Below are 113545 nucleotides of genomic sequence, written 5' to 3' on the forward strand. Positions count from 1 at the left end.
TCGCGCACCTGCACGGCGGTCACACACCTGCCGAATCCGATGGTTACCCAACCGATTACGTGCAGCCGCAGGCGGAACGCACCTACGTCTATCCGAATGAGCAGCCCGCGGCCACGCTCTGGTACCACGATCACCGCATGGACTTCACCGGCCCCGCGGTGTGGCGCGGCCTCGCCGGGTTCCATCTCATAGGCGACGATGGCGAGGACGGTCTGGGGCTGCCGTCGGGTGAGCGGGAGTTGCCATTGTTGTTGTGCGATCGGGCCTTCGATGCCGATGGCCGGTTCGTCTACCCGGCCGTCGATCCCAGCTCGCTGCACTCCCCCGGCGTCACCGGCGATTTCATGCAGGGCGTGCAGGGCGACGTGGTGTTGGTGAACGGCGTGCCTTGGCCGCGCTATGAAGTCGCCTCAGTGCGGTACCGGCTGCGGTGGCTCAATGCGTCCAATGCCCGGGTGTACCGCCTGCACCTCGACGGCCCGCACCGATCCGCACCCGGCTTCGTGCAGATCGGGTCGGACGGCGGGCTGCTCGACGCGCCACAGCATCTCGACGCGCTCGACCTCTCGCCCGGCGAACGCCTCGACACCGTCGCCGATCTGACCGGCTATCGGCCGGGTGACGAGCTCACCGTGGTCAACGATCTCGGTGCGGGGCGCACGGTGGAGGTACTCCGGCTGCGGGTCACCCGGTCGGAGCCCGATACCTCGAGAATTCCGGACCGGCTGGCCGAACTCGAGCGCCTCGACCCGAAGACTGCGGTCCGTCGCCGCGACCTCCACTTCCGTATGGGCGATATGCCCCAAATGGAAGGAATGTCCGGCGATTCCGGGGCGAAGGGGTGGCTCATCGACGAGCGCGCTTTCGAGCCGGATCGCACGGATCTCACCGCCCGGCTCGGCGAACTGGAGATCTGGCGGCTCACGGCGAACTTCAACCATCCGATCCACGTGCACCTGAATCACTTCCAGGTGCTCTCACGCAACGGTCGCGCCCCGCGACCGGCCGATCGTGGCTGGAAGGACACGGTTCACCTACCCGCGAGTCAGGAACTCGAGATCGCCATCCGTTTCACCGACTACCCCGGCCGCTTCCTCGTGCACTGTCATAATCTCGAGCACGAGGATATGGCGATGATGGCCGATCTGACGGTGACGCGGTGAGCATCGACGCCGTGGCAACCTACTATTCGGTCAATTGCGAGATTCCGAACCTACCGGTAGCCCCGCGATCGCGGACCGATGTGCCGCAGACCACTGGAAATACGGAATGCCCGGCGCGGACAGCCGGGTTGACGGTTACATGGCCTTCTCTGTTCCCATCACCGTTCGCGGCTACGAACTCGATATCAACGGGCATCTGAATCAGGCGGTGTATCTGCAGTATGCCGAGCACGCGCGCTGGGAGTTGTTGCGGGCGAGCGGTCTGCCGGGCGAGAAGATGGTCGCCGCGGGCATCGGCCCGGTGGTGCTGGAGCAGACCGTCAAGTATCAGCGGGAACTGCATCTGGGCGATGAAGTCGCCGTGACCTGCGAATTCGAATGGACCGGGCGCAAGGTCTTCACGATGCACCAGCAGATCGTGAAGTTGGACGGCACGGTTTCGGCGCAGCTCGAGGTGGTCTCGGGCATTCTCGATCTGCAGGCCCGCAAACTGGTTGCGGATCCCGGTGCGGCACTGCGGGCCATTGCCGACTCTCCGGACGTGCTGGGTCTCTGAACGAATGCTCTCGCACCGACCGCACCTCGTTTAATCAGCGAAAATCTTTCAGCGGGAGCGGTTTCCAAAACCTCGGCGGAGTTTGCCGGGGTGGCGGAAATCTTTCGTTGCGGACCGATTCCGGTGCGTTGCGGGATATGATTCAGATCACGCTCGGTCCCGCAGCAAATCCCGAGCAGATCGGAGTTCAGCATGACCGGCGCCCTGCACCGAACCGGATCAACCGCCGCCGTCAGCACCTCGCCCCCGCTACCTGGCTACCTTGTCGCAGCCACCGAGCGAAGTATCAGCGTGCGGGTCGGCGACGGCACCTGGACCTTCCACCGCACCGATGTCCTCGACATCACCCGGTGGGACACTGCGGCGGCGCAGACCGGCTGTGAGGGCCGGCCGGTGCTGGTGCACGTACGGTCCGGCGCCACTGCCGATTTCACGCAACGCCGCCGCGTCCAGGTCACCGATCGCCCACTCACCCTGGCACCGGATCTCAGCCCGGCGCGCGGTGACGACGAATTGCTCCGCGAGACCGAAATCTGGGCCCGCGGACTGGAACTGACCACGAGTCCCGGGGTCGGCGGGGCCACCATGACCTGCTGTCAGACTCGATCGCATCGCGGCAGCGACGACGGCATAGCCTGCGACAGCCTGGACTGACAGGGGCGCACATGCCCGCCCGCACAATGGGTTCGGTGCTCATCGTCACCGAGGCCGAAGACCTGCACGGCGATGCCCTGGCCGCGACCTTGCGCAAACACCACGGGCACAACCCGATTCGCCTCGACATGCGTGACTTCCCGCGCGAGAACGGCACTTTCCGGCTCGGCACGGACGGCTCCTATCGCAGCCTGTCCCATATCTTCGGGCTCGACGATGTCACCTCGGTCTGGTGGCGGCGACCGCACCCCTGCGAGGTGCCGACCGGTCTGAGCGATGAGGACGACACCTACCGCCGGGCCGAATGCGATGGCTTCCTGCAGGGTCTGCTCTGGTCTGTGCCCGCGTTGTGGGTCAACGATCCGGGGGCGGACCGCACCGCCTCGCGCAAGATCGTGCAGTTGGAGACGGCCTATCGCGCGGGGTTCGCGGTCCCGGAGACCCTGGTGACCAATGATCCCGACGAGGCCCGCGCGTTCATCGAATCCCGGCCCGGCGCAGTCGTTTACAAGCGCACGGGCACGGGTCGGGGCGCGTTCACCGAGACTCGACTGTTCACCCCGGCGGATTTCGATCGGCTGGCCACGATCCGCAACTCCCCCACCATCTTCCAGGACTACATCCGCGCCGAGAGCGATCTGCGCATCGTCTGGGTGGACGGCATCGAGTGGGTGGTGCGCATCGATTCGCAATCCGGTGTGGGACGGGTGGATTCGCGCCTGGACACCTCGGTGGCCTTCACCGCCGACCGGCTGCCCGCCTCGGTGAGCAAGTCACTCACCACGCTGATGGGCGCGCTGGGGCTGGCATTCGGCGTGCTGGATCTGCGCGTGGGGATCGACGGCGAGTTCTACTTCCTGGAGGTGAACCCTCAGGGGCAGTTCGCCTACCTGGAGATCAAGACCGGTCTGCCGATGTTCCAGAGCCTCGCAAACCTGCTGGTACTCGGCGATGGGACCGTGATCCCCTAGGCGGCACGATTCCGCGTGCAAACGCACACGCGTCATCGCGATCCGTCCGTGATCGCAAGTCCGCGACCGACTTTCGTCGGCCGGGACCTCGCGTTCCGTTTCCGGAGCGGGTGGACGCTACTTGCCGGCCTTGGCGGCCTTGCGGCGGTTCGCGCCACCCCGGCTGCGGAGTTGCACATGCGACTCCACCAGCACGTTGTGGATGAAGCCGTACGACCGCCCGGTTTCCCGGGCCAGGGACCGGATACTCGCTCCGGCCTCGTACTGCTTCTTGAGCTGGGATTGCAAGCGATCGCGGGATTTCCCGGTGACGCGCGTGCCTTTACCCAATACGGCTTTACCCTGTGCGGGCCTGTCACTCATGGCTATCCTCCGAGTCGCCGTGGGCGCCTCATTCCAGGTTAGAGACTTGTTCTTCCGTGATCAACGAAACGCTGTGATCCGAATCACCGCAATCCACGCAAACAAACCGTCCCGTCCCAAAAACCCAGGTGCGAGGTAACGATCTCACCGGCCGCGCCCGTTTCGGACACGGCTCGGCAACAGCATCGATTCTGTTGAGACACAGCCTTTTCCACGCCACAAGCCACGCACACGGGTCAGCGGCCCGCCCGGGCCGATCGCATCGCCGCGATCGCGACGACCAGCTCCACCCCGGAACCCAGTGCCGCCCACGCCAGCAGCGCGGGCGATGCGGTCGGGTGTCGACCGCTGCCGATCAGCGCCGCGTGCCCGGCCAGCATCGCGAAGTTCATCGCGGTCCCGGCCGACCAGGCCCGGGCGGTCGGGCGGGTCCACAGATGCCAGGCGCAGACCAGACACGCCAAGGTCAGGACATTCATCAGGGCGAACAACGGCCCGGGCGCACAGTCGTGACCGGAGGACAGCGCCGCGTGCGGCAGCGCGGTCGTGACCGCTACTACCGCACCGAGACGCCCTGCTCTCACTGCGGCTCGGGGTGGCAGCAGTGCGTGGCCCGGGTTTCCGGTACGCCCAGTGCGGGATTGCGGTCGAAGAATCCGACCGGTTTGAGGGTGAAACCGGTGTAGTCGACGGGCATGACCGGCCAGTCCTCCAGGCGCGGAAAGTGGGTGAGCCCGAAGGTGTGCCACAGCACGATGTCCTCGCCGTCGATGCCGCGATCGGCCGCCTGATAGACGGGCAGGCCCGCGCCACCGGGATGCTGGTTGACGAGATCGCCTGCGGGATACCGTTCCTCGGGCGCGTAGCGGGTCACCCACAGCTGATGGGTGGTGAAGGCCGCGCGGGCCGCGATCGAGGAGGCCGGATCGGCCAGCAGCAGCGGCTGCTGATTCGGGTACAGCGCGTAGCCGGTGGGCGCCCCCATACGGTTGGTGTGTTCGGTGCTCACCACGTGCCACACCCGGCCCGCACCGGCGTCGGCATCGCGGGCGGCCTCGGCCTCGCTGTGCAGGCGGGTTGTACTGGAGCCGAACGCGTTGCCGTACGGATTGTCCGGTCCGATCGGCACGCGCCGCACCTCGACCTCGTCCACCGCATTGGCGACGCCGTCCACCGTCATGTCCAGCCGCACGTTGAAATGATGCTGGTGATAAGGCAGTCCGAGTCCGGGCGCGACCTCGCTCTGATACGGCGAGCCCTCCGGCGGGTAGGCGGCGCTGAACGCGATGCCCGTCAGCTTGGCCTCGCATTCGATGGTGCCGTCCAGGTAGAGGTACCAGTAGAAGCCGTAGTCGTAGTTGCCGACCGTGGTGAAGAAGCTGATCACCAGTCGCCGCTGCCGTCGCACCTCGCTGACGCCGGTGAACAGGTCGGTGTGCTTCCAGAGCGTCCCGTAATCCTCTTCGTGCAGGCAGATGGCGTTCTCGATGGTGCGCGGCATCCCGAGTTCATCGCTGAGCACGGCGTCGAAGTAGTGGATCTCGCCGAGGCAGTCGCAGTCCAGACGCAGCGAGTTGGTGAAGCGGCCGAAGAGGTATTCGCCGGTGTCGAAGTAGTTCTGCCAGAACCGGCTGGGCTGCGGATCGGCGTAGGGCACCACCATTTCCGCGATCGACGCCCGATAGAGGACCGGCCGGTCACGTTCGCCGTCGCGGAAGCTCAACTGCCGCAGGATGAGTCCTTCGCGGGCATCGAAACCAATGCGCAGCTTCCAGTTCGCCCAGGAGATGCGATCGCCGTCGACGGTGAAGCTGGGCCCGTCGGGCTGGGTGATCTCGATGGGCCGCAGCGTCTCGTTGCCGGGCAGGGCCAGCGCCGGGTCCTGGAAGTTGCCGTGTTCGTCGGGCACGTCGTAGACGCGATGGTCGACGAGCTGCAACAGTTCACCGGTGATGATGTCGACGTAGGCGCACAGGCCGTCCACCGGGTGCGCCCACGGGTGATCCTGCGGATGGTCTTGCCGGAACGCGAACACCCGGATGATGCGCCGGCCCTCCTCACCGGGCATGTCGTAGTGCCCGGCCGAGAGCGGCACGCACACGGTCTGTGCCGGGTCCACGCCGCGCTTGCGCAGTGCGGCGCACCAGGTTTCGTTCTCGGCGAGCGCGGTGCCCACCGCCGCGAATTCCTCCTCCAGGATCGGCACCTGACCCATGGCCGGATCGATGGGCGTGTCCGCGCGGATCTCCCGCGCCGACACCGACACCAGCACGTCCCGGGAACCCCCGGAGGAGATATCCAGCAACAGCACCCGTGCCAGACGCTCCGGCGGCGGCGCACTGCGCTCGGCGTGTGCGAGCACCTGCGTCTTGTCCGGCTCGTCGAGCCCGACGTAGACGAATCGCGTGGTGGCCCCGATGATTCCGGCATCCACCAGCACCTCGCGCACGAGCGCGATCTCGGCGGCGGACAGGCTCTCGAGCACCCGGGTCCCGAGATCGGCGGCGGTGACGGACTTTTCGACAGTCGACATGAGAACAACTCCTGTGAGAAGGGAATTCAGGCGGCGATCGCGGTGGCGATGCCGTCGTAGACGACGCGGTTGGCGCGCCGCAGCAGCAGGGCCTGGGCGACCCCGGCGATCGGGAAGATCGCGACCACGGCCAGCAACACGCTCGCGGTGGTACCGGATCCGCCGATCAGGGTCGGGAAGTTGGCCACGATCAGCCCGGCGGCCGCGATCAGGCCGACCAGGCCCAGCGCGGGCGCGAGCCGGGTGTGCCAGACCCGGGTGTCGATACGGGTGCGCGCGAAGTAGACGATCACGGCCGCGCAGGTGCCCGCCATGAGCAGCGCCACCCCGAGGCTGGCCACACCCGAGAACCATGTGAACACCTGCAATTCCGGGTCCAGCCGCGCGGCGGCGAACCCGATCAGCAGCACCGCCGCCGTGGCGGTCTGCACCAGCGACGAGGAGGACGGCGAACCGTGCGTGCCGTGCACCCGCGCCAGCACGCCCGGCAGCACACCGGTCGCACCCATCGAATGCTGATAGCGCGCAATCACATTGTGGAACGACAGGACGCAGGCGAACAGGCTCGTCAACAGCAGCACATTGACCGCGACCGCGCCGACGGTGCCGAGATACCGTTGCGCAGTATTCACGATCAGGCCGGCCGGGTCGGCCGACGCGGCGTCCACGATGCCGCCGGGACCCCACGCCATCACCAGCGCCCACGACCCGAAGGTGTAGAACACGCCGATGGCCAGCACCGCGCCGTAGGTGGCGCGCGGAATGGTGCGCGCCGGATCGCGGGCCTCGTCGCGGAAGATGGCGGTGGCCTCGAATCCGATGAAGCCCGCGATGGCCATCATCAAGCCCAGCCCGGGTGAGCCGGACAGGACGGTGGAGGGCGAGAACGGTTGCAGCGACAGGCCGGTCGCGCCGCCGCGGGCCATCACCACCACCGCGAGGATCAGGACGATGCCGACCTCGGCGATGAGCAGCAATCCGAGCACCTTGGCGCTGAAATCGATGTGCCGGTAGCCGAGCACGCCCACGATCGCCACCGCCGCGAGGGCGTACAGCCACCAGGGCAGCTGCGGCCCACCGATTTTCGCCACGGATCGCCGCAGCGCCGCCCCCAGGAACCCGTACACCGCGACCTGCACCATGGTGTAGGTGAGCAGCGCCAGATAGGCCGCACCCAGACCGACCGGTCGGCCCAGGCCGTAGCCGATGTAGGTGAAGAACGCGCCCGCCTTGGGCACATGGCGGCTCATGGCGCTCAGTCCGACCGAGAACAACAGCAGCACAACGGCGGAAACGACGAACATGGCCGGAAACCCGGCCCCGTTGCCGATCACGATGGCAATCGGCGCGGCACCGCCGATCACGGTGAGCGGCGCGGCAGCCGCGACCACCATGAACACGATGGCCCCCGCACCCAATCGGCCCTGCAAGCCGATCCGCTGATCGGCGCTGCTCGCTGTCCCCGCCACGATTCCCTCGGGCGATGAGATGCCAGCACCGGCAACCGGAGCGACCACCATGGGCTTGGGCGAAGTGGCCGCGCCGCCAGGGGACGACGCGCCGAACGAATTGGAAACAGCAGCGCCGGATGACGAGATCGTCGTGCCTGTCAGTGGGGGCGCGATGCCACGAGCCGAGGCGGTCGCCGGGTTGCCCGGCGGGGACGAGGACGTGCCGCCGAGTGGGGATGTGGGGGCCATGAAGCACCTCCGGGAGCGGGTTGGATGAACCCTCAACACTGTTGGCGCGCTGCTTTGCCCGGTCGTGTCCCGGCGGTAAAGGTCGCAGCCGCGGTGAATGAGACGCGGCACGACCAAGGGTGTCCCATTCGGGCTCACACAGCGATGACCTCACCGAAACCCGTGCGACACACGGGATTCGTATTTTCCGAGCGTATGACCCGCAGAACCAGCGCCCTGGATCGGGCGATCGCCGATCCGCCCTCGGTCCTCGGGGTATCCGACACCTCCCCCATGTCGGGTCTGCGCCGCCGCAGCCTCGGGTTCGCCGATGTGCTGGCGCAATCGGTGTCGGCCATCGCGCCGGGCGCAGCGGCCGCGACCACGCCGGGCCTGCTGGTGGGCGTGGCCGGGGACGGTGCGCTCTGGGCGGCCATCGCCGGTGCGGCACTGACCCTTCCGGTGGCGGCGGCGGTGAACCAGTTCACCAAGCGGGTCAGTACGGCCGGATCGCTGTACACCTTCACCGCCAAGGGGCTCGGGCCGCGCGGTGCGCTGCTGTCAGGTGTCGGCCTGATCCTCGGGTACGCGTTCATCGCGATGTACGCGCTGGCCAATATCGGCCCGCATGTGGGGAATGTGCTGGCGGCGCTGGGTTTCGGTGCGGCCGCCGGTCCGCTGCTCCCGCCGCTGTGCGTGCTCGGGGCCGGGCTGCTGTGCGCGGTGGTGATGGTGCGCGGGGTGCGGGTGTCGGCACGATTGAGCCTGCTGGTGGAGTCCGTCGCGGTGGCGGTGCTGCTCGCGTTGATCTCGGTGCTGTGGTGGGGGCAGGGTCGAGTGGTCGCGCCGGAATTGCTCGCGCCCGCACACGTCCCGTTCACGGGTTTCGTGGTGGGCGTGGTTATCGCGATCACCGCGTTCGTGGGATTCGAGAGCGCCGCCTCGCTGTCGGTGGAGGCGCGGCGGCCGTTCGCGACCGTGCCGCGGGTGCTGGTCTGGTCGCCCATCGCGACCGGGGTGCTGGTGGTGGCCGCGACCTCCGTGCAGGCCACCGGTTTCCGGCTCGCCGGGCTGGGCTCGGGCACCGACCCGGTTCCCGTGGACGCACTGTCCGCGTACAACCGGGTCGGCTGGATCTCCCCGATCCTGGACTGCGGGGTCACCGCCTCGTTCTTCGCCTGTGCGCTGGCCTCCGCCACCGCGCTGGTGCGGGTACTGCTGAGCATGGGCATCGACGGGGTGCTGCCCGAAGCGCTGAGCCGCACCCATCCGGCCTGGCGCACACCGCATGTGGCGATCGGAGTGTCGATGCCGATCGTGGTGCTGGTACCGCTGCTGATCCTGGCGGCCGGGACCGGTGTCGAGCGGACGGCGGGTGTGCTGCTGGTGGTGTCGGCGGGCGGTTACGTGCTGGCCTACCTGCTGGTGTGCTTGGCGGTGCCGCTGTTCCTCTGGCGCATAGGCGAACTCACGCCCGGCCCGGTCACGCTGGCCCTCGCCGCCGCGGGCGGGCTGTCCGGCTGTCTGACGGTATTCCTGACCACCGAGTGGAGCGGTCCGCATGCCGCGGGGGTCTGGGCGTTCCTGGCCGCGCTCGCGACGGGCACGGTCGTGTTCGCCCGGTTACGCCGAAGTCGATTGCCCGACATCGGCACCCACGACATTCCGATCGGCTCCGAAGTACTGGGCGGTGCCGAGGCGGCGGCCGGGAGGGGCCGGTGAGCCATCCGGGCGGCATCGGCGGACGGCAACCGAAGGCGGTACTCAGCGCGCTGGTCGTGCTGGAGGAGGTGGCGGCCTGCGGTCCCGGGGTGACCGCGCGCGAGATCAGCCGCAATCTGGGGATGCCGCGCGCCACCGCCTACCGGCTGTTGAACCTGCTGGTGCAGCAGGAATACCTGGTTCGCACCCCCGATCTGACCGGATTCGCCTTGGGCAGCAAGGTGACCGAGCTGGCCGGGATGGCCGCTCCCCCGGCGCTGCCCGCCCCCGCGCTCGACGTGCTCGATCAGTTGCGCCGCGGCCTGCGGGCGGGCATTCATCTGGCCGGGTACCACCGCACCGAGACCGCGCGGCCGCGAGTCCGCATCCTCGACGCCGATCCGGATTTCCCGATCGAGAATCAGCGGCTCATCACCGGCGATCTCACGGTGTCGGCGATCGGCCGCCTGGCGCTCGCCGAATCCGATGCCGTCGCCCGGGATCGCGGATACGCGGTGCAGGTCGACGAATTGCGGCCCGACCACGGCTGTCTGGCGGTGCCGGTGCGGGATCGCCAGGGCATCCTGGTGGCGGGCCTGATCCTGTCCACCACGGCCGCACGCCTGCGCGACCTGGATACCGCGTTGGGTCTGCTCGCCCCCGGCCGCGACCTGCTGCAGGCCCGGTTCAGCGACCGGTGAGCCCGCCGCTGAGCCGTTGCACGCCACTGGTTTTGAGCACGTCCACCACCAGCGAGGTGGCCACCGAGTCGGCGCGGGTCACCCAGTCTGCGGTGGTCACCAGCTCGTAGAGGCTGCGTTTGTCCGGCACCGCGACATCCGCGACGATTTGGTGATCACCCATGATGGCCGCCGCGTACCGCACATACGGCGATTCCAGCAGCAGCGCGCCGACCGCGTCCACCGCGTCCGGGCGGGTCTTGATCCACAGCAGTGCCTCCACGGCCAACCCGAGCGCGGCCGGGGCAACGACCGCCCGCACGTGCACGGTCCCGTCCCGGCGCAGCGCTTCCACGCGGCGGCGGGCGGTCGGCTCGGAAATGCCGGCGATGCGGGCGATCTCGTCGTAGGTGCGGCGTCCATCCTCGGCCAGCGAACGCACGATGAGCGCCTCCTCGCGCGTCCACCGGCCCGCGCCCGCACCGGTCGGGGACGGGGTGAGGGACGGGAATTCGGCAAGCGCGGCGGCCTCGGCATCGTCCAGTAGGGCGGGCCGCCACTCGTGCACGGTCCGGAAGTAGCGCAGCACCGGCAGCGTATTGCTCTCCACCAGGCCCGGAATGCCGGGCAACTGTTGCAGCACCAGGTCGGCGACTCGATCCGGGAGACAGATGATTTCGGCGACACAGTCGACCGCGCCGGTCAGCACGTAACTGAACACGGCGTCGGGCCGCTGGGCCAGCATCCGCCCGCACACACCCGCAGTCCCCGGCGCGCAGCGCACCCGCACCAGGACCGCGTCCCCACGCGGGGCAAGCGCGGTGACGGTCACCGTCCCGCTGTCGAGCAGCCGACTGCCATGCCGGGCCACCGTGCGCTCGGGTTCGCCCAGGACGGCGGCGATCCGGCTCCAGGAGGCGCGGCCGTCGATCTGGAGCGCACCCACGATGCGGCGGTCCAATTCGTCCAACATCGGCCAAGTATCCGGCCGATTCCGTCAGTCTGCTCGGTGATCTTGTCCGAAATCTCGCTCAGCGGGCACGGTGTGTCCCATGACATCTCGGCTCACCCGGCTGACACTTCGGCTCACCCGGCTGACACCCCGCCTGTCGCGGCGAACCGCTCACCGGCACCGGTACCACGCGTCGCTGGCGCTCGCCGCCGCCCTCGTCCTCGGAAGCGGCTGCGCTGCACCCGCCTTCGCCGACGACGCGACGGGTCCGGCGGTGGTGCGCACCGACGCCGGGGCGGTCCGCGGCCTGCTCGGCGACACCGACCGATCCTTCCTCGGCATCCCGTTCGCGGCACCGCCCGTCGGCGTACTGCGCTGGCAGCCACCCGCACCGGCCCTGCCCTGGGCGGATGTGCGCGATGCAACCCGGCCCGGCAATGCCTGCCCCCAAACACCTCTGGGCTTCGGTGGCGAGGTCACCACCACCGAGGATTGCCTGAACCTGAATGTCTTCACCCCGAGCGCCGACGCCCACGGGCTGCCGGTCGTCGTCTTCATCCACGGCGGCTACATGGTGTCCGGTTCGGGCCGTGACTATTCGGCGCATCGCATGGTGGCGCGTGGCGATGTGGTGGTCGTGACCGTCAACTACCGCCTCGGCGCCTTGGGCGGGCTGTCGTTGCCGGGCGGGGATGTCGCCGGGGACTACGGCGTGCAGGACCAGCAGGCGGCCTTGCGGTGGGTGCAGCGCAATATCGCTGCCTTCGGCGGTGATCCGGGCACGGTCACCATCGACGGGCAGTCGGCCGGGGCGCTGTCGATATGCTCGCAGCTCGGCTCACCGCTGGCGGCGGGGCTGTTCCAGCGGGCGATCGTGCAGAGCGCGCCGTGCGCCGGAAACGGGTTCGGGCCGTTGCAAACTCGCGATCAGGCCGATCGGCAGGGGCAGTCGTTCGCGGCGGCGGTCGGGTGCCCGGATCCGGTCACCGCCGGACTGTGCCTGCGCACCAAGCCGGTCGCCGACCTGCTCGCCGCGCAAGCCGCCTATCAATGGTTTCCGGATGTCGACGGACGGGTGCTGACCGCCCAGTTCCGGGAAGCGTTCGAGTCCGGGCACTTCAACCAGGTCCCGACCATGATCACCGGCACCCGGGACGAAGAGCGTCTGATGGTGTTGCAGCAGTACGGCTACCAGACCGCGCTCACCGCCGACGCCTATCCGCAGGCGGTGCGCGACTTCTTCGGGGCCGACCGCGCCGACCAGGTGATCGCGCACTATCCGCTGTCCGGCTACGACCAGCCGGTGCTCGCGTACGCGGCGGCCCGCAGCGACTTCGACTATCTCTGCGGCGATCCCACCACCGCGGGCCTGCTGTCGCGGCGGGTGCCGACCTTCGCGGCCGAGTTCGCCGACGAGACCGCACCCGGATTGCCCGGGATCCCGCCGCCCAGTTACCCACTCGGCGCAGCGCACGCCTCGGACCTGCCGTATCTCTACGAAACCAGCGGTGTGACACCGGCTTTCACCGACGCCCAGCAGCAACTGTCGGAAGCCATGATCGACTACTGGACCGCGTTCGCGCGCACCGGCGACCCCACCGTGCCCGGCCGCGTCGCACCGCCGCGATTCGATCCCGCCGCCGGACAGATGCTGCGGTTCACCGAATCCGGCCCGCAGTCGTACGCCGGGTTCGCCGCCGAGCATCACTGCGACTTCTGGAACTCCTACATCACCTGGTGACCCCGACAACCTCACGGAGCACACATGTCTCGCACCCTCCTCACCCTCTCCCCCGCACTTCCCGCAGCGGCGCTGCTGTCGGCGATCTGGCTCCCGTTCGTGAACACCCCGCACCTGTGGTTCGGCCTGCCCGCGCTGTTCGTATGGCTGTCGGCGTGGGTACTGCTCATCACCCCCGCCCTGCTGCTGGCCGAGCGCGGTCGTGCATCGAAGGCGGACTCACGATGATCCTCACCGTCGCCCTGCTGGGCATGGCCGTGATCGCGGCGGTCGGGTTGCGGGCCCGGCGCGGGACCCGGGATCTGTCCGAATGGACCGTCGGCGGACGCAATTTCGGCAAGGGGGCCACCTGGTTCCTGCAGGCGGGCGAGGGGTTCACCACCTTCACCTTCCTGGGCGTCGCCAATCGGACCTTCGCGGGCGGCGCGGTCGCCACCTACGCGATCCCCTACATTCCGCTGTCCTACATCGGCGTCTACTTTCTCGGTCCGCGCCTGTGGCGGCTGGGCACCGAGCGTGGATACCTCACGCAGGCCGACTATTTCACCGACCGCTACCGCAGCCCGCTGTTCGGGAAGCTGGTCGCGCTGATCGGGGTGGTGTTCCTGCTGCCGTATCTGCAATTGCAGATCACCGGGTTGGGCACCATCGTCGAATTGGTCACCGGTAGCCACGATTCCGGCACCTCGAGCATGATCATCGCGACGGTGCTGATGGTCGGATTCGTGCTGTGGTCGGGGATCCGCGGCATCGCGGGCACCGCGTATCTCAAGGACGCGCTCATGATCCTGGCGATGGTGGTGCTGGTGATCGCGGTGCCCGCGCATTTCTCCGGCGGCGTCTCGGCCATGTTCCACGAGATCCAGCGCAGCGCACCGCAATTGCTGAGCGTCGGCCACAATAATGGGCCCGCCGGATCGACGTGGTGGCTGACCAGCGTGCTGATCTCCGCCATCGGCAGCGCCTTCTTCACCCTGCCGCATCTGTGGCCGCCGCTGCTGGCCTCCCGCGACGAGCGCGTCATCCGCAGCAACAACACCTGGCTGCCGCTGTATCAGGTGGTCATCATCCTGCCGATCGTCATCGGGTTCACCGGGATACTCGCGAAACTGCACGGGCGGCACGTCCCGCCCGGCGGGGTACTGCTGTGGCTCACCGGTCAGACCCTCCCGGAGTGGCTGGTCGGGGTGGTGGCGGTGGCGGCCGCGGCGGCGGCGATGGTCCCGGCGGCGGCCATCTGCCTTGGCATCTCCTCGCTGGTGGCGCACAACCTGATTCCGCTGCGGCGCGAGCGCGCGCGGCTCGCACTCAACCACGGCACCGTCATCGCGGCGGCGGCGCTGACGCTGCTGCTGGCCATTCACCGGCCCACCGCGCTGGCCGATCTGCTGTTGCTCACCTTCAGTGGGCTGGCCCAGACCGCGCCCGCTTTCCTTGCCGCCCTGACGGAACGGCGACGGCCCGAGCCGGCCGCGGCCATGGCGGGGATGCTCGCCGGGATCGCGGTGGTGGCGTGGGTGGAGCTGGGCAAGCACTACACGGCCGTGCACAACATCAACTCCGGGATCCTCGGACTGCTGGTGAATCTGACGGTCTTCGGCACAGCGCAAGCCCTGTCGTCCGCGCGGGGATCCCTGAATTCCCCTGCCCACCAGCCGGATTCCGCGCCGCCCCAAACCGTTGCCGAGCACTGAGGAGAGACGATGCCCTCCGATATCTGCTACACGCCCGCCGTCGAACTGGCCCGGCTGCTGCGAGCACGGGAACTCTCGGCGGTCGAGGTCACGCAGGCCCATCTCGACCGAATCGAGATGCTCAATCCCCATGTCAACGCCATCGTCACCGTGACAGCCGAACAAGCCTTGGATCGCGCCCGCGCCGCCGACGCACTACTGACCTCGGGTGGCCCGATCGGACCGCTGCACGGTATTCCGATGGCGCACAAGGACACTCATGAGACCGCGGGCATCCGGACAACGCACGGCAGTCCGCTGTATGCCCACCACATCCCCGATCGCGACGAGCTGATCATCGAAAGGATCAAGGCGGCAGGCGCGATCACCCTCGGCAAGACCAATGTGCCCGAGTTCGCCGCGGGCTCACACACTTTCAACACCGTGTTCGGCGCGACCCGCAATCCCTACGATCTCGGCAGATCGGCCGGTGGCAGCAGTGGCGGTGCGGCGGCCGCCCTCGCCTGCGGCCTGCACGCCCTCGCCGACGGCAGCGATATGGGTGGGTCACTGCGCAATCCGGCCTCGTTCTGCAATGTGGTCGGGTTACGTCCTTCCCCCGGCAGGGTGCCGACCTGGCCCAATCCCACGGCCTGGGCGACGATGGCGGTGCAAGGTCCGATGGCCCGCACGGTCAGCGATGTGGCACTGCTGCTGTCGGTCATGGCCGGTCCGGACCCGCGCAGTCCCATCGCCCGCTCCGAACCGGGCGCTGGCTTCGCGCCCCCGCTCGGTCGCGAGCTACGTGGGCTGCGGGTTGCCTGGTCGGTGGATCTCGACGGCACAATCCCGGTCGAACGTGCGGTCCGGGACGTCATCGAGCCCGCCGTGCACGTCTTCGACGAACTCGGGGCCTACGTGTCCCCGGACTGCCCCGACCTGTCCGACGCGGAGCAAGTGTTCCGAACCCTGCGGGCCTGGCAGTTCGCGGCGAACCTGGGTCCGCTACTGACACAACACGATTCGCTCAAGGCGTCACTGGTCCGCAACATCGAGATCGGTCTCGCGTTGCGCGGACCCGATATCGCCGCGGCCGAACTCGCGCACACCGCACTGTTCCACCGGATGCGCGAATTCTTCGACCGCTACGACATTTTCGTGCTCCCGGTCAGCCAGGTGCCGCCGTTCCCGATCGACCTCGAATATCCCGCCGAGGTCGACGGTGAAGCGGTGGCCGACTACCTCGCGTGGATGCGTTCGGCCTATCTCATCAGCGCGACGGGCTGCCCGGCCCTGTCCGTCCCGGCCGGATTCACCCCGGACGGACTACCGGTCGGCCTGCAGATTGTCGGCCCGCACGGCGCGGACCGCCTCGTGCTCGAGGTCGGCCACGCCTTCGAACAGGCCACCCGCCACGGCGAGGTGCGCCCGCCGCTGCGCGCGGGGGTCAGGCCAGCGAGATGAGTTCCAGGTAGTCCTGCGACCAGTGGTCCTCGGTGCCGTCGGGGAGCATGATGACGCGCTCCGGGTTCAGCGCCTCGGCCGCGCCCGGGTCGTGGGTGACCAGCACGACCGCGCCCGCGTAGCTGCGCAGCGCGTCGAGGACCTGTTCGCGGGAAACCGGATCGAGGTTGTTGGTGGGCTCGTCGAGCAGCAGCACGTTCGCGGCCGAGGAGACCAGACCGGCCAGGGCCAGACGGGTCTTCTCACCACCGGAGAGCGTGCCCGCAAGCTGGTCGAGTTGCGGGCCCGAGAACATGAACGCGCCGAGCAGGCTGCGCAGGTCCTGCTCGCCCGCGTCGGGGGCGGCGTGACGAATGTTCTCCCACACCGTGGCGCGGTCGTCGAGGGTGTCGTGTTCCTGCGCGAAGTAGCCGATCTTCAGACCACGGCCCGGATCGATCTGCCCGGCGGTCAGCGTCTCGACACCCGCCAGCAGTCGCAGCATCGTGGTCTTACCGGCGCCGTTGAGGCCGAGGATGACCACGCGACTGCCCTTGTCGATGGCCAGGTTCACGCCGGTGAAGATCTCCAGCGACCCGTAGAGTTTGGTCAGATTGGTGGCCATCAGCGGGGTGCGGCCGCAGGGCGCGGGCTCGGGGAACTTGATGCGCGCCACCTTGTCGGCCACGCGAATGTCGTCGACCTCGTTGAGCATGCGCTCGGCGCGCTTGACCATCTGATGTGCTGCGGCGGCCTTGGTCGCCTTCGCGCCGAGCTTGGCGGCCTGCTGCTTGAGCGCGGACGCCTTCTTCTCCGCATTGGCGCGCTCGCGCACGCGGCGCTGTTCGTCGGTGGCGCGGGCGTCGAGGTACTTCTTCCAGCCCATGTTGTAGATGTCGGCCTCGCCGCGCACGGCGTCGAGGAACCACACCTTGTTGACCACGTCACCGAGCAGTTCGACATCGTGGGAGATCACGATGACGCCGCCGTCGTGCTGCTGCAGGAAGCCGCGCAGCCAGTTGATGGAGTCGGCGTCGAGGTGGTTGGTGGGCTCGTCGAGCAGCAGCACGGTGTCGGACTTGCCGCCGCTGCCGTCGGAGGCGCTGAACAGGATGCGCGCCAACTCGATTCGACGACGCTGACCACCGGAGAGTGTCTTGAGCTGCTGGTTGAGCACGCGATCGGGCAGGGCCAGGCTGTGGCAGATGCGCGCGGCTTCGCTCTCGGCCACATAGCCGCCGAGCGCGGAGAACCGCTCCTCGAGGCGGCCGTACTTGCGGATCGCCTTGTCGCGTTCCTTCTCGTCGGCGACCTCGGCCATCAGCGCCTGCTGCTTTTCCATCTCGCGCAGCAGCGAATCCAGTCCGCGGGCGGACAGCACGCGGTCCTTCGCGAGGATGTCGAGGTTGCCTTCCTTCGGATCCTGCGGCAAATAGCCGATTTCGCCCGAACGAATGACCTTGCCCGCGTAAGGTTCACCCTCACCGGCCAGGATGCGCAGGGTGGTGGTCTTGCCGGCACCGTTGCGCCCCACCAGCCCGATCCGATCACCGGCCTGCACCCGCAGCGCCGACCCCGGCGCCGTCAGCAGGGTGCGGACTCCGGCCCGGACCTCCAGGTCGGTCGCGGTGATCACAAGCGTCTCCTCGGTGCAGCGGTGGCGGGTCGATAACTGAGCAGGTGCGACATCGAAACGCACAAGAATCACCGATTTTATCGCAACTCCCCGAGACCCCGAGGTCAGGGGCACGGTCGACTACGTCACCCTCGTCCGGACGGTTACTCGGTTGCATCACGCGGACCGGTGCGGTTGCCTGTAGTCCCGTGGCCCACGTGAACGTTTCCGATGTCGAGTATTTCCTCGCGGATGGACGACAGCTGCTCAATGGAGTGAGCTTTCGAATCGGTGAGGGTGTGAAGGCGGCGTTGATCGGCCCGAACGGAACGGGCAAGACGACGTTGATGAAGATCGTCGCCGGAGACCTCACCGCCGACGAGGGTGCGGTGGCCCGTTCCGGATCGCTCGGGATCATGCGGCAGTTCATCGGTCAGATCGATGACGAGTCGACGGTGCGCGACCTGTTGATATCGGTGGCGGCACCGGAGATCGGCGCGGCCGCGCGGGCGCTCGACGCCGCCGAGGACGCGATGATCGAAACCGACGACGAGACAACCCAGTTGGCGTACGCACACGCGCTCACCACGTGGGGAGACGTCGGCGGCTACGAGATCGAGACGTTCTGGGACAAGGTCACCACCGCGGCACTCGGCGTCGAATTCGACCGCGCCAAGTGGCGATCGGTACGCACGCTCAGCGGCGGCGAACAGAAACGATTGGTCCTCGAGGCCCTGTTCGCGGGCCCCGATGAGGTGCTGCTGCTCGACGAACCGGACAACTACCTCGATGTGCCGGGCAAGCAGTGGCTCGAACGCACCATCGCCGGATCGAGCAAGTCCGTGCTGTTCATCAGCCACGACCGGGAGCTGATCGCGAACGCTGCTACTCGGATCGTCACCCTCGAGCCCGGCATCAACGGCGCCACGTCCTGGATTCACGGCGGCGGCTTCGCGGGCTATCAGCAAGCCCGCGAGGACCGCAACGCACGATTGGACGAACTGCGTCGCCGCTGGGACGAAGATCTCGTCAAGCTGCGGGCGCTGGTCCTGCGATTGCGGGAGAAGGCGAAGTTCAACGACGGTGTCGCGGCGCGCTATCACGCCGCCCAGACCCGATTGGCCAAGTTCGAGGAGGCCGGGCCGCCCGAGGCGATTCCGTTGCGGCAGAACATCTCCGTGCGGCTGCGCGGCGGGCAGACCGGCAAGCGAGCGCTGGTATGTACCGGCGTGGAGCTGACCGGCTTGATGCGGCCGTTCGACACCGAGATCTGGTTCGGCGACCGGGTAGCGGTGCTGGGCGCCAATGGATCCGGCAAGTCGCACTTCCTGCGGTTGCTGGCCACCGGCGGCACCGATCCCGATATCGAGCACCGCCCGGTCGGCGACCGCGGCCTGGAACCGGTGACACACACCGGCGTCGCAGCGCTCGGCGCCCGGGTGCGCCCCGGCTATTTCGCGCAGACCCATTCCCGGCCGGACCTGAACGGCCGCACCCTGCTCGAGATCCTGCACACCGGCGACGAGCATCGTGACGGCATGGGTCGCGAGGCGGCCAGCCGGGTGCTGGACCGCTACGGTCTCGCCCGCTCCGCCGAGCAACGCTTCGACACCCTGTCCGGTGGTCAGCAGGCCCGCGTGCAGATCCTGCTGCTCGAAATGTCCGGCGCCACCATGCTGTTGCTCGACGAACCCACCGACAACCTGGACCTCGCCTCCGCCGAAGCCCTGGAACAGGCCATCGCCGAGTTCGCGGGCACCGTCATCACCGTCACCCACGACCGCTGGTTCGCCCGCGATTTCGACCGCTTCCTCGTCTTCGGTTCCGACGGAGTCGTTTACGAGAGCGACTCGCCGGTCTGGGACGAGTCGCGTGTGCAGCGCGCCCGCTGAGGTGACGCCGCACACATCCCGCTACCACCGGATACAACCACGTCGGTACGCCCGAATGGAAGTATCGAACAGCCGTTAAGCTCCTGCGATGCTCGAGAACACGATCTCCTCGCGGCTGGCAGCTCTCGCCGTGGAGACCGCGAGCCAGAGCGGCGTCGCACCGGCGCAACTTGCCAGCGCACTGGCGATGGACCGCAGCGCGCTCACCGACGACCTGGTCCGGGTGCCGACCGCGACCGCGTGGCGGGTGTGGGAGTTGGTCTATGCCTCGGCCGGGCCGGTGGCGGGGGTGCGGGCGGCGGCGATCGCGACGCACGGTCGGCTGAATGTGTGGGATTACCTGTTCTCGAGCGGGGCGACGCTGGGCGAGAGTCTGCGCACGGTGGTGGGCATGCGGGCGGTGCTGGCCGACCCGCACGGGCGGGGTGAGGTGCTGGAAAGCGGTGGGCTGCTGACTGTTCGCGATGTCGCGGCGGTCGATCCCGGTCCGATCATGGGGATCGTGGAGGAGTTCACGCTCTCGCTCATGCTGCAGCGCGCACGCCTGGCGACGGGGCAGCATCTGGTGCCGGTCCGGGTGCGGTTGCGGCATCGGGCGCCGACCAACCACCGGTATCTCGTCGACGTATTCGGTACCGGCCGTATCGATTTCGGTGCGCCCTACTCCGAGATCGTGTTCCTGGATGTGGCCGCCCTGCCCATCGCGGGCGACCCGCATCTGGGCCGTATCCACCGCCACTACGCCGAATTGCTGCTCGGCGCGGCCAAACCCGCACCCTCCCCGCATGACCGGGTGCGCGCCGCGATCCGTGACGCCCTGCGGGACGGAGATGCCGATCTGGGCACGGTGGCCCGGCGCCTGATCGTCAGTCCGCGGTCATTGCAACGCCAGCTGCACGAGCGGGGCACCACGTGGCGCGACGAGATCGCCGCCATCCGCCACGAGCAGGCCACGAACCTGTTGCGGGAGACGGACCTTCCGCTGCAGTCGATCGCCGCCCGGCTGGGCTATACGGACCCGCGCTCGTTCCGCCGCGCCTTCCACCGCCACACCGGCCAGTCCCCCACCGATTTCCGGCGCCGCCCGCAGGAAGCCTGACGGCTCCTGTGGGTGGCCGGTGACCATTACCGAGACGCCCGGTCTCTGACGAACAGGCTTGGGGCGTCGCAACTTTGCCCCAGAACAACGCCCACAGTCTCATATGGTTACACGCGATTTATTGTGCTGAAACAGTTGAGTCGTCTACTTCCTACCAGGCGATCACCGTCCTCGTGATGCCTGGTCCGAGTGAGATGGATAGACCAATGACAATCAGCGACACAGCGGATTCCGCTGCCGGGGAATCGAAATTGCATCAGGGCACCAACTGGTGGGGTGCCTTCGTCATCGGGTTGGCGGCACCGATTCTGGTGACCGGGATCGACCCGCCCGCCATTCAGGCGCTGGGGGCCGCCGCCATTCCACTACTGGCGCTCACCACGGTGGTCGGGGTGCTGCTGTGCCTGGTCGTGGCCGAACTCGCGGCATCCATGCCGCATCGGACCGGCGGCCTGCCGTCCTACGCATCGGAATCGCTGCAACCCTTGCACGCGGGCGCGGCCCGGCATCTGGGCGGTGTCTCGGCGTGGGCGTACTGGCTGGGCTGGTTTCCGGTCGCGCCGATCAACATGATCCTGGCCTCCGCCTACATCACCCAGCTGTTCCATATCCCGCAAGGCCGCTCGTTCCTGCCGTTCGGGTCCATCGGCAGCCCCATTTCCCTTGCGGTACTGGTGATCTCCGTCGCCGGGATCCTCGTCATGTTCGTGCCCTCGTACCTGGGTATCCGCCTGGGCGCGGGTTTCGCCACCGTGATGGGCATCGTGTCGATGGCCCCGCTCACCCTGCTGATCGTCTTGCCGCTGACCAGGCCGAGTTCGATGCATCTGAGCAATCTGTCCGGCTTCCATTTCGCTTCCGGTGTGACCGGCAGCCCGACGCTGATCCTGGCGTGGATGTTCGTCATGAGCTGGTCGGTGCTGGGCATGGAGGCGGTGGCCTGCTACGTGCCCGAATGCCGTGATCCGGCGCGGGATGCGAAGATCGCCACCACCGCCGAAAGCCTCTACGGTTTCGCCGTTTTCGTGCTGACCGCGGTGGTGCTGGTGGCGGTGCTCGGCGGCGCAGAGAATGTGGATCCGCTGACCATCTTCTCCACCCTGATCTCCAAGGTGACCGGACAGTCGGGCAGTTGGGTGCAGTATCTGATCGGCATCCCGCTGATCGTGGCGCTCATGCTGTCGGTGCTCAATGCCCTGATGGGTTGTGCGCGTTCGCTGTACCAGGCCGCCGAGGACGGCATGCTGCCGCGCTGGTTCGGCAAGCTCAATACCCACCGGGTGCCCGCGCGGGCGATGGCCTTCAATGTGGTGTGCTCGATCGCGGTGGTGCTGTTCGGCAGTCCGCTGCGGATCTACGTGTTCTCCAATATGGGTTACCTGTTCGCGGTGACGGTGGCGTTCTTCAGCTACGCGGTGCATCGCCAGACCCGCCCGGATGCGGTGCGTCCGGTTCGGTTGCCGGGCTTCATGCGCTGGGTGTCGTTGGCCCTGGGCGTCTTCTGCGCGATCCTGTGGGCCTTCGGCGGCTGGAACAGTCCCGCGATCGTGGTCGGCACCCCCAGCCACGACCTGTTCCTGCTCGGGGTGGCCATTGTGGCCGCCTATGTGCCGCTGCATCTTTGGCGGCGTTTCAGTGACCGGCGGCAGCCCGCGGCCGCGATGCTGAGCGCAACGCCCGCGGAGTCCGCCGCATGACGTCCGGTCTCCCGGGTGCGGCCCGGCGACGGGGTGGCCCGCCGCCGGGTTCGCCGCGCGACACCGTCGTGGTGTTGCGCCCGGATACCCCTGCTTCCCCCGCATTGCTGGGCGCGGCCCGCCGCGCCGGTGGCCCGGTGACGGTGGTGGCGATTCTGCGGGTGCACGGCTTCGCCCTCGGGCTGCCCAATCCCGGTCTGCTGCCGACCCGTTCGGAACGATCCCGGGCCGAGGCGGCGGTCGCCGCGACCGTGGCCGGGCTGCGCAAGGCCGGCCTGGACGCCGACGGTCAGATCGTGGTCACCCGCAAGGCCACCAAGGCGATCGCCGGGATTGTCCGGCGGCGCGGAGCACGACAGGTGCTGATGGAACAGCCGCTCGGGGGTCGCCTGCGCCGCCTGGTCGAGGGCGATCCGGTTCGGGCGCTGGCCCGGCGGGTCAGGGATGCGGCCACGGTCGAAACCGCTTGAACCACTGCACAAGACAAGGGTCCGGGACATTGTCCCGGACCCTTTCTCTTCGTCGGTGCCGTCAGGCGAAGACCACGGTCCGATCACCATTGCGCAGTACCCGGTCCTCGGCGTGCAGTCGCACGGCGCGGGCGAGCACCATGCGCTCCACATCCCGCCCCATGGCCACCAACTGCTCCGCGCTGTGATGGTGGTCGACCCGGACCACGTCCTGTTCGATGATCGGCCCTTCGTCCAGTTCAGCGGTCACGTAATGCGCGGTGGCCCCAATCAGTTTGACGCCCCGCAGGTGCGCCTGATGGTAGGGCCGCGCACCCTTGAACCCCGGCAAGAACGAGTGGTGGATATTGATGGCCCGCCCGTCGAGCCGTCGACACAGATCGTCGCTGAGCACCTGCATGTACCGGGCGAGCACCACCAGGTCGATGCGATGTTCGGCGATCAGCTCCAGCAGTCGCGTCTCAGCCGCCGGTTTCGAATCCCGGGTCACCGGAAGGTATTCGAAGCCGATCCCGTGCCGCTGCACCGCTTCGCGCCCGGTCTCGTGGTTGGACACCACCAGCGGCACCTCGATGGGCAGCTCCCCGATCCGCCGCCGGTAGAGCAGATCCTCGAGGCAGTGATCCTCCCGCGACACCATGACCAGCACGCGCGGCCGATCCGCGACGCACCGGACCTTGAGCACCGGATCGAATTCCCGCAGCCGGGCTTCGATTTCACCGCGGGCGGCAGTCACGTCCGTCTCGGGACTGTCGAATGTCATACGCAGGCAGAAGGTTCCGCCGCGATCGTCGTAGAACTGCTGGCTTTCGACGATATTGCCCTTGAGCTCGAAGACCGCGTCGGACAGGGCGCGCACGATGCCGGGCCGATCCCGGCAGCGCAGGGTCACCACATAGCGCTCCACGGCTACCCGCCCAGGAAGGTGGCGAGGCTGTCGTCGGGCTCGTCCCACCACGGGGTGTGATGCAGCGGCGCGACGGTGCCGGTGACCGGGGAGGCGAAGGCGCGGTCACGATAGCCGGTGATGGTCTCGACCTTGTGGTGTTCCCAGGTGTTGAAGTGTTCGCGCACCAGGTCCAGATCGAAAGGCGGGTAATCGGTGTGGGACATCAGCTCACGCACGTAGTCGGTCTGGAAGTCGATATCGTCGGCGGGACCGGCGCAGGCGGCGAGCCGTTCACGCCAGGCCGCGATATCGGCCGCCATGGCATCCGCATCGGGCAGCGTGATGCGGCCGAGCACGACGTCGCGCGCGAAGCATGCCTGGGCGTCGAACATGGTGAACGTGTAGTACTGGTCCTGCATCGACAGGTACAGGAGTTTCGGGTTGGCCGTCCACACCACGCCCTGGTAGAGACCCTCGGGATAGAGGTTGTTGCTGGTAGCCAACCGCAGTTCCGGCTCGATGAACGGGAAGTGGTGCCGGTAGCCGGTGCACAGCACGATGGCATCCACCTCGCGGCTGCTGCCGTCCGCGAAGTGCGCGGTCCGGCCTTCCAACCGCACCAGCGCGGGGACCTCCGAAATGCCGTCGGGCCATGCGAATCCCATGGGCGCGTGCCGATAGGCGATGGTAACCGAGCGTGCCCCGTACTTCAGCGTCTGCAGCGCGATGTCCTCGGCCGAGTAGCTGCTGCCCAGGACCAGCAGGTCCCGCCCGGCGAATTCGGCGGCGTCGCGGAAGTCGTGCGAGTGCAGGATGCGGCCTGGAAAGCCTTCGAAGCCAGGGTATTCCGGCATGTTCGGCGTGGAGAAGTGTCCGGTGGCGACGATGACGCGGTCGAAGACCTCGGTCTGTATGCCGCCCTCGGCGAGATCTTCAACGGTGATCCGGAACTGCTCGCCGTCCCAGCTCAGCTCCCGCACCGCGGTATCGAACCGAATGTACTGGCGCACATTGGATTTCTTGGCTCGCCCGGTGATGTAGTCGTACAGCACCGCGCGCGGCGGAAACGACGGGATGGGTCCGCCGAAGTGCTCGTCGAATGGATAGTCGGCGAATTCGAGGCATTCCTTGGGGCCGTTGGACCACAGGTAGCGGTACATGCTGCCGTGCACCGGGTCACCGTGCTCGTCGAGTCCGGTGCGCCAGGTGTAGTTCCACAGGCCGCCCCAGTCGCTCTGCTTCTCGAAGCAGACGATCTCGCCGACGTCGGCGCCGTCGCGGCGGGCGGCTTCGAACGCGTGTAGCTGGGCCAGCCCGCTCGGTCCGGCGCCGATAATGGCGATGCGGGTCATGATGGGTTCCTCCTCAGGAGCGGGGACGGGTCTTGTCGGGGTCGTAGAAGGGAATCGGGACGACGGTGGCCGTCAGGCGCTTGCGGTGACCGTCGAGCTTGCCGACCTCGACGGCGGTGCCGGGCTCGGCGTACTGAACAGCCATGCGGCACAACGCGATCGAGCCGAACGACGGGGTGCGCGCGGCGGAGGTGACGATGCCGACCTGGGACCGGCCGACGTGGACGCCGTCGCCGTGGGCGGCCGTCTCGGGGCCGTCGAGGCGCAGACCGACGAGGGTGCGCTGCGGATGGGCACGGCGTTCGAGCAGGGCGGTGCGGCCCACGAAGTCGGCGGTCTTGGATTTCAGCGGGACCGTGAATCCGATGCCGGCCTCGAAAGGGTCGGTCTGATCGCAGAATTCGTAGCCGCCGAAGACCAATCCGGATTCGATGCGGACCATGTCGAGTGCGGTCAACCCGAGTGGGGCGAGGCCGTGCGGAATTCCTGCCTCCCACACCGCATCCCACAGCTCGGGCGCGTCGTCGGGGTGGGCCCACAGTTCGTAGCCGAGTTCGCCGGAATATCCGGTGCGCGACACCACCAGCGGGAGGCCGTCGGGTCCGCCAAGGCGGCCGATCAAGAAGCGGAACCAGGCGAGGTCACGCAGCGCGGGCTGGGTGGTCGGCGTCCAGATCAGCTCGCTGAGCAACTCCCGGCTGGCCGGGCCCTGGACGGCGATATTGTGCAGCTGCTCAGTGGAATCCTTGATCCACACCTGCTGCAGGCCGAGCCGGTCGGCCTGCTCACGCAGCCACACCCCGTCGTAGGGGTCGCCGCCGACGAAGCGGAAGTTGTGCTCGCCCAACCGGAATACGGTGCAGTCGTCGATCATGCCACCGGTCTCGTGGCACATCGCCGAGTACACGACGTGGCCGACTGCGAGGCGGCCGATATCGCGGGTGAGCGTCGCCTGCAGCAGCGCCTCGGCATCCGGCCCGAGGATCTCGAATTTGCGCAGCGCCGACAGATCCATGATGGCGGCGCGCTCGCGACAGGCCAGGTACTCCTGCCGGGGCCCGTGATTGTCGAAGGCGGTGGGCGTCCAGAATCCGCGGTAGTCGGTGAACTGCTTCGTAATCGACCTGGTGCGGGTGGCGAATCCACTGTCGCGGGTCAGGACCGCGGGGGCGTCGGGGGTGACGCGGGAGGCCATGGCCACGGAGAACTTCCTCTCCCTGTCGTAGACGCGCACGTGCACGTCGGTGGGCTGCCAGCCGTTGGCGGGATCGATGTCGTCCGGGCAGGCCGAGGAGGCGCACACCAGGTCGGTGGCCGCCCGCAGCAGCACGTAATCGCCGGGCCGCGACCAGGGTTCGTCCACGACCAGCTGATGGTCGGCGTCGAAGGCGGTGTTGTAGAAGAGGTTCAGTGCCTCCCACCCGCGCCGCGCGCCGATGCCGTAGCGGGCGAGTTCGGCATTGAAGTTGTCGGTGCAGTTGATGTGCCCCGGATAGCCCATGTCCGCGTAGTACTTCGCAGTGCAGGCCAGTGCGAAGGTGTCGTGGCGGCCGACGGTGTCGCGCACCACCTCGAGCAGCGGCCGCGTGCGGCGGTCGAAGAAGCGGCCGAACAGGCCCGGCCGCGGATACGCACCGCCGACGATCGTGCGGGTGGTGGTGGGATCCAGTCCGTACTCGTGCCCGCCCTGGAGCGCGCGGGCGTCGAAGGCCAGGAAGTCCGAGCACTGCCGCCCGGCCACGTCCAGGATCTGAATGTATTGGCCCGCACGGACTTCGTAGCCGCGCGCGGTCGCCGCATCGACGCGCAGGTCCAGCACGGGTTCGACCAGCGGGGGCGGCAGCTCCGGCACGTTGGAGAACGGCGGGGTGGCGCGGCGGATCTCGAGGAGAAGTTCCGAGGCCGGATTCGGGTCCGCGGGATCGAGGCGGCCGTGGGCGATGGGGGAGGCGACCAGAACGGTCGCCGGGGCGTCGATGCGTAGGACGACGCGGGCACCCGCCGGTGACAGCGGGCCGAAAAGCCTTGCGGCCCTGACCTGTCCGGCCTCGATGCCGTGTGCGGCCAGCAGCGCGAGGATGCGCCCGGCCGCGTACCCGTTCTCGTCCGACCCGGCGGTCAGCCCGCGCAGCACGGTGGCCGGGGCGTCGGCGGTGGCGTCGGGCACGGCGTCAGGAACCGTGCCGAGCACGGTCACTTCGGCGAACTGCCGTCCGTGCGGGTCGACGATGTCGATCAGATCGCCCGGCGCGACCCGCACCGCCGTCACCGCGCCCGGATTGACCCGGTAGCGCTCGTGGGCGGGCCCCGCCCCGGCGCGCACAGCGGCGGACATCATCTACGCGTCCATTCCGATCGAGGCCAGCCACGCCACCGCGGGTTCCCGCGTGCGGGTGAGGCCCTTGTAATCGGCCATGTCCTGCGGCAATTCGGCCAGCACCCGATGCAGCCGCCGTCCCCACTCGGGCACGGTCGCAACATCGCGAAGGGACCGCAGGTAGGTGCGGATAAGGAACATGACGGCCCCGGAGTTGCCGAGCCGGATCAGATGCTGCACTTCCACCCGCAGGTACAGCCGGTCCCCCACCTCGCGCAGCGGCCCTTCGGCGAGCGTGCGCCGATCGCGTCCCCATTCCGGGTATCCCTCGGTGGAGGTGTCGAGCTTGCCGTCGACGGTGAGCGTCCAATTGGTGCGCCGATACGCCTGTTCCGGGCGTAGCCGCAGCAGGAAGTCGTGGGCGCGGGTGATCACGCGCTCGGTGTGGATGCGCGGGACGGGGCCGTGGATCTCCAGAAAGCTCATACCGCAGTCGAATCCCATGGACCAGTCGGCGGCGAAGGTGACCACCCCGGCGTCGCCCCACAGTCGACCCTCGCGCTGGTCGAGCAGCACGATGTCCTCCTGCACCTGATCGGCGATGAAGCGCAACGGCGGTGCGGGCAGGGTGTGCTCGTCGCCGTAGGCGAAGGTGATGTCGACCCCGAGCCGGTCGTTGCGCCAACGCCACCGGCCGCCGTCGCGGGTGAGCGCCATCTCCGCCGGATACTCGGCGGCCAGCTGCCCCATGAGGGTGAGCATCGCGTCCCAGGCCGCGGCGGCCATGTGCGGCAGGCACTGGTAGCGGCCGGGGTCGCGGTCGAGAATCGCGGTGCGCTCGGCCAGTTCGTGTTCGTAGTGCTCGTCGATGTCGAGTTGCCGGGCACCCCAGGAACCGGCGGCGGTGATCACCGCCTGACCCGCCGGTTCCACATTGGTGCTGTAGCGGTACTCGTCCTTCAGGAAGGGAAAGGGGAAGCGCCGCAGAGCTTCCGAGTATTCGATGGTGGTCATAGCTCCAGCTCCAGAAGGTCACCCGCGGCGCGGGAGACACAGGCCATGAGCGCGTCGCCGGCGGCGCGTTCGTCCTCGGTGAGGTAGTGGTCGCGGTGCTCGATGCCGCCGCCGCGCACCCCGAGTCGGCATTCCCCGCAGACGCCCTGGCGGCACAGGTTCGGCACCCGAATCCCCTTGGCCAGCAGGGCATCCAGCAGCGTCGACTCCGGCGCGACCGGCACCAGCAGTCCACTGCGCCCCAGCTTGGCGGCAAACGGCGCACCCGATTCGCCGGCCGCGGCGGCGAAACGTTCGGCATGCAGCCGCTGTGCGGGCCAGCCGACGGCGGTGGCCCGCGCCTGTACCTCGTCGATCATGGTCGCGGGACCGCAGGTGTAGAGATGCGTGCCCATCGGCTGATTGCGCAGCGCCGGAGCGAGTTCCGACCACAGGGCGTCGCGATCGGCATGAACGGTGAGCCGCTCACCACACAGCTCACGCAGTTCGTCCAGGTGAGCGAACTCGCCCGGACGGCTCACGTAGTGCACCGCGAACGAGCGCCCCCACGCGGCGGCCGCCCGGACATGCGACAGCACGGGCGTGACCCCGATACCGCCCGCCACGAACATGTGATGGCGCGCGGCGGCCACCGGCGGAAAGTCGCTGCGCGGCGCGGACACCGTCAGCGCAGCGCCCACCGGCACTTCGTGCAGGCGACGAGATCCGCCGTGCCCGCCCGCTTCTCGCCGCACCGAGATGGCGTAATGCCCGGGCAGCACGGACGGACCGGTGAGCGAATACGAATTCCGCCGACCCGGCGCGATCTCGACCGCGATATGACTGCCCGGCGCGAAGGACGGCAGCACTCCCCCGTCCGGGTCCACCAGCGTCAGCTCCCGTACGGTGGCGGTGAGCATGGTGGCGGCCGCGATCCTCAACGGCATCATGGCAATTCCTCCGCATCGACCCGATAGCCCATGTACGCGCCCAGCCGGCGCGAGAAGTGGTGATAGACGACCAACGGCGACCCGCAGCCGGAGCACGGCACGGTGCCGCCGATCTCGACCTGTGCCGCGGTCGCCGTCCTGCAGTGCGTGCAGAACACGCGCCGCCGGTCGGCATCCTCGACCAGGGTGGTGATCTCGGCGTCGATCGCGCCGGCCGCCAGCAGCCGCGCCCGCACCGCGGACACCGTGGCGTCCGTGCCGTGGATCACGAAATGCCATCCGACACAGGCTTTCTCCAGGACCGGCCCGAGTCCCTCCGGCGACACCGCCAGGATGTCGCCGTCGAACTCGCCCGCGAGCGGGGAGGTCTCGGCCGAGTCGGTGACGAGCACGACGCGGGTCGCCTGCGCGGGCACGGGAAGGGCCGGTGACCAGCGCGGAACGCTGGTGTGCGGCATACTGACCGGCATGGCGGCTAGGGCGCGAAGGTGCGGTAGCCGACGTAGAACGCCAGCGCCCGGTCCGGGGTGGAGAACAGGATGCGCGATCCCTTGGGAAAGAAGATCGCGTCGTGGGCCTTGGCGATCAGCACCTGGCCGGTGTCCGGATTCTCCAGCCGGAACTCACCTTCCAGAATGATCTTCATCTCGTCGTATTCGTAGAAGTAGTCCAGGGGGGCTTCGGTGTGGCGGAGTTCGAAGTAGCCCGAGCACATGGGTGAGCCCTCGGGGTTGGCGTAGACGTCGGCGATGTAGGCGTCGGTGCCCGGATACTGCTCGATGGGCATGGGCGGCAACGTCTTCCAGAATCCGGTGGTGACCCGGAACGGGGTGACGACGGTGCTGTCGGGGGTGGCTGACTCGGCCATGGGGGACTCCGGCTCTCTAGTGTGAAGAAACGTGGGTTAATGTGAGGAAACAGGCGATGGGGTTACGACGGATGGCAGGTGGTGTATGAGCGACCGACCCGAACACCGCGACACCGGTGACCCGGCCCCCGTGGAGCGGGAGGTGTCACCCGACGCCCCGACCGGGGTCGAGCTCGAGCGAGTGATCGGCAAGCAGGTGCGTGCCCTGCGCGCGGCCAGCGGACTGTCGGTCGGCGATATGGCCGCCCGGGTGGGCATTTCCAAGGCCATGCTGTCCAAGATCGAGAACGCCCAGACCTCGTGCAGCCTCTCGACGCTGGCCCGGCTGGCCGCGGGCCTGGATGTCCCGGTGACCTCGCTGTTCCGGGGCGCGGACAGCACCCGCGAGGCGGTGTTCACCACCGCCGGGCACGGTGCGGTGATCGTGGGCCGGGGCACCCGGGTCGGGCACCACTACGAACTGCTGGGCGCATTGCGCGGTCAGCACAAGCGGCTGGAGCCGGTGCTGGTCACGCTCACCGAGGCGAGCGAGACGTTCCCGCTGTTCCAGCACGCGGGCACCGAGCTGCTGTACATGCTCGAGGGGGTCATGGTCTACGGTCACGGTGACTCCGAATACACACTGCGCCCGGGGGATTCGCTGCTGCTGGACGGTGAGGGCGCGCACGGGCCCAGCGAGTTGGTGCGGTTGCCGATCCGGTTCCTGGCGATCACCGCCTACCCGGACAACCACGTCGAGGAGTGAAGCGGGTCAGGTTGTCGTGACCCAGGCGGTCATGACATCGGCGAGCGCGGCCGCGCCCGCGTGACAATCGGCGGCGTCGGCGTGCTCGGCGGGTGAGTGCGAGATCCCGGTGGGGTTGCGCACGAACAGCATTGCGGTCGGGACGAGATCCGACAGGATGCCCGCGTCGTGACCGGCCTGGGTCGGGAGCACCGGGAGGTCTCCCAGGTGGGCCAGCGCGGCGGCGAGCCGGGCGCGGGGTTCCGGGGCGAAATCGACGATGGGCGTGACGGATTCGGTGTGCACGGCAAGATCGACGCCTTCGGCTCCCGCGTGTGATCGGGCCGCCGCGGTGATCGCGTCGACCAGCGTCTCCAAGGTCGGTTGGTCGGCGGCCCGCGCGTCCAGCCAGGCGCGGACCCGCGACGGAATCGCATTGGTGCCGTTGGGCGAGACCAGCACCTTGCCGAAGGTGGCGACCGCTGCCAGCGCCGCGGCCTCGGCTCGCGCCGCGTGCACCGTGGACGCGAACGGCAGCATCGGGTCGTGGCGGTCTACCAGGCGGGTGGCCCCGGCATGATTGGCCTCACCGGTGAAATCGAATTCCCAGCGGCCGTGCGGCCAGATCGCCGAGGCCAGTGCCAGTGGGCGATCCACCACGTCCAGGGCGCGGCCTTGCTCGACATGCAGTTCCACGAAGACGCCGACCCGGTCGGTCAGGGTGAGATCGGGACCGAGCGCGCCGGGATCGCGTCCGGCGCGAATCAGCGCCTCGGCCAGCGTAATTCCGTCCTGGCCGCGTAGCCCCAGCGCCCGCTCCGGCGCGAGCGCGCCGGTGCTGAGCTGAGACCCGATACACGCGACGCCGAAGCGCGCGCCCTCCTCATCGGAGAAGGCCACCACCGCAACGGGAATAGCCGGGCGCACGCCGCGGGCGCGCACCAGATCGACCGCGACGAACGCCGAGACGATGCCCAGCGGCCCGTCGAAGGCCCCGCCGTCGGGCACCGAATCCAGATGCGATCCGGTGACGAACGCGCCCTGGGGATCTCCGACCCAGCCGTGCGGTAGCCACCAGGCCCACAGGTTGCCGTTGCGGTCCTCTTCTACCTCCATCGAGCGCGCGGCGGCGCAGCCCCGGAACCATTCGCGCAACGTGAGATCCGCGTCCGACCAGGCGTAGCGGCGGTAGCCGCCGGTACCGCCGTCCCGGCCGACCGCCTCGATTTCGGCCCACAGCGGATCGAATATCGTTGCGGCCGTCGCGGATTCGGCGCTCATGCGACCGCTCCGGGTATCCAACCGGTGCCCGCCAACGGGACACGCGCCATCGCGGCCGCCTCCACGGTGAGCGCCACCAGATCCTCGGGCTCGAGGTTGCGCAGATGCGACTTGCCGCAGGCGCGAGCCAGGGTCTGCGCTTCCATCGTGAGCACTCGCAGATAGTTGGCCAGGCGGCGGCCACCCTCGACGGGGTCCAGGCGCGCGGCCAGTTCCGGGTCCTGGGTGGTGATGCCCGCCGGATCGCGGCCGTCCTGGAAGTCGTCGTAGTACCCGGCCTCCGAACCCAGCGCCGCGTACTGCGCCGCGTAGCGAGGGTGGTTGTCGCCCAACGCGATCAGCGCGGCGGTGCCGATCGCCACCGCGTCCGCGCCGAGTGCCATGGCCTTGGCCACGTCGGCCCCGCTGCGAATCCCGCCGGACACGATCAACTGCACCTTGCGGTGCACGCCCAGCTCCTGCAGTGCCCGTGCGGCCTGCGGGATCGCGGCCAGGGTGGGGATGCCGACGTGTTCGATGAACACGTCCTGGGTGGCGGCGGTCCCGCCCTGCATACCGTCCACCACCACGACGTCCGCGCCGGCCTTGACGGCGAGTTTCACGTCGTAATAGGTGCGGGTGGCACCGACCTTGATGTAGATCGGCTTCTCCCAGTGGGTGATCTCGCGCAGTTCCAGGATTTTGATCGCCAGATCGTCGGGCCCGGTCCAGTCCGGGTGACGGCAGGCGCTGCGCTGGTCGATGCCCTGCGGCAGGGTGCGCATGCCCGCCACCCGCTCGTTGATCTTCTGCCCGAGCAGCATGCCGCCGCCACCGGGTTTCGCACCCTGGCCCAGCACGATCTCGATGGCGTCGGCCTGGCGCAGATCGTCGGGGTTCATCCCATACCGTGACGGAAGATACTGGTACACCAGGTGTTTGGACTGCCCGCGCTCCTCCGGCGTCATGCCGCCGTCACCGGTGGTGGTCGACGTGCCGACGGCGCTCGCGCCCCGGCCCAGCGCCTCTTTGGCCTGACCGGAAAGCGCCCCGAAGCTCATGCCCGCGATGGTGACCGGAATATCCAGGTGCAGTGGATGTTTCGCGTACCGGTCGCCGAGCACCACATCGGTGTCGCAGCGTTCGCGGTAGCCCTCGAGTGGATACCGCGACATGGACGCGCCCAGGAACAGCAGGTCGTCGAAGTGTGGCAGCGGGCGTTTCGCGCCCCAGCCACGAATGTCGTAGATGCCGGTCTCGGCGGCCCGCTGGATCTCGGCGATGACGCGCCGGTCGAAGGTCGCCGATTCCCGCAGCGGCGGTTGATGGATCGGTAGCTCGGTCATGGAAGGACTCCTGCGGTCAGTACGCGGCGGCATTGTCGACGTGGAAGTGGTAGAGCTGCCGGGCCGAGCCGTACCGGGTGAAATCCGCCGGGTCGGCGTCGAATCCGGCCAGCGACAACAGCTCTCGCAGTTCCGCCAGATGCTCCTCGCGCATCGGTTTGCGGACACAATCCGCACCCAGCGAGGCCACCGTGCCGCGCACGTAGATGCGGGCCTCGTAGAGCGAATCACCCAGCGCCTCACCGGCATCGCCGAGCACCACCAGCCGCCCGGCCTGCCCCATGAAGGCGCTCATGTGGCCGATATTGCCGCCCACGACGATGTCGACGCCCTTCATCGAGATGCCGCAGCGCGCACCGGCATTGCCCTCGATCACCAGCAGCCCGCCGTGCGCGGTCGCGCCCGCGGACTGCGACGCGTCACCGCACACCCGCACGGTGCCCGACATCATGTTCTCCGCCACGCCGACTCCGGCATTGCCGTGCACGGTGACGGTGGCGTGCTGGTTCATTCCCGCGCAGTAGTAGCCGACGTGCCCCTCGATGACCACGTCCAGGTCCCGGTCCAGTCCGCACGCCAGCGCGTGCGCGCCTCGCGGATCGGTGATGGTCACCGCCGCCGGGGCATCGGATGCGCCGAGCGCGGCATTGACCGCGCGAGTGCCGGATGCCGCCGCGTCGAGCTGGACGCGTTCGGTCACGATCGCCGCCATAGGTACACCTCTTCCGGTTCCGGTTCGAAGATTCGGGCCGTCGCGATGCCGGGCAGGCCCGCCAGGGCGCGGTATTCCGAAGCCATGGCGACCCAGCGGTCGGTCTCGGCAATGACGGCCGGTTTACAGGCGATCGGGTCGCGCACCACGGCGAAGGAGTCGGCGGTGGAGACCAGCAGGGTGTAGAAGCCGTCGAAGGTCTCGTTCACCAGCAGCAGCGCCTTCTCGAGGTCGGCGCCCCGGGCCAGCTGGTCGGCGACGAAGCGCGCGCCCACCTCGGTGTCGTTCTCGCTGTCGAATTCGACACCGTGCCGCTGCAATTCGTGCTTGATGCTCATGTGATTGCTGAACGAGCCGTTGTGCACCAGGCATTGGCCTTCGCCCACCGAGAAGGGATGCGACCCTTCCGCGGTGACGGCGGATTCGGTGGCCATCCGGGTGTGGGCGACGCCCTGCCAGCCCTGGGCGGCCGGCAGGCCGAAGCGGTGCGCGAGCTCGGTGGGGTTGCCGACGCCCTTGAGCACGGTCAGATCCGAGCCGAAGCCGATCACCCGTGCCGTGGCGGCGACGGTGCGTACCGCGGCCATCAGTTCCGCGGTCGCCACCGGCGCGTTCAGCACCACGGTCGGTGCGAGATCCATCGCCGTGACCGTGATTCCCAGTGCGGTGGTGAGCCTTTCGGCGAGTTCCGGCACGGGCAGCGGACAGTCCAGCACGGAGACGGTGGCGGTGCCGGGCGGCGACCACACCGGGTCGCCGTAGACCGCCATCCCGGCCGAATCCGGTCCGCGGTCGCACATCTGGTCCAGCATGCCGGTGAGCAGTTCACCCAGGCGCGGGTAGAGGGCGGGGTCGCGCAGGTGCAGGCCGACGATGCCGCACATGGTGTCCTCCAATCCTGAGGGTCGGACGGCCCGGAAGGCCGTGGGGGGGGGTGGCTCAGAAGGCCGTGAGGTAGTGCTGGATCTCCCAGTCGGAAACCTGGTTGTGCCAGGCGAAGAACTCCTCGCGCTTGCGTTCCACGAAGTAGTCGGCGACACCGGGACCGGCGATGTCGAGCGCCGCGCTGACGACCGGATCGGCGGCCAGCGCATCCATGGCGTGCACCAGGGTCATCGGCAGCATGTCGCCCTTCCGTTCCCCGGGCGCGCCCGGATCCAGGGTGCGGTCGATGCCGTCGATCCCGGCCGCCACCGCCCCGGCGACGGCCAGGTACGGATTGGCCGAGCCGTCCGCGCCGCGCAACTCCACCCGGTGCGAGTCCGGGACCCGCAGATAGTGGGTGCGGTCGTTGCCGCCGTAGGTGGCATAGCGCGGCGACCAGGTTGCCCCGCTGGCGGTGCTGGTCGCGCCGGTTCGCTTGTAGGAGTTGACGGTCGGCGCAATCACCCCCTGCAGACCGCAGGCGTGCTCGAGCATGCCCGCCAGGAAGCCGTAGGCGGTCGGCGAGAGTCCGAGCCCGCGCGGGTCGGCCGCGTCGGGGAACAGCGGCCGGTCCCCCGCCCACAGTGACAGGTGCAGATGCATGCCGGAGCCGGTGCGATCGGTGAACGGTTTGGGCATGAAAGTCGCCTTCATGCCGCGCTTCTCGGCGATCACCGACAGCAGGTAGCGGGCGGTGATGACCCGGTCGGCGGTGGTGAGCGCGTCGGAGTAGTCGAAGTTCTGCTCGAACTGGCCGTTGCCGTCTTCGTGATCGCTGGCGTAGTTACCCCAGCCCAGCGCGTTCATCGCCCGCGACACCTCGGCGAGATGGTCGTACATGCGGGTCACGTCGCGGGCGTCGTAGCAGGGCTGCAGGCTCACGTCGGCGGTGTCGGCCGGGGCCAGCCCTTGGGGTGTGCGGTCGACCAGGAAGTATTCGACCTCCGCACCGACATTCACGGTGTAGCCACGGTCCGCGGCGCGGGCCAGGGTGCGCTGCAGGATGACTCGCGGCGCGAACGGCCACGGCTTGCCCTCCACGTGGGGCGTGCAGTGCACCATGGCGAGGCCGGGCCGCACGAACGGGATCGGGGTGAAGGTCTCCGGATCCGGGATCGCGATCAGGTCCGGGTCGCGTGGCTGCTGGCCGATCATGCCGGCCGCGTATCCGGCGAACCCTACGCCGTCCTCGGCGAGCTGATCCACGGCCTGCACCGGAACCAGCTTGGCGCAGGGCTTTCCGGACAGGGTGGTGAAGACGGCCAGGATGAAACTTGTCTCGGTGGCCCGGGCCTGCTCGGCCAGGGTCCGGTGGGTGGTGATCGGGGTAACGGTCGCGGTGGGGGCGTCTATCGCCATCTCGGCTCCTGGAACTGCGAGGGGTGGATCGGATGTGGTTCGGGGTCAGCGCATTTCGCCCGCCCCGGCGTAGGGGTGCGGACTCAGCAGCGGGCGGCCCTCGGCGAACCGCTCGTAGCGGAAGTCGGCGGCGTCCACGTGCGGGAGGTCGGTGCCGCCGTCCAGCAGTAGGTCCGCGGCCAGGCGGCCGACCGCCGGGGAGATCTTGAAGCCGTGGCCGGAGAAGCCGGTGGCCAGGAACAGGCCCGGGATCGGAGCGGGTCCGATGATCGGGTTGTAGTCGGGGGTGACGTCGTAAGCGCCGACGTAACTCCCGGTGACGCGCGGGTCAGGCATCTCGGGCAGGCGGTGACCGAGCCGGGCGATCACCTTCTCGACCGCGGAATCGTCTGCGCGGTTGACGAAGTCGTCCGGGTCGACGTACTCGGGGAGCGCATGATCGCTGTTGCCCGCCAGCAATTCACCATTGGGTTCGCGGCACAGGTACTGCAAGCTTGCTAGGTCCGACAAGACCGGCACCGGGGCCAGCGGGGCACCTTGGTCGACCAGGATCAGTTGGGCGCGTTGGGCTTTCACCGGCACCTCGACCCCGATTGGGGCGGTGAGGGCGGGCGTCCACGGACCGGCCGCGACCACCACCGTGTCCGCATGCACCTCCGTGCCGTCCGCGAGCCGCGCGCCGACGACCCGGCCCGACCGCTCGAGCAGCGCGACGACCTCGGTCTGCTGCCGGATGCGCACCCCGAGCTCTCGCGCGGCCGCACCAAACGCCATACCGGTCAAGTAGGCTTCGCCGCGCCCGCCCCGCGGCTCGTAGGCGAAGGCCGCGAAGTCGTCAAGGCGCAGGCCCGGCCACAGTTCGGCCATCTCGGCCGCGCCGATGAACTCGACCGCGATCCCGAGTTCCTGCTGCATGGCCACATTGGCCTTCAGCGGGTCCACATTGTCCGCGCCGACGCCGACGACATAGCCGCACTGCCGGAATCCCAGGTCGTCGCCGAGGATGTCGCGGGCGTTCTCGAAGAACGGCACCGACCACCACGACATGGCCGCCAGCACGGGGACGCCGTAGTGGCAGCGCACCACGCCGCTGGACTTGCCGGTCATGCCGGAGCACAGGGTATTGCGTTCCAGCACAAGCACATCGGTGGCCCCGCGCTCGGCCAGCGACCAGGCGATGGCCAGCCCTTCCAGTCCCCCTCCGATGATCAGGAACTCCGTGGTGTGGGTCATCGTGCCGGTACCTCAACTTCGACTGTCTTCTTGCGTGAATCGCTGTTGCATCACATGAAACCACACGGTCGGGCGCAGATTCGGCCGTTAACCCAGTTTTCATCGCCCTGCATCACCCCGAAACAAGACGCCGGATCCACCGCTGCGACACCGCGTCCACCAGCATGGGACATTTGTCATGACCTACGGGACCGTAACCTTCGGTACCGTAACCTCCATGGCGATATCGGATGTCAAGGAATATGCGCATCTCAGCGATGCGGATGTAGTGGCGATCGGGGTCGAACTGGATGCGATTGCGCGGGAGATTCGCGAATCATTGGGTGAACGCGATGCGGCCTACATTCGCAAGGTGATCCGCCTGCAGCGGGCACTCGAAATCAGCGGGCGCACCGTGTTGTTCGCGAGCTTCCTGCCGCCCGCGTGGTTGGTTGGGGTGGCGTTGCTGGGGACGGCGAAGATCATCGAGAACATGGAGATCGGCCACAATGTCATGCACGGGCAATGGGATTGGATGAACGATCCCGAGATCCACTCGACCAAGTGGGAATGGGACATCGCAGATCCGGCCGAGCACTGGAAAATCACCCACAACTACCTGCACCACAAGTACACCAATGTGCTCGGCATGGACCGGGATATCGGCTACGACGTGCTGCGAGTAACCCGCGATCAGCGCTGGAAGCCGTTTCACCTGGGCCAGCCCGTCTACAACCTGCTGCTGCAGCTGCTCTTCGAATGGGGTGTCGCGACACAGCATCTGCAGCTCGGCCGGATCTTCACCGGGCGGCTGCCGAAGAACGGGCCCGAGCGCGAACAGTTCGATCGCGACAAGCGCAAGGTGCTGAAGAAGGCCGGTAAGCAGATCGCGAAGGACTATGTCCTCTTCCCACTGTTGACCGGACCGGCATTCCTCTCCACACTGACCGCGAACTTCGCGGCGAACGTCGTGCGCAATGTCTGGACCAATACCGTCATCTTCTGCGGCCACTTCCCCGACGGCGCCGAGAAGTTCACCAAGTTCGATGCCGACAACGAGACGCAGGGCGAGTGGTATCTGCGCCAGATTCTGGGCGGGGCCAATATCAGTGGGGGTCCGGTCATGCATTTCATGACCGGGAATCTGTCCTACCACATCGAACATCACGTATTCCCGGACCTACCGAGCAACCGGTATGCCGAAGCGTCCGTGCGGGTTCGGAAGCTGTGCGAGAAGTACGACCTGCCGTACACCACCGGATCACTGCCCGTGCAATACGGCAAGGCGTGGCGGACCATCATGAAGCTCTCGCTGCCCAACCGCCTACTCCGCCGCAACAGCGATGATGCGCCGGAGACCAGATCCGAGCGCGCCATCGGCGGCCGGACCACCATCGACCCGATGACGGGCCGTCGGCGCGGGCTGCGCACGGCACTGCGGGAGGGGCGACGCCGGATCGCCGATCGCCACCTCGTTGCGGTCAGCTGACCCGGGCCCATCGGCCCCGACTCGAATCCGCCCACAGACAAGGAACATTCGCATGGTTCACACCGCTGCCGAGCGGACCCGGCCGATCACGCTGCGCGACATCGCCGCGCGCTTCACCACTCCCCTGCTGCCCGACGACTACCTGCAGCTGGTGAATCCGCTGTGGTCGGCGCGGGAGCTGCGGGGCCGAATCGTCGAGGTGCGCAAGGAGACCGCGGACTCGGCCACCCTGGTCATCAAGCCGGGCTGGGGTTTCGACTTCGGGTTCACGCCCGGCCAGTACATCGGGATCGGGATTCGGGTGGACGGCCGCTGGCACTGGCGGTCCTACTCGCTGACCTGCCCGCCCGGCTGGATCGATCCGGTCCGGCACGGGGAACGGCTGGTCTCGGTCACGGTCAAGGCCATGCCCGAGGGCTTCCTGTCCGGTCACCTCGTCAACGGCGTCCCCGCCGGGACCATCGTGCGGCTGGCCGCGCCCCAGGGCGGATTCGTGTTGCCGGAGCCGCCGCCCGCCAAGATGCTGTTCCTGACCGCGGGCAGCGGCGCCACCCCGATCATGGGCATGCTGCGCACCCTGCGCCGTCGCGACACCATCTCCGATGTCGTACACATTCATTCGGCGCGCACCGCCGACGACATGCTCTTCGCCGCGGAACTGCGGGAGCTGGATCGGCAGCACCCAGGCTTCACCTCGCACCTGCACTTCACCGGCGAGCGAGGGCGATTCGACCTGACCGGCCTCGATCACCTCTACCCCGACTGGCGGGAGCGTCACGTCTGGGCCTGCGGACCCCTGGACATGCTCGCCGTCATCGAAACACACTGGTCGGCAGCCGGTCTCGCCGACAGATTGCATGTCGAACGATTCGAGCTCGAGCGGTCGGAGATCGGTGAGGGCGGGCTGATGACCTTCGCTCGCACCGGACAGAGCATCGACACCGACGGTGCCACAACGGTTTTGGAAGCCGCCGAGCGCGTCGGCGCATCCATGTCGGCGGGCTGCCGGGTCGGCATCTGCCGGACCTGCGTCGTCACCGTCACCGAGGGCCACGTCCGCGATCTCCGCACGGGCCTCGAGCATCAGGCCGGAGAACAGGTCCAAGCCTGTGTCTGCGCCGCCGCGGGTGACTGCGTCATCGACGCCTGACGAGATGCGGCCCAGCGACATGCCGGAGGTCCGTTTCATCCGGTTGGGGACCGATGTGACATACCATTCCGATTCGGTATAACTCCAGTTCGGAATCGGTATCCGCGGACCATCTCAGGCTGGGAGTGGCGAATGGGTCGGACCACTGTCGTTCCGGTGCTCGTCTGCGCGGCGCTGCTGAGCGCCGTACCGATATCGGCTGCGGCACCCGGCGATTCGGAACCGGCGCCCGGTCGCCCGGAGGCGGCGCCGACCGATCTGGCCACCGCGGTGCGCAGGGATCTGCACATCGACATGCCGGAATACCTGGCCCGCGCCGCCACCGCCCAACGGCTGGCCGCCTTCGAGAAGGTCGCGCGCGCCGCGTATCCCATGGTGTTCGCCGGGGTCCGGATGGACGGGGCGCGGGCGCTGGTGGCGCTGACCGACGGCACCAGCCTCGAGGCCGCCACGAAGGCGGTCCTGGACGCCGGATTCGAGGTGGTCCGGGTGGGGACCAGCGTGGCGGCGCTACAGCAGCGGCGGGGCGCGATCCGGCGCTGGATCGATACCCAGCCGCGCGATGCCGCCCGCACCTTTCTCGGCGACGCCGTCGATATCGGGCGCAACACGGTCGTGCTCTACACCAACGGCACCGCCCGGCCGCCCGCCGAACTGGGCGCGGTCGAATTGGTCGTGGTGGATCAGCCCCGGACCGCGCCGGGGACGGACGATCCCGAGGTGCCGGTGACGATCGCAGCACCCGGGGAGCCATATCTGGGCGGCCAGCCGTTCCGGATCGCCTTCGACGCGACCAGGTTCGGCAAATGCTCGCTGGGTTTCAACGCCACCGACGCCGACGGTCACGATGTCGCCATCACGGCCGGGCACTGCGATCCCAACAATCTGGTGGATCCGGCCGCGAAAACCACCGAGCCGCACAAGATCTACGACTACAGCTCCGACGGGCTCGGCGACGAGCTCGGGTATTTCGCGAGCTCGGTGTTCGGGCCGCACGACTACTCGATCCTGCGGATCAACGACGATCAGGCCGCCCGCTTCCGCAACAACCGGGTCGTCGGCGGTCCCGCCGATCACGCCGCGCCCTCCCCCGCGGCGACGCCGGGCGGCGGTTCGTCCAACAGCACCGACCGTCTGGCGTCCGGTAGCAGCGGTGGACTCCCGGCCTTCCAGACCGCGCTGACCGCCACCGCTGCCGCCGAGACGATCGCCGTCGACGGCGTCGCCGTACCCGTCACCGGCATGCCCGCCTGCAAGTCCGGGTCGATCACCGGATACACCTGTGGCGCAGTCGATATGGTCGACCGGACCTTCAACGAGGGCGGGCTGCCCGACACCGACCGCACGGTCACGGTCGAGGGCTTCTTCACCGTGACCACCTGCAGTGTGCAGGGCGACAGCGGCGGGTCGGTGCTCAGCGGCACCAAGGCGCTGGGCATGATCAGCGGTGGCACCAGCAAGAACCATCAGTGCACGCCGAGCGACATCCTCACCTCCCAGCCGATCGACACCGTGTTGAAGGAGAATCCCGGGCTGTCGCTCCGGACCCGCTGAGGCCCGCGGCGGCGTCGGGAGGGAACTCCGTCATCGTCCGATTCCGTACACCAGGCTGAACCGGCCGTCGGCCAGCTGCTCGATTTTGTCGAGCTCCAACGCATGTCGCGTCGTGGACGAGAACAACGCCTTGCCCTCCCCCACGATCAGGGGATAGACGATCAGGTGCAGCTCGTCCACCAGACCCGCGTCAATGGCCGCGCCCGCGAGCGTCGGACCGCCGATCAGGTAGATGTCCTTGCCCTGTTCGCGTTTCAGCGCCGCGACGGCGTCCAGGTCCGTCAGGATCCGGGCGTTCGGCCACGTCACCGAATCCAGCGTGCGCGACACCACGTAATGGGTGGTCTTCGCCGCGAAGCCGGACCATTCGACATCCGCCGCCGTCGGCACCCGCCCGCTGAACGGGTGAATCTCATTGGGCGCGGCCTCGACCCGTGACCAGTACTGCTCGTACAGCGGATAGAACTCCGCGCCGAGCACACACGCGTCGATCTGCGTCGTCAGCCAGGAACCGAAGTCCTCCGGCCAGCTCTCGACCCAGTCCGCGTATCCGTCCGGCCCGCCGTACTTCCCGTCGGCCGAGATCTTGAAGGCCGCGATGATCTTGCGCATTGTCGTCTCCAGTTGGTGTTGTAGCCATTGACACGCTCGATACGGTGTCCGCTGTAGTGATCCGAGCGATCCCGAAAACTCACCGCGGGCACGGAAATCGAGCCGCGGGGAGTCCTGTCCGGAAGCGAGCGTGGCCATGCCGATCGATAGCGAGGAGTTCGCGCTCCTGTTCGCGCCGTATCGCCGGGAGTTGCTTGTGCATTGCTATCGGATGCTCGGTTCGGTGCACGATGCGGAAGACGCGGTGCAGGAGACGTCGCTGCGGGCCTGGCGCTCGTACGACGACTTCGAGGGCCGGTCCCAGCTTCGGCATTGGCTCTACCGGATCGCCACCAATGTCGCGTTGCGGGAGCTCGAGAAGGGCCATCGGCGTTGGCTGCCATCCGGTTTGGGCAATCCGATCGGGGAACCCACCGACGATCAGATGCGCGAAGGGCGGGATATCGCGTGGTTGGAACCGATTCCGACCACGTTGCTGACTTCGATGTCGGAACCGCAGGATCCGGCGGACGCCGTGGCGCAACGGCAGCGCATCCGGCTGGCGTTCGTGGCAGCACTGCAACATCTGCCGCCCCGGCAACGCGCGGTGTTGCTGCTGCGCGACGTGCTGGCGTTTCGAGCGGCGGAGGTCGCGGGACTGCTCGAGATCAGCCTCGCCGCAGCCAACGGGCTGCTGCAACGCGCCCGGGACAAACTCGCGGAAGCCGCACCCTCGGAGCAAACCGTCAGCGAGACACTCGAACCCGAGCAGCAGCACGCTCTCGACGAGTACATGGCAGCGTTCGCGAACTCCGACATTCCACGCCTACAGCGAATCCTGCTGGCCGACGCATCCCTCGAGATGCCGCCCGTGGCGGCCTGGTTCTCCGGCCGTGTCACCGTCGTCGACTTCTTCGCCCGATCGTTCGGCGCGGGACCCGGCCTGTTCCGCGTGATCGCCGCCGCGGCCAACGGCCAGCCCGCTGTCGCCTTGTACATGCGGGACGACGATGGTTCCTACCGCGTCCACGCGCTGCACGTGCTCACGCCCGCACCAGGCGGCATCGCGCGGATCGTCGTATTCCTCCAAGCCGAAATCTTCGAACTGTTCGATCTTCCGACGACCATCGACTGACAGTGGAGGGTGGCACCGCTTTGCGGTACCACCCTCCACTCGACACCTTGCCCTATCCGTTGTCGGGCAACCAGTTTCCGTGGAAGCCGAACGGGACGCGCTGGGGCAGGTGGATGGTGGCGACGGGGTCGGCCGCGAGGTCGGTGGCATCGAGGATGACCAGGTCGCTGCGGTCGGTGGCCGGGTCGTAGACGTAGGTCATGAGATAGCCGTCGCCGCCGGGGTTGTCGTCGGCCGGGGCGAAGGCGGCCTCGCCGGGGATGCGACCATCGGCGAACTCGTGCGCCGCGCTGGCACCGGTGTGCAGGTCGTAGCGCAGCAGTGCGCCCTGACCGCGGTGGTTGACGGCGGCGTGGCCGAAGCGGGCATCGAGCCCGGCGAGACGGTCGTCGATGCGCGGGAACTCCGCGACCCGATCGTCCACCTGCTCCTCGCTCACCACTCCGGTGCGCAGGTCGATGGTCCAGCGCCACAGGGTCGCGACCTCGTCGAAGCCCTGCGAGTCGGTGCGCCACATGCTCGGATACCGCATGGCGTACACCACGATTCGATCCTGCTCGTCGTGTGCGTTGAGGGTGTGGAAGATGTAGCAGGGCTCGATATCGAACCAGCGCACCGCGCCGTGCGGATCGTCCCGGCGCAGTACGCCCATACGCGCCTGGTAGTCGTCGCTCCACCGGAACGGCATCGTCGGACCGGCCATCGCCATCTCCAGATCGAAAACCACCGGCAAGTCGAGGAATATGACGTGGTTCGCGGTCAGCAGGAAATCGTGAACCATGGTGGGCGCGGGAACGTCGATGGGGCGGCTGAATTCGAGCGTGCCCGAGGCGTCGGCGCGATGGTAGGTGAGGTACGGCTCGCGGAAGTCGTAGCCGAAGAAGTGCAGCTCACCGGTCACCGGGCAGGTTTTGGGGTGCGCGGTCGTGGCGGTGGTGAGCTTGCCGTCGAAGTCGTGCGGGCCGAGAGTGTCCAGGTCGCAGGTCAATTCGTAGGGGAACGAGGATTCGACGAGGGCGAGGGTACGCCCGGCGTGGCGGATGATGTGGGTGTTGGCGACACCGGCGCTGAAGTCGCGGTTACCCTGGGCGTCCATCCCGGTCGCGCCGTCGGTGAAGGTGCTGGTGCGCACCCACCGGTTGCGGAAGGAGACGGCGCGGCCGCCCTCGATGCGGACACCGTGCACCATGCCGTCACCGAGGAACCAGTGTTTGGAGGCGGCAGCGTGCGGGTTCGGGCCGTTGCGCAGGTACCAGCCGGTCAATTCCTCGGGAATGCTTCCGGTGCAAGGGAGTTCGTAGGCGGTGACCTCTTCGGTCACGGGTGCGTAGTTGCCGGTGAGATACGGGACGGTCATGATCGTTTCCTGACTTCCGGGCTCAGTCCGCGAGCTCGCCGAGCGCGGCGCGCGCCTTGCCCTGGACGTGGGCGACGTAGCGGAGAGTGAAGGTGACGGGGATGACGAAGGCCAGCACCTGCACGGTGGTCCGGAGCCCGGAGGAACCGTGGGCGAGCGCAGTCAGCGCAATGGCACCGATCACGAAGCTGGCCGTCCACACCGAGGTGAGCACATACGCCGTCCGGATGAACAGCGGCTGGTCCCAGAACTCCTGCGGTGTGGTCTGTTTGGCGATCGGCAGGGTGAACGGCACCCGGATCAGCAGGGAGAATCCGGCGATGAGGGCAAGCACTCCACTGGAGAGGGCGGGTAGATAGGCATGCAGTGCGGTGTTCGGATCAGCGAACGCCAGCACCGTGACCACGGCGAAGAACACCGCCGACCCGATATCGATGATGAGCGAATCCAGGCTGCGCCCGGCCCGCAGTTGCGGCACGATCCCGGCGACCGCAATGGCGAACGCGATGAGCGCCGACCACTGCCAGTACTGCGAGGGGATCACGGCGTAGACGATCCACGGGGCGAATGTGCGCAGGTACGACACTTCGAGAACTCCTCGGCGACACGATATTCCACTTCTGACATGTCCAAGATTGAGCCTCCAGTGTCGACATGTCAATAGTGGAATGTAGAGTGATTGCTATGAGTCTCCGGTACGCACTGCTCGGACTACTGTCGGAAGGTCCCGCCAGCGGCTACGACCTGCTGCGCACCTTCAAGGAGTCGCTTGCCAACGTCTGGCCCGCCACCCAGAGCCAGATGTACACCGAGCTCACCAAGCTCGCCGACGCCGGCCTCATCGAGGTCAGCGACGAGGGCCCCCGCGGCCGCAAGGAATACACCCTCACCCCCGCCGGCCTCGACGACCTGCGCACCTGGCTCACCACCACGAACCCCAAACGCAACGTCCGCAACGAGGCCCTGCTGCGCATCTTCTTCCTCGGCGTCATCCCCCGCGACCAAGCCCGCGCCTACCTCGAAGGCATGGAAGAACGCTCCGACCACGCCCACGAGGAACTCGTCGAACTCGAACACGCCATCGACTGGACCAACAGCAACCTCTCCCGCTACGGCCGCATCGCCCTCGAATACGGCGAACGCATCACCGCCACCAACCGCGAATGGGCACGATGGGCCCTGGACCAGCTTCCCCCCGAAGAGCCGGACCAACCGGCCTAGGCTGAGGAACCATGGAAATGGTTGCGCACGACGCCGATTCGGTTCCGGAGCCGGTGGGTGGATACACCAACGGGCTCGAGGTGATCGGGGCGCAACGCTTGCTGTTCATCAGCGGTCAGATCCCGGAGGACCGGCTCGGGAACGTCCCCGACGACGCCACAGCCCAGTGCCGACTGATCTGGGCGAATATCCTCGCGACACTGACACATGCCGGGCTGACTGTCGCCAGCATCGTCAAGGTGACCACCTATCTCAGCGACCGCTCCCTCGCCGCGGTCAACACTGCTGTCCGCACCGAGGTCCTCGGTGGACACAAACCCGCACTGACGGTCGTACTCGCTGGGATCTTCGATCCGCGCTGGCTGCTCGAGATCGAGGTCGTCGCCGCGGCGTGAGCAGGTTGACAATTTGTAGGCGCTTATCTGAAAACTGTTATATCACAATGGAATTCGCTTCGAATGTGCGTTCGAGTGGGGTAGAATAGTGGCATGACCAGCGGCGCAACGGTTCTCGACGACATCACGATCGCAGACGCGATCGTGATGCTCGCGCGGGCCACCGATGCGCTGTTGCGCGAGTCGTTGACGGATCTTTCCGATGGCGAGTTCGTGGCGGTGATGCGCGAGTACGAGACCAGCAAGCGTCGCCTCGCGGGGTTCGAGCACCGGGTGATCGAGGGGGTCGAAAGCCGTTGCCTGCCGCAGAAAGCCGGGTGGAAGGCACGCACCGACAAGTACCTCGAAGACACCCTTCACCTCAGCCACGCCGACGCCGTCTCGCGGGTGAAGGCCGCCGCGCTGCTCGGTGCCCACCAGCACGACGGAGAAGTCTTGCCGCCGGTGTTGGCGTCGACCGCGGAACTGCAGGAGCAGGGACAGATCTCCGCTGATCACGCGCGGGTGATCGCCAAGCTCGTCGACCGCATCCCGGAGAAGATCGACGCGGCGCAGCGTGAGAAGACCGAAGCCGAGCTCGCCGAGCTGGCGACCCGCACCACCCCGGATGATCTGCGCACGGCCGCGGCGCGTGTCCTCGATCGCCTCGACCCCGACGGGACCGCCACCACCGACGCCGACCGTCAGCGTCGCCGGGGCGTGACGCTGGGCAAGCAGGGCATCGACGGCATGTCCACCATCAGCGGGGAACTCACCCCGACCGCACGCGCGCTGCTCGACCCGATCTTCGCTGATTTGGCGCGTCCCGGCATGTGCAACCCCGCCGACCCCGAAAGCCCCTGGCGTGCCGAGGGAATCGACCCGGCCGTGATCGAAGCCGCCGCGCACCGTGACAACCGCTCCGCCGCACAGCGTCAGCACGACGCCCTGGTAGCGTTCCTGCGCCCCGAACTCGGGCCCACCAACCTCGGCCAGCACCGCGGCCTGCCCGTCTCGGCCATCTTCACCATGACCCTCGCCGAGGTCGAAGCCGCCGCCGGTGTCGCCACCACCGCTTCGGGTGGCACGGTGCCGCTGGAAGAGGCGCTCGCGTTGGCGGAGAAGGCCAAGCCGTTCCTGGCAGTCTTCGACCACCACAGCCGCCCACTGCATCTCGGGCACGGCAAGAAGAACCGCCTCGCCAACACCGCACAACGTTTGGCGTTGATCGCGGCCGAACGCGGCTGCACGCGCCCGGGCTGCAACGCGCCCGCCACCCTCACCCAAGTCCACCACGTGACCGACTGGGCCAAGGGCGGAGCGACCGACATCGAAAACTTGACCTTGGCGTGCGATGCCTGCCACTCCCTCATCGGACACGGCCCGCAAGACTGGAAAACCGTGGTGATGCCCGAGGATTCCGAACACGCGGGGCGGATCGGCTGGATCGCACCCCGCCACCTGGATCCGACCCAGACCCCGCGAATCAACAACCGCCATCACGGCGGCGAACTAGCGGTCGGCCGCTGGTTACGTCCCTAATTCGAGTGGCAGCCTCACCACCGGTGGGGCCCCTCGGGTTGCTTGCAGACCGAGTTGCTCGTCATCGCGGGCGTGCGCAGAACTGAAAAGAAGAAGTGTGGGCACGTCGCCTGCCCTACCGGACCTGAGCTGACGCGACCCGGGAGCCGCCACCCGGCGATCCCAGCCCCCGGACCGCACGCATCACCTCCACCGACAACAACAGAACGAAAAGCCAAGAACTCCAAAGACTCCCGCAGGTTTTCTCTTTTGGTCTTTGACAATTCCACAGAGACGATGAACGGCCGAGCGGTGAGGTGGCTGGAACCGGCAGCAGGCCAGCCGAACCCAGCCACCTCCTATCTCCTCCTCCAGGCCGCTTTTATCTCTTGCTCTTTCCAGCTTTTGCTCTTCCAGCCCTTGATTTTTCAGCTCTTGTTCTGTGGCAACCAAAAGCTGGCGAGCAAAGCGAAAAATCCGGTAGCGACTACGACCCAGAGCGTCCGTTGGAACGACCGCCCGAAGTCATCGGCCATAGCGGTACCGGCCGCAGAGCGCATCGTGCGCTCGACGGCAGGTAAAGGCGGGGCTGCCTGTTGCTCAGAGGTGCGGCAGGAAACGGGTTCGGTTTCGGGGTCGGAGGCGCGGACTCGGTCGGTGAAGCAGGCACCGAACTGGGCGAAGATTTGATCCTGGGCGTCGGGTGGGATGTCGGCGGCAGTGAGTCCCGAATGGACTTGGGATTGGATGTGGGAGAGGGCGGGTGCGGCTTGGGTGCCGAGTAGGCCGAAGAAGACGGTGCCCAAGGCGGCGATGCCGATGGCGGAGGCCAGTTGTTGGGTGGTGTTGAAGAGGCCGGAGGCGGATCCTGCGTCTTGGACGGGGACGTCGGTCAGGGAGAAATCGACGAGTGGGGCCACCACCAGGCCCATGCCGACACCACCGATCAGTAGCGGGACAATGAACTGGGTTGACGTGACGTGCGGGCCGAAATGGCTTACGGTCCAGATCAATCCGATGAGACCGAGCATGTACAACACCAAGCCGATTTGTAGCGCCGAGCGCCCGATCTTGGGTACCAGCACACCGGCGGAGATACCGGCGAACATCGGAACCGCCATCCCCCAGGGCAGACCGGTCAGACCGGCTCGCAGCACGCTGTAGCCGAGGCCGATCTGGAAGTAGAGGGTCATGGTCATGAAGAAGCCGATGACGCCACCGAAAAACAGTGCCGCGGTGAGCAATCCACCGTTGAAGGTGCGTAAACGGAACAGCCGCAACTCGATCAGCGGGGACCCGACGGTCGCGGCGCGGTGACGCTGGTAGGCGAAGAAGATCACGAGTACCGCAACCGACGCCGCGATACACCCGTAGGTCCACAGGGGCCAGCCCGCTTCGCGCCCCTGGATCAGCGGGTAGACCAGCAGGAACAGCGCCACGCTGCTCAACACCACACCGAGTATGTCGAGCCGTTCGGCTTGCGGCGCATGCGATTCCGGGAGCGCGAAGAACGCGGCCACCAGGGCGAGCAGGCCGATCGGGACGTTGACGTAGAAGATCGACCGCCAACCCAGTCCCCCGATGTCGCCGGAGGTCAGCAGTGCGCCGAGGATGGGGCCGCCGACGGTCGCCAGTCCCGCCAGACCGCCGAAGGCCGCAATCGCCTTGCCGCGCTGGGCAGGTGGATACATCACCTGGATGGTGGCGAGCACCTGCGGCACCATGAGCGCTGCGAAGGCACCTTGCACCAGCCGGTAGGCGATCAACTGATTGGCGGCGTCGGCAGTGCCACACAGCGCGGAGGCGGTGATGAAGCCCGCGACGCCGATCAGGAACAGCCGTCGGCGACCGAAGATGTCACCGAGCCGAGAACCGGTGATCAGGACGATCGCAAAGGTCAGCGCATACCCGCCGGCCACCCATTGCACGCTCGACAACGGCGCGCCGAGCTCGCGTTGGATCGGCGGGAGCGCCACATTGACGATGGTGTTGTCCAGCAGGTCGAGGAAGTAGGCCAGGAGCACCACGATCAGGGCGATCGTGCGGCGACGGCCTCGAATGGGAACCTCGGTGTCCGCGGATGCTGCGACTGCGTTCATGACACTCTCCTGGTGGTGGGAGTCATGCCTCGTCGGGTCACAGCCTTACACAAACCGACCGGATGGATTCATAAAACCGGACTAAACCCGTTCGCTACAGCCCCAGACCGTGGGCCAATACCGGCCACGAGGTGGGAAATTCGTCGTTCCAGTAGCCCCAGGAATGAGTGCCGTACGGATGCAGGTCGACCGTGACCGGGATGCCCAGCGAGGTGAGGCGGTCGGCCATGTCGCGGGTGCACTGGTCGACGGCGGCCTCCAGGATGCCGCCCACCAGGATCTGGTTCACGAGACTGTCTGTGGCACCGGCGAAATGGCGGTCACTCGCACGGTCGTGCGGGCCGGGCAGGCCGTTGCCGCTGGAGAGGTAGAGGTCCATGCCGCGCAGGGCTTCGGCGTGCAGGTAGGGGTCGTTGGCCGCCCACATGGGGTCGCCGGGTGCGCCGTACATGTTGGCGGCGTCGCCACCACCGAACGCCACCGTGATCCGGACGAACGCCTGGCCGATCGGATCCGCGATGCGGGCGCAACCGCTGTAGGCAGCCACCGAGCGATACAGACCCGGTTTGGCGATGGGGAGCTGCAGGACCGAGGTACCCGACATCGATACTCCCGCAAGGCCGTTCACGCCGGAGGTGCCGAGTGCGGCGTCGATGAGCGGGGGTAGCTCCTCGGTCAGATAGGTGGTCCATTTCATGACACCCAAGCGCGGATCGGGCTGCCGCCAGTCGGTGTAGTACGAGGCCGCGCCGCCCATCGGCTGCACCACATTGACGTTCTTGTCGGCCAGGAACTCGAACACGTCGGTCCGCCGGGCCCAGGACGCCGCACCGGTGCCGCCACTGCCGCCGCTGAGCATGTAGAGCACGGGCCGAGGCACGGATTTATCGGCCGGGCGCTGCACCTCGACCGGGAAGTCCGAGTTCATGGCGGCGGAGTGGACAGTGAACTCGAGGTGGCGGCCGTCGACGACGTGGGCGGCCACAATGGTCGACCCATCCGGCGAGCTCGGTGAATCGTCGGGATAGTCGGCCTCCGCGACATCCGGTTGGGCGGTGGCCGGGAGGTCGAACGGGCTGGCCGACAGCGCCATCGGAACCACCGCCGCCAGCACTGCCACGCTGCACATGATCGAGCGGATTCGCACGTCCGGGGTCCTGGTTCTCGTGTGCCGCCCGGCGCGCGTGGCCCGGCGACTGTGCTTCCGACGGCCTGAACCGCCGCGCCCCGACCTGGTGCGCATCGGGCACGCGGCGGCGAGTCTGACAGTCGCCCGCTAACGGGAGGTTTCCACTTGCTGTCGCGCAGCGGGCAACTCGCGCACCGACGACTCAGCTCAGCGTTAGCAGTTTCGCCGTGCCGGAAACGACGGTCTCGCTGCGATCGACCAGCGCGACACGCACCTGCACCCCCGCACCGGAGGCCAGGGCGGGCTGCCCGGGCGTGGCGGTGAGCGCGATGGTCGCATTGTGCTGGGAGCCGTCACAGGTGACCGACGTCTGAGTGCCGGTCGCGGCGGGGCCTTCTGCGTTCGGATCCCCGACCATGGCGTCGATGGCGGCGACACCCGCGGACGATTCACAGGTGTACTCGATGGCGACGGCCGACGCCGTCGCCGAATCCACCGCGATCGAGTTGACGGCGAAAGCACTTGGGGCGGTGAATAATCCGACCGCACCCAACACCGCCAGGGCCGTGACCACACCCGCCGAACGCCACTGATTTCGAATGGTGACCATGAGTTTCGTTCCTCCTGAGCCTCGGACATATGAAAAGCCGACATACCGGGAAAAACGCGCGGGCTGGTTTGCGCCGCTGATCACCATGGTCCAACCAGCAGGCCCGATCATGTGGGAGACCCGCACAACCCGGCGCGTCACCGGGGGCTTGTCAGGAGCGATCGGACCGCCACTGCCGGACGGCCCGGCCGATCTCGGTGGCCGGAGATTCTCCGTAGAGCCATTCGCGCGCGATGCGATGCCAGTTGTTGGTACACCGCAGTTGACCGAGAGCGGCGAAAGTGAGCAGGTCCGCCCGGCGGGAGAAGACATGTTCCGGTGGCAGCGACTGGCGGCGCAGACCCCGGAAGTCGGCGGCACGCGGGTCGACTGCGAGCACCACGGCGGCGGTGGCCAGTTCCGGCGTCACCGCGATCTCCTCGTCGAGCAGGTGCCAGCCCGCAGCGGCCCACACGTATTCCAGGACGTCCGGCGCGGTGACGCCCGCGTCGGGATCGATGATGCCGCGCCCGGCCCAATGCTCGTACAGAAAATCGGCGCGCCCCTCGCACGCCGCACGCAACCCGGTGCGCTCGAATTCCACATGGACAGCGTCCATCCGGTGGTAGAGGCCGAAATCCACGAAGCCGACCCGACCGCTCGAGTGCAGCAGGATATTGCCGGGATGGGGATCGCCGCAGAACTCGTAGTCGGTGAACAGCGAGGTGATGTAGAAGCGGTAGACCAGTTCACCGATATGGTCGCGCTCGGCGTCCGGCAGGCCCCGCATCGCCTCGAAGGGCTCCCCCTCGAGGAATTCGGTGACGAGAACACGGTGGGTGCAGTACTTTTCGACGCTGTCCGGCACCACGATGTAGGGGTGATCCCGGTAGCGAGCCGCAACCTGGTGCTGGGTGCGGGCCTCACGCAGGTAGTCGAGTTCGCCCCCGATATTGCTGGTGATCTCATCGAGAACCGCGGCATCCCCAGCACTGGGCAGCACGGACTTCAAAAGCCCGCTGAGCATTTGGAGATTGCGCATGTCCGCCCGGACGGCCTTGTCGACTCCCGGATACTTCACCTTCACCGCGACCGCGCGACCATCCCGCAGTCGCGCCCGGTACACCTGCCCGATCGACGCCGCCGCGACCGGGGTCTCGTCGAACTCGGCGAACACCCGCGACAGCGGCCCGAGCTCGTCCTCGAGCACCGCGCGCATGGCGCTGAACGGCACCGCCGGTGCGCGGTCACGCAGTTCGGCGAGCTTGTCGCGGAACAGTTCTCGATGTGATTCCGGTACCAGGTCCAGATCCAGCACCGACAGCATCTGCCCCAGCTTCATGGCTGCGCCCTTCATGCTGCCGAGCACGGTGACCAGTTGCTGCGCGGCCTGCAGCGAGGAACGCTGCGCGAGGATCCGGCGGGCCTGCTCGGGTCGCCCGATCATCGACAGCCGGGTCCCGATTCCGCGGGCGGCCTGCCCCGCTGCCAGCCGACCGAGACGGCCGCCGCGCGCGATGCGGCCCGTGGGCAGTTCGTGGGCCATGCGATCCTCCACGCCGTTGTGACGCAACAACATACCCGACCGGTTTCGATCTTCGAGGGCTAAGCTGAGCATCGCTCATTTTCACCGCGGTGCCGGTTTTCACCGCAGCAAGGAGGCCGCGATGCCGCCCAAGACCGTGGGCAATCGCCGCCGCCCGACCCAGCAACGCTCCAAGGCGACCCGCGAACACATCCTCGATACCGCTGCCCGCCTGTTCGGCGAGCGCGGCATCGCCGACACCTCGACCAACCGGATCGCCGCCGAAGCCGGGGTGAGCATCGGCACGCTGTACCGGTACTTCTCCGATCGCAGCGTCATCGTGGAGGAACTGCTCGGCCGACTGCTCGAGAACATCGAACGCCGCTTCACCCAATGGGTTTCGGGACTGTCGCGCCAACCGCTGACGCCCTTGTTCAGCCGCGGTGAGCAACTCATCACCGAACTGCTGGAGGTGTTCACCGAGGAACTGGTCGCCAACGCCAAGCTGGTGCGCGCGCTGGTGGCGGGCGTGCAGTTCTACAGCAGCGGCCTGCCCGAGTTCGAGCCCCGGCTGCGGCTGCTGGTCAAGGTGTTGCTGATCCAGATTCTCGGCCCCGGCGACGATCATCGCTACGACATGATGACCTTCGTACTCATCAACACCGGATTCGCCGGGGTGCTGCGGGTCTCGGCACTCGAGGTCGGCAGCCAGGAACGGCAGGAGGCCATCGCCATGACCGCCCGGATGCTCTCCGCCTGGATCGAGGCCGAGTCGCGGCAACCGGCGCACGGTAGTGGCTCAGAGCGTCCCGCCACCGCCCAGCAGCCACGGGTTGAACGTGCAGTCCAGGTTGGGGTGCTGCCCGGGATCGAGCGCCCGTAGCACGATCGACAGCGCCCGCGGCGAGTACATCATTGTCAGGTGATCGGAAAGGTCCTGCTCGCAACCGTCCTGGAGGGTGATGTTCGAGACCTGTGCTCCCGGACCGGCTTTCAGGAAGGTGCGGTCGTAGGGATTGGTGATCTCGTCGTAGCGGGTGCCGACGACGGTGTAGTCGATGCCGGGGACCGTGTCACCGTTGGCATTGAGCTGATTGATGAAGTCCGAGCCGATGGTCTGCTGAATTCCGGCATGCCCCACGAAGATCTCGACGAGACCGAGCACGTCGATGCCGAAATTGTTGATGGCCCGCCCCAGTGCGCCGATGCCGTCGAGCGAGGTGCCGTGATTGGTCGCGCCCAGTGTGATCAGATTGTGCACCTTCGCCGCCCCGCCCTCGAACTTCGTGTACCAGCCCGACATCGGCCCGCCCTGCGAGTGCGCGACGAGATCGACCTGGGACGAACCGGTCGCCGCCAGCACCCGATCCACGAAGGCGGCCAACTGTTTCGCGGAGTCCTGGATGTAGCCGGTGCCCATCGTGCCGGGCAACACCGAGCCCAGCCCACCGCCTTGCACCAGATCGGACCGACCGTAATTGAGCGTGAAGGTGCAGTAACCGGCGTCTTTGATCGGCTGGCCCATGAAGGCGAAACCGTTGTAGGCGTTCATCCAGGTCCCGTGCACGAGCACCACCGGCCGCGGATGCGCGGCGGACGGTTTGCAGTTCCAGTCGTTGGCACCGGGCGGAGTCGCGTCCGGGTTCAGCAGCCCGTAGCCGAAGGCCGCCAGCCACGAAGTCATGGACGGCCCATAACCTTTGGTGTCGGACGCGTAGCCGCCCGAGGAGCCGGAGCTGGACCCACTGCCGCCGAAGCAGTTGCCGGAGCCATTGCCCGATCCGGCGCCGCTGCCGGAGGTGCAGGCCGATCCGGAGTCGGCATGCGCGCCCGGACCGGGGAATCCGACCGCCAGTAGGGAGACCCCCACCATTACCGCTGCCCTTACCGTCTTACGGCGCGTGTTTCTTCTCATTTCATGCCTTCCCGTATCGAAACCGCGCTCAAGGTAGGCCGCCGTCCGACGTGTCCAGAAGAGTCACCGCCAAACCTTGGACCAGCTCACGAATTTCCATCCGGCTACTCCGTGACGCGATACAAAGTGCCCGGTAGAGGAGCCGTCACAACCGTCCAGCGGGTAATTCGGTGAAATATCCAAAGTTCCTTCCGATTCCACGCGGCGGCCTTCGCGGGATGAATTCATGACATTCATGAACCACCGCACTCCGACCGCCGGGGCCGAACAGGCGCTGGCACTGGTCGGCCGCCACTACCGGTGTTCGCGAACCTTCCCCGTGGAGCGCGTCCGCATCCGCGAGTTCGCCCGTGCCGTCCAGGCTTTCCATCCCGCCCACTGGCACGAATCGGCGGCGGCGCGACTGGGATTCGACGCGCTGGTGGCGCCGCCCACATTCGCCGCGGTGGTGTGGCAGCAGGCGCGGCGCGAGATCCTCGAGAAGCTGATCACCGGGTACCGCACCGATCGCGTGGTCCACGTGGACCAAACCCTCGACATCGGCCGCCCCCTGCTGGCCGGTGACGTGCTGACCTGCGACGTCTACTTCGAATCCTTCCGGCATTTCCGGTCTTTCGACGTAATCTCCGTCAACGCCGTGCTCACCGACCAGCACGGTGTGCCGGTCCAGAGCGGCTCCACCGCGCTGCTGGCCCGCACCGGTGATCACGAGCGCGCAGCGGAGCGGGCCGCGAGCGCCTGTTTCGGCACCGACGATCGGGTGGTGGCGACCGGCGTGCGCCACAGCCGCCTGCCGCGCACCCGCATCGACTTCGACCGGCTCGCGGTGGATACCCGGCTGCCGACCGCCGGGGCCACACTGAAGGCGCGTGACCTCACCGATTACGCACGCGTCGTGGGCAATTCGTCCTCCGACGGGATGCTCTCCCCCGACGCCGACGCTGACGGGCCGACGCTGGTCGCGCCCGGCATGCTGGTGCTGGCGCTCGCCGCCGGATACGTCACCTCCTGGACGCGGGATCCCGCCGCTGTGATCAAGTACCGGGCCGAATTCGCCAATCACGTCCACTATTTGACGGTGCCTCGCCTCGCGGACGCCGATATCGAATTCACCGGCCGGGTGGTCGCGCGCGATGAGCACCGCCGCACCGCGACCGTCGCGATCGAGGCGAAATCACAGGGCCGCAAGATCTTCGGCTATGCCAGCGCGGAGGTTGGCTTCGCACCCACGGTCCGCAGGTCACCCGGGTGACCCGGGCGGGCCGCCCCGACCGCGGCCCGCCCGGAGCTTCACGCCGACACGTCCTGCCCGGCGGTGGAATCGGGGTCGTCGGGTCCGGGCACGACCCCCAGATCGGCGGGGTGGTACAGACCGGGCGGATAGCCCTGGGCGTGCGCCATTTCCAGCAGTTCGTGCGCTTGCGCCGCAAGATCGGGGATCTGCGCGGTCGGCCCGGACAGCACCACGGCAGTCAGCTCCACTCCCGCCGTGTCGGACAGCGCCGTCAGCGCCCGCGCCGTCATGGCGAACGCGCCCGCCAATCCCCACCCGGCACTGTCGTCCTGCGGCACCAGCACGATCCCGCCCGAGGCGGCCAGCAGCGACAGCGCCCGCGAGCCGAGCACCGCGCCCAGCGCCGCCTGCACGCGGCGCAGGCGACGCAGCGCGGTCATCTCCGTGACCGTGTGCTCGTCCGCGTCCGACGCCGGAATACGCACGGCCACCACCTGATACGCATTCGCGATGCAGATGCCCGTGTGCCGGGCCAACGTCGAACGGCTGTGGCCGCTCAGCAGGGCCGCGACCAGCGTCTGTGCGGCCGTCTGGTGCTCGCGCGCCACGAACCGGAACTCGTCGACGTAGGCGGTAGTGGTCGCCATCGTCACCGCTCGCAGCAATCCCAGCAGCAGTTCGGCGCGACCCACCGAGGTGGCATCCGCCCCCGGCGATTCGGTGACCGCGAGCTCGAGGCCGTCACGGATGGCCTCGTGATAGCCGAGCAGGATCCGGTCGAGGTCGATCCCCTCCCGGGCGAATCCGGCCGCCGATTCCGCGACCTCGACCAGCCACCCGGACCGGTGAGCGGCAGGCGCGGCAGCGCCGGCGGCACGGGCGAGGCAGGCGCGCGCCCGTTCGTCCACATCGCCGGACCCGAGCCCCTGGGTGTCACCGGCGAACATTTCGGCAAGTTTCGCGGCAAAGTTCGGCGGGCCCGCGGCGGCCCGGTCGTCGACTGCGGTGGAATCCGGTAGTTCTCGTATGTTCAACGTGCCCTCCTGATTTCGGCATCAGGCTACGAGCCGGCGGCGCGTGTTCCACTGTGCGGCCGTGTTTTTCGGACACTTCACATATTTCGCTCCGTCTGGCTGTGATCGGCGAAAGTCCGTGCGATGAGCGCCGAACGCAACTGCCACAGATCGGCGGTCACCGTGGGATCGAGACCCGTCAACTGGCCTATGCGTTTGAGTCGATAGTCGACGGTATTGGTGTGGATATGCAGGACCCGCGCGGTCTGGCGGCGATGCAGATTGTTGCCGATATGGCATTGCAGGGTCCGCAACAGTTCGGGATGCGCATCGAGCGGATCCAGCAGGGCACCCAGCGTTTCCCGGCCGGGACCGGGGCGGGTGAGCTGGTATTCCAGCGCCATATCGGTGAATCGGTACAGTCCGGCCACACAATTCAGTCGCTGCACCATGTCCAGTAATTCGTGTGCCCGGTCGGCGGCGGCCGGGATCTCGGGTGGTGCGGCGACCACGAGCGCCGCGGTCACCGCCACCCGTGCCGCCGCCGAGAGCCTGGTGACCAGCTCGTCCAGTGTCGCGTCGTCCAGCGCGGCGGCCGGGACCAGGACGGTGCCACCGTCCACACTCAGCAGCGCGAGTGCCGTTCCGCCGCAGCGGTTCGCGAGCTCGGCCTGCAGCCTGCGCAGCTTGCGGCGTGCGACCACCTTGCCGTCGAGCATGGGATGCCCCTCGTCCCGATGCCGCGGGATCGCCAGGGCCAGGACGTGATATGAGTCGGCGATCTCGATGCCGCATTCGCGGGCCATGGTCGAGGTCGGGTGCCCGCCCAGCAGCGCCGAGGTGAGGGTGTGCACGGCGGTGTGGTGCTCACCGACCACGGACCGGTACTCGCGCACATAGGCGCGCGCGACCGTCGCACTGATCGTATCGAGCAGGCTCACCACGAGTTTCGCGCCGTCGACGACATGGTCGTAGTCCCGCGCGGTGGCACCGGAGAACACCCGGTCCATGCCGAGCCGGAAGCCCTCGTGGATGGAGTGCAGGACGGTGTCGATCGGCACGCCCTCGCGGGCCCACCCGGCCGCGGCCTCGGCCACCCGGCCGGTCTTGGCGGGGATGTCGCGGCCGTCGAGCATGCCGACCGCGAATTCCAGGCAGACCCGGGTGACGGCGGTGACGTCGCCGGAGATGATGTCACCCGGCAGCGTCGCGCACGGGATGACGTGGTCCACGAAATGGCCTACCAGCTGCCGGGATACGGTGCGCACGTCCTGCAGTGGGGCGGACATCGGCTGACCCGAGACGGTCAGGCCCTCCCGGAGAGTTCCGTCGGTTGTCATCGTCGACTTCCTTCCGATCTACCGCGTCTCGGCGGTGGATCTCGAACTCTAAGGTGATCTCGAACTCACCTTCTACTCTCTTTCCCGGCGACCACCGTTCGCTCGAAGATCGACGGGATGAGCTGCGCGAACATGGAATTGACGTAACCGGTCGGCAACGGATATCGGAGCCGGTTGGTGAGGTCCGCTCACTTTTACGAGATCATCAAGTTACCCATTGCGGTCGCGGGACCCCCTGCGAAGGTGGACCATGAAGGCGCGTCCGAATGATGAGGAGCGCCTGTGGATTCCGATCTCTGTTATGCGTCGGCGCGGGAGCTGGCCGGATGGCTGCGCGCGGGCAAGCTGTCGGCGGTGGAAGTCACCCGCGCCCATCTGGACCGGATCGAACGGCTGAATCCGAAGATCAATGCGATCGTCACCCTCGTGCCCGAGCAAGCGCTCGCGGCGGCCCGCGACGCCGACCGGCGGTTGGCCGCCGGCGAGGAACCGGGCCCGCTGCACGGGATTCCGATGGCCCACAAGGACACTCACGACACCGCGGGCATCCGCACCACCTATGGCAGTCCGCTACTGGCCGACAATGTGCCCGAGCGCGACGAGCTGGTCATCGAACGACTCAAGGCCGCGGGCGTGATCACCCTCGGCAAGACCAATGTGCCGGAGTTCGCGGCGGGCTCGCACACGGTGAACCCGGTGTTCGGTGCCACCCTCAACCCCTACGACCTGGGTAGATCGGCGGGCGGCAGCAGTGGCGGCGCGGCGGCGGCCCTGGCCTGCGGCATGCATCCGCTCGCCGACGGCAGCGATATGGGTGGCTCCCTGCGTAATCCGGCGTCGTTCTGCAATGTGGTCGGCTTGCGTCCGTCGCCGGGCCGGGTGCCTACGTGGCCGGATCCGATGGCCTGGCTGACGCTGGCGGTGCAGGGCCCGATGGCGCGCAGCGTGTCCGACGCGGCCCTGCTGCTCTCGGTGCTCGCGGGCCCGGATCCGCGCAGCCCGATCGCGATCGCGGAACCAGGCTCGCTCTTCGCTCCCCCGCTGGAGCGGGAGCTGCGTGGGCTACGGGTCGCGTGGTCCCCGGACCTGGGTGGCGCGGTACCCGTGGAACCACCGGTGCGCGATGTGGTCGAGCGCGCGGTGCAGGTCTTCGCGGATATGGGTGCCGTGGTGAGCGAGGACTGCCCGGATCTCTCCGGTGCCGAGGACGTGTTCCGGACGCTGCGGGCCTGGCAGTTCGCGACCGGGCTGGGACCACTCTTGCCGCAACGGGATCGGCTGAAACCCGCCCTGGTCTGGAATATCGAGCAGGGGCTGACGCTGACCGGCCGCGACCTCGCCGAAGCCGAAGTGCTGCACACGCTCCTGTTCCACCGGGTACGGGAGTTCTTCGAGCGCTACGACATTCTGCTGCTGCCGGTCAGCCAGGTGCCGCCGTTCGAGGTGGAGCTCGAGTATCCCGAGCAGATCGCGGGCGAACCGATGCACACTTATCTCGATTGGATGCGATCGTCGTATCTGGTGAGCGCCACCGGATGTCCGGCCTTGTCGGTGCCCGCCGGATTCACCACGGCATGGCTGCCGGTGGGTGTGCAGATCGTCGGACCACACCGGGCCGACCGATTGGTCCTGGAGGTGGGTCACGCCTTCGAACAGGCGACGGGCTTCGCCACCGTGCGCCCGCCGATCGCGGCGGGCTGACCCGATTGCCGCGGACCGATCATCGACCGGCCCGCGGCGGGGCGCCTACTCCGCGGTGAGAAGCACCGGCAGGCTGGTGTGCCCGTTGGAGATGAAGCTGCCCAGCGGCTTCAATTCCGTTGCGTCCGTGGCCAGCCGCAGGTTCGGGAACCGCTCGAACAGCGCGGGCAGTGCGATGGCCGCCTCCATGCGGGCCAGCGGCGCACCCAGGCAGTGGTGTGCGCCGTGCCCGAAGGCCAGGTGCTGATCCTTGGTCTCGCGCGCGATGTCGAAGGCGTCGGCGGACTCGCCGTGGATCTTCGGATCGCGACCGGCACCCGCGTACGAGGCCAGAATCGCCTCGCCCTTGGGAATGGTGACCCCGTCGATCTCGATGTCCTCCACCGCATACCGCAGCGGCAGGTGCGCGACCGGCGACTGGTAGCGCAGCGTCTCCTCGATGACGTCGGCCCACGACGCCTGCTCGGCGACCACCGCGGCCAGCTGCTCGGGATGCGTGAGCAGCGCGACCACGGCCTGATCCAGCAGATTCACGGTGGTCTCGTGCCCGGCGTTCACCACCAGCATGAGGGTCTCGACGAGCTCCTTGTCGTTGAGCTGCGAGCCGTCCTCCTCGTCGCGCTCGGCGATCATGGCGGAGGTGATGTCGTCGCCCGGGTGCTCACGCTTGTACGCGACGAGTTCGCCCACCCGCTCGTACATTTCGACGAAGTTGGCCATCGCCTCCTCGGCGGTGAGCGAACCGTCGAAGAACCCGTCCACGCACTTGTGGATGGCCGCGTCGAGGTGCTCGGGCACGCCCAGCAGACCGCTGATCACGCGGATCGGCACCGGGTAGGCGTAAAGCGAACGCAGATCCACGATTTCGCCCGCGGGCAGCGCGGCGAGCTCGTCGAGCAGTTCGGTGACGATGGCCTCGATGCGCTCGCGCATGGCGGTGGTGCGGCGGTGGGTGAAGGCCGGCGACACCAGCTTTCGCAGCCGGCGGTGATCCACACCGTAGGCGGTGAACATGTTCTCCGCGGCCACCCACGGCATCAGCGGCCACGCCGCGGTGATCTCACCGTTCATGAACGCCGCCCAGTGCTGGCGCGGATCCTTGGAGACGCGCGCATCGGCGAGCAGGCTCTTGAGCGTCGCCTGATCGGTGACCGACCAGGCCGGGACGCCACCGGGCAGCTCGACCAGCGTGACGGGGCCCTGTGCGCGAATCCGCGCGGATTCGCCTTGGATGTCGGTTCCGGTGACATCCAGCACGATCGGGCTCTGGGACATGGACTGCTCCTTACACCGCGCGCAGCGCGGGGCTAATCGGGAAATCGACCGGCAGTGCCACCATGGCGCGGTGGAACGGGCCGGGACGCCAGGAGATTTCGTGCCTCGGCACGCCCAGCCGGAGGTCCGGCAGCGCGTCGAGCAACTCGTCGATGGCGGTCTGCGCCACCAGGTAGGCGACCGAGCGGGCGGGGCAGGCGTGCGGGCCCGCGCTCCAGGCCAGGTGCGAACGGTTGCCGGTGCGGTCGCCGCCCGCGATCTCGGGATCGTTGTTGCAGGCGGCGTGACTGATCACCACCGGCTGATTGGCGGGCAGCCAGGTGGTGTCGATGAGGATCGGCTGGCGCGGAAAGCTGGTGGCGAAGTTCGCGATCGGCGGGTCGTTGAACAACACCTCGTCGAGCGCGTCGCGCGTGGAGAGACTGCCGCCGAGCATGTCGCCGCCGAAGCGGTCGTCGGTGAGCATCAGCAGCAGCGTGTTACTGATCAGGTTCTGCATGGGTTCGATGCCCGCGCCGTAGAAGCTGACCAGCTGATACAGCAGCTCTTCGTCATTGAGGTTCGCGGAGTTGTGCGCCATGCGGGAGGTCACGTCGTCGCCGGGTTCGTTGCGGCGCATGGCGATCAACTCCAGCAGCGCCTCACCGAGGGTCTGCATGCCCCAGGCGGCGTTCACCGTGTCGAACAGGGCCGCCATGCCGGTGGCCACCCGCTGACCGATATCCGCCGAGCAGCCCACCAATCGGTTGAGCACCTCGAACACCAGCGGTAGTGCGTACTGCGACACCAGATCCGCGCTGCCCTCGGCCCCGATGGCGGCGATGAGCGGGCCCGCGATCTCCTCGACGGTGGCATGCACGGCGTGCAGATCGATACCGTCGATACTCGCGGTGTAGGCCTGCCGATACCGGGCGTGCTCGGCCCCCGCATTGCGCAACGCATTCGGGTACCACTGCATCATCGGCCGGATCGGCGAATCCTCCGGAATGCTGTCCTGCCACGGGCGCGGATCGGCCGGAAAGTGTTCGGGATCATTGAGAATCCGCAGCGCGGTGCGATAGTTCACCACCAGCGTCGCGGGCACCCCCGGCGCCAGCTCGATCGGCACCATCGACCCGTGCGTACTGCGCATGTCCCGATAGGCGCCGTGCGGATCGGCCACGAATTCCTCTGTGCCCAACATGATCCGAGACTCGGCCACCCTGTGCGCCCCGCCCGTCACCGGACAACCACCCGACGCCCCCGAGAACCCGCCCCTTGATCCTGCTGTGTCCAACCCCGAAACTCCCTATCGAATAACAGCTTTCACCGACCCCGGCCCGGACGGCCGGGGCGAGTCGACGCTTCGCACCCTAGCAGCCCGTCAGCACACCCACCCTTTTTGCGAAACACCACCGCGTGAAACACCAACCCGTGGGCTAGCTGTCGACGATGGAGGTGATGAGGGTGTGGGCGTCGGCGGTGCGGGTGGTGACGGTTTGGGTGAAGACGTCGGGGAGTTCTCCGGGGGGCTGTTGGGTGATGCGGACCGACCAGTGGTCGTCGTCGGCGGGGGCGAGGCGAGTGATCTGGACGCAGTAGCGGGTGCCCTGCAGAACCGAGTCGATGCCGGATTGGATCTTGGCGGCATCGGCCACGCTGGCCGCGTCGTCGGCGACGAACTGGCGGGCGACAGTGCCGGAACGCAGGACGTAGTAGGCGTATTGGAAGCCGAGGATGGCGTCGGGACCGCTGGCGGTGCTGCCGGAATCGATGCCGGAGACCGCGTCGGGGGTGCGGCGCGACGGGCAACCGTCGGCCGCGATACCGACGGACGTGCTGATCGAGGTGGGCGTCGAGCTCGCGGTGGGCTTGGTCGAGAGCACGGTGGACGGACGGGCCAGGACCTCCGGGGTGGTCGAGTCGTGGCTCGAACCAAGCAGGGAGGACAGCAATCCGACGGCGGCAGCACCGGCGCCCGCGAGCACGGTGACGGTCAGGACCACCAGCAGTGCGCGCGATCGCGTCCACGGACCGGACTCCTCGATCGCGCTGTGGCGACCGGCTTCTCGCTGGGGCGGCGCCGAAACTCGCAGACCTGTCGCCGACGCCCGCGGACCGGTTGCGGAACCACGCGGACCGGTCGTCGAACCACGCGGACCCGTGGTCGAGCCACGCGGGCCAGTGGTCGAGCCGCGTGGGCCGGTCGTCGAACCACGCGGATCGGATGTCGATGCGTGCGCACCCGGACTCGATGCCGGAGACCGGGTCGCCGATACCCGCGGACGGGCAGTCGCGGTGTGCGAGGCCGGAATCGCGCCACGCGAGCGCGCGGCCGAGGCCCGGGGTGGCGGCTCGGCCAGCGCATCCGCCAAGGCGGCAGCCAGTTCGGCGCAGGTGCCGAAGCGGTCGGCCGGGTCCTTGGCCATCGCGCGAGCCAGCACCGGATCCAGGGCGGCGGGCAGCGCCGGATTGATGTCGCGTACCGACGGCACGGGGGCGCTGACGTGCCGGTAGATCAGTTGCGGCAGGTCGCCGTCGGCGAACGGGGCGGTACCGGTGAGCATTTGGAACAGGGTGCAGCCCAGCGAATACACGTCGGCGCGGCGATCCACCCGCGCCTCGCCGTGGAAGCGCTCGGGCGCGGTGTACTGGAAGCTGGCCATCACCTCACCGCTGGCGGTGATGCCGCGGGTCTCGTGATTGGATTCGGCGATCCCGAAGTCGGTGAGCAGCGCCCATTCTCGCGGCTGCGCGGTGAGCAGGATATTGGCGGGCTTCACATCCCGGTGCAGCACGCCGACATCGTGCGCATAGTCCAGGGCGCGGGCCACATCCGCGGTGAGGGCCGCGGTGCGCGCGAGTTCCAGCGGCCCGGCGAGCAGTTCGGCGGCCAGGTCCGAGCCGTCGACGTAGGCCATCGACAGCCACAGCCGCCCGTCCTCCTCGCCGCGCGCGAAGATCGTGACGATGTTCGGATGCGACAGCCGCGCAATGATGTTGGCCTCGCGCAGGAACCGCTGCCGCACCTCGCCGTCATCGCCGACCACGCGGTTGAGCAGCTTCAATGCGACGAAACGGGGCAGATCCCGATCGTGGGCGAGGTACACCTCACCCATTCCGCCGGCGCCCAGCAGGCGCTCGATCCGATACCCGGCGAAGGTCATTCCCTGCCGGAGCTGCTCACCCAACCAATCCTCCCGATCCACCTGCACCGCAGACAATACCGGGCATCGCCGACACCGCAGCACCGACACCGCCGCCTGTCAAGCGGCCTGGCCGCGATACCCCGGTCTTCGCTATGCTTCTGCCTGGAACTTTTCGCGAGTTTCGTTCGGCCGGAAGGACATCGAATGATGACGATGCGGCGGGTACTGGCGGGGTTTATCGCGGTGACGGGGATCGCGGCGGGACTGACGGGCGTGGGAACGCCGCCCGCGCGGGCGGATTGGCTCCCCCAGCTCGCCCCCTTCGGGTCGGTGGTCCTCACCGGCGGGGACGCGAATTTCTGCGCGGGAGCGATCGCAGTCGCCCTGGAATCGCCACCGGGGATGCCCGGGCACATCACCGCTCGGGTCACGCCCCTCGGCTATCTCGGCGGGCCGTGCGGCACCCACATCGTGCTGGGCTGGGTCGGATCCGCCGGTCTCGGATCGCGAGAGGTGTACGTGCGCAGCGACGCTCCCGGGCAGACGCAGACGCTGGATCTGTGGGTGGGAATGGGATTGGCCAAGTTGTTCGCCAACAGCTGGCCGCTGCAGGGGCCGTGGGCCGAGTGGTACCTGTTGGTGCCGTAGCCGTTTCGGGCCAGGTCAGCCGTTTCGAGCTAGGTCGTCGGGCGCAGACAGGCGATGGCGGTAGCGGATTCGTTCACGATGTCGCGCATGGCGGCCTCGGCGGCGGCCCCGTCGCCGGACTGGACGGCCGCGGCGACCGCGGCATGCAACTGCAACGCCTGCGGATTCGCCTGGGTGGGCATGAGTTCGTGTTCGGTTCTGCCGGTGAGCACCTCGCGCACGATCGGCGCGAACACCGCCAGCAGCGGATTGCCGCTCGCCGCCAGCAGCGTGGCATGGAAGGTGACGTCGTGGGCCAGATAGGCGTCGGTATTGGCCGAGCGCGCGGTCGCCGACATGCCCATCACGGCGGCCGTCAGGTCGGCACACTGCTCGGGGGTGGCGGCGGTCGCGGCCAGGCGGGCGGCGAGCGGTTCGGTGCCCGAACGCAATTCGGCCAGCCAGGCCAGATGGGCGAAGCGCTGCGGACCTGCGAGCTGCCAGCGAATCAGCTTGGGGTCGAGGGCATGCCAGCCGGACGGGTCCAGGACGGTGATGCCCGCGCGGCGGCGGATGTCGACCATGCCGAGGGATTCCAGGACGCGGACCACCTCGCGAGCGACCGTGCGGGAGACGTCGAAACGGGTGGCGATCTCGTCGGAGGAGATGCGCGCACCAGGGGCGATCGCTCCGGAGGCGATGTCGGAACCCAGCCGATCCAGCACGGAGTCGTGCAGGGGCAGTGCTTCCGACCGGTCGACCATGGCTTCAGTCTCACACATTCGAGGCATATCTATCGGCGAAGGCTAGGCAATACGTAGTACTTATTCGCGATCTGTCTTGATATAGTCCTCCATATTCGGCCCTTGTGCCCTGGATCACTCCACCTCGACTCGAAGAAGCGTCATGCACAACCCTGAACCGCTCGCCGTCGCGAGCCTGGCCGACGCGGCCACCCACCACGCCGGAAGCGCGCAGCTCATCACCGCCGCACTCATCGGTGTCGCCCTCATCGTCGGCCTGATCACCTGGCTCAAGATGCATCCGTTCCTGGCGCTGGCCATCGGCGCGATCGCCGTCGGCCTGCTCGCCCGCCTCGGTGCCGCCGACACGGTGAACTCGTTCGTGAAGGGCTTCGGCTCGACCATGGGCAGCGTCGGCATCCTGATCGGCTTCGGCGCGATGTTCGGCAAACTGCTCGCCGATTCCGGCGGCGCGGATCAGATCGTGGACACCCTCGTGCGCCGCGCCGGACCGCGCGCACTGCCGTGGGTGATGGGCCTGGTCGGCGCGATCATCGGCCTGCCCATGTTCTTCGAGATCGGCGTGGTGCTGCTGATGCCGGTCATCCTGCTGGTGGCCACCCGGTCGCGACTACCCCTGCTGTCGGTGGCGATTCCGGCGCTGGCCGGGCTTTCGGCCATGCACGGGCTGGTGCCGCCGCATCCGGGACCGCTGGTGGCGGTGTCGGCCTTGAAGGCGGATCTGGGACTGACCCTGGGCCTCGGCGTGCTGGTCGCGGTGCCGACGGTGATCCTCGCCGGTCCGCTGTTCGGCAAGCTCGCCGCTCGCTGGGTGAATGTGCCGGTGCCCGAACTGTTCTCCACCACCGAGCCGCAAGCAGACGAGGAGCGCGGGCCGCGCCCGAGCTTCACCGCGACGCTGGCCACGATCCTGCTGCCGGTCGTGCTCATGCTCGGCAGCGCCGTCTTCGACGTGGTGTCCCCCAAGTCCGGCTCCCCGGTGAAGAAGCTCCTGGATGTGCTCGGCACCCCGGTGGTGGCGCTCGGCATCGCGCTGCTGGTCGGCATGCTGGTGCTCGGCCGCGGCGGGCGGATGACCCGGGATCGCCTGTCCGACACCATGAACAGCGCGCTGCCACCCATCGCGGGCATCCTGCTGATCGTCGGGGCGGGCGGCGGTTTCAAACAGGTCCTCGTCGACACCGGCATCGCCGCCACCATCGCCGACGCCATCCGCGACTCCAGCCTGCCGGTGCTGCTGCTGGCCTGGTTCGTCGCCGCCCTCATCCGGGTGGCCACCGGTTCGGCGACGGTCGCCACCGTGACCGCCTCGGGCATTCTCGCCCCGGTCGCGGCCGGGCTGAGCAACTCTCACGTCTCGCTCATGGTGCTGGCCATCGGTTCCGGATCGCTGTTCCTCTCGCACGTCAACGACGCCGGATTCTGGATGGTCAAGGAGTACCTGGGACTGAATGTCGTGCAGACCCTGAAGTCCTGGAGCGTCATGGAATGCGTGATCTCGCTGTCGGGTCTCGCGGGCGTGCTCGCGCTGAGCGCGGTGATCTAGCGTGGCGACCGACCAGCCGCACATCGTGATCCTCATGGGCGTCTCCGGCTCCGGGAAATCCACCGTCGCGGGCATGCTGGTGAGCACCCTGGGCTGGGATCTCCTCGAAGGCGACGACCTGCACCCACCGGCCAATATCGCGAAAATGGCGGCGGGCCACGCCCTCACCGACGCCGATCGCGAACCGTGGCTGGAAGCCATCGCCGACTGGATGTCGAGGGAGGTGACGGCGGGCCGCAGCGCCATCGTCACCTGCTCGGCCCTCAAGCGCTCCTACCGGGACATCCTGCGCCGCAGCATGATCGGCCATCCCGAGGCGGTGCTCACCTTCCTGCACCTGACCGGCTCCCGCGACGATCTGCAGCGCCGCCTCACCGCCCGCATGGACCACTTCATGCCGCCCGGGCTGCTGGACTCCCAACTCGAAACCCTCGAGAACCCGGGTCCCGACGAGCACATCGTCGGCATCGAAATCGGCCCGCCGCCAAGCGAAGTCGCCGCGGCGGCGCTGGCCGCCATCCGCGCTCACAGCTGATTCGAAGCTTCAGCCCAGCTTCAGGCTGCCGCTCTACGCTCACCTGCGTGTACGCACCGAGAATCGCTGCCACGCTCCTGCTCTCCACCGCCCTGATGGCCGCCGGGTGCGGGCACCCGCTGGCCCGCGCCGCCGAGGATCCGACCGTCACCTTCGACTTCGGCGGACTGCAACGCCAATACCTCATCCACTACCCCGCCAACCACCCCTCCGGTCCACTGCCCGCCGTGCTCGTCTTCCACGGCGGCGGAGGCAACGCACAGACCATGACCGGCATCGGTTTCGACAAGCTCGCCGACGCCGACGGGTTCATCGCCGTCTACCCGAACGGCTACCAGAAGTCCTGGAACGACGGCCGCGGCGACGACACCAATGCCAGCGCCGCCAACATCGACGACGTGGGTTTCGTTGGCGCGGTGATCGATCGGATCATCGGCGGCGACAATGTGGACCCCACACGGGTTTACGCCACCGGCATCTCCAACGGCGGCATGTTCACCGAGGATCTGGGTTGCCGGCTGTCCGGCAAACTTGCCGCCATCGCACCGGTGGCGGGGCCGCTCCCCCAGGCCGACCAATCCGCCTGCACCCCAAGCCATCCCATGCCGGTGCTGGAGATCCACGGCACCTCCGACCCGATCGTCCCCTATGACGGCGGCGTGGTCCGGGTCACCTCCGGCCATCACGGACCGGGCTCGAGCCCGGTGCTGTCGGTCGACGCGACCCAGCAGTTCTGGCGGCAGCAGGACGGCTGCACTGCGGCCACCACCACACCGCAGCCGCAGCGCACCGACGACGGCACCACCGTGACGCTCACCTCCTCGGACTGCTCCGGCGGCGCCCAGGTCCAGCTGTATTCGATTGCCGGTGGCGGCCACACCTGGCCCGACGGCCCCCAGTACCTGCCGCAGGCCCTGGTCGGGAAGGTCAGCCACCAGTTCGACGCCACCGACGTTATCTGGCAGTTCATGTCCCGGTTCCGCAATTAGCCCTGGCCGAACACCGGACAACCAGGGCGAACCGGTACCGTGAGCGGATGCCCGCCATAGAGTTTGCCTGCCGGTAACTCTCGTATGAAACAACCAACGCGCAAGCGCCGGATGGGGACACGAGAGGTAAGTACGGACTGATGCCGCAACCACAGGCCGAGACCGAGATCGACGCCGACCCCCTGCTGCGGGCCGCGGCGGCGCCGCCGACGCGCACCCTGGTGGATATTCTCGCCGCGACCACCGCGGCGCACCCCGACGCACCCGCACTCGACGACGGCGAGGAAGAACTCAGCTACGCCGAACTCAGCGCGGAGATCGCCGTCGCCGTCGAGCGCCTGGCCGCGGCCGGGGTGCGCGCCGGTGACCGGGTCGGCGTGCGAATGCCCTCGGGCACACGGGGCCTCTACATCACCATCCTCGCGGTCCTGCACGCCGGCGCGGCGTACGTGCCGGTGGACGCCGACGATCCCGACGAGCGCGCCAAGCTGGTGTTCGGCGAGGCCCGGGTGTCGGCCATCGTGACCGGTACCGGCATCGAAACGACTTCGGCCGCAAGCGAATCCGCGTCGCGTCCGGACAAGGTCGGCGCACCCGAGCCGACCAACGACGCGTGGATCATCTTCACCTCCGGCTCCACGGGCACCCCGAAAGGTGTTGCGGTGACCCATCGCAACGCCGCGGCGTTCGTCGACGCCGAGGCCCGCCTGTTCCTGCAGGACGCGCCCATCGGCCCCGGCGACCGGGTGCTGGCCGGGCTGTCGGTCGCCTTCGACGCCTCCTGCGAGGAGATGTGGCTGGCCTGGCGGCACGGGGCCTGCCTGGTGCCCGCGCCGCGCGCCCTGGTGCGCACCGGCGCGGATCTCGGTCCGTGGCTGGTGCGCCGCGAGATCAGTATCGTCTCCACCGTGCCCACCCTGGCCGCCACCTGGCCCGCCGAGGCCCTCGATCCGGTGCGGCTGCTCATCTTCGGAGGCGAGGCGGTGCCGCCGGAGCTGGCCGAACGGCTTGCGGGCAACCAGGATTCCGAGCGCGAGGTGTGGAACACCTACGGCCCCACCGAGGCCACCGTGGTGGCGTGCGCGGCCCTGCTCGACGGCGGCTTCCCCATCCGCATCGGCCTGCCGCTGGACGGCTGGGACCTGACCGTCGTGGACGCGGCCGGAAACCCGGTGGGCGAGGGCGAATCCGGCGAGCTGGTGATCGGCGGCGTCGGCCTGGCCCGCTATCTGGACCCGGCCAAGGACGCCGAGAAGTACGCGCCGCTACCGTCGGTCGGCTGGGAACGCGCCTACCGCAGTGGCGATCTGGTGCGCAACGACCGCGAGGGCCTGGTGTTCCTGGGCCGTGCCGACGACCAGATCAAACTGGGCGGCCGCCGCATCGAACTCGGCGAGATCGACAACGCGCTGCAGCACCTGCCGGGCGTGACCGGCGCGGCGGCCGCGATCCGGACCACCAAGGCGGGCAACAAGATTCTGGTCGGCTACCTCACCGGACCGGAGGCGGACTACGACCTGAAGGCCGCCAGAACCCTGCTGGCCGATCAGCTTCCGGCCCCGCTGGTGCCGCGCCTGGCGGTCGTCGCCGAACTGCCCACCCGCACCTCGGGCAAGGTGGACCGGGACGCGCTGCCGTGGCCGCTGCCCAAGGCCACCGCCGCCACGGTCGAGGCCGGACTGTCGGAGACCGAGCAGTGGGTTGCGGGACTGTGGGATTCGATCCTGGGCGCGGAGGTCGCCGATTCGAGTGCCGACTTCTTCGATCTGGGCGGTGGCTCGCTGGCGGCCGCGCAACTCGTCGCGGCGCTGCGGGAACGCTACCCGCACGTCGCCGTGGCCGACCTCTACGATCAGCCACGCCTGGGCGCGCTGGCCGCCTACCTCGACGGGTCCGCGCCGGTCGCGGCGGTCGAGGTGCGGCACGTGCAGCCGGTTCCGCTGCCCGCGCAGCTGTTCCAGGTGCTCGCCACCATTCCGCTGACCACTCTGACCGGGTTGCAGTGGCTGACCTGGCTGGCCATCGTCGGCAATGTCGCGGCCTGGTCGGGCTCGCTGCCGTGGCTACCGCACCTGTCATGGTGGTGGACGCTGGCCGCATTCGTGGTCTTCATCTCGCCGCCGGGCCGAATGGCCTTGTGCGTGGCCGGTTCCCGGCTGCTGCTGAGCGGTATCGACGCGGGCACCTATCCGCGCGGCGGCTGGGCGCATCTACGCCTGTGGACCACCGTGCGGCTCTCGGAGGCCAGCGGCGCGGAGAACCTCTCGGGCGCACCGTGGATGGTGCCGTTCGCGCGGGCCCTGGGCGCGCGCGTCGGCCGCGGCGTCGACCTGCACACGCTGCCGCCGGTCACCGGCATGCTCGAACTCGGCGACGGCTGCAGTGTCGAACCCGAGGTGGATCTGTCGGGCTACTGGATCGACGGCGACGTGGTGCACATCGGCCCGATCCAGATCGGTCCCGGCGCCGTGGTCGGCGCACGCTCGATGCTGCTGCCGGGCACCAAGATCGGCCGCAATGCCGAGATCGCCCCGGGTTCGGCGGTCTCGGGCAAGGTGAAGGCCGAACAGGAATGGGCGGGCTCGCCCGCGGTGAAGGTCGGTAAGGCCCAACACCGCTGGCCCGATGAGACGCCCGCGCGGGCCTCGCACTGGGTGGCCATCTTCGGCATCACCTCCATGGTGCTGGCCGCGGTGCCGATCGCGGCGCTGGGCAGCGGCGGGCTGCTGATCGCCTGGTGGATTCGCGACACCCAGACGCTGGCAGCCGGTTTCGGCCGTGCCTTCGCCATCCTGCCGGTCGCCATGCTGCTGGTGCTCGCGGTCTACGCGGTGATCACCGTGGTGGCCGTGCGCCTGCTGGCCATCGGCCTGCACGAGGGCCATCACCCCGTACGCAGCCGCGCAGGCTGGCAGGCCTGGGCCACCGAACGACTACTGGATTCCGCGCGCACCTTCCTGTTCCCGCTCTACGCCAGCCTGCTCACCCCGGTCTGGCTGCGGCTGCTCGGGGCGAAAGTCGGCAAGCGCGTGGAGATCTCGACGGTGCTGCTGCTGCCGAAGTTCACCGTGGTCGCCGACGGCGCATTCCTGGCCGACGACACCATGGTCGCCAGTTACGAATTGGGCGGCGGCTGGCTGCGCATCGGCGAATCCAAGGTCGGCAAGCGCGCCTTCCTCGGCAACTCCGGCATGACCGCGCCGGGGCGTCGCGTGCCCAAGAACGGGTTGGTTGCGGTGCTCTCGGCGGCTCCCTCCAAGTCCAAGGCGGGCTCGTCGTGGCTCGGCAGCCCGCCCACCCGGCTGCGGCGCGCCGCCGAATCCGGTGATACCGCGCGCACTTTCGATCCGCCGCTGCGCCTGCGCATCGCCCGCGCGGTCGTCGAGACCTGCCGCCTGATCCCGGTGTTGGTGACTTTCGCCATCGGTCTCGGGGTGCTGTTCGCGCTGGCCTGGCTGGCCCGCAGCCTCGGGCATCTGCCCGCCGCCCTGCTGAGCGGACTGGTGCTGCTCGCCGCCGGTGCGGTCGCCGGAACGATCTCCGTGATCGCGAAATGGCTGCTGGTAGGCCGTATTCGGGCCGTCGAACACCCGCTGTGGAGTTCCTTCGTCTGGCGCAACGAGGTCGCCGACACCTTCGTCGAGCACGTGGCCGCACCCTGGTTCGCGCGCGCCGCGACCGGTACGCCCGTGCTGAACCTCTGGTTGCGCGGACTCGGCGCGACCATCGGCCGCGGGGTATGGTGCGAATCTTATTGGCTTCCGGAGGCTGACCTGGTGACACTCGGTGATGGTGCGACGGTGGAGCGGGGCTGTGTCGTCCAGACGCACCTGTTCCACGATCGAATCATGGCCATGGACACCGTCACCCTGGGCGCGGGCGCGACCCTCGGCCCGCACTGTGTCGCGTTGCCCGCCTCCGCGATCGGCGCGGGCGCGACCATCGGACCGGCCTCACTGGTCATGCGCGGGGACAGCGTGCCGCCGTCGAGCCGGTGGTGGGGCAACCCCATCGCACCGTGGAGCGGCCGCTGATGCCGCCGCAGTTCGACGAGCCCATCGACGATTACCTGCCGCAGAACGGAAATCGCGGCTACCGCGTCTCGCGCTACGACCTGGACCTGGTCTACAAGATGTCCAGCAACCGGCTGACCGGGATCGCGGAGATCACCACGGTGACCACCGGGGTCCGGGAGCGGTTCGCACTGGACCTCTCCCAATCGCTCGCGGTCACGAAGGTGTTCGTGAACGGGGCCAAGCCCGCCAAATACGTGCACCAGCGCGGCAAATTGGTGATCACGCCGCGGCAGAAGATTCCGGCGGGCGGGGCGCTGATGTTCACCGTGCACTACGCCGGACCGCCCAAGCCGGTGCGCGGACCGTGGGGTGAGGTCGGGTGGGAAGAACTCACCGACGGTGTCCTGGTGGCCAGTCAGCCCAATGGCGCGGCCTCCTGGTTCCCGTGTGACGACCATCCCAGTTCCAAAGCCAGCTACCGGTTTTCGATCACCACCGACTCGCCCTACTACGCGCTGGCCAACGGCACGCTGATGCGCAAGCTGACCAAGGCCAGCCAGACCACGTGGGTCTACGAGCAGCCCGAACCGATGGCCAGCTACCTGGCCACCATCCAGATCGGCCAGTACCGCAAGCAGCGCATCGACGCCCCGCGTGGCTCGGTGCCCATGCAGGCCGTGCTGCCGCTGCGGCTGCGCACCGCCTTCGAGCACGATTTCGCGCGGCAGGCGCGGATGATGGAGGTCTTCACCGAGAAGTTCGGGCCCTACCCGTTCGAGAACTACACGGTCGTCGTCACCGACGACGAGCTCGAGATCCCCATCGAGGCCCAGGGCATTTCGGTGTTCGGCGCGAATCACTGTGACGGACGCCGCGGTTCGGAACGACTGGTCGCACACGAGCTGGCGCACCAGTGGTTCGGCAACAGCCTCACCATCCGGCAGTGGCGCGACATCTGGCTGCACGAGGGATTCGCCTGCTACGCCGAGTGGATCTGGTCCGAGGCGGCGGGTGGACCGAGCGCGGACCAACTCGCCCGTACCGCGCACCGGAATCTGGCGCGGCTGCCGCAGGATCTGATGCTGGCCGATCCCGGGGCCGAGCTGATGTTCGACGACCGGGTCTACAAGCGTGGGGCGCTGACGCTGCACGCCTTGCGGCTCACCGTCGGCGACGCCGCGTTCTTCGACCTGCTGCGCACCTGGACCACCCGGTATCGGCACGCGTCCATTACCACCGGCGAATTCACCGATCTGGCCGGGCATTACAACCCGCTGCCGCTGCAATCGCTGTGGGACGCCTGGCTGTATGCCAGGTCACTGCCCGAGCTGCCAACCCTCCCCCGGTACGGAGCACAGTCCTCGACCGGGTAGACTTCCAGCGAACACAGCAGTTGATCATGGATGTGACACGGTCACATCAAGCGTCGTAGATCGCTACCATTCCTGAGCAGCCCCCACTGCGCGGCAAGCTTTCCTTACGGCGATCGATTTTGCCCATCGGCAATCTCGCCACCCCAGTGCCCCCGGCGCGGAGTTTCCTTCCGCAGCACGGCTCGGGCAACCCGATGCCCGAAAGGCACCGCAACACCGATGAACAACCCCCAGACTTCCTTTGCCGCGCTCGGCGTCCGCGCACCCCTGGTGCGCGCGCTCACCGAGGCCGGCATCACCGAACCGTTCCCGATCCAGGCCGACACCCTGCCCGATTCGCTGGCGGGCCGGAATGTGCTCGGCCGCGGCAAGACCGGCAGCGGCAAGACCCTCGCCTTCTCCATTCCCATGGTCGACCGGCTCGGCAAGGACGCCGGCCGTCCCATGCCGCACCGGCCGCGCGGCCTGGTGCTGGCCCCCACCCGGGAGCTGGCCACCCAGATCGCGGCCGCCATGGAGCCCCTGGCCGCCGCCTACCGGATGACCGTGACCACCATCTTCGGCGGCGTCTCCCAGCATCGTCAGGTGCAGGCGCAGAAGCGCGGCGTCGATATCGTCATCGCCTGCCCGGGCCGCCTGGAAGACCTCATGAAGCAGGGGCTGATCAAGCTCGATGCCGTCGAGATCACCATCATCGACGAGGCCGACCACATGGCCGACCTCGGCTTCCTGCCCGGTGTGACTCGCATCCTGGCCGCCACCCCCGATTCCGGTCAGCGCCTGCTGTTCTCGGCCACCCTGGACAACGGGGTGAACAAGCTCGTCAACCGGTTCCTGCCGGATGCGGTGAAACACTCTGTCGACGAAGCGAATTCGCCGGTCGCCGCCATGACCCACCACGTGTTCGAGGTGTCGAGCGCCGAGACCAAGCGACTGGTCGTGCAGCGACTGGCCTCGGGGTCCGAGCGTCGAATCCTGTTCACCCGCACCAAGCATCAGGCCCGCAAGCTGGCCAAGCAGCTGTCGGTCGCCGGGATCCCGGCCGTCGACCTGCACGGCAATCTGTCCCAGCCCGCCCGCGACCGCAACCTGGCGACCTTCGCCGCCGGAGACGCCAAGGTCCTCGTCGCCACCGACGTGGCCGCGCGCGGCGTGCACGTGGACGGCGTCGAGCTGGTCGTGCACGTGGATCCGCCCGCCGAGCACAAGGCCTACCTGCACCGATCCGGCCGCACCGCGCGCGCCGGCAATGCCGGTGACGTGATCACCCTGGTGATGCCGGATCAGCGCGGCGACCTGGCGGCGCTGATGCGCAAGGCCAAGATCGACGTCACCCCGCAGCGCGTGACCGCCGACTCCCCCGTCGTCGCCGAGCTCGTCGGCGATGTCGCACCGCTGGTCGCGTTCTCGGAGCGGCCCGCTCCGGCCGCGAATTCGCAGCGCTCCGAACGGCGTCCGGGTGGTCGTCGCGACGACGACATGGGCGCTCCGCGTGGTCGTCGCCGGGGTCGTCCGGTCCGCGAGGCGGGCGAGCATGCCGCGGCAGGTCGTCCGGCCCGTAAGACCGAGGCCGCCGGCGGCGGTCGTCCTGGTGGCCATCCGGCCACGGGCGCGCGGCGCGGGGCCAAGGCCGAGCCGCGTGGTGGTCGCGGTGACAACGATCAGTCGATGGCCGCTGCCCGCAGCGGCGGACGGCAGCCCGCCCGTGGCGCAGCCGATTCCGGCAACGGCCGTCCGGCCCGCGGCGAGGGTTCGGGCAACGGCAATCCGCGTGCCCGTCAGCGCACCGAGGGCGGCAATGCCGGTTCCGCGCGCCAGGGTGGCCGCGGCTCGGCGGCCGCTGCGGGCAGCACCGGCGGTCTCGCCGGGTTCTCGCGCTCCGGTGCGGCGTCGCCGCGCCGCCGTCGCAACGGCTGAGTCGTAACGGCCGATCCGACTTCCTTTTCCACGTCCACGGGCGCGCGGTTCGCACCGCGCGCCCGTCGGCGTTTCCGGGGTTTTCGCGACGTTCCAGAACAACGGCGCGCCCGAGCGCGGGGGTCGGCAGAAAATGGGACAATTGCCCATATCTACCTGACTTTCCGGCTCATACAGTTAACAGATAGCAAGCAGCTGCCCGCTTTGTGATTCGAATATCTGTCAAGTGGTCTCGGACGCTCGTACGCAGGGTCCAGAGAGGAAGTCATGAAGACTCATGCACCACTCAGCGAGCGGGCGATCGTCAAGTACGAACGAGTCGAAGGCCGGTACAAGGTCTCGGTGTCCCCGATCGACCGGCTGGCCTGGCGCATCGGTTATGCGCCGGATATGAAGGCGGCCGTCGAGCTCGCCCAAGAACTCGCCAACTGAGCACTACAGGGACTGTGCACCCGGTTCCAGCAACCGCTTCGGATGCATGCCGTCGACCTGTCCGATAAAGGGCGGGTGAATGCTGTAGCCCAGCATTCGGCGAATGTCCTCCGATACCGCGCGGACCGTGTCGCGAGTCATCGACAGCGTGAACGCCTCCTGCGGGCGCAGCCACGGCTCGCAATATTGGGCGGTGAGCGCCAGCCGCGAATTCTCCGAACGATTCGCGCCGCCGCCGTGCCACAGAGTTCCGACGAAGAATACGCAGCTACCAGCCCGCATTACGACCGGCTCGCGCGTCTCGTCACCCGGAAGACGATCACCCCAGAGCTGGCTGCCCGGAATGATATCGGTGGCGCCGTTCTCCGCGGTGAAGTCGTCGATGGCCCAGATGGTGGCCGCCCCCAACGCCTTTCGCGGCCGCGGCAGCGGATAGAAACCGTCGTCGGTGTGCAGCATCTGCGCCTGCTCCCCGGGCAGGATATTGATCACCTGCAGCATCGAGAGCAGATAGTTCGGCAGGAACAGCCGATCCAGCAGCGCCAGCACCCGCGGATGGTCGGCGATCCGATCACACGAGCGCGTCTTGTTCAGCACACTGTAGATGCGCTGCGTCGAATGCCCCTCGAAGTTGTTGCGCCCCTTGAGCTCCAGCAGCGGCGCCACGCTCTCCCGAATCTCGTCCAGCTCGGCCGCCGACAACAGGTCCGGCAGGATCACGTACCCATCGCGCGCCACCGCGGCCAGATCCGCCTCCGCGACCGCCGCATCCACCTCCGCACCACCGCTGGCGGTGCGCTGGTAGGTGCCCGCCAGATCACCGTCGAGGTCGCGCAGCGACGTCACTTTCCCGCTCATGCCGCCATCCTTAACATAACTGAGTTCTGTTATCCTCCTGACTGTGGCACGCGCACCGATCGGACGTCAACAACTTCTCGACGCCGCCCGCGACGAACTGGTCCATGCGAACGGCACTTTGGAGCTCAGCGCACTGACCCGCCGCACGGGCCTCAGCACCGGCGCGCTCTATCACCATTTCGGTTCCAAGGTCGGACTGCTGGCTGCGATCTATGACGATTTCTATGAGGGACTCAGCCACGCCATCGCCGACGACCGCCTCCCCACGGACGGCGACTGGCCCACCCGTGAGCGGGCCCGCACGCACGGTTTCGTCGCGTACCACTTCGACCACCCGCTGGCCGCCCTGCTGCTCAACCGCGCGGCTCCCGATCCGGGCCTCACCGAAATCGAGGCCAACTACATCCGCAACCTCGCCGACGCGGCCGCCGACAATATTCGCCGCGGCCAGTCCACCGCGGAAATCCCCGCCGACCTGGACCCCGACAGTGCCGGCGCGTTCGTCATCGGCGGCCTCCGCGACGGCATCGCCCAGCAACTACGTGCCGTCCCCCGCCCCTCGATCGACCTTGCCGCCGAACGCCTCTGGCGGCTCACCGCCGCGGCACTGCACCTGAGCCGACCCGCCGCAAAATAACTGGCCTTCCGGCCGGACCCGAGCGACACTGCGACCCATGTCGATCTCCACAGCCGACCGGCTGGAAATCCACGAATTGCTGGCCCTGCACGGACATCTCAGCGATGGCGGCGACTTCGACCGCTTCGCCGAGGTCTTCACCGACGATGTCGTCTACGACCTGAGCGCGTATGGAGCGGGCATCGTCACCGGCCGTGACGCCTTGCGCGACATGGCACTTCAGCTCGGCGACAACAACCCGCTCGCCCACCACGTCACCAATATCGTCGTCTCCCCCACCGGCGCGGACACCGCCCGCGCCGTGTCGAAAGGACTGGCGGTCAACCTCGACGGCACCACCGGCAGCGTCACCTACGACGACTCCGTCATCCGCACCCCCGCAGGCTGGCGTATCGATGAGCGACGAGTCATCCCTCGCCGCAAACCGCTCACGCCCTGAAGCCGATCAGCGTATCCAGCTCCACACCCAGGTGCGCGGAGTGGTCGTAGCGCCATCCTCGCGGCCGAGTCGTTGTGGCTGTTGGGATTTGGCTGCGGATACGGTTCGCCAGGTCAAGGCCACGAGTACCGCCGCGATGACGACCAGCACAGCTCCGGTGATCATTTCGTCTCCCCCCACGGCAACCGGTTCGGCCGCCACATTCGTGGGGACCGCATCCGCGATCCCCACGTCATGATCACTCTCGATAACCCGCGACCGCAACCCTCCTCAGCGCCGGAAGAACCTGCACCGCAGTGATTCTCACAACTATGCCGAGAGATTGCCGGTCAGCAGGAAATGCTCGAGGCGGCCGGTGTAGGGAGCGGTGACGATGTTCTGCTCGGCCAGCCAGGCCTCGGAGTAGTACTTGTCGAGGTAGCGTTCGCCCGGGTCGCAGAGGAGGGTGACGACGCTGCCCTTTTCACCGCGGGCGAGCATGTCGGAGATGACCTGGAACGAGGCCCAGACGCCGGTGCCGGTGGAGCCGCCGCAGCGGCGGCCGAGTAGGCGTTCCAGCAGGTGGACGGTGGCCACGCTGGCGGCGTCGGGGACGCGCATCATGCGGTCGATGGCGTGCGGCATGAAGCTGGGTTCGACGCGCTGGCGGCCGATGCCCTCGATGCGGGATCCCTTGTCGGAGGTGACATTCCGGTCCAGGGTGCGCCAGCCTTCGAGGAAGGTGGAGTTCTCCGGATCGGCGACGCAGATGCCGGTGTCGCGCTGGGTGTAGTGGACGTAGCGGGCCAGGGTGGCCGAGGTGCCGCCGGTGCCCGCGGTGGCCACGATCCAGCTCGGCTCCGGGTACCGCTCCTGTTCGAGCTGGCGGAAGATCGACTCGGCGATATTGTTGTTGCCCCGCCAGTCGGTGGCGCGTTCGGCGTAGGTGAACTGGTCCATGTAGTGCCCGCCGGTCTCCTCGGCGAGCCGGGCCGCGACCTCGTAGACCTCGCCCGGGTTGTCGACGAGATGGCAGGTGCCGCCGTGGAATTCGATGAGGTCGATCTTGGAGCGCACGGTGGAGCGCGCCATGACGGCGATGAACGGGACGCCGATCAGCTTGGCGAAGTACGCCTCGGACACCGCGGTCGAACCGCTGGACGCCTCGATCACCGGAGCGCCCGGCCGCATCCACCCGTTGCACAGCGCGTACAGGAACAGCGAGCGCGCCAGCCGATGCTTGAGACTGCCGGTGGGATGGGTGGATTCGTCCTTGAGGTAGAGGTCGATGCCCCATTCGGTGGGCAGCGGGATGGTGAGCAGGTGGGTGTCGGCGGAACGGTTGCCGTCGGCCTGCACCTTGCGCACGGACTCGCGCAGCCAGGTGCGGTAGTCGATGTCGTAGCGGTTGATGTCGGTTTCCTCGACGGCGGTGGTGCCGGGGGTCACGGTGGTCATCACGATTCCTTTTGGTAGAGGCCCGATTACAGGCCCGCGAGGCGGGTGGTTAGAGACCGGCAAGCCGGAGCAGGGCGAGGACGACGACACCGGTGCCGACGGTGGCGTACATGTTCTTGGTCCGCCACGCGACCAGCAGCGTCGGCAGGGCGGAGAGCAGCAGGGGGTTGGCCACATCCAGGTTCAGGGCGTGGGATTGCGCGTCCGGCACGAACACCGACGGCGCGATCAGGGCGGCCAGCACGGCGGGCGGAATGTAGGCCATCCAGTGCAGCACCGACTCGGAGATGGTGAAGCGGTCGGCCAGAAGCAGTGGCAGGGAACGGATTCCGTAGGTGACGGCGGTCATGCCGACCAGGACGACGAGCAGGGTGGTGGTGCTCATGACAGGCTCTCTTCGGCAGTGGCCTCGGTGGTGTGCGCGGTGGCGCGGCGTTCGAGCAGCAGTCCGGCGGTGGCCCCGACGACGGTCGGCAGTACGACCGCCCACAGCGGCAGCCCGACGGCGGTCAGCGCGACGGCCAGGATTCCGGCCAGCAGCGCGACCTTCAGCTCGCGGCTGCCCTTGACCATCATCACCAGCAGCGCGAGGAACATCGCGGTCTGCGCGAAGTCCAGGCCCAGGGCCCGGCTGTCGGGGATGAGTTCGGCGGCCACGCAGCCCAACGCGGTGGAACCCGCCCAGGCGAAGTGGATGAGGAGATTGAAGATCCGGCATTCGGCGGCGGAACGCTGCCGTTTGGCGAATTCGGTGGAATGCACCGCGAACGCCTCATCGGTGAGCTGCCAGGCGAAACCCATCTTGTCGTGGCGGGTCCACCCGGCCAGGTTCGGCGCCTCGGTGAGCGAGTACAGCGCGTGCCGCAAATTCACCAGAAAAGTGGTGAAAACAATGGACAACGGTGAAATGCCGGTCTGTAGCGGGCCGAGTGCCGCGAATTGCGAGGAGCCCGCGAAGACGAAGGCCGACATGGCGATCGCGGCCCAGGCCGGCACGCCGAAGGTGGGAGCCAGCACGCCGAAAGCGAAAGAGACGGGCAGGTATCCGAGCATGACCGGACCCGCGGCGGAGAGGGCGGCGCGCCAGCGGCCACCCGGCGGAGCATCGTCCGCGACGACGGCTTGCGACGTTCTCGACCCGATTGCCAGTGCCATGGCTCCAACCTCTTTGTCGGTTCCTGATTACCTCTACGACGCTAGTCGAGCGAATCATTTTTAGGCACTGACCAGGGCGAATAAATCCCAACCATTCGTAATAGGGGGTGAAACTTTCAATAATGATCGGGCCCGGAATCGGGTGTCGCAGCCGACACCGGAATTCAGGCTGTGACGGCGCTCTCCACCAGCGGGGCGGTCGCCTGCAATTCGTCGATGACCGCGCGCACCGCGGGCACGGTCTCGAGTTTGGGCAGGGTGACCGCGAGGATGCGGCGGGTCATGGCGGGCTCGACCGGCATCGAGCGGACCGTGCCGGTGGCCGGGACACCGGACAGCGCGAGCTCGGTGGCCAGCGCGACGCCCAGCCCCTCGGCGACCAGGCCAACGACCGCACCGAGATTCTCGGTCGCGAACGCAATGTCGGGATGGAATCCGGCCTCGGCGCAGACATCGATGAGATGACCCCGGCATTGCGGGCAGCCCGCGATCCACTTCTCCTCCGCCAGCTCCGACAGCTGCAACGGCGTCGTCCGCCCGCTGCCCGCCAATCGGTGTCCCGGCGGCAGCAACACCCGCAGCCGGTCGGTGAACAGCGGCCGCACACTCAACTCGGAGAGATCCGGACTGCCTGCGTCACAGGAGCTTTCAGAGTCCGGCACCCGGCCCTCCGGGTAGTCGAAGACGAGTGCGATCTCGCACTCCCCCGCCCGCAGCATGCTCACCGACTCCGGCGGCTCGGCCTCGAGCAGCGCGATCTTCAGATTCGGTTCCGCCGCCCGGCTGCGCGCGATGGTCTTGGGCACCAGCAGCGAGCACGCGCTGGGAAACGCCGCCAGCCGTACCTTCCCCGCCCGCAGTTCGGTCAGCGCCCGGATCTCCGCCTCGGCCGCATCGAGACTCCCGAGCACGGTCGCCGCATGTCGACACAGCGCCTCTCCCGCCTCGGTGAGCTGCAACTGATGCCCCGACCGCGTGATCAACCCGGTCCCGAGCTGCCGCTCCATCGCCTTGATCTGCTGACTGATCGCGGGTTGCGTATAGCCGAGGTGCCGGGCGGCGGCAGAATACGACCCGGTCCGCGCGACCGCCCGGAAGATCTTCAGCTGTCTGACCTCCAGCATGCAGACCATCCTAAACAGCCCCGGACACCACCCAGCTACCTAAGCCGTCGCAGCGGCGAAGGCACCGTCGATAAGCACAGGAACGGCGCTACTCGAATCGATCTCGACCGCCACCGCGACATCGGCGCCGAACCCGATCGCGGCGAGTTCACGACCGGACGCACAATCGGTGACGGTCCCGGCCACATCCCGTTCGCCGACGTAGGCATTCCGAGCGCTCCGGGCCTCGGCCGACAGCGGCCCCGCGCCCAGCGCGACCATCGCATCGATCACTGCCGCCGCCCCGAACAAATCCTCGACCGCAGGCCGCAACACCTCCCGCCCCGGCCAATGTTCCCCCGCCGCAATCACTCCCACCGGAAACTCCGCAGTCCCCCACCCCTGCTTCACAATCCACTCGCCCACCGCACCCGCATTACGCAGACAAGCCGCGATCACCGTCACCCCATCCACCGCGGCCGAGATCGCCGACCCGTTCGGCGACGGCAGCACCAGCCGCTCCGGCACCGGCGAGCTCCGCAACGCCGCAGGCGACAACGACCATGGATGCTCATCGGTCATGGCCCTGCGCCCGACGGCCAGCCGAGCCTCCCGCGCGACCGCGAACTCTCCGGCGGTGTGATCCCTTGCGGGATAAGGAAACACAGTTGTCCCCAGATCGACGGCCACCGAGACCGCCGTGGTGAACGACAGCACATCGACCACCACGATCGCCACACACTCGGGCCCGAGCACCCGCGCCCCCGTCAATCCCCACTCGAACCGCACTCCGGCCCCACCCTGCCGCGCCCACTCCGGCCCTTCGTCCACCCCAAAACTCCTCTCCGCGTAGCCGTCCACCCTCCCACCACGATCAGCGAACCGCCACCTGGCCGATGAATGTGATGACGTCCTCGGCGAACCGCACGTGCTTGACGACGCCCTGGTGACCGATGCCGTGATAGATGGTCAACCGCGCGTTCGGAATACCGGCCGCGGTCCGGCGGAAGGTCTCGACGGGGTAGGAAGCGTCGTGGTCTCCACCGATCACGAGGGTGGGCGCGGTGATCTCGGCTAGACGCTCGCCGAGATCGAATGTGTCTTCGGCGTACAGGAATGCCGCGGTGTCGGCCGGGTTCTCGGGCCGCACCAATGGGTCGGCCAACCAGAGGATTGCGGTGATGAGCCGGACCACGGTTCGCGACCGGACCATGACCGGCGCGGTATGGTGCAGGCCGCGGCGTCCGGCCGCGACCGCGTTCGCATAATTCATCTGCGCTCGTCTGGCGGGCGCGGAGAGCGTGTCGCCCGAGGAAGCGACGGTCAGTGTCCGCACCACGTCCGGGTGATCGGCGGCGAGTTGCAAGGCCACCGAGCCGCCGGACGAGACACCGAGTACGTCGACGGCGGTGCCGAATTCGGCTCGGATCGCCTCGGCGTGCTGAGTGGCAATCTCGGCCATGGTGGTTCCCATCGGCATGCCCGGTGCGCGCCCCACCGCGTAGACCCGGAAGCGACGGGCAAGCGGAGCAAGGGTCTCGATCTCCGATCTGCGCAGCCAGCCGGTCGGATTGGCGTGGTCGGGAGTGAACCATCGCAGGAACAGCAGCGGCTGTCCGGATCCGAATGCGAGATAGGGCAGCCCGTGGGCGAGAGTGCCTTCGCACACGTCGAATCCGGTTGCCCGGCCGGTCTTCTTGATCATGGTCCCATGGTGTCGGCCGACGGGACGACAGTCGAAGACCTATTCCTTATCGGTGCTGGAAGCGTCAGTGATGACGAAGATCAGGGGATGAGGACGAGGCGGCCGCGTTGGCTGCCGGTGGTGAGGCGGGTGTGGGCGTCCGCGACGCGGTCGAGAGGCAGGGTGTCGGCGACGCGTGGGGTCAAGCGGCCCTGTTCGAGCAAGGTGGCGAGTTCGGCGAGGCGGGGGCCGTCGGCGCGAATCCAGGTGTTGGCGACTCGGATTCCGCGCAGGCCCGGCGGTTCCGCGCCGCCGACTACGGCTGCGAAGACGCCTTCGGATCGCACCGCGTCGAGTGTTTCCGCGCCCAGGGCGGCGGCGTCCACCGCGCCGTCGACGCCGCCGGGTACCAGAGTGCGCACCGCCTCGCCCAATCGCGCGCCGCGTGGGACGAAGTGCTCTGCGCCGAGCTTGCGCACCAGGGTCTCGTCATCGGCTGCTGCCGTGGCCACCACCCGAAGCCCTTGGGATACGGCCAGTTCCACCGCGTAGCCGCCGACGGCGCCCGCGGCGCCGGTGATCAGGACGGTTTGACCGGGTTGGAGATCGAGCAGGTCCAGGGACTGTGCGGCGGTCAGGGCGTTCAGGGGCACGGTCGCCGCCTCGACCGCGGAAAGTCCACGCGGCGAGCGGGCTACGGCCGTCGCATCCAGGACGACGTATTCGGCTTGGGTGCCCAGGGGTATGTCCAGGCGGTCCGACAGCCCGAATACTCCGTCGCCGACCGCGAAATCCGTGACACCGGGGCCGATCTCGTCGATCGTGCCCGCGACATCCCATCCGAGGCCGATCACCGCGCGCGGAACCATCAGACCCGCTTGCGCCAGACCACCTGTGCGGGTGTGGATATCGACCGGATTGACCGCGGCAGCCGCCACTCGAATCCTGACCTGCCCCGCACCCGTCGAGGGCACCGGAACCTCGGCCACCTCCAGGACCTCGGGACCACCGAACGACCGAATCACGACGGCGCGCATGCGAATTCTCCTCTGCTGCAGGTTTTCCTGTCTCTTCGGCAAACCTACGGAGTGTTACTCTCCAATGGGAAGTACGTACCTGCGAGTGCGTACCGTACGCGAAGGAGAGCCATGGCGACCAAGACCGCCGAGCAACGCCGCACCGAGGCCCGCCGCGCCTACGACGCCTACATCCAGGAGTGCCCCACCCGTCACCTGCTCGACCGCATCAGCGACAAATGGGTCAGCCTGCTGCTCAACGCACTTGCCGATGGTCCGCGCCGATACAGCGACCTGTCCCGGATCGTGACGGGCGTCAGCCAGAAGATGCTCACCCAGAGTCTGCGCAGCATGGAACGCGACGGATTGGTCAGCCGGACCGTCACCGCGGCGGTACCGGTCCGCGTCGACTACGAACTGACCACGCTCGGCCGCACCCTGCTTCCGGTCATGCAGGCCATCAAGGCCTGGGCCGAAACCCACATCGAGGACGTTCTCACCGCCCGCGACACCTACGACAACTCCGCGACCGAATCAGCGTGATCGGGTGCGGGGGCCGAGTTGGTCGCGGAACTGGCCCGGGGTGACGCCGGTTTCCTCGCGGAAGGCGCGGTAGAAGTGGCGGTCGGTCGCGAAGCCCGAGGCGGCGGCGACCGCGGCCAGCGAGCGGGAGGTGTCGGCTCGGATCAGGCGGCGGGCGTGGGCGATGCGCGTGCGTCGGACGATCGCGCCCGGTTCGCCGAAACCCTCGCACACGCGATACAGGGTGCGGCGGGAAATCAAGCAGGCGTGCGCGATCTCGTCGACCGTGAGGTCCGGGTTGGTGAAGTTCTTGCGGATGTAGGCCAGCACCTGTTGGCGGGTGTAGAGCGAATCGGTGGGGGCGGGCGAGGTTTCACCGGTGGCCAGCAGCAGCGCCGAGGCCATCATGCCCGCGGCGTCGGTGCCGAAGACGGTGACCGCCTGGGCCAGATCGTCGGGTCCTAGGTCGGCCAGGCCGCGGAAGAAGTTGGTGACCACGCCGAGCGCGCCGGTGGTGGGAACCGAGGTGGCGGTGGGCAACTGCTCACGGGTGAGGCCGGAGTGCTCGAGCACCAGTTGCAATGGGGCGCGCACCAGCGTGGACAGGCAATTGTCGGTGGTCCGGCTCTCCAGCGGCAGCCCGCTGTCGAAGAAGGTGATGGTGCCGGGCTTGCATTCGGCCACCTGCCCACCCTGCTCTGTCCAATTCGTCCCTTCCAGCACGATATTCACCAGCAGGAACTCACCGCTCGACTGCGCCACCATCTTCTTTGTCCGCAATGCCCGTTGCGCGCTGGCCTGCATGCGCGACACCGCGAATCCATCGAATTGGGTGGTGGTGATTTGTCCGTGCCAGTGACCTTGGCGCAATGGCTCGATCACCGTCGGGGCGACCGCGTCCGACATCAGGGCTTCCCACTGCTCGAACGCCTGACGTGGCGAAAGGGTCGAGGACGATGAGATCTCGACAGCGCCGAATACGGCTTGCTCCACGCGGGTAATCTTCCCACCACAAATCGTTCAGCAACCACGTTTCGCGCGAGATCTCCATTCGGTTCGCGGTGAAGGCCACGACCGTGACCTCAGGGAACGGGCGAACCGCTCATCAGCAGCGCTGTCAATGTATACAGACGCTCGATTCGGAGCGGCGATCCGAGATCTTTGTAGTGCCACAGTGGAGTTCGCACGGAATCGGTCACCGCACTGTCGAAGGAATCGGCAAGAAAAATGTGTGCCCGCCGCAACGCGGCGGCCACCACCCGCTCCGCAGCGGGATTCGTACAACTGCCCAGGGCGTGCACCGCGCAGGCCGTCTCTTCGGTGGTGGAATGCCAGATGCCCCAGGAACCGTCGCGCCGCTGGGTCGCGAGCAGCCAGGCGAGGGCGCGCGCCACCGCGAGGAGAGCGTCGGCGGAGAAGTCGAATTCGATGGCGCGCGCGAGCGCCATGGCCGCGGCGGCGGTCGGCGGATACGGAGAGGCTACCGACCGGTCGTCCCAATGCCCGTCCGAATGCTGCGCCTCGACCAGCGCACGCACGGTGGCGGATTCGCGCTCCCGCTGCACCGGGTGCACGCGCGGGACGGTGGTCAACGCCTCCAGGACATGCGAAGCCTGCAACACCTGTGACCTCGGCCCGAGCGCCGCCGGGCTCGGAAAGCGCAGCAGGCAGCGGGGATCCACGGGATCGTCCCACGAGTTCAGCACGAACACCGCGAGCGCCGTGTCGTCGGCGTCCGGCGGCAGCCCGGGCGCGACGGCCATCCCGTCCGCGCGCAGGGCCGACCGCAGCGACGCGCTCAGCGACGCGGTGAATCCGGTCGGCAGCGGGAACCCGAGACGCACGAAAAGGGCTGCCGCCACGACCCGTTCGAAGTTGGTGACGGGCGCGAGAATCGGCCACAATCCGTGATGGCGGACCGCTTCCCGGCGCAGATACCGTTGCGCGCCGTCCAATTCGACGTCGCTCCAGCGAATCGCGCTGGCGGTCAGGGCCGGTGCGCACCACACCGATCCGGCATGCAACTGTTCCTCGGCGCGCCAGCCGCGCGGTGGGAGTTCCAGCAGCTCCAAGGGAAAGTCCCGCCACGCCGTCTGCCGCCCGTCGACCACCCGGGCTTGCCGCCGCGCACACCCGTCGGCATTGCTGCGCTGCGCGATTCGGGCGCGACTCGCCGCCGTGCCGTAGCGCGCACCGTCGAAACCGGGCTGGGCGACAAGCCGTTCCAGCAGGATCGGCACCGTGCAATCGACCGCCTCCAGACTGGGCAGTCGGTCCGGCGCAAAGACTTCCGGGTCCGAGAACAGGAACTCCGTCCCGCGCCGCGCCGCCTCCCATACCCGGTCCGCGGCGATCGGCGCGTCGGCGGGCAGTGCCCGCAACGCGCACACCACCGCCAGCGTCGGCACCACCCGATACCGCCGCGGCGCATGCGGACTGCCCCAGCTGCCGTCCCGATTCTGACTGCGCGCCAAGGCGTTCAGCCCCAGCCGCGCCAGCGAATCGGGCAGTAGCCGAGGGGTTTGCCAGGCCCGCCCGAGCACCCCGGCGGAGGCGTAGGCCGACCCGGTCAACATGCCGTCGGGATCCTCGTCGACCAGCCTGATCAACTGCCACAACGACATCAGAGCACGCCTGCGCAGCGCGCCGATGGATTCCTCGTTCACGGGTGCTCGCAGGGGTTGCGGACGAGACGGGAACTCCTTCACCATACGCCGCCGTCCGGCCCGTGACCGACGCCACCGAAAGCCAAATAGCTTGCCGCGCTGCAGATCTTGCGAATCCGGTAATATCCGTCCTAATTGTCGGTTATCCTGGCGGCGGAGGGATTCCGCCTCCGGCCGAGTGAACCCGAGTGTTGTCAAATGAATGAACACGATCTGCGGCAACTGGAGATCCCGCTTCCGTTCGCGCCGCAACGGCATTCCATGAGCGATCGAGCACAGGAAAGAGTTCAAATCTGGGCGACGCGATTCGGATTACTCGCCGACGATGCCGCGGCACGCCGGTTCGACTCTCTCGGATATGCGCGCTTCTCCGCATATTGGTGTCCCACCGCATCTTTCGCCGACATGCTCCTGGTCGCCGAATGGATCACCGTGTTCTTCATTTTCGATGATTTGCAGAACCAGGCGATCACCACGGGCCGGCTCGACGACTACGACCGGCTGCGCCATACCGCGTTGCAGGTCGTGCACGAACGTGGCTGCTCCGGACAGGTGCCACCGGTCATCGCGGCGCTGTCGAATCTGTGCACACGGACCTTCCCGCGCAATTCCGCTGCCTGGCAACGCCGTTTCGAATTGAATCTGGAATTGTGGCTCATCGGCCACGCACGGGAGAATTCGTTCCGTCAGGCGGGCCGCTCGCCGAGTCCGGAGGAATATCCGCGACTACGCCGTGACGCTTCCACGGTATTGCAGACCGTCGATCTGGCGGAAATCATCGAGCACATCGAACTGCCCGACGCGCTTTACTTCGGGCCTTCGTATCAGGAGATCATCGCCACCACCGCCGATATTATGTGCTGGACCAATGATCTGCATTCTCTGGCAGTCGAATACGATGCCGAGGACACCATCAATATGGTGACCACACTGCGTGATCATCGGGGAATGGATTTGTCGGAGTCGGTGGCGGAGGTGCGCCGTCTCATCGATGTCAGAATTGCCGACAGTCAGGCCGCAGCGCAATCCATCACGGCCGAAATGGATGCCTTGCATCTGCCGCCGCGAATCCGCAACGGTGTCCGCCGCTGCATTCGCGACTGCCAATCCGCCATGGCCGGAATGGAATTGTGGGATCGCACCGACACCGTGCGCTTCACCCCGGACGCGGAGCTGGACGACACCCGGAATATCGACTACAACAACGGGTTCCTGGACTCCTCGGCCATCGGCCGGGCGGCTCAGGGAGATTCGCGGAGGGTGTAGCCGACACCGCGGACGGTGTGGATGAGCGGGGCATGGCCGGTGTCGACCTTGCGCCGCAACTGGCTGACGAAGGTCTCGACGACGCGGTCGGCGCGGCCTTCCTCGGCCTGCCACACCCGGTCGAGGATCTGCCGCTTGCTGACCACCTTGCCCGCGTTGAGCATCAGATAGTGCAGCAGTTTGAACTCGGTGGCCGACAACCAGATCTGGGCGCCGGCGCGGTAGACGGTGTGCGTGCCGGGGTCGAGTTCGAGGTCGGCGAAACGCAACCGCGCGGGCGCGTCGTCCTCGCCGGGTTTGGTGCGGCGCAGGATGGCGTGCAGTCGGAGCACTACCTCTTCGAGGCTGAACGGCTTGCTCACGTAGTCGTCACCGCCCGCGCTCAGTCCCTCGATCCGATCCTCCACCGCGTCGCGCGCGGTCAGGAACAGCACCGGGACTTCGCTGCCCTGCGCCCGCAAGCGCCGAGCCACCGTGTAGCCGTCGAGATCGGGCAGCATGACGTCGAGCACGATGACGTCGGGCGGCCGCCGGGTGGCGGCCTCGAGCGCGGCCCGGCCGCTGCCCGCCCCGGTGACGTCGAACCCGCTCAGCCGCAGCGCCGAGCACAGCAGATCCAGGATATTGGGCTCATCGTCGACCACCAGCACGGTCGCCGCGTCCGCCGCGATGCGATCGGTCACGACAGCCACCCTAGGCGCGCGCACGCCATCGACCGTTGATTGCCCATACCGAGCATCCTGGTCGTGGCGACCACGGCGCAACCTCGGTGTCAGCTGTGCGGTTGCTGTGAAGGGCCGTCGGTGGCCGCCGGGAAGACGATGCGGAAGGTCGTCCCGACGCACGGGGCGGTGAGCAGTTGGACGCGCGCGCCGTGCGCGGTGAGGACGGCCGCCACAATGGCCAGGCCCAGACCGAAACCGCCCGCCCGCGAGCGGGATTCGTCGACCCGGTAGAACCGGTCGAACACGTGCTCGGCCTTGGCGAGCGGAATCCCCGGACCGTTGTCGGACACCTCGATCAGCACCGCGGGATCCCCGACGGGCAACTCCACTCCGGCCATGGCCACCACCCCGGTGTCCGGCGGCACCCGCCCGGCGGCCACCCGCACGTCGATCTCGGCGGTGGCGGCGGTGTGCATGAGGGCATTGCCCACGAGATTCGTCAGCACCTGCCGCAGCCGGTGCGCATCCCCCACCACCCGCACCGCCTCGGCCGGAAGATCAAGTTCCACAACGCGATCCGGATGCCGCACCCGCGCGTCCAGGACCACCTCGTCGGCCAACGTGGTCACGTCGACCTCGGCGAGATCCAGCGGCCGCTGCTCGTCGAGCCGTGCCAGCAGCAACAGATCGTCGACCAGCAACCCCATCCGCGCCGCCTCGTCCTCGATGCGGCGCATCATGGTCGCCAGCTGCACGGCATCCGCCCCGCCCCCGAGCCGGTACAACTCGGCATATCCCCGAATGGACGTCAGCGGCGTCCGCAACTCGTGCGAGGCGTCCGCCACGAAAAGTCGCATCCGCGACTCGGATTCCCCCAGCTGACGCATGGTGGTCGACAGCCGCTCCAGCATCACATTGAACGCGGTCCCCAACCGCCCGACCTCGGTGTGCTCATCCGCATCGGGCACCCGCCGATCCAGATCCCCGGCGGTGATCGCCTCGGCCGTGTGCTCGATGCGCGACAACGGCCGCAACCCCACCCGCACCAACCACGCCGCGACCCCACCCAACACGAGCAGTAGCGCCACACCCGCCGCGATCTCGATGGTGCGCAGTTCACTCGCGGTCGCGTAATAGCCGTCCAGCGGCATCACAACGGCGGCCGTCCCGCCCTGCGGCTGCACCTCGGTGGCGGGCTGCACGACCGTGCGCACCCGCCAGCGCGAACTGCCGCCGATCTCGCCGACCTCGAAGATCCGGCTGCCGCGCGCCGCGACCGCGGCGGTATCCATGGGCGGCAGGTCGATGGTCGTGTTCCCGACACCGATCCGTCCGACCTGGGTGCCGGTGGTGTCGAAGAACAGAATCTGGAACGTGGATGGCAGCCCCGACACCTCGTTGTCCGGTTTCGGCGGCGGCGGCGGTGGGTGATTCGAGGTCGACACGTCGGCGGCCGAACCGTTGAGTTGCGCATCGATGCGCGCGAGCTCGGAGCGCGCCAGCATCGACGTGCTCAACAAACCGAACGCCGTCAACCCGATCGCGGTGACCGCCACCACGGTGACGAGCAACCGCGTCCGCAACGTCCACCGCCGCAGCCGCCGAAACCGCGGCGCGCGTGCCACCTCGGTGTTCGGCGCGACGCCCGTCGCCTCACTCACCCATCCACCGCCTCACCGATCCACCTAAACACAGCCCGGTGTCGGATCCGCGGACGCGCGCGCACCGCCGGTGCGCACCGAATCCGCCGCTACCTGCTGATACTCCACCGCGACACCCCGGCTGTTCGACCACCGCGCCGAGCGTAAACGGCCAACCTCCGGCGAACTCGAGAACAGCCGGGCACGCGTCCGCAACCGATGACTCCGCCGACCGCGCGGTTGATCCTGATCTGCGCATTTTTGCCGGAGGCGTGCTGATCGAATCCGGTGAGCTGCCCCACCCACTATTGCCAGCGGGCTCACAGGTTGGCACCACATTCCCCCGAGGCGTGGCTACCAGGATCGCCTTCGACGACCGCCGGGACGACTCGCGCGGTGACGGAAGGACGAGGTTATGACATCGACTGTGCCGCGGCCGGAGGTGACCGGCGCGCACCGACGACCCGCCGCGGACACCGCGGACCGCCGGACCGCCGTGGCCCGGCTGTTGCTCGGGCCCACGGACCAACCGCGCTGGGCGCGACCGGGACTGCTCGTGCTGCTCGCGCTCACCGCCGTGTTGTACGTGTGGGATCTGAGCGCCTCCGGGTGGGCGAACGAGTACTATTCGGCGGCCGCACAGGCCGGGTCGCAGAGCTGGAAAGCGTTGCTGTTCGGGTCTTTCGACGCCGGGAATGCCATCACCGTCGACAAGCCGCCCGCCGCCTTGTGGGTGATGGGGCTGTCCGGCAAGGTGTTCGGGTTCAGCCAGTGGTCGGTTCTGCTGCCGCAGGCGCTGATGGGTATCGCGTCGGTGGGGCTGCTGGCCGCGACGGTGCGGCGAATGAGCGGGCCGGGGGCCGGGCTGCTGGCCGGGGCCGTCGCCGCGCTGACGCCGGTGGCGGTGTTGATCTTCCGGTTCGACAATCCGGACGCGCTGTTGGTGCTGCTGCTCGTCGCGGCCGCCTATTGCACGGTTCGCGCCATTCAGGCTGCCGGTGACCGGGTGTTGTCCGCGTCGACCGGATGGCTGGTGCTGGCCGGGGTCGCGGTCGGGTTCGGGTTCCTGACAAAGATGATGCAGGCGTTTCTGATCCTGCCGGGTCTGGGACTTGCGTTCCTGATCGCCGCGAACGGGCCACTGCGGCAACGCATCTCGGCGTTGATTCTGGCGAGTGTCGCGGTCGTGGTGTCGGCCGGGTGGTTCATCGCCTTGGTGGAGCTGTGGCCCGCGGATTCGCGGCCGTACATCGGCGGATCGACCGACAACAGCCTCTGGCAGTTGGCGATCGGCTACAACGGCCTGGGTCGCATCTTCGGCGGCAGCGGCAATATGGGTGGCAGCGCTCCGAGCGGTGCCGACGTGCCCGAGTCCATGCACGGCTTCGCCGGATTCAGCGGAACCTCCGGCATCACACGCCTTTTCAACACCGAGATGGGCGCGGAAATCTCGTGGCTGCTCCCCGCCGCACTGATCGGCCTGGCCGCCGGACTGTGGCTCACCCGCCGTGCGCCGCGCACCGACCGGACCCGCGCCGCCTTCATCCTCTGGGGCGGTTGGCTGCTGGTCACCGGACTGACGTTCTCCTACATGAGCGGCACCGTGCACCCGTACTACACCGTGGCCCTGGCCCCGGCGATCGGCGCGGTGCTGGCGCTGGCCGTGCGTGAATTGTGGTCGCGCAGGACGCATCCGGCGGCCCGCCTGACCCTGGCCGCAATGGCAACGGTCACCGGCGCATGGTCGTTCGTGCTGCTGAACCGCACCCCGGACTGGTTCCCCTGGCTGCGCTGGACGGTGCTGATCGGCTCGATCCTGGTGGCACTGGCCGTGATCGCCGGTACCCGGCAGTCGCGCCGCTACGCGGCCACGCTGGCCATGGCCGGTGTGCTGTTCGGCCTCGGCGGTGCCAGCGCCTGGGCGGTAGCGACCGCGAGCCAGTCGCACAACGGCGGCAACCCGACCTCCGGCCCGACCACCAGCCAGGGCTTCGGGCCCGGCGGCGGCCACGGCCCCGCAGCCTCGTCCGACACCACCGACGTGGTGAAGCTCCTCGAGCAGACCAGCGACCGCTGGGCGGCCGCGAGCGTCGGTGCGGGCAGTTCCGCGACACTGGCCCTGGACTCCGGCAAGTCGGTCATGGCGATCGGTGGATTCACGGGCAGCGATAACTCCCCCACTCTGGCGCAGTTCCAGTACTACGTCTCCACCGGCCAGGTCCGCTACTTCCTCGAAAGCACCTCCGGCATGGGTGGTCCCGGCATGGGCGGCACCGATTCGAGCTCCTCCCAGATCACCGCCTGGGTCAAGGCGAACTTCACCGCCCAAACGGTCGGCGGCACCACCGTCTACGACCTGTCCCAGCCGCACACCGCATGAGGGCCGAGCATTTGCGCGGCCTGCGGCCGGGTCCGGCGGTGGACCTCTATTTCACCTCCGCCGCAAACAATCTCGTGGCCGCGGCCCGCACCCTCGAGGAGATCCGCCTCGAGGGTGCCGACCCGCGCGCCGTGCGCCTGCGGCTCTCGGCATTCGAACGGGTCAGCCACCAACTCACCGAGCAACTGGTACGGCTGCTGGTGGCCGAACAGTTCGCCGTCCCCGATCGCGCCGAGCTCTACCGGGTGGGCAGCCGCCTCGACTACGCCGTCGACCACCTCGAATCGGTGGGCCGGATGATCGAGATCCACTGCCTCACCGTCTTTCCCGACGAGCTCCTGCACCTGATCCGCCTGGCCGCCGACGCGGCCTGGAGCACCGCGCAGGGCATCGCCCGGGTCCGCTCCCCCGAGGTCATGCCGCCGTATTGGCTGGATCTGCACCGCATTTCGGACGAGGCGGATCACACCCTGCGCAAGCTCTACGCCCGCCACCTCGGGACGGATTGCCCCGCCGGCACCGCCGCCCTGCACGACATCAGCACCGAGACCGCCGATGTCGTGCACCTGCTGGATGCCTCGGCCCGCACCATGCGAGGCATCGTCGAACGGTGGACCCGAACCGCGTGATCAGCCGATCGGTGGTGCGAGGTACTCCAGCGCATAGCCCGCGCCGGAGGGCGTGACGAGGGCGATGCCGGGTGAGTCGAGATGGGCGCCCGCCACGAAATGGTCCGGCCGCACGAGCTGTTCGAGGAGGATCGCTCGTGCGGCACGAGCCTGGGAGTGGTCGCCGTCGAGCTCCCAGGACACCGCGGGCTGCTCGAATTGCAGCGTGGGGACGTGCACGGTGTCGCCCCAGACGAGCAGATGCCCGGCGCTGCCGCCGATGTCGTAGACGGTGTGGCCCGGTGTGTGTCCCGGTGTCGGGATCGCGGTGGCCCAGTCGTTGATCGCGATCCGCTCCGAGACCGGGACGACCCGATCGCGCAGCGGCTCGAGCCGTCCGGTGAATACCGAGGCATCCGCCGCACCGATCCACACGCGCTCGAGCTTGCCGAACGCCTCCGAACCGTCCGGCTTGACCAGCCCGCTGACGTGATCTTCGTGTCGATGCGTAATGGCCACATCGGTGATCTGCCCGGGGTCGACGCCCGCCTCGTCGAGCGCCTCGTAGATCAATCCCATGGTGGGGTCGTGCCAGACATTCGACGCGCCGGTGTCGACGAGCACCGACCGGGTGCCGTCGGTGACATAGAAGGCGTTGACCGCCAGCCGCAGATTGTCACCGACCAGCGGCACGGCAACCGGCAGCTGTGGGAGCGTACGCCCCTGTTCGTCGCGCAGCCGGGTGGGTGGCATGTCGATGTACCCGTCTCGCAACGAGATCACCTGCAGCTCACCGAATTCGAAGGTGGCGTGGTGCCGGCCACTCGAGATCAAACGCATGGAGCCTCCATCGTTTCGGGCGCGCCTCTCGCGCGTCTCCGATAGTAGACTCTATCTTCTTTAGAAGAAACGTACACTCGGGCAGCGAGACACCCATCGATCGAGGAGCACGGTGATCGAACAAGACGGCGGCACATTCGGCGCGAATGTGCGGCGACGCCGCGAGGAGGCGGGCCTTACGCTGGAACAACTTTCGACACAGTCCGCGGTCAGCCGCGCCATGCTGTCGAAGGTCGAGCGCGGCGAGAAGAGCCCGACGATCGGTGTCGCGTCCAAGATCGCGCAGGCGCTCGAAGTCTCGCTCTCGGACCTGATCGGCGGGCCCGCCGCCGCCGATCCCGGCGTCGCCGTCGTCCTGCGCAAGAGCGAGCGTCCCGTATTCCGTGACCCGGAAACCGGTTTCGAGCGGCACCTGGTGTCGGCGGCACCGGGCGCGGGCGGCGCCGAGATGGTCGCCCACTACCTCCCCGCGCAGGTCTCCATGGGCCTGCTGCCCGCGCTGCCGCCGGGTACGGAGAAGCAGGTCGTGGTCCTGCAGGGCACCGTCACCGTCCTGATCGGCGGCATCACCGAGACCCTGGACGCCGGTGACTCCCTGTTCTTCCTGGCCGACGTGGACCACGGTTTCGACAACCGAACGAACACCCCCTGCGAGTACCTCATGTTCATCTCGCGCCGCCCCTGATCGGAACTAGATCAGTTCCTTGTGCCGCTTCAGCCGGTGCCGCACGTTCGACATCATGGTGCGAGTGCCCATGGTGCGAATGAACTTGGGAATGAACCGATTCACGAACCCCACGAACAGGAAGAGGTGTTCGAAGCGGCGTTGATCGGCGGCCGACCACTCGACGCCGAGCTGCTCACGGAAGTAGGGCGGCAGGTAGCCGACGGTGAGGAAGCGCAGCAGACCGCCGAACAGCACGCGCAGATACCAGTGGATCATGCGCAGGTGCAGTAGATCGTCGATGAAGGCGCGGATCTTCTCGTCGGCGGCCACCTGTTCGCAGGCCACCACCCAGTAGTCGTCGAATTCGGCGCGGGTCTTGGGCCACATCTCGTCGGTGACCTGCAGCGTGGTCCCCAGCGGCGCGGAGGTGGAGTAGAACGCCTCGGCCTGTTCGGCATTCATCTTGCCGTTGAGCAGCTGGTAGGAGTCCTCGAACCCGATGTAGAGGCAGGCGGCCACCCACATCTGCAGATTGCGGTCGAAGGCGTTGTAGCGCACCGCCGCTCCGGGTTCGGACTTCACCTGCCGATGCGCCACATTGATCGCCTCCCGCATGGCGATCTTCTCCTCCGCCGTGCCCAGGATGGCGACCGCCAGGTAGGAGGCGGTGGTGCGCAACCGTTTCCACGGATGCACCATGAGCGCACCGGATTCCACCTTGCTGTCGGCCACCCCGTGCCCGACGCCGGGCCGCGCCATCTGCATGGCGACATTGGCGGCCGCGCCGGAGAACTGCCAGAAGTCCAGTGCGTCTTCGAGTTTCGGCGGCCGCTTGCCGTCGGGCCGATGCACGCCGGGTATGTGGATGCGGGTCTGTTCGAGGGTGAGGGCCGACTCGCCGGACGGCGGCACTGCCGCGAGTGTCATGGTTCCCCTTCCGGGTGATTTCACGATGAACGGATACTAACTTAGGTTCTGCGGCTCGCACCAGAATCTGCCGTCTCTGGTGATGTATCACCGAATCTACGTCCGAAAAAGATCGCCGGAACCGCTTCCCAATCAAAGAATAGTCAGTAACATACGCTGCTGCGGCCGTTCGTGCACAGGGGCACGGGCAGGGACCGAAAGGACGTTCGCGGCATGCTGAAACGCTTGGATCGCATACTCAGCTACGAGATGAAGGTGTCCGAGTTCCTCGGGACCTTGATCATTCTCGGCTTTCCCTACGGATTGGTCGGGGTGGTGTGGACCCTCACGCACACCTCGCATCTGAAGCAGCTGCACGGCATCGACGTGGTCATCTCGTTCCTGGGATCCATCGTGTGCTGGCCGGTGCTCACCTTCTCGAATGTGTGCATGACCTAGATGATGGCGCTGGTCTGGCTCATCGACATCCTGGTGATCGGCATCAAGATCCTCGGTGGGCGTATGGAAGTCAATCCCGTACTGCGCGTGGGCCTGTGGGTGGCCGTGCTGTGCGGCGTGGTCGCCGGACTCGCGGCGGTCGGGGCCGGCCTGGTCGCACTGCAGCACTATCTCGTGGAGACGGCCTGATGACGACATTCGATAAACCCTCCCCCGCACCGCGAGCCGAGCCGTCCGAACTGGATCGGATCGGCAACAGCGTGCGCGGGCTGTGGCAGCGGCATCCGCAACGCTCACTGGAAACCCTTGGGCGCCAGGTCGATCTGGGCCGCGACGCCCTGCGGCAGCTGGTCGTCTCGATCCTGCGGCGGCGCTTCCCGTATCGGGAGTTCATCAAGCAGTGCGCGTTCATGACGAGCGTGTCGGCCGCACCGACGGTGCTGGTCGCCATCCCCATCGCGGTGGTGGTGTCGATCCAGATCGGCGCACTGGTCAATCAGGTTGGTGCGACCACGTTCATCGGCGCGGTGGCGGGGCTCGGCATCATCCGCCAGGGCGCACCGCTGGTCACCTCACTCATGATCGCGGGCGCGGTCGGGTCGGCCATCACCGCCGATCTCGGCTCCCGGACCATTCGGGAGGAGATCGACGCGATGATGGTGATGGGCGTGGACCCGGTGCGACGGCTGGTCGCCCCGCGGATCGCGGCCGCGGTGCTGGTGAGCATGCTGCTGTGCGGATTCATCGTATTCGTCGGCTTCGCAACGGCTTACCTGTTCAATGTCTACGCCCAGTCGGGGACGCCGGGCTCGTTCATCGCGTCCTTCGCCTCCTTCGCGGTGGCGAACGACCTGGTGCTCGCGATCGTCAAGGCCGCCATCTTCGGGCTGCTGACCGCGGTCATCGCCTGCGACACCGGCCTGCACGCGCACGGCGGCCCCGGCGGGGTCGCCAACGCGGTGAACTCGGCGGTGGTGAGCTCGGCGCTGATGCTCTTCGCCGTCAATATCGCACTCACCCAGCTCTATAACACCCTGCTGCCGACGAAGGTGGTCTGAGATGGGCAGCACCTACACTCCACCGGCGCTCCGGCCGGTGCGGATGGCGGCGAACGCGGCGGCGCTGCCGGCGCAGGCGAATCAGCGGCTGGGACATCAGGTCATCACATTCCTCCAGGCGCTGACCGCGATTCCGTTCGTGCTGAAGCACTATCGCAAGGAAGTGCTGCGCCTGACCGCCGATGTCGGTTGGGGCAACGGTTCGCTGGTGGTGGGCGGCGGCACCATCGGCGTGGTGATCGCGCTGTGCGGGTTCGGCGGCATCACCGTCGGCATGGAGTCCTACCGGGCGTTGAACCTGCTCACCATGAGTCCGCTCACCGGGGCCATCTCCGGCTTCGCGACGACGCGTGAGCTCGCGCCCATCATCGCCACGCTGGCGTTCGCGATTCAGGCGGGCTGCCGGTTCACCGCGCAGCTCGGATCCATGCGCATCTCCGAGGAGATCGACGCGCTGGAATCCATCGCCATCCGGCCGCTTCCGTATCTGATCAGCACCCGCATGATCGCCTCGACGCTGACCATCATCCCGCTCTACAGCGTGGGCCTGGCGACGGCGTACCTGGCGACCAAACTCTCGGTGCTGCTGCAGGGCGGCACCACCGCCGGCACCTACGACCATTACTTCTTCCAGTTCCTGCTGGGGCCGGACGTGTTCTGGTCGCTGCTCAAGGTCATGGTGTTCGTGATGATCTCGACATTCATCCAGTGCTACTACGGCTACGTCGCGACCGGCGGGCCCGAAGGCGTCGGGGTGGCGGCCGGGCGGGCCATCAAGATGGTCATCGTCGTCATGGTCTTCGTCAATCTCTTTCTGACCCTCGCGATCTGGGGTATCGACCCCGGCTTCCGCATCTCGGGATAGGTGTTTGGAATGATTCTCGATCCCAGCGGGCGGGGCCCCACGGCCCGGCAGCTCACGCTGGCCGGACTCGCCCTGATCGCCACGGTGACACTGCTGGTGTATCTGCTGACGCTGCGCTACAACGGCCGCTTCGAGGACAAGGTGGCGGTGGTCGCGGAACTCACCAGCACCGGCGACGGGTTGCCCGCGCATGCCGATGTGAAGTTCCGCGGCATGGTAGTCGGCCGCGTCGAGGACGTGACGGTGGTGGCCAAGGGCGAACGGCAGCGGGCCGCGCTCGCGTTGAAACCGCAAGTGGCGGGGACGATTCCGGCCACGGTGGCGGCGCGGGTGATTCCCAACAACATCTTCGGCGTGACCGCGATCGAACTGGTCGACACCACACCCACCGGTGACCGGCTGCACGCCGGTGCGACCATCCCCGAGGACACCAGCGCCGCCACCGTGCAGTTGCAGACCACCCTCAATGTGCTGCGCACCGTGCTGAACAACATTCAGCCCGAGAAGCTCGGGCGCGTGCTGTCGACACTGTCGGCCGCCCTGGATCCGTCCGCGCGGGTGCCGGGTTCGACGATCGAGCGCCTCGACCACTGGATCACCGAGGTGCGCGGCATCGACGGCATCGGCGACCTGCTCGGCAATCTCGGCCGCGCGGCCTCCGCCTTGAGCGAGTCGGCCCCGGATCTGGTGGGGACACTGGCGAAGTCGGTGACCACCGCCCGCACGCTGACCGAGCAGCGGGCCGCGCTGATGAGCCTGCTGACCAGCGGCGGCAGCGCGGTGGACACGGTCAACGGCCTGTTCTCCCGCAATCCCGACTCCGGCAAGTTCCTGGTCTCCGGGCTCAACCAGCTCTTCGGCAGCCTGGCTCAGGATCCGCAGGCCATCCCGTACGCCATCGCCAACCTCAATACCGCGCTGCAAAGATTGCAGGGCACGTTCACCTTCGGGCCCAAGAAGCAGATGGTGTGGAAGATGGACGTGACCTTCACACCTTTCCAGCAGTACACGGCGCAGGATTGCCCGCACTACGGCGATCTGGCCGGGCCGCGTTGCGGTGGATCGACGGTGCCGGAAAGCGCTCCCGCGCAGGAGTTTCCGCAACAGCTGACGCCGAAGTGGCTCGATTCCGCCGGTCCCGCGCCCGTCGCCGCCACGCCGAATCTTCCTGCGCTTCCCGCCCTTCCGTCGATTCCGGGGCTACCCGCGATTCCGGGCCTCACCGCACCGGCATCGACCGGAACGACCCCGCCCGCGACGACCGCGACTCCGGCCGGACTGCGTGGCACCGATGCCATCGCAGCACTGGTCGGCGGCCAGCCGAACGCCGCGCAGGTCCTGCTGCTCACACCCATCCTGGCGGGCGGATCGCTGGTTCCCGCCGACGGAGGCGCCTCGTGAAATCCGGAAAAGCCTTGGCGGGCTTCAGCCTTTTCGCCGTGGTCGCGGTGGTGCTGACCTACACCATCTGGTCCACATTGCAGCGTTCGGTGCCCGGCGGCACCCACAGCTATTCGGCCGTGTTCTCCGATGTGCTCGGCCTGCGTGTCGGCGACGACATCCGCATGGCCGGGGTCCGGGTCGGGCGGGTGGACAAGATCGCCTTCGCCGACGATTACCAGGCAAGGGTGGACTTCCGCATCCAGGACGATCAACATCCCACCACCACGACCAAGGCGCTGGTGCGCTACCAGAACCTCATCGGGCAGCGCTATATCGCGCTCATGCCGGGCAAGGACGCCGGTGCGCCGATGGCCGCGGGCGATCAGATCCCGATCGAGCGCACCGAGCCGTCCTTCGACGTCTCCGCACTGCTGTCGGGTTTCGAACCGCTGTTCAGTGTGCTGCAACCGGATCAGGTGAACTCGCTGTCGGAGACGCTGATTCAAGCGTTGCAGGGCAATGGGGTGTCACTCAGCGCGCTGGTGACGCAGGCCGCGCAGCTGGCCTCCACCTTCGGGCAGCGCGACGAGATCCTCGGTCAGGTGGTCGGCAATCTCTCCAGCGTGATCTCCGGGCTGGCTCATCGCAGCAATGACCTGGAGACGCTGATTACCCAGGCGCGGGCGCTCACCGAGGCGCTGTATTCGCAGGGCACCACCCTGAAGTCCTCGGTGGAACGCGTTGCGACGGCGACGGATTCGCTGGTGAACATTATCGCCGCGGTGAAACCCGGTGCCGCCAAGGCACAAACCGACGCCTCCGCCGGTGTCGCGTTGCTGCTGCTCAACGGCGCGTCCCTGGACAAGGCTGCCGTCGAACTGCCCGACGTCCTCAACGGCGTCGCGCGGTTCAGCAGCTACGGCGCGTACGGCAATGCCTACCTGTGCAGCCTCGACGTCTCGCTGTGGGGCGTGCTGCTCCCGCCCGGTCTGTTCAATCAGATCGGCGGCCAATCCCATTCGGAGGTGTGCCGATGACGCGGCGACTGCGCTATCCCGGTTTCCTGCGCAACCGGTATCTGCGACTCGGCCTGTACGCGGCCGGATTCGTGGTGGCGCTGCTGGTCGGCTCCAGCGTGCTGGAACGAGCTCAGCTGGGCGACAAGACGATTCACGCCGAGTTCGCCCAGGCCGCCGGGCTGCGGCCGGGCGCGACGGTGGATGTGTCGGGCATCGAGGTCGGGCAGGTCAGCGCCGTCAAGCTGGACAACGGCAAGGTGCTGGTCGATATGCGGGTGCACGACGACGTGAAGCTGAGCGACGAGGCGCGCGCGGCGATCAAGATGTCGACCATTCTCGGTCGGCTGCACGTGGATCTGACACCGGGCAAGGGCAAGTCGCTGGCCGGGAACCGCATCAAGCTCGATCACACCTCGGTGCCCTACAACCTGGGCAAGGTCGTGCAGGATCCGCAGTACAAGAACTCCTTCGAGCGCGTGGAGCAGCTGGATCCGCAAAAGCTGCGGCAGGCCCTGGATCTCGTCGATCAGCAGATGGGCAACTCACCCGAGCTGACCGTGCAGGCCCTCGACAGCGTGGGCGCGCTGGCCAAGGTGATCAATGATCGCCGTGACGAGGTGGACACGCTGCTGAAAAGCATGGACACCGTCTCGCAGTTGGCGTCCGACAACCAGAACAGCGTGCTGCTGTTGCTGACTCGCGGTGAGGCGATCGGCAACGCGGTCCAGCAACGCCAGACGCTTTTGAAGCAGTTGCTCGACAATGTCGCGTCACTGTCGAGCCTGCTGCAGCAGATGGGGCTGGAGAACAACAACCAGCTCGGACCGCTGATCACCGATCTGAACACCATGTCGCAGGGCCTGGAGAAGAACAAGGGCAACCTCGACCAGCTGTATCAGATCATGCCGGTGACCTTGCGGCAGTTCAACAATGTGCTCGGCGACGGCCCGTACGGAAACGTGTACGCGCCGTGGCTGTTCCCGGACAACTGGCTGTGCTTCGCGCAGGCCGTGCAGGGGTGCAAGTGATGAGACTTCGGAGACTGAAACTGGCGGCGGTGTGCGGCGCGCTGCTGCTCACCTCGGCGTGCGGGATGCTGCCCAATGCGCTGACCTCGCTGCCCAAGGAGTACCTCGGGGCGCGGATGAAGATCACCGCGGATTTCGAGAATGTCGCAGGACTGTACGCGGGCAATGACGTTGCGGTGCTCGGTGTTCCGGTCGGCACGGTCGAAACCGTCACCCCCAAGGGCAGTTACGTCCAGGTCACCATGTCCCTGGACAGCGATGTCAAGATTCCCGTCGATGCCGTTGCGGCGCTGGTGAATCCACAACTCATCACGAATCGTCACGTGGAGTTGGCTCCGGCCTATACCGGCGACGGCCCGACCCTGACGGACGGGGCCTATATTCCGTTGGAGCACACCAGGGTTCCGGTCGAGCTCGACCGCATCCTGGCCACCTTCTCCCAGCTCGGCGCGGCGCTCAAGGGCGACAACCAGTCCGGGCCGATGGCCAGCCGCGTGCTGTTCCCCCTGCTCAACGGCAATGGCGACAAGCTGCGGGACACCCTCGACGCGCTCTCGTCGGCGTTCGAGGTGACCTTCGCCAACAAGGACCAGATCTCCAACACCATCATCAAACTCAATGACATCACCCAGGTCATCGCGTCCAATGACCAGACCGTGCGCGATTTCAGCGGGCGGCTCACCGACCTGGTGAACCTGCTGGGTGAACAGGCCCCCGGCATCGAAGCGGTGCTGAAGCAGCTCGACGACTTCGTCACCAATACCTCGACCCTGGTGGGGCAGAACAAGGATCAGCTCGCCGGGGCGCTGACCCGCTTCGTCGGCATCACCGACCAGATGCGCGCCAATGCCCGCGGACTCACCGAGATCGTGGACGTCGGCCCGCTCATGTTCCAGAACCTGGCCAATGCCACCAGCGTCGAACACCAGGCGCTGCGACTGCACGGGCTGCTGGACAAGTCCCTGCTCGACGGCGAGATCCTGTCCACCTTCTGCCAACGCATCGCCATGCGCCTGGACGGCTGCCGCACCGGCAAGGTGCAGGACTTCGGCCCCGACTTCGGGCTCACCGCCGCACTCCTGGGAATCGCGAACCTGAAATGAGACTACGCACAACGGCTCTCGGCGGCCTGCTCACCGCGACGACCCTGCTGGCCACCTGCGGCTGCGCGGTCACCGTGGACACGCTGCCCATGCCCAAACCCGGTCTGGGCGCGCCCGGTTACACCGTGCACGCGGCCTTCGCCGACGCCCTCAACCTGCCCGACCACGCGCACGTCAAAATCGGCGGCAGCGATATCGGCGTGGTCACCAAGATCAAGACGACGAACTTCCTCGCCGATGTGCAGATGCTCATCCGACAGGACATCCAGCTGCCCAAGGGCACCACCGTCGAACTGCGGCAGGGCACGCCACTCGGCGACATGTTCGTGGCCATGACGCTGCCCTCGGCGCAGGAGGCCGGGGAACCGCTGCGGGACGGCGACACCATCGGCGTCGATCACACGGCGGCGGGGGCGTCGGTGGAACAGCTCATGATGTCGATCTCGCTGCTGCTCAACGGCGGCGGTATCAATCAGGCCGCCAAGATCACCGGGCAGATGGACTCCATGTTCGCCGGGCGCGCGCCGGAACTGTCGCATCTCATCACCGAGATGACCGCGGCCATCGGCGCTCTCAATGCCCGCACCGGGGATCTCGATCAGGTGCTGGGCGGGATGAATTCGCTCTCGGGTGAATTGGCCAGGCGCAAGACCGAACTCGGGCAGGCCGCCGACACCTTCCCCGCCCTCATCGGGCTGCTGTCCGAGAACAATCAGCAGATCGTGGACCTGCTGGCCAAGGTCGCCACCACCACCGACGCGCTCGGCGACTTCGCCACCACCACCGGCGGGGACTTCGTGGGGCTGTTCAACAGCATTCAGGCGCTCATGTCCGGGTTCGCGCAGAGTGATCAGCTCACCGGCGCACTCGACGGGCTGCATCAGATCTATCCGTCGCTGATGGCGAGCCTGCGCGGTCCGGCCCTCGCCGTCGCGGCCACAGTGTCGTATTTGAGCGTCGGTGCGCTCACCGATCCGAGTGGCAGCCGCTGGCCGGAGCTCGGGGATGCCGGGCAGTTCATCGGCAGTCTGGCTCAGGTGCTGGAGAAGGTGTTCGGGCGGCTCACCAGCCCACCGCGAACCCCCGACACCCAGCCCGGCCAGCAAGGAGGGGATCGATGAATCCGCCACTGTGGCAGTGGGTGCTGCGCCATCGCATCGCCATCGCCAATATCGGGCTGATCGTGGTGCTGATACTTGGGGCGGGCTATATCGGCGGCGCGGTGCTGCGGTTCAACCCGATTCCGCACACCTACCGGGTAACCGTCGAGCTCACCTCCTCCGGCGGGCTGCTGCCCGGCAATGACGTCACCTTCCGGGGCAGCCGGATCGGCAAGATCAGTGACGTGCACGTCGCCGGGGACGGGGTCGCCGCCGTCGCCGAAATCGATGACAGCGCACACATTCCCGTCGGCGGCACCGTGGCGGTCGCGCGGCTGTCGGCGGCCGGGGAGCAGTACCTGGACTTCCGGCCCGACTCCGACACCGGGCCGTACCTGCTCGACGGCGCGCTGGTGGAGCGGGCGCGCACCAGCATCCCGGTGCAGATCCAGTCGGTGTTCGCCAACCTCGGCGATCTCATCGGCGGCATGAACCCCGACCGGCTCAATGTCATCATCGACGAGCTGGACAAGGCGCTCGCCGGGGGCCCGGATCGCCTGCGCAACATGATCTCCGGCATCAGCCGCGCCATGTCCGGCCTCGACGGGCTGCTGCCGCAGACTCGGCAGCTCATCGAGAACCTCGAGGTCATCGCCGACACCACCCAGCACGCGCAACCCGACCTGGGCACCCTCACCAAGGCGGGCAGCGTGCTGTTCGACCAATTCGCCTCCGCCGACCAGGAACTGCGCAAACTACTGCAACAGGGACCCGGCCAACTCGCCACCCTCAACGGCTTCATCACCGAAACCCAGGACCCCATCACCAATCTGGTGACGAACTTCGTCGCGGTTACCAAGGCCGCCAAGCTCCGCGCCCCCGCCATCGCCGCGCTCTTCCCGGCTCTGCGTGTCGGCTCCCAAGCGCTCGGCGTGCCCGCCCATGACGGGGCCTACAACACCCTCGTCGATCCCTGGCCGCGCCCCAGCTGTGACTACGACACCATCCCGGTAGTCCCGACCGACATCCAAACCGACAACAGGGTTCGTCTCTACAACTACTGCGTCACCTCGAATCCGGCGCTGCAGATCCGCGGTTCGGCCAACGCACCCCGCCCCGACGTCCCCGACAACGGCGCGACCGCCCCGCCGGGTGTCACCGGCAACGAACTGTCCCAGCCCATCCCCCGCTAGCCCACGGCAGCACCCCAGGAGATTTCCCATGAGCGACAACATGATTCAGCTCGATCCGAACGATGCCGAGACCGTCGACCCGGCCGAGACAACGGACACCGAGACGGCAACATCCGAGACCGACGCCGAGACCCCCGATCGCGCCGAAGCACCAAAACTTGCGACACGCGTGCGTAAGTCGTTCGCCGTCCGCCGCTCGCTGCCCACTCTCGGCAAGCGCGGCCGGATCGTGGCGCGTGCGGCGGCCGTGCTGGCGTTGGCGGCGTCCATCGGCGCGAGCATCGTGTTCTATCAGCACGACGCCCACTCCAAGGAGTTGCTCGACGCCCAGCAGCAGGCGCAGGCCGCGGCCTGCAAGTACGCTCCGCTGCTGGCGACCTATGACGCCAAGAATCTCGACGCCTATTTCACCTCGGTGCTCGACGGTGCGACCGGTGATTGGAAGAAGCAATTCGATTCCACCAGCAAGGATTTGCGGGAGGTGCTGAGTCAGGGGCAGGTGGTGTCGAAGGCTACCGATGTGCAGTGTGCGGTTCGCAATGCCGATCGGAATTCGGCGGAGGCGATCGTGGTGATCGGGCAGACCATCACCAGCCTGGGTACCCAGGGCAAGCCTGCGCCCGGGCAGTTGTCCATGGTGATGCGACTGGAGCGCTCCGGCGACCGCTGGCTGGTGAACAAGGTGAATTCGCCGCTGGCGCAGCAGCCGCAACAGTGACGCCCGCCGCCATGCCCGCCCCCGACCCGGGTGCGCGGGCGGTTCGCCGACGCCCGAAGAACCGGCGGGCACAGATCGCCGCGGTGTCGGCGGCCGAGTTCGCGGCATTGGGCTATCACCGGGTCAGCATGGAGGACATCGCGACCCGGCTCGGCATCAGCTCCACCGCGCTGTATCGGCACTATCCGAGCAAGTACGCGCTCTTCGCCGGGGAACTACTGCGGCTGGGCGAGGTGACAGTGGCTGCGGTGAGCCTGCCGGAGATTGCCGCCGAGTGGTCTCCGCAGCGACGGCTCGGCTACGCCGTCGACGGCATCATCGCCGAAACCATCTTCAACCGGACCACCGTCGGACTGGCGCGCTGGGAGCATCGCTACCTCGACGAGCCCGACAAGCGCACGGTGGACGAGCATTTCGCCACCGCCCTCACCGAACTGAGCGCATTGATCGGCGCGGTGCGACCGGAACTGCCGGAGCACGAGCTGCGGGTGCGGGCCGTCGGCGTCTTCAGCGCGGTCAGCTGCCTGGGTGACCATCGGGTCGGCCTGGCCGCGAAACCCCTTGCGGTCCTGCTGAATCGGGCATGCTGGGCGCTGATCGAGACCGACCTGCCCGCCCCGACAGGGCCCTCACCCGCCCCGCGCGCGGTGGAGATCCCGCATACGCTCAAACACGAACTGCTGTTGCAGCGGGCGGTCCGGCTGTTCTACGAGCGCGGCTACCCGAATGTCGGCGTCGAGGACATCGCCGCCGCCGCGGGACTGCCTTCGGCGTCGGCCGTTTACCGCTACTACCGGGGCAAGGGCGACCTGCTCAATGCCGCCTTCCGCCGTGCCGCCGACCGGATGACCGCCGTCATCGGGCCCTCCGTGGCCGAATCCGGCTCTCCGGCAGAGGCATTGGCGAAGCTGGTCGACATGTACGTGGCCGGAGCCTTCGACGAACGCGAACTGATCTACGTCTACTTCGCCGAGTTCGGCCATGTTCCCGATGACGAGCGGGCCACTCTGCGCGTGGTCCAGCGCCTCGTCGTCGCCGAGTGGGCCACCCTGCTGGCCCAGGTCCGGCCCGGCCTCACGCCCGCCGCCGGGCATATCCTCGTGCACGCCGCTCTCGGCCTGGTCGTCGACTACGGTCGCGTCTTCGGCGACACCGAGCGAATCTGCCCGCGTCAGTGGGTGATCCGTCTCATGGAGGCTGTGCTGTTCGGCCCTCCCGAACCCGGTCCGTCCGCCAGGCTTAGCGCATGCACTTCCCCCTGAGCGCCACGTGGGCGGCCCGCGCGGCCGCCCTGATCGCACTGCCGATCGCCCTCGCGATGCCCGCAGTCCTGGCGGCCCCCGCCGCTACGGCCGACCCGGTGCACCTGACCGGGTCGATCGACATCCCTTGCGCCGCATCCACGCTGCACCAGACCGCCGACTGGTACCTGCCCGACGGTTCACCGCGTGCCCTGATCTGGTTGCAGCACGGATTCGCCCGCGACGGCAGCAAGGTGGCCGACCTCGCCCGAACCCTCGCGGACGCGGGCTATCTCGTCTTCGCGCCCAGCCTGCCGTTCCTCGATCTCTCGGGGTGCACACTCCAGAACCTCGGCGACAACACGCCGTTCCTGAATCATGTCGCCGAATTGTTCTCCACGGCAGGCGATCCGAACGGTGCCTTGGCGACGAGCCTGGCCCGGGCTGCGGCGGCGATCGGCCGCCGCGCGCCCGCCATCCCACAAGCCGCCGTCTTCATCGGACACTCCGCCGGGGCCGAAGCCGTCGAGTACGTCGCCCACCGATTGCACGCGAGCCATCCGGACGTCTGGCCGAACCTGCGCGGCCTGATCCTGCTCGACCCGGTGAAGTCCTTCCTGGGCAACAACACCGACGCGGCCCTCACCGACCTCGATCCGAGCGGACTGCCGATCCTCACCGTGTCCGGCCCGCCCGGTCTGTGCAACAACTTCGGCAGCGGCACCACCGCGGTGCAGACCCTGCTACACCGCCCGTTCCTCGGTGTCCGCCTCCCCTTCGGCGAGCACACCGACGCGGAAGGAGCCAGTTCCGACATGGTCGGCGAATTGGCCTGCGGCATACCTCAATCGGCCAATGTGTCGGCGCTGCAACAACTCACCACCCGCTGGACGGACGATTTCCTCGCGAATACCAGCGATTACGCCGAGGCGGCGGCGCTATGTTCGCAAGGCTCGCTCGAGCCCGTCTGCGACCCGATCTAGGGGTTCGGTGCTGTCCTCGGTACGGCAGAGAACCAGCGCACCTTCCAGCCCGGCGATCAGCAGGGTGGCCAGGTTGGTCGCATCGGGTTCCGGTATTCCATTGCGGTGCAGGCACTCCCGGAAATAGCCCTGCCAGCGGCGGAAGACATCCCGTGCGGCAATGACCAATTCGGCGTCCTCGGGTCCGGCCCCCAGCGCGACCGCCGCGATCGGGCATCCGGCCGGGTGGCCGCCACCGGTCATCACCATCTTCGCCGCGGCCAGGATGGCACGCATGGCCGAGACCGGATCCTGGTTCGCACACACCGCCTCGATGGCGGGACCGGCCGCGCCGTCGACGAGCCGCACCACTTCCTCGGCCAGCTCGGTCTTGCCGCGCGGGAAGTGGTGATAGATCACCCCGCGATGGGTACCCGCCTGCTCCACGATCTCGCGGAAACCGGTCGCCGCGTAGCCGCGGCCGCGAAACAGCAGCGCGGCCTGGCGAATCATGCGCATGCGGGTATCGCGCGCCACCGAACCTCCCAGCACACCGGTTGACTAAGACAGTAGTCCTAGAACATACTCGCATCGATTTCTAGGACACCTGACTTAGAAGCCGCGGGGGCAGCCGCCTCCACTCGCATCCGATCGACAGGAGCCCGCCGCCGTGCTGTTCGACACTCTCCGCACCTACACGCTGCGCTATGTCACGGCGATCTTCGAGACGCCGCTGCAGCTGTTCGCGTTCCTGGCGGGCGCGTGGTTCACCATCAATGGCGTGATCGCCTTCGGGATCTACCCCGACATGGCGTTCGGCGGCGAGATGCGTTCCTGCACAATCCAGTTCCTCGGCTTCATCCCCGTCACCGTGAACGGCTGGCACGCGCTGTTCCATCTGATCAGCGGGATCGCCGGGCTCGTGCTGGCCACGCGGCGACCGCGCGCCGAATTGTTCTGCCTGATCTTCGCGCCCTACTACCTGTTGGTCGCGATCCTCGGATTCCTCGGCGGTGACCAGGTGCTGCACCTGATGGCCGTCGACACCTTCGGCAATATCGTGCACACCGTCGAGGGCACCGCACTGCTCGTGGCCGGTGCCCTCGCCTCGCTACGGGGTCGCGCGGCTATCGCTTGACGTGGGCCTCCGGCCCCTCGCACCACTGATCGGCGGGCACCACGGCCTTCACTTCTGCGATGTGCTCGCCGCAGCCGGACCAGGTGGTCTTGCCGCAGGACTCACAGGGGACAGGTTGACACACAGTGGACTCCTCTCGTTCGGATGTTCGAACGAGCATCTATATCACAGCGCGGGCGGGACCGGTTTCGCCGTAGTCACTATTTGTCGGCGAGCCGGGCCTTCTTGACCCGGTTGCCGCAGGTGTTCATCGAGCACCAGCGGCGATTCGTGCCACGGCTGGTGTCGAGGAACAATCCGGCGCAGCCTGGGCCCTCGCAGGCCTTGATCCGGCCGCGGTCGGAGCCGCCCAGAACTTGAATGGCATCAGCGGCAAGCACTCCCAGCGCGTCCGTTACCGGCGCTTTCTTGCCGAGATGCCAGACGGCGAGCCCGTTGTCGAGGCCGAGTTTCGGCCGTCCCGCGGCCGCAGCCCGGTTCAGGATCATCGCGTCGCCCAGATCGGGGCGCTGGGCGGCGGCGACTGCCAGCCCGGCACGGTAGATCGCCTCCCTAAGCGCCAGCGCGTCCTCGAGCTCGGCCGGCGAGACGCCGGGTACGCCGAGTCCCACGGCCTGCAACCAGAGCTCGAGTCGGCCGGGGTCGGAGAGCCGCTCCAGGGGTTCCGCGGCGGCACGGTCGCTCACCGTGGCGGTGTAGCGGAACGCCAGCACCTCGTTGTCCAGCCGGAACAGTCGACGGGCCTCCATGGCCATCCCCCTTCCGTATGAACGACTTCGACCTACCTGAACCATCTTAACCGGTTCGACAACGGCGTCGATTCTTGCCATAGTGTGAACCGTCTTAGTCAGTTCACACTCGGGAGGTTGTGCGATGGGCGAGGTTGCGGTCATCGGTCTGGGCGGCATGGGGCGGGCGATCGCTCGCAATCTGGTGCGGGCAGGCCATGACACGGTCGTGTGGAACCGTTCGGCGGGGCCCGCGGAAGAACTCGCGCAAGCCGGGGCCCGCCGCGTCGACACCGTCGCGGAGGCGCTGCGCTCCCCGGTCGTGTTCTCGGTGCTGTCCGACGACGCCGCCTTCGCGGAGATCTTCCTCGACTCCGGTGTCCTCGACCAGGCTCGCCCCGAGGTGCACATCAACGTGGCCACGGTGAGCGTCGAGCTGTGCCGCCGGGCCGCAAAGGCGCACGGCGAGTACGGAATCGGCTATCTCGCGGCCCCGGTGTTCGGCCGGGTCAGCGTCGCGGAGGCCGGTGCGCTGAACATCCTCGCCGCGGGCGAGCCTGCTCTCATCGACCGGGTGCAACCGTTCTTCGATGTGATCGGTTCGCGCACTTGGCGGCTGGGCGAGCGGCCCGAGCAGGCCAATACCGCCAAGATCCTGGGCAACTACCTGATCGCCTGTGCGATCCAGTCGTTGAGCGAGGCGGTCAGTGTCGCCGACGCCGCGGGCACCGACCCGGGTCAGTTCGTCGAGCTGCTGAGTTCGACGCTGTTTCCCGGGCCGGTCTATGCCGGCTACGGCTCGATGATCGCACAGCGGGAGTACCAACCGGCCGGATTCAATACCGCGCTGGGGCGCAAGGATCTGCACCTCGCCCTGGATGCGGCAGCCGACCAGTCGATCCCCCTGCCGTTCGGCGAATTGCTCAGGGGCGTTTTCGCGCAGGCCATCGCCGACGGCCGGGCCGCCGACGACTGGGCCTCGATCGCCGAGCAGCAGCCGCGCTGACTCAGCCCAGCGTGGCGAGCAGGGTGGTGAGGGTGCGGACTTCCGTCGCCTGATCCACCTTGCGCGCCCGCACGGCGTGCAGGGCCTCGTCGATCTGGCCGTCGAGCACGGTCCACGATGCGCCGTCGAGCGGCTTCAGGGTGGATTCGTCCTGATCCCAGGCGGTTTCGAGGTCCTTGATCCGCGTCTTGGCCGCATCCTGCGCACCGGCCTGCACCTGCGCCAGGGTGTCCTGGGTGATGGTGCGGAACTTGCCGACCTCGGCGGCCGGGAAGTGATCGGTGACATGGCCCGGCGTCGCCGAGGCGGACGCGGTCGGGGATTCGTCGTCGCCGGTGCGGTCGGCATGCGGCTGCGCGGCCGCCCAGGCCAGCAGTGAACCGGCGAGCACCGCGACAATCACGTAGTAGCCCAGCATGATTCGCTCCCGCTTGGTGTCGGTGACCGCGGGCTGCGGCTGGGCGTCGATGACATCGCTGCGGGTGCGGGTCAGGAAGACGACGACGGCGAGGATGGCGACCAGGAATACGACGCTGGTGATCGCGGTGCCCAGACCGAGTCCGTGATCGGCGGTCGGGGACGCCAGCCAGTCGCCGAGATTCGCACCCAGCGGCCGGGTGAGGATGTAGGCCAGCCAGAACGACAGCACCGCGTTCGCACCGAATCGCCAGCCCAGCGCGATCGCGAGAATCAGCCCGGCGGGCAGCAGCACCGAGATGCCCGGACCC

At 67.9% G+C, this 113545-nt stretch carries 107 protein-coding genes (2 of these 107 cut by a window edge); 56 read left to right on the forward strand and 51 right to left on the reverse strand.

Going from position 1 to position 113545, the window contains the following annotated elements:
* From ACYVN4_RS07720 to ACYVN4_RS07735, 4 genes are all read left to right on the forward strand, one after another.
* Positions 1-1163 carry the 3' portion of a multicopper oxidase family protein gene (locus ACYVN4_RS07720; RefSeq protein ID WP_460718685.1) on the forward strand. 391 nt of this gene lie to the left of the window's left edge, so only the last 1163 of its 1554 coding nucleotides appear in the window; its start codon lies off the left edge, out of view; its stop codon occupies positions 1161-1163.
* 139 nt (positions 1164-1302) lie between these two features.
* Complete coding sequence (locus tag ACYVN4_RS07725) at positions 1303-1719, forward strand: acyl-CoA thioesterase (RefSeq protein ID WP_460718687.1); 417 nt, start codon at positions 1303-1305, stop codon at positions 1717-1719.
* A 192-nt stretch (positions 1720-1911) separates the two neighbouring features.
* Complete coding sequence (locus ACYVN4_RS07730) at positions 1912-2373, forward strand: hypothetical protein (protein ID WP_460718689.1); 462 nt, start codon at positions 1912-1914, stop codon at positions 2371-2373.
* Positions 2374-2384: 11 nt separating this feature from the next.
* Positions 2385-3344 (forward strand): MvdC/MvdD family ATP grasp protein, encoded by a 960-nt coding sequence (locus tag ACYVN4_RS07735; protein ID WP_460718691.1) that lies wholly within the window; start codon positions 2385-2387, stop codon positions 3342-3344.
* A gap of 117 nt (positions 3345-3461) precedes the next feature.
* Here the strand turns inward: ACYVN4_RS07735 and ACYVN4_RS07740 are convergent, their stop codons facing one another.
* The 4 genes from ACYVN4_RS07740 to ACYVN4_RS07755 all read right to left on the reverse strand — a co-directional run bounded on the left by ACYVN4_RS07740 (position 3462) and on the right by ACYVN4_RS07755 (position 7709).
* Positions 3462-3707, reverse strand: a complete 246-nt coding sequence (locus tag ACYVN4_RS07740) for a helix-turn-helix domain-containing protein (RefSeq protein ID WP_033087059.1) — start codon at positions 3705-3707, stop codon at positions 3462-3464.
* A gap of 236 nt (positions 3708-3943) precedes the next feature.
* A complete protein-coding gene (locus ACYVN4_RS07745; RefSeq protein ID WP_460718694.1) occupies positions 3944-4291 on the reverse strand; it encodes a hypothetical protein in 348 nt (115 codons plus the stop codon).
* On the reverse strand, positions 4288-6240 hold the full coding sequence (locus ACYVN4_RS07750; RefSeq protein ID WP_460718696.1) for a primary-amine oxidase: 1953 nt from the start codon (positions 6238-6240) through the stop codon (positions 4288-4290). Before ACYVN4_RS07750 ends, ACYVN4_RS07745 begins: the two co-directional genes overlap by 4 nt.
* A gap of 26 nt (positions 6241-6266) precedes the next feature.
* Complete coding sequence (locus ACYVN4_RS07755; protein WP_460718698.1) at positions 6267-7709, reverse strand: APC family permease; 1443 nt, start codon at positions 7707-7709, stop codon at positions 6267-6269.
* A gap of 19 nt (positions 7710-7728) precedes the next feature.
* Between ACYVN4_RS07755 and ACYVN4_RS07760 the strand changes: the two genes are divergently transcribed.
* From ACYVN4_RS07760 to ACYVN4_RS07770, 3 genes are all read left to right on the forward strand, one after another.
* The gene (locus ACYVN4_RS07760) at positions 7729-7968 is read left to right on the forward strand and encodes a hypothetical protein (protein WP_460718700.1); all 240 of its coding nucleotides are present in this window, start codon (positions 7729-7731) and stop codon (positions 7966-7968) included.
* A 167-nt stretch (positions 7969-8135) separates the two neighbouring features.
* A complete protein-coding gene (locus ACYVN4_RS07765) occupies positions 8136-9641 on the forward strand; it encodes an APC family permease (RefSeq protein WP_460718702.1) in 1506 nt (501 codons plus the stop codon).
* A complete protein-coding gene (locus ACYVN4_RS07770; RefSeq protein ID WP_460718704.1) occupies positions 9638-10321 on the forward strand; it encodes a helix-turn-helix domain-containing protein in 684 nt (227 codons plus the stop codon). Before ACYVN4_RS07765 ends, ACYVN4_RS07770 begins: the two co-directional genes overlap by 4 nt.
* On the opposite strand, the gene ACYVN4_RS07775 is transcribed toward ACYVN4_RS07770, so the two are convergent.
* A complete protein-coding gene (locus ACYVN4_RS07775; protein ID WP_460718706.1) occupies positions 10308-11273 on the reverse strand; it encodes an Lrp/AsnC family transcriptional regulator in 966 nt (321 codons plus the stop codon). The genes ACYVN4_RS07770 and ACYVN4_RS07775 overlap by 14 nt on opposite strands.
* Before the next feature lie 79 nt (positions 11274-11352).
* On the opposite strand from ACYVN4_RS07775, the gene ACYVN4_RS07780 reads away from it, so the two are divergent.
* Genes ACYVN4_RS07780 through ACYVN4_RS07795 form a run of 4 tightly spaced genes read left to right on the forward strand, consistent with a single transcriptional unit; the run spans position 11353 to position 16130 of the window.
* Positions 11353-12993, forward strand: a complete 1641-nt coding sequence (locus tag ACYVN4_RS07780) for a carboxylesterase/lipase family protein (protein ID WP_460718708.1) — start codon at positions 11353-11355, stop codon at positions 12991-12993.
* Positions 12994-13017: 24 nt separating this feature from the next.
* Positions 13018-13221 (forward strand): hypothetical protein, encoded by a 204-nt coding sequence (locus ACYVN4_RS07785; protein WP_460718710.1) that lies wholly within the window; start codon positions 13018-13020, stop codon positions 13219-13221.
* Entirely contained in the window at positions 13218-14687 is a 1470-nt protein-coding gene (locus ACYVN4_RS07790; RefSeq protein WP_460718711.1) for a sodium:solute symporter family protein, read from the forward strand. The genes ACYVN4_RS07785 and ACYVN4_RS07790 overlap by 4 nt, the downstream gene beginning before the upstream one ends.
* A gap of 9 nt (positions 14688-14696) precedes the next feature.
* Complete coding sequence (locus ACYVN4_RS07795; RefSeq protein WP_460718713.1) at positions 14697-16130, forward strand: amidase; 1434 nt, start codon at positions 14697-14699, stop codon at positions 16128-16130.
* Here the strand turns inward: ACYVN4_RS07795 and ACYVN4_RS07800 are convergent.
* On the reverse strand, positions 16114-17745 hold the full coding sequence (locus tag ACYVN4_RS07800) for an ABC-F family ATP-binding cassette domain-containing protein (protein ID WP_460718715.1): 1632 nt from the start codon (positions 17743-17745) through the stop codon (positions 16114-16116). The two genes, ACYVN4_RS07795 and ACYVN4_RS07800, sit on opposite strands and share 17 nt — an antisense overlap.
* 188 nt (positions 17746-17933) lie before the next feature.
* On the opposite strand from ACYVN4_RS07800, the gene ACYVN4_RS07805 reads away from it, so the two are divergent.
* From ACYVN4_RS07805 to ACYVN4_RS07820, 4 genes are all read left to right on the forward strand, one after another.
* Positions 17934-19616 carry an ABC-F family ATP-binding cassette domain-containing protein gene (locus ACYVN4_RS07805; RefSeq protein ID WP_460718717.1) on the forward strand — a complete coding sequence of 561 codons (1683 nt, stop codon included), beginning with the start codon at positions 17934-17936 and terminating at the stop codon, positions 19614-19616.
* 88 nt (positions 19617-19704) lie between these two features.
* Complete coding sequence (locus tag ACYVN4_RS07810) at positions 19705-20715, forward strand: AraC family transcriptional regulator (RefSeq protein WP_460718719.1); 1011 nt, start codon at positions 19705-19707, stop codon at positions 20713-20715.
* A gap of 206 nt (positions 20716-20921) precedes the next feature.
* Positions 20922-22412, forward strand: a complete 1491-nt coding sequence (locus ACYVN4_RS07815) for an APC family permease (RefSeq protein WP_460718722.1) — start codon at positions 20922-20924, stop codon at positions 22410-22412.
* The gene (locus ACYVN4_RS07820) at positions 22409-22882 is read left to right on the forward strand and encodes a hypothetical protein (protein WP_460718724.1); all 474 of its coding nucleotides are present in this window, start codon (positions 22409-22411) and stop codon (positions 22880-22882) included. Before ACYVN4_RS07815 ends, ACYVN4_RS07820 begins: the two co-directional genes overlap by 4 nt.
* Positions 22883-22943: 61 nt before the next feature.
* On the opposite strand, the gene purU is transcribed toward ACYVN4_RS07820, so the two are convergent.
* Genes purU through ACYVN4_RS07855 form a run of 7 tightly spaced genes read right to left on the reverse strand, consistent with a single transcriptional unit; the run spans position 22944 to position 30251 of the window.
* The gene (purU, locus tag ACYVN4_RS07825) at positions 22944-23789 is read right to left on the reverse strand and encodes a formyltetrahydrofolate deformylase (RefSeq protein ID WP_460718726.1); all 846 of its coding nucleotides are present in this window, start codon (positions 23787-23789) and stop codon (positions 22944-22946) included.
* Positions 23790-23791: 2 nt separating this feature from the next.
* Entirely contained in the window at positions 23792-25123 is a 1332-nt protein-coding gene (locus ACYVN4_RS07830; RefSeq protein WP_460718728.1) for an NAD(P)-binding domain-containing protein, read from the reverse strand.
* A gap of 13 nt (positions 25124-25136) precedes the next feature.
* Complete coding sequence (locus ACYVN4_RS07835) at positions 25137-27461, reverse strand: DUF1989 domain-containing protein (RefSeq protein WP_460718730.1); 2325 nt, start codon at positions 27459-27461, stop codon at positions 25137-25139.
* Positions 27462-28454: a heme-dependent oxidative N-demethylase family protein gene (locus ACYVN4_RS07840; RefSeq protein WP_460718732.1), complete on the reverse strand. Its 993-nt coding sequence runs from the start codon at positions 28452-28454 to the stop codon at positions 27462-27464.
* Entirely contained in the window at positions 28451-29383 is a 933-nt protein-coding gene (locus ACYVN4_RS07845; protein ID WP_460718734.1) for a PDR/VanB family oxidoreductase, read from the reverse strand. The genes ACYVN4_RS07840 and ACYVN4_RS07845 overlap by 4 nt, the downstream gene beginning before the upstream one ends.
* The gene (locus ACYVN4_RS07850; protein WP_460718736.1) at positions 29380-29853 is read right to left on the reverse strand and encodes a dimethylamine monooxygenase subunit DmmA family protein; all 474 of its coding nucleotides are present in this window, start codon (positions 29851-29853) and stop codon (positions 29380-29382) included. The genes ACYVN4_RS07845 and ACYVN4_RS07850 overlap by 4 nt, the downstream gene beginning before the upstream one ends.
* Positions 29854-29858: 5 nt before the next feature.
* Positions 29859-30251: an ethanolamine utilization protein gene (locus ACYVN4_RS07855; RefSeq protein WP_460718738.1), complete on the reverse strand. Its 393-nt coding sequence runs from the start codon at positions 30249-30251 to the stop codon at positions 29859-29861.
* A gap of 85 nt (positions 30252-30336) precedes the next feature.
* Here ACYVN4_RS07855 and ACYVN4_RS07860 point away from each other — a divergent pair, with 85 nt between their 5' ends.
* The gene (locus ACYVN4_RS07860) at positions 30337-30996 is read left to right on the forward strand and encodes a helix-turn-helix domain-containing protein (protein ID WP_460718740.1); all 660 of its coding nucleotides are present in this window, start codon (positions 30337-30339) and stop codon (positions 30994-30996) included.
* Between the two features lie 6 nt (positions 30997-31002).
* Here ACYVN4_RS07860 and ACYVN4_RS07865 read toward each other — a convergent pair whose 3' ends face one another.
* The 6 genes from ACYVN4_RS07865 to ACYVN4_RS07890 are packed head-to-tail and all read right to left on the reverse strand — an operon-like array spanning position 31003 to position 37809.
* On the reverse strand, positions 31003-32256 hold the full coding sequence (locus ACYVN4_RS07865) for an allantoate amidohydrolase (RefSeq protein ID WP_460718742.1): 1254 nt from the start codon (positions 32254-32256) through the stop codon (positions 31003-31005).
* On the reverse strand, positions 32253-33581 hold the full coding sequence (locus tag ACYVN4_RS07870) for an FMN-binding glutamate synthase family protein (protein ID WP_460718744.1): 1329 nt from the start codon (positions 33579-33581) through the stop codon (positions 32253-32255). The genes ACYVN4_RS07865 and ACYVN4_RS07870 overlap by 4 nt, the downstream gene beginning before the upstream one ends.
* 16 nt (positions 33582-33597) lie before the next feature.
* On the reverse strand, positions 33598-34293 hold the full coding sequence (locus tag ACYVN4_RS07875; RefSeq protein WP_460718746.1) for a GltB/FmdC/FwdC-like GXGXG domain-containing protein: 696 nt from the start codon (positions 34291-34293) through the stop codon (positions 33598-33600).
* Positions 34278-35177: a class II glutamine amidotransferase gene (locus ACYVN4_RS07880; RefSeq protein WP_460718749.1), complete on the reverse strand. Its 900-nt coding sequence runs from the start codon at positions 35175-35177 to the stop codon at positions 34278-34280. Before ACYVN4_RS07880 ends, ACYVN4_RS07875 begins: the two co-directional genes overlap by 16 nt.
* A 55-nt stretch (positions 35178-35232) precedes the next feature.
* Positions 35233-36576 carry a type III glutamate--ammonia ligase gene (gene glnT, locus ACYVN4_RS07885; RefSeq protein WP_460718751.1) on the reverse strand — a complete coding sequence of 448 codons (1344 nt, stop codon included), beginning with the start codon at positions 36574-36576 and terminating at the stop codon, positions 35233-35235.
* A 45-nt stretch (positions 36577-36621) separates the two neighbouring features.
* Positions 36622-37809, reverse strand: coding sequence for an NAD(P)/FAD-dependent oxidoreductase (locus ACYVN4_RS07890; RefSeq protein WP_460718753.1), 1188 nt, complete (start codon positions 37807-37809; stop codon positions 36622-36624).
* Between the two features lie 217 nt (positions 37810-38026).
* On the opposite strand from ACYVN4_RS07890, the gene ACYVN4_RS07895 reads away from it, so the two are divergent.
* The 3 genes from ACYVN4_RS07895 (at position 38027) to ACYVN4_RS07905 (ending at position 41981) form a co-directional block, all read left to right on the forward strand.
* Positions 38027-39277: a fatty acid desaturase family protein gene (locus tag ACYVN4_RS07895; protein WP_460718755.1), complete on the forward strand. Its 1251-nt coding sequence runs from the start codon at positions 38027-38029 to the stop codon at positions 39275-39277.
* Between the two features lie 52 nt (positions 39278-39329).
* Positions 39330-40427, forward strand: a complete 1098-nt coding sequence (locus ACYVN4_RS07900; RefSeq protein ID WP_460718757.1) for a ferredoxin reductase — start codon at positions 39330-39332, stop codon at positions 40425-40427.
* Between the two features lie 132 nt (positions 40428-40559).
* Positions 40560-41981, forward strand: a complete 1422-nt coding sequence (locus ACYVN4_RS07905) for a S1 family peptidase (RefSeq protein ID WP_460718759.1) — start codon at positions 40560-40562, stop codon at positions 41979-41981.
* 30 nt (positions 41982-42011) lie between these two features.
* Here ACYVN4_RS07905 and ACYVN4_RS07910 read toward each other — a convergent pair whose 3' ends face one another.
* Complete coding sequence (locus ACYVN4_RS07910; protein WP_460718761.1) at positions 42012-42593, reverse strand: dihydrofolate reductase family protein; 582 nt, start codon at positions 42591-42593, stop codon at positions 42012-42014.
* Positions 42594-42729: 136 nt separating this feature from the next.
* On the opposite strand from ACYVN4_RS07910, the gene ACYVN4_RS07915 reads away from it, so the two are divergent.
* Positions 42730-43707: a sigma-70 family RNA polymerase sigma factor gene (locus ACYVN4_RS07915; RefSeq protein WP_460718763.1), complete on the forward strand. Its 978-nt coding sequence runs from the start codon at positions 42730-42732 to the stop codon at positions 43705-43707.
* Positions 43708-43759: 52 nt separating this feature from the next.
* Here the strand turns inward: ACYVN4_RS07915 and ACYVN4_RS07920 are convergent, their stop codons facing one another.
* Positions 43760-45064 carry a carotenoid oxygenase family protein gene (locus tag ACYVN4_RS07920; protein ID WP_460718765.1) on the reverse strand — a complete coding sequence of 435 codons (1305 nt, stop codon included), beginning with the start codon at positions 45062-45064 and terminating at the stop codon, positions 43760-43762.
* Between the two features lie 22 nt (positions 45065-45086).
* Entirely contained in the window at positions 45087-45650 is a 564-nt protein-coding gene (locus tag ACYVN4_RS07925; protein ID WP_460718767.1) for a hypothetical protein, read from the reverse strand.
* A gap of 98 nt (positions 45651-45748) precedes the next feature.
* Here ACYVN4_RS07925 and ACYVN4_RS07930 point away from each other — a divergent pair, with 98 nt between their 5' ends.
* The 3 genes from ACYVN4_RS07930 (at position 45749) to ACYVN4_RS07940 (ending at position 48201) form a co-directional block, all read left to right on the forward strand.
* A complete protein-coding gene (locus tag ACYVN4_RS07930; protein WP_460718769.1) occupies positions 45749-46285 on the forward strand; it encodes a PadR family transcriptional regulator in 537 nt (178 codons plus the stop codon).
* 11 nt (positions 46286-46296) lie between these two features.
* On the forward strand, positions 46297-46680 hold the full coding sequence (locus tag ACYVN4_RS07935; protein WP_460718771.1) for a RidA family protein: 384 nt from the start codon (positions 46297-46299) through the stop codon (positions 46678-46680).
* A 93-nt stretch (positions 46681-46773) separates the two neighbouring features.
* Complete coding sequence (locus tag ACYVN4_RS07940; protein WP_460718773.1) at positions 46774-48201, forward strand: HNH endonuclease signature motif containing protein; 1428 nt, start codon at positions 46774-46776, stop codon at positions 48199-48201.
* Positions 48202-48608: 407 nt separating this feature from the next.
* On the opposite strand, the gene ACYVN4_RS07945 is transcribed toward ACYVN4_RS07940, so the two are convergent.
* The 4 genes from ACYVN4_RS07945 to ACYVN4_RS07960 form a co-directional block, all read right to left on the reverse strand.
* The gene (locus tag ACYVN4_RS07945) at positions 48609-50279 is read right to left on the reverse strand and encodes a DHA2 family efflux MFS transporter permease subunit (RefSeq protein ID WP_460718775.1); all 1671 of its coding nucleotides are present in this window, start codon (positions 50277-50279) and stop codon (positions 48609-48611) included.
* A gap of 94 nt (positions 50280-50373) precedes the next feature.
* Entirely contained in the window at positions 50374-51408 is a 1035-nt protein-coding gene (locus tag ACYVN4_RS07950; protein ID WP_460720517.1) for an alpha/beta hydrolase, read from the reverse strand.
* Positions 51409-51610: 202 nt separating this feature from the next.
* Positions 51611-52018, reverse strand: coding sequence for a hypothetical protein (locus tag ACYVN4_RS07955; RefSeq protein ID WP_460718777.1), 408 nt, complete (start codon positions 52016-52018; stop codon positions 51611-51613).
* Between the two features lie 151 nt (positions 52019-52169).
* On the reverse strand, positions 52170-53543 hold the full coding sequence (locus ACYVN4_RS07960; RefSeq protein WP_460718779.1) for an ABC1 kinase family protein: 1374 nt from the start codon (positions 53541-53543) through the stop codon (positions 52170-52172).
* A gap of 121 nt (positions 53544-53664) precedes the next feature.
* Here ACYVN4_RS07960 and ACYVN4_RS07965 point away from each other — a divergent pair, with 121 nt between their 5' ends.
* Positions 53665-54405, forward strand: coding sequence for a TetR/AcrR family transcriptional regulator (locus ACYVN4_RS07965; RefSeq protein WP_460718781.1), 741 nt, complete (start codon positions 53665-53667; stop codon positions 54403-54405).
* On the opposite strand, the gene ACYVN4_RS07970 is transcribed toward ACYVN4_RS07965, so the two are convergent.
* Positions 54322-55395, reverse strand: a complete 1074-nt coding sequence (locus ACYVN4_RS07970; RefSeq protein WP_460718783.1) for an esterase/lipase family protein — start codon at positions 55393-55395, stop codon at positions 54322-54324. The genes ACYVN4_RS07965 and ACYVN4_RS07970 overlap by 84 nt on opposite strands.
* 268 nt (positions 55396-55663) lie before the next feature.
* On the opposite strand from ACYVN4_RS07970, the gene ACYVN4_RS07975 reads away from it, so the two are divergent.
* On the forward strand, positions 55664-56689 hold the full coding sequence (locus ACYVN4_RS07975) for an FAS1-like dehydratase domain-containing protein (RefSeq protein WP_460718785.1): 1026 nt from the start codon (positions 55664-55666) through the stop codon (positions 56687-56689).
* A gap of 38 nt (positions 56690-56727) precedes the next feature.
* Here ACYVN4_RS07975 and ACYVN4_RS07980 read toward each other — a convergent pair whose 3' ends face one another.
* Positions 56728-57705, reverse strand: coding sequence for a transcriptional regulator (locus ACYVN4_RS07980; RefSeq protein ID WP_460718787.1), 978 nt, complete (start codon positions 57703-57705; stop codon positions 56728-56730).
* A 77-nt stretch (positions 57706-57782) separates the two neighbouring features.
* A complete protein-coding gene (locus tag ACYVN4_RS07985; RefSeq protein ID WP_460718790.1) occupies positions 57783-59024 on the reverse strand; it encodes a PucR family transcriptional regulator in 1242 nt (413 codons plus the stop codon).
* A gap of 282 nt (positions 59025-59306) precedes the next feature.
* Here ACYVN4_RS07985 and ACYVN4_RS07990 point away from each other — a divergent pair, with 282 nt between their 5' ends.
* A complete protein-coding gene (locus tag ACYVN4_RS07990) occupies positions 59307-60725 on the forward strand; it encodes an amidase (protein ID WP_460718792.1) in 1419 nt (472 codons plus the stop codon).
* Positions 60726-60770: 45 nt separating this feature from the next.
* Here ACYVN4_RS07990 and ACYVN4_RS07995 read toward each other — a convergent pair whose 3' ends face one another.
* From ACYVN4_RS07995 to ACYVN4_RS08005, 3 genes are all read right to left on the reverse strand, one after another.
* Positions 60771-62000 carry a cytochrome P450 family protein gene (locus tag ACYVN4_RS07995; RefSeq protein ID WP_460718794.1) on the reverse strand — a complete coding sequence of 410 codons (1230 nt, stop codon included), beginning with the start codon at positions 61998-62000 and terminating at the stop codon, positions 60771-60773.
* 10 nt (positions 62001-62010) lie between these two features.
* The gene (locus ACYVN4_RS08000) at positions 62011-63183 is read right to left on the reverse strand and encodes a cytochrome P450 family protein (protein WP_460718796.1); all 1173 of its coding nucleotides are present in this window, start codon (positions 63181-63183) and stop codon (positions 62011-62013) included.
* A gap of 235 nt (positions 63184-63418) precedes the next feature.
* Positions 63419-65170: a protein kinase domain-containing protein gene (locus tag ACYVN4_RS08005; protein ID WP_460718798.1), complete on the reverse strand. Its 1752-nt coding sequence runs from the start codon at positions 65168-65170 to the stop codon at positions 63419-63421.
* A gap of 162 nt (positions 65171-65332) precedes the next feature.
* On the opposite strand from ACYVN4_RS08005, the gene ACYVN4_RS08010 reads away from it, so the two are divergent.
* Positions 65333-65776, forward strand: a complete 444-nt coding sequence (locus ACYVN4_RS08010; protein WP_460718800.1) for a hypothetical protein — start codon at positions 65333-65335, stop codon at positions 65774-65776.
* Between the two features lie 29 nt (positions 65777-65805).
* Here the strand turns inward: ACYVN4_RS08010 and ACYVN4_RS08015 are convergent, their stop codons facing one another.
* A complete protein-coding gene (locus ACYVN4_RS08015) occupies positions 65806-66519 on the reverse strand; it encodes a FadR/GntR family transcriptional regulator (RefSeq protein WP_460718802.1) in 714 nt (237 codons plus the stop codon).
* A gap of 142 nt (positions 66520-66661) precedes the next feature.
* On the opposite strand from ACYVN4_RS08015, the gene ACYVN4_RS08020 reads away from it, so the two are divergent.
* From ACYVN4_RS08020 to ACYVN4_RS08050, 7 genes are all read left to right on the forward strand, one after another.
* Entirely contained in the window at positions 66662-68065 is a 1404-nt protein-coding gene (locus ACYVN4_RS08020; RefSeq protein WP_460718804.1) for a GntP family permease, read from the forward strand.
* A gap of 34 nt (positions 68066-68099) precedes the next feature.
* Complete coding sequence (locus ACYVN4_RS08025) at positions 68100-68600, forward strand: gluconokinase (RefSeq protein ID WP_460720519.1); 501 nt, start codon at positions 68100-68102, stop codon at positions 68598-68600.
* A 47-nt stretch (positions 68601-68647) separates the two neighbouring features.
* On the forward strand, positions 68648-69589 hold the full coding sequence (locus ACYVN4_RS08030; RefSeq protein ID WP_460718806.1) for an extracellular catalytic domain type 1 short-chain-length polyhydroxyalkanoate depolymerase: 942 nt from the start codon (positions 68648-68650) through the stop codon (positions 69587-69589).
* Between the two features lie 140 nt (positions 69590-69729).
* Entirely contained in the window at positions 69730-73623 is a 3894-nt protein-coding gene (locus ACYVN4_RS08035) for a Pls/PosA family non-ribosomal peptide synthetase (protein WP_460718808.1), read from the forward strand.
* Positions 73623-74978, forward strand: a complete 1356-nt coding sequence (locus ACYVN4_RS08040) for a M1 family metallopeptidase (RefSeq protein WP_460720521.1) — start codon at positions 73623-73625, stop codon at positions 74976-74978. Before ACYVN4_RS08035 ends, ACYVN4_RS08040 begins: the two co-directional genes overlap by 1 nt.
* A 219-nt stretch (positions 74979-75197) precedes the next feature.
* A complete protein-coding gene (locus ACYVN4_RS08045; protein ID WP_460718810.1) occupies positions 75198-76895 on the forward strand; it encodes a DEAD/DEAH box helicase in 1698 nt (565 codons plus the stop codon).
* 267 nt (positions 76896-77162) lie between these two features.
* Positions 77163-77327: a hypothetical protein gene (locus ACYVN4_RS08050; RefSeq protein ID WP_452402897.1), complete on the forward strand. Its 165-nt coding sequence runs from the start codon at positions 77163-77165 to the stop codon at positions 77325-77327.
* A 3-nt stretch (positions 77328-77330) separates the two neighbouring features.
* On the opposite strand, the gene ACYVN4_RS08055 is transcribed toward ACYVN4_RS08050, so the two are convergent.
* Complete coding sequence (locus ACYVN4_RS08055; protein ID WP_460718812.1) at positions 77331-78185, reverse strand: phytanoyl-CoA dioxygenase family protein; 855 nt, start codon at positions 78183-78185, stop codon at positions 77331-77333.
* 43 nt (positions 78186-78228) lie between these two features.
* On the opposite strand from ACYVN4_RS08055, the gene ACYVN4_RS08060 reads away from it, so the two are divergent.
* Positions 78229-78822 carry a TetR/AcrR family transcriptional regulator gene (locus ACYVN4_RS08060; RefSeq protein WP_460718814.1) on the forward strand — a complete coding sequence of 198 codons (594 nt, stop codon included), beginning with the start codon at positions 78229-78231 and terminating at the stop codon, positions 78820-78822.
* A gap of 37 nt (positions 78823-78859) precedes the next feature.
* Positions 78860-79261: a nuclear transport factor 2 family protein gene (locus ACYVN4_RS08065; protein WP_460718816.1), complete on the forward strand. Its 402-nt coding sequence runs from the start codon at positions 78860-78862 to the stop codon at positions 79259-79261.
* 6 nt (positions 79262-79267) lie between these two features.
* Here the strand turns inward: ACYVN4_RS08065 and ACYVN4_RS08070 are convergent, their stop codons facing one another.
* From ACYVN4_RS08070 to ACYVN4_RS08105, 8 genes are all read right to left on the reverse strand, one after another.
* Positions 79268-79426 carry a hypothetical protein gene (locus ACYVN4_RS08070; protein WP_460718818.1) on the reverse strand — a complete coding sequence of 53 codons (159 nt, stop codon included), beginning with the start codon at positions 79424-79426 and terminating at the stop codon, positions 79268-79270.
* Positions 79427-79570: 144 nt separating this feature from the next.
* A complete protein-coding gene (locus ACYVN4_RS08075) occupies positions 79571-80698 on the reverse strand; it encodes a PLP-dependent cysteine synthase family protein (protein WP_460718820.1) in 1128 nt (375 codons plus the stop codon).
* 49 nt (positions 80699-80747) lie between these two features.
* On the reverse strand, positions 80748-81083 hold the full coding sequence (locus ACYVN4_RS08080) for an AzlD domain-containing protein (RefSeq protein ID WP_460718822.1): 336 nt from the start codon (positions 81081-81083) through the stop codon (positions 80748-80750).
* Positions 81080-81853 (reverse strand): AzlC family ABC transporter permease, encoded by a 774-nt coding sequence (locus ACYVN4_RS08085; protein ID WP_460718824.1) that lies wholly within the window; start codon positions 81851-81853, stop codon positions 81080-81082. The genes ACYVN4_RS08080 and ACYVN4_RS08085 overlap by 4 nt, the downstream gene beginning before the upstream one ends.
* A 164-nt stretch (positions 81854-82017) precedes the next feature.
* Complete coding sequence (locus tag ACYVN4_RS08090) at positions 82018-82977, reverse strand: LysR family transcriptional regulator (RefSeq protein ID WP_460718826.1); 960 nt, start codon at positions 82975-82977, stop codon at positions 82018-82020.
* Positions 82978-83016: 39 nt separating this feature from the next.
* Positions 83017-83787 carry a 2-phosphosulfolactate phosphatase gene (locus ACYVN4_RS08095; RefSeq protein ID WP_460718828.1) on the reverse strand — a complete coding sequence of 257 codons (771 nt, stop codon included), beginning with the start codon at positions 83785-83787 and terminating at the stop codon, positions 83017-83019.
* Between the two features lie 43 nt (positions 83788-83830).
* Complete coding sequence (locus ACYVN4_RS08100) at positions 83831-84661, reverse strand: alpha/beta fold hydrolase (RefSeq protein WP_460718830.1); 831 nt, start codon at positions 84659-84661, stop codon at positions 83831-83833.
* A gap of 80 nt (positions 84662-84741) precedes the next feature.
* A complete protein-coding gene (locus ACYVN4_RS08105; RefSeq protein WP_460718832.1) occupies positions 84742-85677 on the reverse strand; it encodes an NADP-dependent oxidoreductase in 936 nt (311 codons plus the stop codon).
* A gap of 111 nt (positions 85678-85788) precedes the next feature.
* On the opposite strand from ACYVN4_RS08105, the gene ACYVN4_RS08110 reads away from it, so the two are divergent.
* Positions 85789-86199, forward strand: a complete 411-nt coding sequence (locus ACYVN4_RS08110) for a winged helix-turn-helix transcriptional regulator (RefSeq protein ID WP_460718833.1) — start codon at positions 85789-85791, stop codon at positions 86197-86199.
* Here ACYVN4_RS08110 and ACYVN4_RS08115 read toward each other — a convergent pair.
* Positions 86191-87171 (reverse strand): helix-turn-helix domain-containing protein, encoded by a 981-nt coding sequence (locus tag ACYVN4_RS08115; RefSeq protein WP_460718835.1) that lies wholly within the window; start codon positions 87169-87171, stop codon positions 86191-86193. The genes ACYVN4_RS08110 and ACYVN4_RS08115 overlap by 9 nt on opposite strands.
* Positions 87172-87260: 89 nt before the next feature.
* Positions 87261-88844, reverse strand: a complete 1584-nt coding sequence (locus ACYVN4_RS08120) for a hypothetical protein (RefSeq protein WP_460718837.1) — start codon at positions 88842-88844, stop codon at positions 87261-87263.
* Between the two features lie 198 nt (positions 88845-89042).
* On the opposite strand from ACYVN4_RS08120, the gene ACYVN4_RS08125 reads away from it, so the two are divergent.
* On the forward strand, positions 89043-90110 hold the full coding sequence (locus ACYVN4_RS08125; RefSeq protein ID WP_460718839.1) for a terpene synthase family protein: 1068 nt from the start codon (positions 89043-89045) through the stop codon (positions 90108-90110).
* Here the strand turns inward: ACYVN4_RS08125 and ACYVN4_RS08130 are convergent.
* Both ACYVN4_RS08130 and ACYVN4_RS08135 read right to left on the reverse strand, forming a co-directional pair.
* The gene (locus ACYVN4_RS08130; protein ID WP_460718841.1) at positions 90086-90793 is read right to left on the reverse strand and encodes a response regulator transcription factor; all 708 of its coding nucleotides are present in this window, start codon (positions 90791-90793) and stop codon (positions 90086-90088) included. The two genes, ACYVN4_RS08125 and ACYVN4_RS08130, sit on opposite strands and share 25 nt — an antisense overlap.
* 89 nt (positions 90794-90882) lie before the next feature.
* The gene (locus ACYVN4_RS08135; RefSeq protein ID WP_460718843.1) at positions 90883-92436 is read right to left on the reverse strand and encodes a sensor histidine kinase; all 1554 of its coding nucleotides are present in this window, start codon (positions 92434-92436) and stop codon (positions 90883-90885) included.
* 394 nt (positions 92437-92830) lie between these two features.
* Between ACYVN4_RS08135 and ACYVN4_RS08140 the strand changes: the two genes are divergently transcribed.
* Positions 92831-94795 carry a glycosyltransferase family 39 protein gene (locus ACYVN4_RS08140; protein WP_460718845.1) on the forward strand — a complete coding sequence of 655 codons (1965 nt, stop codon included), beginning with the start codon at positions 92831-92833 and terminating at the stop codon, positions 94793-94795.
* On the forward strand, positions 94792-95424 hold the full coding sequence (locus ACYVN4_RS08145) for a hypothetical protein (protein WP_460718848.1): 633 nt from the start codon (positions 94792-94794) through the stop codon (positions 95422-95424). The genes ACYVN4_RS08140 and ACYVN4_RS08145 overlap by 4 nt, the downstream gene beginning before the upstream one ends.
* Here ACYVN4_RS08145 and ACYVN4_RS08150 read toward each other — a convergent pair whose 3' ends face one another.
* On the reverse strand, positions 95425-96243 hold the full coding sequence (locus tag ACYVN4_RS08150) for an MBL fold metallo-hydrolase (protein ID WP_460718849.1): 819 nt from the start codon (positions 96241-96243) through the stop codon (positions 95425-95427). It lies immediately after the preceding gene.
* Positions 96244-96355: 112 nt separating this feature from the next.
* On the opposite strand from ACYVN4_RS08150, the gene ACYVN4_RS08155 reads away from it, so the two are divergent.
* On the forward strand, positions 96356-96928 hold the full coding sequence (locus ACYVN4_RS08155; RefSeq protein WP_460718851.1) for a helix-turn-helix domain-containing protein: 573 nt from the start codon (positions 96356-96358) through the stop codon (positions 96926-96928).
* A 6-nt stretch (positions 96929-96934) separates the two neighbouring features.
* Here ACYVN4_RS08155 and ACYVN4_RS08160 read toward each other — a convergent pair whose 3' ends face one another.
* Complete coding sequence (locus ACYVN4_RS08160; protein WP_460718853.1) at positions 96935-97837, reverse strand: oxygenase MpaB family protein; 903 nt, start codon at positions 97835-97837, stop codon at positions 96935-96937.
* A gap of 213 nt (positions 97838-98050) precedes the next feature.
* Between ACYVN4_RS08160 and ACYVN4_RS08165 the strand changes: the two genes are divergently transcribed.
* From ACYVN4_RS08165 to ACYVN4_RS08225, 13 genes are read left to right on the forward strand one after another with little or no spacing between them, the layout of a single operon-like run.
* Positions 98051-98275, forward strand: coding sequence for a hypothetical protein (locus ACYVN4_RS08165; RefSeq protein ID WP_460718855.1), 225 nt, complete (start codon positions 98051-98053; stop codon positions 98273-98275).
* Entirely contained in the window at positions 98276-98464 is a 189-nt protein-coding gene (locus ACYVN4_RS08170) for a hypothetical protein (RefSeq protein WP_460718857.1), read from the forward strand.
* The gene (locus ACYVN4_RS08175) at positions 98464-99333 is read left to right on the forward strand and encodes an MlaE family ABC transporter permease (protein WP_460718859.1); all 870 of its coding nucleotides are present in this window, start codon (positions 98464-98466) and stop codon (positions 99331-99333) included. Before ACYVN4_RS08170 ends, ACYVN4_RS08175 begins: the two co-directional genes overlap by 1 nt.
* 1 nt (position 99334) lies before the next feature.
* On the forward strand, positions 99335-100198 hold the full coding sequence (locus ACYVN4_RS08180) for an ABC transporter permease (protein ID WP_460718861.1): 864 nt from the start codon (positions 99335-99337) through the stop codon (positions 100196-100198).
* Between the two features lie 9 nt (positions 100199-100207).
* Positions 100208-101599 carry an MlaD family protein gene (locus ACYVN4_RS08185; RefSeq protein WP_460718863.1) on the forward strand — a complete coding sequence of 464 codons (1392 nt, stop codon included), beginning with the start codon at positions 100208-100210 and terminating at the stop codon, positions 101597-101599.
* A complete protein-coding gene (locus ACYVN4_RS08190) occupies positions 101596-102618 on the forward strand; it encodes an MlaD family protein (protein ID WP_460718865.1) in 1023 nt (340 codons plus the stop codon). Before ACYVN4_RS08185 ends, ACYVN4_RS08190 begins: the two co-directional genes overlap by 4 nt.
* On the forward strand, positions 102615-103628 hold the full coding sequence (locus ACYVN4_RS08195; RefSeq protein ID WP_460718867.1) for an MlaD family protein: 1014 nt from the start codon (positions 102615-102617) through the stop codon (positions 103626-103628). The genes ACYVN4_RS08190 and ACYVN4_RS08195 overlap by 4 nt, the downstream gene beginning before the upstream one ends.
* Positions 103628-104731 (forward strand): MCE family protein, encoded by a 1104-nt coding sequence (locus ACYVN4_RS08200; protein ID WP_460718869.1) that lies wholly within the window; start codon positions 103628-103630, stop codon positions 104729-104731. Before ACYVN4_RS08195 ends, ACYVN4_RS08200 begins: the two co-directional genes overlap by 1 nt.
* Positions 104728-105852 carry an MCE family protein gene (locus ACYVN4_RS08205; protein ID WP_460718871.1) on the forward strand — a complete coding sequence of 375 codons (1125 nt, stop codon included), beginning with the start codon at positions 104728-104730 and terminating at the stop codon, positions 105850-105852. Before ACYVN4_RS08200 ends, ACYVN4_RS08205 begins: the two co-directional genes overlap by 4 nt.
* Positions 105849-107024 (forward strand): MCE family protein, encoded by a 1176-nt coding sequence (locus ACYVN4_RS08210; RefSeq protein ID WP_460718873.1) that lies wholly within the window; start codon positions 105849-105851, stop codon positions 107022-107024. Before ACYVN4_RS08205 ends, ACYVN4_RS08210 begins: the two co-directional genes overlap by 4 nt.
* A 28-nt stretch (positions 107025-107052) precedes the next feature.
* Entirely contained in the window at positions 107053-107742 is a 690-nt protein-coding gene (locus ACYVN4_RS08215; protein ID WP_460718875.1) for a hypothetical protein, read from the forward strand.
* Positions 107739-109004: a TetR/AcrR family transcriptional regulator gene (locus tag ACYVN4_RS08220; RefSeq protein WP_460718877.1), complete on the forward strand. Its 1266-nt coding sequence runs from the start codon at positions 107739-107741 to the stop codon at positions 109002-109004. The genes ACYVN4_RS08215 and ACYVN4_RS08220 overlap by 4 nt, the downstream gene beginning before the upstream one ends.
* Positions 108989-109966 (forward strand): alpha/beta fold hydrolase, encoded by a 978-nt coding sequence (locus tag ACYVN4_RS08225; protein ID WP_460718879.1) that lies wholly within the window; start codon positions 108989-108991, stop codon positions 109964-109966. The genes ACYVN4_RS08220 and ACYVN4_RS08225 overlap by 16 nt, the downstream gene beginning before the upstream one ends.
* Here the strand turns inward: ACYVN4_RS08225 and ACYVN4_RS08230 are convergent.
* Positions 109922-110482, reverse strand: coding sequence for a TetR/AcrR family transcriptional regulator (locus tag ACYVN4_RS08230; RefSeq protein ID WP_460718881.1), 561 nt, complete (start codon positions 110480-110482; stop codon positions 109922-109924). The two genes, ACYVN4_RS08225 and ACYVN4_RS08230, sit on opposite strands and share 45 nt — an antisense overlap.
* A gap of 133 nt (positions 110483-110615) precedes the next feature.
* Between ACYVN4_RS08230 and ACYVN4_RS08235 the strand changes: the two genes are divergently transcribed.
* Positions 110616-111083: a DUF4383 domain-containing protein gene (locus ACYVN4_RS08235; RefSeq protein ID WP_460718883.1), complete on the forward strand. Its 468-nt coding sequence runs from the start codon at positions 110616-110618 to the stop codon at positions 111081-111083.
* Between the two features lie 200 nt (positions 111084-111283).
* Here the strand turns inward: ACYVN4_RS08235 and ACYVN4_RS08240 are convergent, their stop codons facing one another.
* Entirely contained in the window at positions 111284-111838 is a 555-nt protein-coding gene (locus ACYVN4_RS08240; protein WP_460718885.1) for a CGNR zinc finger domain-containing protein, read from the reverse strand.
* A 118-nt stretch (positions 111839-111956) separates the two neighbouring features.
* Here ACYVN4_RS08240 and ACYVN4_RS08245 point away from each other — a divergent pair, with 118 nt between their 5' ends.
* On the forward strand, positions 111957-112817 hold the full coding sequence (locus tag ACYVN4_RS08245) for an NAD(P)-dependent oxidoreductase (protein WP_460718887.1): 861 nt from the start codon (positions 111957-111959) through the stop codon (positions 112815-112817).
* 1 nt (position 112818) lies between these two features.
* Here ACYVN4_RS08245 and ACYVN4_RS08250 read toward each other — a convergent pair whose 3' ends face one another.
* Positions 112819-113545 carry the 3' portion of a COG4705 family protein gene (locus tag ACYVN4_RS08250; protein ID WP_460718889.1) on the reverse strand. The gene runs 509 nt beyond the window's last position, so the window shows 727 of its 1236 coding nt (coding positions 510-1236); the start codon falls outside the window, past its right edge; the stop codon is at positions 112819-112821.

The organism is Nocardia heshunensis (assembly GCF_054782115.1).

What these genes read in the sequence shown, in the direction of transcription:
- ACYVN4_RS07725 (WP_460718687.1), top strand. Translation starts at nt 1,303, where the DNA reads ATGGCCTTCTCTGTTCCCATCACCGTTCGCGGCTACGAACTCGATATC.
- ACYVN4_RS07730 (WP_460718689.1), top strand. Translation starts at nt 1,912, where the DNA reads ATGACCGGCGCCCTGCACCGAACCGGATCAACCGCCGCCGTCAGCACC.
- ACYVN4_RS07735 (WP_460718691.1), top strand. Translation starts at nt 2,385, where the DNA reads ATGCCCGCCCGCACAATGGGTTCGGTGCTCATCGTCACCGAGGCCGAA.
- ACYVN4_RS07740 (WP_033087059.1), bottom strand. Translation starts at nt 3,707, where the DNA reads ATGAGTGACAGGCCCGCACAGGGTAAAGCCGTATTGGGTAAAGGCACG.
- ACYVN4_RS07750 (WP_460718696.1), bottom strand. Translation starts at nt 6,240, where the DNA reads ATGTCGACTGTCGAAAAGTCCGTCACCGCCGCCGATCTCGGGACCCGG.
- ACYVN4_RS07760 (WP_460718700.1), top strand. Translation starts at nt 7,729, where the DNA reads ATGCCAGCACCGGCAACCGGAGCGACCACCATGGGCTTGGGCGAAGTG.
- ACYVN4_RS07765 (WP_460718702.1), top strand. Translation starts at nt 8,136, where the DNA reads ATGACCCGCAGAACCAGCGCCCTGGATCGGGCGATCGCCGATCCGCCC.
- ACYVN4_RS07775 (WP_460718706.1), bottom strand. Translation starts at nt 11,273, where the DNA reads ATGTTGGACGAATTGGACCGCCGCATCGTGGGTGCGCTCCAGATCGAC.
- ACYVN4_RS07780 (WP_460718708.1), top strand. Translation starts at nt 11,353, where the DNA reads ATGACATCTCGGCTCACCCGGCTGACACTTCGGCTCACCCGGCTGACA.
- ACYVN4_RS07785 (WP_460718710.1), top strand. Translation starts at nt 13,018, where the DNA reads ATGTCTCGCACCCTCCTCACCCTCTCCCCCGCACTTCCCGCAGCGGCG.
- ACYVN4_RS07790 (WP_460718711.1), top strand. Translation starts at nt 13,218, where the DNA reads ATGATCCTCACCGTCGCCCTGCTGGGCATGGCCGTGATCGCGGCGGTC.
- ACYVN4_RS07795 (WP_460718713.1), top strand. Translation starts at nt 14,697, where the DNA reads ATGCCCTCCGATATCTGCTACACGCCCGCCGTCGAACTGGCCCGGCTG.
- ACYVN4_RS07810 (WP_460718719.1), top strand. Translation starts at nt 19,705, where the DNA reads ATGCTCGAGAACACGATCTCCTCGCGGCTGGCAGCTCTCGCCGTGGAG.
- ACYVN4_RS07815 (WP_460718722.1), top strand. Translation starts at nt 20,922, where the DNA reads ATGACAATCAGCGACACAGCGGATTCCGCTGCCGGGGAATCGAAATTG.
- ACYVN4_RS07820 (WP_460718724.1), top strand. Translation starts at nt 22,409, where the DNA reads ATGACGTCCGGTCTCCCGGGTGCGGCCCGGCGACGGGGTGGCCCGCCG.
- ACYVN4_RS07830 (WP_460718728.1), bottom strand. Translation starts at nt 25,123, where the DNA reads ATGACCCGCATCGCCATTATCGGCGCCGGACCGAGCGGGCTGGCCCAG.
- ACYVN4_RS07835 (WP_460718730.1), bottom strand. Translation starts at nt 27,461, where the DNA reads ATGATGTCCGCCGCTGTGCGCGCCGGGGCGGGGCCCGCCCACGAGCGC.
- ACYVN4_RS07840 (WP_460718732.1), bottom strand. Translation starts at nt 28,454, where the DNA reads ATGACCACCATCGAATACTCGGAAGCTCTGCGGCGCTTCCCCTTTCCC.
- ACYVN4_RS07845 (WP_460718734.1), bottom strand. Translation starts at nt 29,383, where the DNA reads ATGATGCCGTTGAGGATCGCGGCCGCCACCATGCTCACCGCCACCGTA.
- ACYVN4_RS07850 (WP_460718736.1), bottom strand. Translation starts at nt 29,853, where the DNA reads ATGCCGGTCAGTATGCCGCACACCAGCGTTCCGCGCTGGTCACCGGCC.
- ACYVN4_RS07855 (WP_460718738.1), bottom strand. Translation starts at nt 30,251, where the DNA reads ATGGCCGAGTCAGCCACCCCCGACAGCACCGTCGTCACCCCGTTCCGG.
- ACYVN4_RS07860 (WP_460718740.1), top strand. Translation starts at nt 30,337, where the DNA reads ATGAGCGACCGACCCGAACACCGCGACACCGGTGACCCGGCCCCCGTG.
- ACYVN4_RS07865 (WP_460718742.1), bottom strand. Translation starts at nt 32,256, where the DNA reads ATGAGCGCCGAATCCGCGACGGCCGCAACGATATTCGATCCGCTGTGG.
- ACYVN4_RS07870 (WP_460718744.1), bottom strand. Translation starts at nt 33,581, where the DNA reads ATGACCGAGCTACCGATCCATCAACCGCCGCTGCGGGAATCGGCGACC.
- ACYVN4_RS07875 (WP_460718746.1), bottom strand. Translation starts at nt 34,293, where the DNA reads ATGGCGGCGATCGTGACCGAACGCGTCCAGCTCGACGCGGCGGCATCC.
- ACYVN4_RS07880 (WP_460718749.1), bottom strand. Translation starts at nt 35,177, where the DNA reads ATGTGCGGCATCGTCGGCCTGCACCTGCGCGACCCCGCCCTCTACCCG.
- glnT (WP_460718751.1), bottom strand. Translation starts at nt 36,576, where the DNA reads ATGGCGATAGACGCCCCCACCGCGACCGTTACCCCGATCACCACCCAC.
- ACYVN4_RS07890 (WP_460718753.1), bottom strand. Translation starts at nt 37,809, where the DNA reads ATGACCCACACCACGGAGTTCCTGATCATCGGAGGGGGACTGGAAGGG.
- ACYVN4_RS07895 (WP_460718755.1), top strand. Translation starts at nt 38,027, where the DNA reads ATGGCGATATCGGATGTCAAGGAATATGCGCATCTCAGCGATGCGGAT.
- ACYVN4_RS07900 (WP_460718757.1), top strand. Translation starts at nt 39,330, where the DNA reads ATGGTTCACACCGCTGCCGAGCGGACCCGGCCGATCACGCTGCGCGAC.
- ACYVN4_RS07905 (WP_460718759.1), top strand. Translation starts at nt 40,560, where the DNA reads ATGGGTCGGACCACTGTCGTTCCGGTGCTCGTCTGCGCGGCGCTGCTG.
- ACYVN4_RS07910 (WP_460718761.1), bottom strand. Translation starts at nt 42,593, where the DNA reads ATGCGCAAGATCATCGCGGCCTTCAAGATCTCGGCCGACGGGAAGTAC.
- ACYVN4_RS07915 (WP_460718763.1), top strand. Translation starts at nt 42,730, where the DNA reads ATGCCGATCGATAGCGAGGAGTTCGCGCTCCTGTTCGCGCCGTATCGC.
- ACYVN4_RS07920 (WP_460718765.1), bottom strand. Translation starts at nt 45,064, where the DNA reads ATGACCGTCCCGTATCTCACCGGCAACTACGCACCCGTGACCGAAGAG.
- ACYVN4_RS07930 (WP_460718769.1), top strand. Translation starts at nt 45,749, where the DNA reads ATGAGTCTCCGGTACGCACTGCTCGGACTACTGTCGGAAGGTCCCGCC.
- ACYVN4_RS07935 (WP_460718771.1), top strand. Translation starts at nt 46,297, where the DNA reads ATGGAAATGGTTGCGCACGACGCCGATTCGGTTCCGGAGCCGGTGGGT.
- ACYVN4_RS07940 (WP_460718773.1), top strand. Translation starts at nt 46,774, where the DNA reads ATGACCAGCGGCGCAACGGTTCTCGACGACATCACGATCGCAGACGCG.
- ACYVN4_RS07945 (WP_460718775.1), bottom strand. Translation starts at nt 50,279, where the DNA reads ATGAACGCAGTCGCAGCATCCGCGGACACCGAGGTTCCCATTCGAGGC.
- ACYVN4_RS07950 (WP_460720517.1), bottom strand. Translation starts at nt 51,408, where the DNA reads ATGTGCAGCGTGGCAGTGCTGGCGGCGGTGGTTCCGATGGCGCTGTCG.
- ACYVN4_RS07955 (WP_460718777.1), bottom strand. Translation starts at nt 52,018, where the DNA reads ATGGTCACCATTCGAAATCAGTGGCGTTCGGCGGGTGTGGTCACGGCC.
- ACYVN4_RS07960 (WP_460718779.1), bottom strand. Translation starts at nt 53,543, where the DNA reads ATGGCCCACGAACTGCCCACGGGCCGCATCGCGCGCGGCGGCCGTCTC.
- ACYVN4_RS07965 (WP_460718781.1), top strand. Translation starts at nt 53,665, where the DNA reads ATGCCGCCCAAGACCGTGGGCAATCGCCGCCGCCCGACCCAGCAACGC.
- ACYVN4_RS07970 (WP_460718783.1), bottom strand. Translation starts at nt 55,395, where the DNA reads ATGGTGGGGGTCTCCCTACTGGCGGTCGGATTCCCCGGTCCGGGCGCG.
- ACYVN4_RS07975 (WP_460718785.1), top strand. Translation starts at nt 55,664, where the DNA reads ATGACATTCATGAACCACCGCACTCCGACCGCCGGGGCCGAACAGGCG.
- ACYVN4_RS07985 (WP_460718790.1), bottom strand. Translation starts at nt 59,024, where the DNA reads ATGACAACCGACGGAACTCTCCGGGAGGGCCTGACCGTCTCGGGTCAG.
- ACYVN4_RS07995 (WP_460718794.1), bottom strand. Translation starts at nt 62,000, where the DNA reads ATGTCCCAGAGCCCGATCGTGCTGGATGTCACCGGAACCGACATCCAA.
- ACYVN4_RS08000 (WP_460718796.1), bottom strand. Translation starts at nt 63,183, where the DNA reads ATGTTGGGCACAGAGGAATTCGTGGCCGATCCGCACGGCGCCTATCGG.
- ACYVN4_RS08010 (WP_460718800.1), top strand. Translation starts at nt 65,333, where the DNA reads ATGATGACGATGCGGCGGGTACTGGCGGGGTTTATCGCGGTGACGGGG.
- ACYVN4_RS08015 (WP_460718802.1), bottom strand. Translation starts at nt 66,519, where the DNA reads ATGGTCGACCGGTCGGAAGCACTGCCCCTGCACGACTCCGTGCTGGAT.
- ACYVN4_RS08020 (WP_460718804.1), top strand. Translation starts at nt 66,662, where the DNA reads ATGCACAACCCTGAACCGCTCGCCGTCGCGAGCCTGGCCGACGCGGCC.
- ACYVN4_RS08025 (WP_460720519.1), top strand. Translation starts at nt 68,100, where the DNA reads ATGGGCGTCTCCGGCTCCGGGAAATCCACCGTCGCGGGCATGCTGGTG.
- ACYVN4_RS08035 (WP_460718808.1), top strand. Translation starts at nt 69,730, where the DNA reads ATGCCGCAACCACAGGCCGAGACCGAGATCGACGCCGACCCCCTGCTG.
- ACYVN4_RS08040 (WP_460720521.1), top strand. Translation starts at nt 73,623, where the DNA reads ATGCCGCCGCAGTTCGACGAGCCCATCGACGATTACCTGCCGCAGAAC.
- ACYVN4_RS08045 (WP_460718810.1), top strand. Translation starts at nt 75,198, where the DNA reads ATGAACAACCCCCAGACTTCCTTTGCCGCGCTCGGCGTCCGCGCACCC.
- ACYVN4_RS08050 (WP_452402897.1), top strand. Translation starts at nt 77,163, where the DNA reads ATGAAGACTCATGCACCACTCAGCGAGCGGGCGATCGTCAAGTACGAA.
- ACYVN4_RS08055 (WP_460718812.1), bottom strand. Translation starts at nt 78,185, where the DNA reads ATGAGCGGGAAAGTGACGTCGCTGCGCGACCTCGACGGTGATCTGGCG.
- ACYVN4_RS08065 (WP_460718816.1), top strand. Translation starts at nt 78,860, where the DNA reads ATGTCGATCTCCACAGCCGACCGGCTGGAAATCCACGAATTGCTGGCC.
- ACYVN4_RS08070 (WP_460718818.1), bottom strand. Translation starts at nt 79,426, where the DNA reads ATGATCACCGGAGCTGTGCTGGTCGTCATCGCGGCGGTACTCGTGGCC.
- ACYVN4_RS08075 (WP_460718820.1), bottom strand. Translation starts at nt 80,698, where the DNA reads ATGACCACCGTGACCCCCGGCACCACCGCCGTCGAGGAAACCGACATC.
- ACYVN4_RS08080 (WP_460718822.1), bottom strand. Translation starts at nt 81,083, where the DNA reads ATGAGCACCACCACCCTGCTCGTCGTCCTGGTCGGCATGACCGCCGTC.
- ACYVN4_RS08085 (WP_460718824.1), bottom strand. Translation starts at nt 81,853, where the DNA reads ATGGCACTGGCAATCGGGTCGAGAACGTCGCAAGCCGTCGTCGCGGAC.
- ACYVN4_RS08090 (WP_460718826.1), bottom strand. Translation starts at nt 82,977, where the DNA reads ATGCTGGAGGTCAGACAGCTGAAGATCTTCCGGGCGGTCGCGCGGACC.
- ACYVN4_RS08100 (WP_460718830.1), bottom strand. Translation starts at nt 84,661, where the DNA reads ATGATCAAGAAGACCGGCCGGGCAACCGGATTCGACGTGTGCGAAGGC.
- ACYVN4_RS08105 (WP_460718832.1), bottom strand. Translation starts at nt 85,677, where the DNA reads ATGCGCGCCGTCGTGATTCGGTCGTTCGGTGGTCCCGAGGTCCTGGAG.
- ACYVN4_RS08110 (WP_460718833.1), top strand. Translation starts at nt 85,789, where the DNA reads ATGGCGACCAAGACCGCCGAGCAACGCCGCACCGAGGCCCGCCGCGCC.
- ACYVN4_RS08125 (WP_460718839.1), top strand. Translation starts at nt 89,043, where the DNA reads ATGAATGAACACGATCTGCGGCAACTGGAGATCCCGCTTCCGTTCGCG.
- ACYVN4_RS08140 (WP_460718845.1), top strand. Translation starts at nt 92,831, where the DNA reads ATGACATCGACTGTGCCGCGGCCGGAGGTGACCGGCGCGCACCGACGA.
- ACYVN4_RS08145 (WP_460718848.1), top strand. Translation starts at nt 94,792, where the DNA reads ATGAGGGCCGAGCATTTGCGCGGCCTGCGGCCGGGTCCGGCGGTGGAC.
- ACYVN4_RS08150 (WP_460718849.1), bottom strand. Translation starts at nt 96,243, where the DNA reads ATGCGTTTGATCTCGAGTGGCCGGCACCACGCCACCTTCGAATTCGGT.
- ACYVN4_RS08160 (WP_460718853.1), bottom strand. Translation starts at nt 97,837, where the DNA reads ATGACACTCGCGGCAGTGCCGCCGTCCGGCGAGTCGGCCCTCACCCTC.
- ACYVN4_RS08165 (WP_460718855.1), top strand. Translation starts at nt 98,051, where the DNA reads ATGCTGAAACGCTTGGATCGCATACTCAGCTACGAGATGAAGGTGTCC.
- ACYVN4_RS08170 (WP_460718857.1), top strand. Translation starts at nt 98,276, where the DNA reads ATGATGGCGCTGGTCTGGCTCATCGACATCCTGGTGATCGGCATCAAG.
- ACYVN4_RS08175 (WP_460718859.1), top strand. Translation starts at nt 98,464, where the DNA reads ATGACGACATTCGATAAACCCTCCCCCGCACCGCGAGCCGAGCCGTCC.
- ACYVN4_RS08180 (WP_460718861.1), top strand. Translation starts at nt 99,335, where the DNA reads ATGGGCAGCACCTACACTCCACCGGCGCTCCGGCCGGTGCGGATGGCG.
- ACYVN4_RS08185 (WP_460718863.1), top strand. Translation starts at nt 100,208, where the DNA reads ATGATTCTCGATCCCAGCGGGCGGGGCCCCACGGCCCGGCAGCTCACG.
- ACYVN4_RS08195 (WP_460718867.1), top strand. Translation starts at nt 102,615, where the DNA reads ATGACGCGGCGACTGCGCTATCCCGGTTTCCTGCGCAACCGGTATCTG.
- ACYVN4_RS08200 (WP_460718869.1), top strand. Translation starts at nt 103,628, where the DNA reads ATGAGACTTCGGAGACTGAAACTGGCGGCGGTGTGCGGCGCGCTGCTG.
- ACYVN4_RS08205 (WP_460718871.1), top strand. Translation starts at nt 104,728, where the DNA reads ATGAGACTACGCACAACGGCTCTCGGCGGCCTGCTCACCGCGACGACC.
- ACYVN4_RS08210 (WP_460718873.1), top strand. Translation starts at nt 105,849, where the DNA reads ATGAATCCGCCACTGTGGCAGTGGGTGCTGCGCCATCGCATCGCCATC.
- ACYVN4_RS08215 (WP_460718875.1), top strand. Translation starts at nt 107,053, where the DNA reads ATGAGCGACAACATGATTCAGCTCGATCCGAACGATGCCGAGACCGTC.
- ACYVN4_RS08225 (WP_460718879.1), top strand. Translation starts at nt 108,989, where the DNA reads ATGCACTTCCCCCTGAGCGCCACGTGGGCGGCCCGCGCGGCCGCCCTG.
- ACYVN4_RS08240 (WP_460718885.1), bottom strand. Translation starts at nt 111,838, where the DNA reads ATGGCCATGGAGGCCCGTCGACTGTTCCGGCTGGACAACGAGGTGCTG.
- ACYVN4_RS08245 (WP_460718887.1), top strand. Translation starts at nt 111,957, where the DNA reads ATGGGCGAGGTTGCGGTCATCGGTCTGGGCGGCATGGGGCGGGCGATC.